104 protein-coding genes, 1 tRNA gene and 1 pseudogene (2 of these 106 running past the window's edge) are annotated in these 115,343 nt (G+C 71.3%); 52 read left to right on the top strand and 54 right to left on the bottom strand.

The window, feature by feature from the left end; translation table 11 throughout:
- The 6 genes in view from BLV05_RS02850 to cobA are tightly spaced (each overlapping or abutting the next) and all read left to right on the top strand, a layout consistent with a single transcriptional unit that may run on beyond the window.
- On the top strand, positions 1-1,243 hold the 3' portion of the coding sequence (locus BLV05_RS02850) for a molybdopterin oxidoreductase family protein (protein ID WP_046766544.1). The gene continues 845 nt to the left of window position 1, outside the view; 1,243 of the gene's 2,088 nt are visible here — the last part of the coding sequence; the start codon falls outside the window, past its left edge; it ends in the stop codon at positions 1,241-1,243.
- Positions 1,240-2,691 (top strand): FAD-dependent oxidoreductase, encoded by a 1,452-nt coding sequence (locus tag BLV05_RS02845; protein ID WP_046766545.1) that lies wholly within the window; start codon positions 1,240-1,242, stop codon positions 2,689-2,691. The genes BLV05_RS02850 and BLV05_RS02845 overlap by 4 nt, the downstream gene beginning before the upstream one ends.
- Complete coding sequence (gene nirB, locus BLV05_RS02840; protein WP_046766546.1) at positions 2,688-5,189, top strand: nitrite reductase large subunit NirB; 2,502 nt, start codon at positions 2,688-2,690, stop codon at positions 5,187-5,189. The genes BLV05_RS02845 and nirB overlap by 4 nt, the downstream gene beginning before the upstream one ends.
- The gene (gene nirD, locus BLV05_RS02835) at positions 5,186-5,527 is read left to right on the top strand and encodes a nitrite reductase small subunit NirD (RefSeq protein ID WP_046766547.1); all 342 of its coding nucleotides are present in this window, start codon (positions 5,186-5,188) and stop codon (positions 5,525-5,527) included. Before nirB ends, nirD begins: the two co-directional genes overlap by 4 nt.
- The gene (locus tag BLV05_RS02830) at positions 5,524-6,696 is read left to right on the top strand and encodes a uroporphyrinogen-III synthase (protein WP_046766548.1); all 1,173 of its coding nucleotides are present in this window, start codon (positions 5,524-5,526) and stop codon (positions 6,694-6,696) included. Before nirD ends, BLV05_RS02830 begins: the two co-directional genes overlap by 4 nt.
- A complete protein-coding gene (cobA, locus tag BLV05_RS02825) occupies positions 6,693-7,415 on the top strand; it encodes a uroporphyrinogen-III C-methyltransferase (protein WP_046766549.1) in 723 nt (240 codons plus the stop codon). Before BLV05_RS02830 ends, cobA begins: the two co-directional genes overlap by 4 nt.
- 26 nt (positions 7,416-7,441) lie before the next feature.
- Here cobA and BLV05_RS02820 read toward each other — a convergent pair whose 3' ends face one another.
- Positions 7,442-8,857 (bottom strand): threonine/serine exporter family protein, encoded by a 1,416-nt coding sequence (locus BLV05_RS02820; RefSeq protein WP_052762035.1) that lies wholly within the window; start codon positions 8,855-8,857, stop codon positions 7,442-7,444.
- Positions 8,858-8,892: 35 nt separating this feature from the next.
- On the opposite strand from BLV05_RS02820, the gene BLV05_RS02815 reads away from it, so the two are divergent.
- A complete protein-coding gene (locus BLV05_RS02815; protein WP_152690524.1) occupies positions 8,893-9,570 on the top strand; it encodes a sirohydrochlorin chelatase in 678 nt (225 codons plus the stop codon).
- 1 nt (position 9,571) lies between these two features.
- Here the strand turns inward: BLV05_RS02815 and BLV05_RS02810 are convergent, their stop codons facing one another.
- The 6 genes from BLV05_RS02810 to ddaH all read right to left on the bottom strand — a co-directional run bounded on the left by BLV05_RS02810 (position 9,572) and on the right by ddaH (position 15,866).
- A complete protein-coding gene (locus tag BLV05_RS02810; protein WP_046766551.1) occupies positions 9,572-10,084 on the bottom strand; it encodes a hypothetical protein in 513 nt (170 codons plus the stop codon).
- Complete coding sequence (locus BLV05_RS02805) at positions 10,081-11,226, bottom strand: hypothetical protein (RefSeq protein WP_046766552.1); 1,146 nt, start codon at positions 11,224-11,226, stop codon at positions 10,081-10,083. Before BLV05_RS02805 ends, BLV05_RS02810 begins: the two co-directional genes overlap by 4 nt.
- A 37-nt stretch (positions 11,227-11,263) precedes the next feature.
- Positions 11,264-13,555, bottom strand: coding sequence for a S8 family peptidase (locus BLV05_RS02800; protein WP_160312697.1), 2,292 nt, complete (start codon positions 13,553-13,555; stop codon positions 11,264-11,266).
- On the bottom strand, positions 13,552-13,728 hold the full coding sequence (locus BLV05_RS36415; protein ID WP_160312698.1) for a hypothetical protein: 177 nt from the start codon (positions 13,726-13,728) through the stop codon (positions 13,552-13,554). The genes BLV05_RS02800 and BLV05_RS36415 overlap by 4 nt, the downstream gene beginning before the upstream one ends.
- A 60-nt stretch (positions 13,729-13,788) precedes the next feature.
- On the bottom strand, positions 13,789-15,006 hold the full coding sequence (gene rocD / locus BLV05_RS02795) for an ornithine--oxo-acid transaminase (protein ID WP_046766772.1): 1,218 nt from the start codon (positions 15,004-15,006) through the stop codon (positions 13,789-13,791).
- Positions 15,007-15,068: 62 nt separating this feature from the next.
- Positions 15,069-15,866: a dimethylargininase gene (ddaH, locus tag BLV05_RS02790; RefSeq protein ID WP_046766773.1), complete on the bottom strand. Its 798-nt coding sequence runs from the start codon at positions 15,864-15,866 to the stop codon at positions 15,069-15,071.
- A 213-nt stretch (positions 15,867-16,079) separates the two neighbouring features.
- Between ddaH and BLV05_RS02785 the strand changes: the two genes are divergently transcribed.
- Complete coding sequence (locus BLV05_RS02785; protein WP_046766553.1) at positions 16,080-16,553, top strand: Lrp/AsnC family transcriptional regulator; 474 nt, start codon at positions 16,080-16,082, stop codon at positions 16,551-16,553.
- Between the two features lie 184 nt (positions 16,554-16,737).
- On the top strand, positions 16,738-18,066 hold the full coding sequence (locus BLV05_RS02780; RefSeq protein ID WP_157524180.1) for a C40 family peptidase: 1,329 nt from the start codon (positions 16,738-16,740) through the stop codon (positions 18,064-18,066).
- A gap of 10 nt (positions 18,067-18,076) precedes the next feature.
- Here the strand turns inward: BLV05_RS02780 and BLV05_RS02775 are convergent, their stop codons facing one another.
- Positions 18,077-18,574 carry an inorganic diphosphatase gene (locus BLV05_RS02775; protein ID WP_046766555.1) on the bottom strand — a complete coding sequence of 166 codons (498 nt, stop codon included), beginning with the start codon at positions 18,572-18,574 and terminating at the stop codon, positions 18,077-18,079.
- A 117-nt stretch (positions 18,575-18,691) separates the two neighbouring features.
- On the opposite strand from BLV05_RS02775, the gene dacB reads away from it, so the two are divergent.
- From dacB to folE, 6 genes are all read left to right on the top strand, one after another.
- Positions 18,692-20,023 carry a D-alanyl-D-alanine carboxypeptidase/D-alanyl-D-alanine endopeptidase gene (gene dacB / locus BLV05_RS02770; RefSeq protein ID WP_052762037.1) on the top strand — a complete coding sequence of 444 codons (1,332 nt, stop codon included), beginning with the start codon at positions 18,692-18,694 and terminating at the stop codon, positions 20,021-20,023.
- Between the two features lie 157 nt (positions 20,024-20,180).
- On the top strand, positions 20,181-21,287 hold the full coding sequence (locus BLV05_RS02765; protein WP_046766556.1) for a zinc-dependent metalloprotease: 1,107 nt from the start codon (positions 20,181-20,183) through the stop codon (positions 21,285-21,287).
- Between the two features lie 10 nt (positions 21,288-21,297).
- Positions 21,298-22,380 (top strand): tRNA lysidine(34) synthetase TilS, encoded by a 1,083-nt coding sequence (gene tilS / locus BLV05_RS02760; RefSeq protein WP_046766557.1) that lies wholly within the window; start codon positions 21,298-21,300, stop codon positions 22,378-22,380.
- Between the two features lie 146 nt (positions 22,381-22,526).
- Entirely contained in the window at positions 22,527-23,078 is a 552-nt protein-coding gene (gene hpt / locus BLV05_RS02755; RefSeq protein WP_046766558.1) for a hypoxanthine phosphoribosyltransferase, read from the top strand.
- Positions 23,079-23,293: 215 nt separating this feature from the next.
- Complete coding sequence (gene ftsH / locus BLV05_RS02750; RefSeq protein WP_046766559.1) at positions 23,294-25,315, top strand: ATP-dependent zinc metalloprotease FtsH; 2,022 nt, start codon at positions 23,294-23,296, stop codon at positions 25,313-25,315.
- Positions 25,312-25,902 (top strand): GTP cyclohydrolase I FolE, encoded by a 591-nt coding sequence (folE, locus tag BLV05_RS02745; RefSeq protein ID WP_046766560.1) that lies wholly within the window; start codon positions 25,312-25,314, stop codon positions 25,900-25,902. Before ftsH ends, folE begins: the two co-directional genes overlap by 4 nt.
- 22 nt (positions 25,903-25,924) lie before the next feature.
- Here the strand turns inward: folE and BLV05_RS02740 are convergent, their stop codons facing one another.
- The 4 genes from BLV05_RS02740 to BLV05_RS02725 all read right to left on the bottom strand — a co-directional run bounded on the left by BLV05_RS02740 (position 25,925) and on the right by BLV05_RS02725 (position 28,378).
- Positions 25,925-26,704: an LLM class F420-dependent oxidoreductase gene (locus BLV05_RS02740; protein WP_046766561.1), complete on the bottom strand. Its 780-nt coding sequence runs from the start codon at positions 26,702-26,704 to the stop codon at positions 25,925-25,927.
- A gap of 79 nt (positions 26,705-26,783) precedes the next feature.
- A complete protein-coding gene (locus BLV05_RS02735) occupies positions 26,784-27,479 on the bottom strand; it encodes a glyoxalase/bleomycin resistance/dioxygenase family protein (protein ID WP_046766562.1) in 696 nt (231 codons plus the stop codon).
- Positions 27,476-27,631, bottom strand: a complete 156-nt coding sequence (locus tag BLV05_RS02730; RefSeq protein WP_046766563.1) for a ribbon-helix-helix domain-containing protein — start codon at positions 27,629-27,631, stop codon at positions 27,476-27,478. Before BLV05_RS02730 ends, BLV05_RS02735 begins: the two co-directional genes overlap by 4 nt.
- A gap of 24 nt (positions 27,632-27,655) precedes the next feature.
- A complete protein-coding gene (locus BLV05_RS02725; RefSeq protein ID WP_052762038.1) occupies positions 27,656-28,378 on the bottom strand; it encodes a GAP family protein in 723 nt (240 codons plus the stop codon).
- Between the two features lie 71 nt (positions 28,379-28,449).
- Between BLV05_RS02725 and BLV05_RS02720 the strand changes: the two genes are divergently transcribed.
- A complete protein-coding gene (locus BLV05_RS02720) occupies positions 28,450-29,064 on the top strand; it encodes a TetR/AcrR family transcriptional regulator (RefSeq protein ID WP_046766564.1) in 615 nt (204 codons plus the stop codon).
- Positions 29,065-29,100: 36 nt separating this feature from the next.
- On the opposite strand, the gene BLV05_RS36410 is transcribed toward BLV05_RS02720, so the two are convergent.
- A complete protein-coding gene (locus BLV05_RS36410) occupies positions 29,101-29,244 on the bottom strand; it encodes a GPGG-motif small membrane protein (RefSeq protein WP_169790486.1) in 144 nt (47 codons plus the stop codon).
- 100 nt (positions 29,245-29,344) lie between these two features.
- Between BLV05_RS36410 and purB the strand changes: the two genes are divergently transcribed.
- On the top strand, positions 29,345-30,778 hold the full coding sequence (purB, locus tag BLV05_RS02715; protein WP_046766565.1) for an adenylosuccinate lyase: 1,434 nt from the start codon (positions 29,345-29,347) through the stop codon (positions 30,776-30,778).
- Between the two features lie 104 nt (positions 30,779-30,882).
- Here the strand turns inward: purB and BLV05_RS02710 are convergent, their stop codons facing one another.
- Positions 30,883-35,274, bottom strand: coding sequence for a carboxypeptidase regulatory-like domain-containing protein (locus BLV05_RS02710; RefSeq protein ID WP_197683513.1), 4,392 nt, complete (start codon positions 35,272-35,274; stop codon positions 30,883-30,885).
- A gap of 275 nt (positions 35,275-35,549) precedes the next feature.
- Here BLV05_RS02710 and BLV05_RS02705 point away from each other — a divergent pair, with 275 nt between their 5' ends.
- From BLV05_RS02705 to purL, 4 genes are all read left to right on the top strand, one after another.
- Entirely contained in the window at positions 35,550-36,059 is a 510-nt protein-coding gene (locus BLV05_RS02705; RefSeq protein ID WP_052762040.1) for a winged helix family transcriptional regulator, read from the top strand.
- Positions 36,060-36,420: 361 nt separating this feature from the next.
- A complete protein-coding gene (gene purS, locus BLV05_RS02700; RefSeq protein WP_046766566.1) occupies positions 36,421-36,672 on the top strand; it encodes a phosphoribosylformylglycinamidine synthase subunit PurS in 252 nt (83 codons plus the stop codon).
- Entirely contained in the window at positions 36,672-37,343 is a 672-nt protein-coding gene (purQ, locus tag BLV05_RS02695; protein ID WP_046766567.1) for a phosphoribosylformylglycinamidine synthase subunit PurQ, read from the top strand. Before purS ends, purQ begins: the two co-directional genes overlap by 1 nt.
- A complete protein-coding gene (gene purL / locus BLV05_RS02690) occupies positions 37,340-39,592 on the top strand; it encodes a phosphoribosylformylglycinamidine synthase subunit PurL (RefSeq protein WP_046766568.1) in 2,253 nt (750 codons plus the stop codon). Before purQ ends, purL begins: the two co-directional genes overlap by 4 nt.
- 31 nt (positions 39,593-39,623) lie before the next feature.
- On the opposite strand, the gene BLV05_RS02685 is transcribed toward purL, so the two are convergent.
- The 3 genes from BLV05_RS02685 to BLV05_RS02675 are packed head-to-tail and all read right to left on the bottom strand — an operon-like array spanning position 39,624 to position 42,027.
- Positions 39,624-40,982: an MFS transporter gene (locus BLV05_RS02685; RefSeq protein ID WP_052762041.1), complete on the bottom strand. Its 1,359-nt coding sequence runs from the start codon at positions 40,980-40,982 to the stop codon at positions 39,624-39,626.
- Positions 40,979-41,584, bottom strand: coding sequence for an ArsR/SmtB family transcription factor (locus BLV05_RS02680; RefSeq protein WP_046766569.1), 606 nt, complete (start codon positions 41,582-41,584; stop codon positions 40,979-40,981). The genes BLV05_RS02685 and BLV05_RS02680 overlap by 4 nt, the downstream gene beginning before the upstream one ends.
- Before the next feature lie 32 nt (positions 41,585-41,616).
- The gene (locus BLV05_RS02675) at positions 41,617-42,027 is read right to left on the bottom strand and encodes a VOC family protein (protein WP_046766570.1); all 411 of its coding nucleotides are present in this window, start codon (positions 42,025-42,027) and stop codon (positions 41,617-41,619) included.
- A gap of 74 nt (positions 42,028-42,101) precedes the next feature.
- Here BLV05_RS02675 and BLV05_RS02670 point away from each other — a divergent pair, with 74 nt between their 5' ends.
- Positions 42,102-42,707 carry a TetR/AcrR family transcriptional regulator gene (locus BLV05_RS02670; RefSeq protein ID WP_046766571.1) on the top strand — a complete coding sequence of 202 codons (606 nt, stop codon included), beginning with the start codon at positions 42,102-42,104 and terminating at the stop codon, positions 42,705-42,707.
- Here the strand turns inward: BLV05_RS02670 and BLV05_RS02665 are convergent.
- The 6 genes from BLV05_RS02665 to BLV05_RS02645 all read right to left on the bottom strand — a co-directional run bounded on the left by BLV05_RS02665 (position 42,699) and on the right by BLV05_RS02645 (position 47,746).
- Positions 42,699-43,283, bottom strand: coding sequence for a GNAT family N-acetyltransferase (locus BLV05_RS02665; RefSeq protein WP_046766572.1), 585 nt, complete (start codon positions 43,281-43,283; stop codon positions 42,699-42,701). The genes BLV05_RS02670 and BLV05_RS02665 overlap by 9 nt on opposite strands.
- Positions 43,280-43,936 carry a lasso peptide biosynthesis B2 protein gene (locus tag BLV05_RS02660; RefSeq protein ID WP_197683512.1) on the bottom strand — a complete coding sequence of 219 codons (657 nt, stop codon included), beginning with the start codon at positions 43,934-43,936 and terminating at the stop codon, positions 43,280-43,282. The genes BLV05_RS02665 and BLV05_RS02660 overlap by 4 nt, the downstream gene beginning before the upstream one ends.
- Complete coding sequence (locus tag BLV05_RS02655; protein ID WP_082154881.1) at positions 43,909-45,579, bottom strand: albusnodin/ikarugamycin family macrolactam cyclase; 1,671 nt, start codon at positions 45,577-45,579, stop codon at positions 43,909-43,911. Before BLV05_RS02655 ends, BLV05_RS02660 begins: the two co-directional genes overlap by 28 nt.
- Before the next feature lie 63 nt (positions 45,580-45,642).
- The gene (locus BLV05_RS35470; protein WP_152690526.1) at positions 45,643-45,783 is read right to left on the bottom strand and encodes an albusnodin family lasso peptide; all 141 of its coding nucleotides are present in this window, start codon (positions 45,781-45,783) and stop codon (positions 45,643-45,645) included.
- Between the two features lie 161 nt (positions 45,784-45,944).
- A complete protein-coding gene (locus tag BLV05_RS02650) occupies positions 45,945-46,973 on the bottom strand; it encodes a type 1 periplasmic-binding domain-containing protein (RefSeq protein WP_160312699.1) in 1,029 nt (342 codons plus the stop codon).
- On the bottom strand, positions 46,970-47,746 hold the full coding sequence (locus tag BLV05_RS02645) for a GntR family transcriptional regulator (protein ID WP_160312700.1): 777 nt from the start codon (positions 47,744-47,746) through the stop codon (positions 46,970-46,972). The genes BLV05_RS02650 and BLV05_RS02645 overlap by 4 nt, the downstream gene beginning before the upstream one ends.
- Positions 47,747-47,863: 117 nt before the next feature.
- On the opposite strand from BLV05_RS02645, the gene BLV05_RS02640 reads away from it, so the two are divergent.
- The 3 genes and pseudogenes from BLV05_RS02640 (at position 47,864) to BLV05_RS35460 (ending at position 50,382) form a co-directional block, all read left to right on the top strand.
- Complete coding sequence (locus tag BLV05_RS02640; protein ID WP_052762044.1) at positions 47,864-48,655, top strand: sterol carrier family protein; 792 nt, start codon at positions 47,864-47,866, stop codon at positions 48,653-48,655.
- A 202-nt stretch (positions 48,656-48,857) separates the two neighbouring features.
- Positions 48,858-49,676: pseudogene (locus tag BLV05_RS38475) on the top strand (DUF222 domain-containing protein); the annotation flags it as partial.
- A gap of 133 nt (positions 49,677-49,809) precedes the next feature.
- Positions 49,810-50,382, top strand: a complete 573-nt coding sequence (locus BLV05_RS35460; protein WP_172860597.1) for an HNH endonuclease — start codon at positions 49,810-49,812, stop codon at positions 50,380-50,382.
- On the opposite strand, the gene BLV05_RS02630 is transcribed toward BLV05_RS35460, so the two are convergent.
- The 10 genes from BLV05_RS02630 to rhaI all read right to left on the bottom strand — a co-directional run bounded on the left by BLV05_RS02630 (position 50,379) and on the right by rhaI (position 60,689).
- Positions 50,379-51,212, bottom strand: coding sequence for an anti-sigma factor family protein (locus BLV05_RS02630; RefSeq protein ID WP_052762045.1), 834 nt, complete (start codon positions 51,210-51,212; stop codon positions 50,379-50,381). The genes BLV05_RS35460 and BLV05_RS02630 overlap by 4 nt on opposite strands.
- Positions 51,205-51,735, bottom strand: a complete 531-nt coding sequence (locus tag BLV05_RS02625; RefSeq protein WP_197683511.1) for an RNA polymerase sigma factor — start codon at positions 51,733-51,735, stop codon at positions 51,205-51,207. Before BLV05_RS02625 ends, BLV05_RS02630 begins: the two co-directional genes overlap by 8 nt.
- 56 nt (positions 51,736-51,791) lie before the next feature.
- On the bottom strand, positions 51,792-52,061 hold the full coding sequence (locus BLV05_RS02620; RefSeq protein WP_046766578.1) for a hypothetical protein: 270 nt from the start codon (positions 52,059-52,061) through the stop codon (positions 51,792-51,794).
- Between the two features lie 14 nt (positions 52,062-52,075).
- Positions 52,076-53,761 carry a sodium:solute symporter family protein gene (locus BLV05_RS02615; RefSeq protein ID WP_046766579.1) on the bottom strand — a complete coding sequence of 562 codons (1,686 nt, stop codon included), beginning with the start codon at positions 53,759-53,761 and terminating at the stop codon, positions 52,076-52,078.
- A gap of 89 nt (positions 53,762-53,850) precedes the next feature.
- A complete protein-coding gene (locus BLV05_RS02610; RefSeq protein ID WP_172860765.1) occupies positions 53,851-55,203 on the bottom strand; it encodes a serine hydrolase domain-containing protein in 1,353 nt (450 codons plus the stop codon).
- 12 nt (positions 55,204-55,215) lie between these two features.
- On the bottom strand, positions 55,216-55,677 hold the full coding sequence (locus BLV05_RS02605; RefSeq protein ID WP_046766783.1) for a nitroreductase/quinone reductase family protein: 462 nt from the start codon (positions 55,675-55,677) through the stop codon (positions 55,216-55,218).
- Positions 55,678-55,700: 23 nt separating this feature from the next.
- The gene (locus BLV05_RS02600; protein ID WP_046766581.1) at positions 55,701-57,128 is read right to left on the bottom strand and encodes a rhamnulokinase; all 1,428 of its coding nucleotides are present in this window, start codon (positions 57,126-57,128) and stop codon (positions 55,701-55,703) included.
- Complete coding sequence (locus BLV05_RS02595) at positions 57,125-59,161, bottom strand: bifunctional rhamnulose-1-phosphate aldolase/short-chain dehydrogenase (protein WP_046766582.1); 2,037 nt, start codon at positions 59,159-59,161, stop codon at positions 57,125-57,127. Before BLV05_RS02595 ends, BLV05_RS02600 begins: the two co-directional genes overlap by 4 nt.
- On the bottom strand, positions 59,158-59,520 hold the full coding sequence (locus BLV05_RS02590; protein WP_046766583.1) for an L-rhamnose mutarotase: 363 nt from the start codon (positions 59,518-59,520) through the stop codon (positions 59,158-59,160). The genes BLV05_RS02595 and BLV05_RS02590 overlap by 4 nt, the downstream gene beginning before the upstream one ends.
- Positions 59,521-59,522: 2 nt before the next feature.
- Positions 59,523-60,689 carry an L-rhamnose isomerase gene (gene rhaI, locus BLV05_RS02585; RefSeq protein WP_046766584.1) on the bottom strand — a complete coding sequence of 389 codons (1,167 nt, stop codon included), beginning with the start codon at positions 60,687-60,689 and terminating at the stop codon, positions 59,523-59,525.
- Positions 60,690-60,815: 126 nt separating this feature from the next.
- Here rhaI and BLV05_RS02580 point away from each other — a divergent pair, with 126 nt between their 5' ends.
- The 6 genes from BLV05_RS02580 (at position 60,816) to BLV05_RS02555 (ending at position 69,589) form a co-directional block, all read left to right on the top strand.
- Positions 60,816-61,820: a LacI family DNA-binding transcriptional regulator gene (locus BLV05_RS02580; RefSeq protein WP_046766585.1), complete on the top strand. Its 1,005-nt coding sequence runs from the start codon at positions 60,816-60,818 to the stop codon at positions 61,818-61,820.
- 163 nt (positions 61,821-61,983) lie between these two features.
- Positions 61,984-64,272 carry a 5'-nucleotidase C-terminal domain-containing protein gene (locus BLV05_RS02575; RefSeq protein ID WP_052762046.1) on the top strand — a complete coding sequence of 763 codons (2,289 nt, stop codon included), beginning with the start codon at positions 61,984-61,986 and terminating at the stop codon, positions 64,270-64,272.
- Positions 64,273-64,391: 119 nt separating this feature from the next.
- Positions 64,392-67,004, top strand: a complete 2,613-nt coding sequence (locus tag BLV05_RS02570) for an ExeM/NucH family extracellular endonuclease (RefSeq protein WP_052762047.1) — start codon at positions 64,392-64,394, stop codon at positions 67,002-67,004.
- An 88-nt stretch (positions 67,005-67,092) separates the two neighbouring features.
- Complete coding sequence (locus BLV05_RS02565; protein WP_046766586.1) at positions 67,093-68,433, top strand: dipeptidase; 1,341 nt, start codon at positions 67,093-67,095, stop codon at positions 68,431-68,433.
- A 13-nt stretch (positions 68,434-68,446) separates the two neighbouring features.
- A complete protein-coding gene (locus BLV05_RS02560) occupies positions 68,447-69,004 on the top strand; it encodes a DUF1697 domain-containing protein (RefSeq protein ID WP_046766587.1) in 558 nt (185 codons plus the stop codon).
- A 159-nt stretch (positions 69,005-69,163) separates the two neighbouring features.
- A complete protein-coding gene (locus BLV05_RS02555; protein WP_046766588.1) occupies positions 69,164-69,589 on the top strand; it encodes a hypothetical protein in 426 nt (141 codons plus the stop codon).
- Between the two features lie 39 nt (positions 69,590-69,628).
- On the opposite strand, the gene BLV05_RS02550 is transcribed toward BLV05_RS02555, so the two are convergent.
- Entirely contained in the window at positions 69,629-70,462 is an 834-nt protein-coding gene (locus BLV05_RS02550) for an SDR family NAD(P)-dependent oxidoreductase (protein WP_046766589.1), read from the bottom strand.
- 77 nt (positions 70,463-70,539) lie between these two features.
- On the opposite strand from BLV05_RS02550, the gene purF reads away from it, so the two are divergent.
- On the top strand, positions 70,540-72,120 hold the full coding sequence (gene purF, locus BLV05_RS02545) for an amidophosphoribosyltransferase (protein WP_046766590.1): 1,581 nt from the start codon (positions 70,540-70,542) through the stop codon (positions 72,118-72,120).
- 229 nt (positions 72,121-72,349) lie between these two features.
- Positions 72,350-73,183, top strand: a complete 834-nt coding sequence (locus BLV05_RS02540) for an SH3 domain-containing protein (RefSeq protein ID WP_082154915.1) — start codon at positions 72,350-72,352, stop codon at positions 73,181-73,183.
- A gap of 166 nt (positions 73,184-73,349) precedes the next feature.
- Here BLV05_RS02540 and BLV05_RS02535 read toward each other — a convergent pair whose 3' ends face one another.
- The gene (locus BLV05_RS02535) at positions 73,350-74,303 is read right to left on the bottom strand and encodes a GNAT family N-acetyltransferase (protein WP_052762049.1); all 954 of its coding nucleotides are present in this window, start codon (positions 74,301-74,303) and stop codon (positions 73,350-73,352) included.
- A gap of 156 nt (positions 74,304-74,459) precedes the next feature.
- Between BLV05_RS02535 and purM the strand changes: the two genes are divergently transcribed.
- Positions 74,460-75,530 carry a phosphoribosylformylglycinamidine cyclo-ligase gene (gene purM / locus BLV05_RS02530; RefSeq protein WP_046766591.1) on the top strand — a complete coding sequence of 357 codons (1,071 nt, stop codon included), beginning with the start codon at positions 74,460-74,462 and terminating at the stop codon, positions 75,528-75,530.
- Between the two features lie 94 nt (positions 75,531-75,624).
- Here the strand turns inward: purM and BLV05_RS02525 are convergent, their stop codons facing one another.
- Together BLV05_RS02525 and BLV05_RS02520 are read right to left on the bottom strand one after the other, a co-directional pair.
- Positions 75,625-75,846: a DUF3073 domain-containing protein gene (locus BLV05_RS02525; RefSeq protein WP_046766592.1), complete on the bottom strand. Its 222-nt coding sequence runs from the start codon at positions 75,844-75,846 to the stop codon at positions 75,625-75,627.
- A 146-nt stretch (positions 75,847-75,992) separates the two neighbouring features.
- Positions 75,993-77,087: a Glu/Leu/Phe/Val dehydrogenase dimerization domain-containing protein gene (locus BLV05_RS02520; RefSeq protein WP_046766593.1), complete on the bottom strand. Its 1,095-nt coding sequence runs from the start codon at positions 77,085-77,087 to the stop codon at positions 75,993-75,995.
- A gap of 87 nt (positions 77,088-77,174) precedes the next feature.
- Here BLV05_RS02520 and BLV05_RS02515 point away from each other — a divergent pair, with 87 nt between their 5' ends.
- The gene (locus BLV05_RS02515; RefSeq protein ID WP_152690527.1) at positions 77,175-78,812 is read left to right on the top strand and encodes an MFS transporter; all 1,638 of its coding nucleotides are present in this window, start codon (positions 77,175-77,177) and stop codon (positions 78,810-78,812) included.
- Between the two features lie 192 nt (positions 78,813-79,004).
- Positions 79,005-79,226, top strand: coding sequence for a BldC family transcriptional regulator (locus BLV05_RS02510; protein ID WP_026874431.1), 222 nt, complete (start codon positions 79,005-79,007; stop codon positions 79,224-79,226).
- Positions 79,227-79,685: 459 nt separating this feature from the next.
- Here BLV05_RS02510 and BLV05_RS02505 read toward each other — a convergent pair whose 3' ends face one another.
- Positions 79,686-80,735 (bottom strand): aldo/keto reductase, encoded by a 1,050-nt coding sequence (locus tag BLV05_RS02505; RefSeq protein ID WP_046766595.1) that lies wholly within the window; start codon positions 80,733-80,735, stop codon positions 79,686-79,688.
- Positions 80,736-80,911: 176 nt separating this feature from the next.
- Between BLV05_RS02505 and BLV05_RS02500 the strand changes: the two genes are divergently transcribed.
- Complete coding sequence (locus BLV05_RS02500; RefSeq protein WP_172860595.1) at positions 80,912-81,682, top strand: LPXTG cell wall anchor domain-containing protein; 771 nt, start codon at positions 80,912-80,914, stop codon at positions 81,680-81,682.
- Between the two features lie 102 nt (positions 81,683-81,784).
- Positions 81,785-82,189 (top strand): nuclear transport factor 2 family protein, encoded by a 405-nt coding sequence (locus BLV05_RS02495; RefSeq protein ID WP_046766596.1) that lies wholly within the window; start codon positions 81,785-81,787, stop codon positions 82,187-82,189.
- Positions 82,190-82,498: 309 nt separating this feature from the next.
- Here the strand turns inward: BLV05_RS02495 and BLV05_RS02490 are convergent, their stop codons facing one another.
- Complete coding sequence (locus BLV05_RS02490) at positions 82,499-82,684, bottom strand: hypothetical protein (protein ID WP_046766597.1); 186 nt, start codon at positions 82,682-82,684, stop codon at positions 82,499-82,501.
- Positions 82,685-83,038: 354 nt separating this feature from the next.
- On the opposite strand from BLV05_RS02490, the gene BLV05_RS35455 reads away from it, so the two are divergent.
- The 3 genes from BLV05_RS35455 (at position 83,039) to BLV05_RS02480 (ending at position 87,523) form a co-directional block, all read left to right on the top strand.
- On the top strand, positions 83,039-84,325 hold the full coding sequence (locus BLV05_RS35455) for a hypothetical protein (protein ID WP_152690529.1): 1,287 nt from the start codon (positions 83,039-83,041) through the stop codon (positions 84,323-84,325).
- 114 nt (positions 84,326-84,439) lie between these two features.
- Positions 84,440-86,182 (top strand): AIPR family protein, encoded by a 1,743-nt coding sequence (locus BLV05_RS02485; protein WP_052762051.1) that lies wholly within the window; start codon positions 84,440-84,442, stop codon positions 86,180-86,182.
- 501 nt (positions 86,183-86,683) lie between these two features.
- On the top strand, positions 86,684-87,523 hold the full coding sequence (locus tag BLV05_RS02480) for a serine hydrolase domain-containing protein (RefSeq protein ID WP_267884841.1): 840 nt from the start codon (positions 86,684-86,686) through the stop codon (positions 87,521-87,523).
- Between the two features lie 247 nt (positions 87,524-87,770).
- On the opposite strand, the gene BLV05_RS02475 is transcribed toward BLV05_RS02480, so the two are convergent.
- The 5 genes from BLV05_RS02475 to BLV05_RS02455 all read right to left on the bottom strand — a co-directional run bounded on the left by BLV05_RS02475 (position 87,771) and on the right by BLV05_RS02455 (position 92,159).
- Positions 87,771-87,843: transfer RNA gene (locus tag BLV05_RS02475), tRNA-Phe, on the bottom strand.
- A 302-nt stretch (positions 87,844-88,145) separates the two neighbouring features.
- Entirely contained in the window at positions 88,146-90,155 is a 2,010-nt protein-coding gene (locus BLV05_RS02470; protein WP_046766600.1) for a cytochrome c oxidase assembly protein, read from the bottom strand.
- The gene (locus BLV05_RS02465) at positions 90,155-90,724 is read right to left on the bottom strand and encodes a copper resistance CopC family protein (RefSeq protein ID WP_052762052.1); all 570 of its coding nucleotides are present in this window, start codon (positions 90,722-90,724) and stop codon (positions 90,155-90,157) included. Before BLV05_RS02465 ends, BLV05_RS02470 begins: the two co-directional genes overlap by 1 nt.
- 61 nt (positions 90,725-90,785) lie before the next feature.
- Complete coding sequence (locus BLV05_RS02460) at positions 90,786-91,526, bottom strand: YcnI family copper-binding membrane protein (RefSeq protein ID WP_046766601.1); 741 nt, start codon at positions 91,524-91,526, stop codon at positions 90,786-90,788.
- Between the two features lie 81 nt (positions 91,527-91,607).
- The gene (locus BLV05_RS02455; RefSeq protein WP_152690530.1) at positions 91,608-92,159 is read right to left on the bottom strand and encodes a hypothetical protein; all 552 of its coding nucleotides are present in this window, start codon (positions 92,157-92,159) and stop codon (positions 91,608-91,610) included.
- Positions 92,160-92,303: 144 nt separating this feature from the next.
- Between BLV05_RS02455 and BLV05_RS02450 the strand changes: the two genes are divergently transcribed.
- Positions 92,304-93,083, top strand: coding sequence for an ABC transporter ATP-binding protein (locus tag BLV05_RS02450; RefSeq protein WP_046766602.1), 780 nt, complete (start codon positions 92,304-92,306; stop codon positions 93,081-93,083).
- A 2-nt stretch (positions 93,084-93,085) separates the two neighbouring features.
- Positions 93,086-94,447, top strand: coding sequence for an FtsX-like permease family protein (locus tag BLV05_RS02445; protein WP_046766792.1), 1,362 nt, complete (start codon positions 93,086-93,088; stop codon positions 94,445-94,447).
- 6 nt (positions 94,448-94,453) lie between these two features.
- Here the strand turns inward: BLV05_RS02445 and BLV05_RS02440 are convergent, their stop codons facing one another.
- The gene (locus BLV05_RS02440; protein WP_046766603.1) at positions 94,454-95,767 is read right to left on the bottom strand and encodes a formimidoylglutamate deiminase; all 1,314 of its coding nucleotides are present in this window, start codon (positions 95,765-95,767) and stop codon (positions 94,454-94,456) included.
- Positions 95,764-96,936, bottom strand: coding sequence for an allantoate amidohydrolase (locus BLV05_RS02435; protein ID WP_201777956.1), 1,173 nt, complete (start codon positions 96,934-96,936; stop codon positions 95,764-95,766). The genes BLV05_RS02440 and BLV05_RS02435 overlap by 4 nt, the downstream gene beginning before the upstream one ends.
- A 39-nt stretch (positions 96,937-96,975) precedes the next feature.
- Here BLV05_RS02435 and BLV05_RS02430 point away from each other — a divergent pair, with 39 nt between their 5' ends.
- Together BLV05_RS02430 and BLV05_RS02425 are read left to right on the top strand one after the other, a co-directional pair.
- Positions 96,976-97,752 carry a DUF72 domain-containing protein gene (locus tag BLV05_RS02430; RefSeq protein WP_046766604.1) on the top strand — a complete coding sequence of 259 codons (777 nt, stop codon included), beginning with the start codon at positions 96,976-96,978 and terminating at the stop codon, positions 97,750-97,752.
- A 16-nt stretch (positions 97,753-97,768) separates the two neighbouring features.
- Positions 97,769-98,545, top strand: a complete 777-nt coding sequence (locus BLV05_RS02425; RefSeq protein ID WP_052762055.1) for an endonuclease/exonuclease/phosphatase family protein — start codon at positions 97,769-97,771, stop codon at positions 98,543-98,545.
- 115 nt (positions 98,546-98,660) lie between these two features.
- Here BLV05_RS02425 and BLV05_RS02420 read toward each other — a convergent pair whose 3' ends face one another.
- Positions 98,661-99,116 carry a Fur family transcriptional regulator gene (locus BLV05_RS02420; protein WP_046766605.1) on the bottom strand — a complete coding sequence of 152 codons (456 nt, stop codon included), beginning with the start codon at positions 99,114-99,116 and terminating at the stop codon, positions 98,661-98,663.
- A 34-nt stretch (positions 99,117-99,150) separates the two neighbouring features.
- The gene (locus tag BLV05_RS02415; protein WP_197683509.1) at positions 99,151-99,858 is read right to left on the bottom strand and encodes a TetR/AcrR family transcriptional regulator; all 708 of its coding nucleotides are present in this window, start codon (positions 99,856-99,858) and stop codon (positions 99,151-99,153) included.
- Between the two features lie 127 nt (positions 99,859-99,985).
- On the opposite strand from BLV05_RS02415, the gene BLV05_RS02410 reads away from it, so the two are divergent.
- On the top strand, positions 99,986-100,378 hold the full coding sequence (locus tag BLV05_RS02410) for a VOC family protein (RefSeq protein WP_046766606.1): 393 nt from the start codon (positions 99,986-99,988) through the stop codon (positions 100,376-100,378).
- 75 nt (positions 100,379-100,453) lie between these two features.
- Entirely contained in the window at positions 100,454-101,872 is a 1,419-nt protein-coding gene (locus BLV05_RS02405) for an MFS transporter (RefSeq protein WP_082154886.1), read from the top strand.
- A gap of 24 nt (positions 101,873-101,896) precedes the next feature.
- On the opposite strand, the gene BLV05_RS02400 is transcribed toward BLV05_RS02405, so the two are convergent.
- On the bottom strand, positions 101,897-102,574 hold the full coding sequence (locus BLV05_RS02400) for a TetR/AcrR family transcriptional regulator (protein WP_046766607.1): 678 nt from the start codon (positions 102,572-102,574) through the stop codon (positions 101,897-101,899).
- A 72-nt stretch (positions 102,575-102,646) separates the two neighbouring features.
- Between BLV05_RS02400 and BLV05_RS02395 the strand changes: the two genes are divergently transcribed.
- Positions 102,647-103,072: an ester cyclase gene (locus BLV05_RS02395; RefSeq protein ID WP_052762056.1), complete on the top strand. Its 426-nt coding sequence runs from the start codon at positions 102,647-102,649 to the stop codon at positions 103,070-103,072.
- A 2-nt stretch (positions 103,073-103,074) separates the two neighbouring features.
- Here the strand turns inward: BLV05_RS02395 and BLV05_RS02390 are convergent, their stop codons facing one another.
- Together BLV05_RS02390 and BLV05_RS02385 are read right to left on the bottom strand one after the other, a co-directional pair.
- Complete coding sequence (locus BLV05_RS02390; RefSeq protein WP_052762057.1) at positions 103,075-103,905, bottom strand: PP2C family protein-serine/threonine phosphatase; 831 nt, start codon at positions 103,903-103,905, stop codon at positions 103,075-103,077.
- 70 nt (positions 103,906-103,975) lie between these two features.
- Entirely contained in the window at positions 103,976-104,845 is an 870-nt protein-coding gene (locus BLV05_RS02385; protein WP_052762058.1) for a carbohydrate deacetylase, read from the bottom strand.
- Between the two features lie 47 nt (positions 104,846-104,892).
- On the opposite strand from BLV05_RS02385, the gene BLV05_RS02380 reads away from it, so the two are divergent.
- On the top strand, positions 104,893-107,277 hold the full coding sequence (locus tag BLV05_RS02380; protein ID WP_082154888.1) for an ATP-binding protein: 2,385 nt from the start codon (positions 104,893-104,895) through the stop codon (positions 107,275-107,277).
- Positions 107,278-107,357: 80 nt separating this feature from the next.
- On the opposite strand, the gene BLV05_RS02375 is transcribed toward BLV05_RS02380, so the two are convergent.
- Entirely contained in the window at positions 107,358-108,041 is a 684-nt protein-coding gene (locus tag BLV05_RS02375) for a hypothetical protein (protein WP_046766609.1), read from the bottom strand.
- Positions 108,042-108,072: 31 nt separating this feature from the next.
- A complete protein-coding gene (locus tag BLV05_RS02370; RefSeq protein WP_152690532.1) occupies positions 108,073-108,798 on the bottom strand; it encodes a hypothetical protein in 726 nt (241 codons plus the stop codon).
- Positions 108,799-109,048: 250 nt separating this feature from the next.
- Here BLV05_RS02370 and BLV05_RS36405 point away from each other — a divergent pair, with 250 nt between their 5' ends.
- Positions 109,049-109,402 (top strand): response regulator transcription factor, encoded by a 354-nt coding sequence (locus BLV05_RS36405; protein WP_046766800.1) that lies wholly within the window; start codon positions 109,049-109,051, stop codon positions 109,400-109,402.
- A gap of 5 nt (positions 109,403-109,407) precedes the next feature.
- Here BLV05_RS36405 and BLV05_RS02360 read toward each other — a convergent pair whose 3' ends face one another.
- Positions 109,408-110,967 carry a sensor histidine kinase gene (locus BLV05_RS02360; protein WP_157524176.1) on the bottom strand — a complete coding sequence of 520 codons (1,560 nt, stop codon included), beginning with the start codon at positions 110,965-110,967 and terminating at the stop codon, positions 109,408-109,410.
- Positions 110,968-111,088: 121 nt separating this feature from the next.
- Here BLV05_RS02360 and BLV05_RS02355 point away from each other — a divergent pair, with 121 nt between their 5' ends.
- On the top strand, positions 111,089-111,745 hold the full coding sequence (locus BLV05_RS02355) for a response regulator transcription factor (protein ID WP_046766802.1): 657 nt from the start codon (positions 111,089-111,091) through the stop codon (positions 111,743-111,745).
- A gap of 225 nt (positions 111,746-111,970) precedes the next feature.
- On the top strand, positions 111,971-115,343 hold the 5' end (the start) of the coding sequence (locus tag BLV05_RS02350; RefSeq protein ID WP_152690535.1) for a right-handed parallel beta-helix repeat-containing protein. Its footprint extends 16,487 nt past the window's final position; only the first 3,373 of its 19,860 coding nucleotides appear in the window; the start codon lies at positions 111,971-111,973; its stop codon lies off the right edge, out of view.

Here is a 115,343-nt window from a genome sequence, read left to right as displayed (position 1 = left end):
CGCCGGCGCGCGCGGCCGGGGCGCCGTCATCCTCACCGCCCGCGGCGCGGAGCAGCAGAGCAAGGGCACCGACACCGTCAGCGCGCTGATCAACCTGGCGCTAGCGCTCGGCCTGCCCGGCCGGCCGCACAGCGGGTTCGGCTGCATCACCGGCCAGGGCAACGGGCAGGGCGGCCGCGAGCACGGCCAGAAGGCCGACCAGCTGCCCGGCTACCGGAAGATCGACGACCCGGCCGCTCGCGCGCACGTCGCCGGGGTCTGGGGCGTGGACCCCGGCGAGCTGCCCGGCGCCGGCCCGTCGGCGTACGAGCTGCTCGAGAGCCTCGGTACGGACGGCGGACCGCGGGCGCTGCTCGTCCACGGCACCAACCTCGCGGTGTCGTCGCCGCGCGGGCACCGGGTGGCGGAACGGCTGGCGGCGCTGGACACGCTGGTCGTCTGCGACGTCGTCATGTCCGAGACCGCCGCGCTGGCCGATGTCGTCCTGCCCGTCACGCAGTTCGCGGAGGAGGACGGCACGATGACCAACCTCGAGGGCCGGGTGATCCGCCGGCGCCGGGCCGTCGCGCCGCCGCCCGGCGTGCGCACCGAGCTGGAGGTGCTGACGGAGCTGGCCGCGCGGCTGGACTGCGTCGCCGCGTTCACTGCCGACCCCGAGACCGTCTTCGACGAGCTGCGCCGGGCCAGCGCCGGCGGCGTCGCCGACTACGCCGGCATCAGCTGGGACCGCGTCGACGCCGAGGGCGGCGTGTTCTGGCCGTGTCCGTCGGCGGACCACCCGGGCAGCCCGCGGCTGTTCGCGGACGGGTTCCCGACGGCGGACGGCCGGGCCCGGTTCGTCGCCGTCGAGCACCGGCCGCCGGCCGAGGACGTCGACGCCGAGCACCCCGTCTACCTCACCACCGGCCGCGTGCTGCAGCAGTACCAGAGCGGTGCGCAGACCCGCCGGGTCCCGGCGCTGGCCGCCGCGGCGCCCGAGCCGCAGGTCGAGATCCACCCCGACCTCGCCGGCCGGAACGGGCTGGCCGACGGCGACCAGGTCCGGGTGGTCAGCCGCCGCGGCGACGCCGTCGGGCGGGTCCGGCTGACCACGACGATCCGGCCGGACACCGTGTTCATGCCATTCCACTGGGGCGGCGATCAGGCGGTGAACCGGGTGACCAACCCCGCGCTCGACCCGATCTCACGGATGCCGGAGTTCAAGGTCTGCGCCGTCCGGCTGGAGCGGGTGGGCACATCATGACGCGCTTTGTCGTCGTGGGGCACGGCATGGCCGGCTCGCGGTTCGTGCAGGAGCTGCGCAGCCGCGACCCGGGACGCCGGTTCGAGGTGACCGTCCTGGGCGCCGAGCCGGAGGCCGCCTACAACCGCGTGCTCCTGTCGTCGGTGCTGGCCGGCTCGCTGACGCCGGCCGAGATCGAGACGGTGCCGTCGGCCTGGTACGCGGCCGAGGACGTCGAGCTGCGCACCGGCGTCGAGGTCGCCGCGATCGACCGCCGGCACCGCCGCGTGCTGACGACGGCCGGCGAGCACGTCCCGTACGACCACCTGGTGCTGGCGACCGGCAGCCGCCCGTGGGTGCCGCCGATCGACGGGCTGGTGGGCGACGACGGCGAGCTGGACCGCGACGTCGTCGTCTTCCGCACGCTGGGCGACTGCCGGGCGATGCTGAACCGGCTGTCTCGCGTCCGGTACGCGATCGTCCTGGGCGGTGGGCTGCTCGGCCTTGAGGCGGCCCGCGGGCTGGCCGGCCGCGGCATCGACGTCGAGGTCGTGCACCCCGCGGACCGGCTGATGGAACGGCAGCTCGACCTCGACGCCGGACGGGTGCTGGCCCGGACGCTGCGCGGGCTCGGCGTGCGGGTGCGGGTGAACGCGCGGGCGGTCCGGTTCACCGACGGCTGGGGCGGCGGCGGGCGTGGCCTGCGGCTGGACGACGGGACGCGGCTGCCGGCCGACCTGGTGGTCGTGGCCTGCGGCGTGCGGCCGAGCACCGGACTGGCCGCGGCGGCCGGGCTGGAGACCGGCCGCGCGATCGTCGTCGACGACACCATGACGTCGGTGACGGACCCGGCGATCCATGCGATCGGCGAGTGCGCGCAATACGAGGATCAGGTGTACGGGCTGGTGGCGCCGGCGTGGGAGCAGGCGGCGGTGCTGGCGGACGTGCTCGCCGGCGGGCCCGCGCGCTACCGCGGCTCGGCGATCGTCACCCGGCTGAAGGCGGCCGACGTCGACCTCGCGGCGATGGGCGAGACGGACGTGGACGAGTTCGCCGACGACCTCGAGGTGCTGCGGTTCGCCGACCCGGCCCGCGGGACGTACCAGAAGGTCGTGATCCGCGACGACCGCGTCACCGGCGCGATCATGCTCGGTGGCCCGGAGACGGTCGGCGCCGTCACGCAGTTGTTCGACCGCGCGTCACCGGCGCCGGCCGACCGGCGGGCGCTGATCTTCCCGGGCGTGGTCGACGCGGGCGCCGCGCTGGACCCCGCCGACGTCCCCGACGAGCACACCGTCTGCCGCTGCAACGGCGTCACCGCCGGCCGCGTCCGGGCCGCCTGCGAGGCCGGGGCGGACACCGTCGCCGAGGTCGCCGCCACCACCCGCGCGACCACCGGCTGCGGCGGCTGTCGCTCCGACGTCGCGGCGCTGCTCGCGTCCCGATCGACCGTGGAGGTCCCCGCATGAGCGTACAACGCCGGCTCGTCGTCGTCGGCAACGGCATGGTCGGGCAGCGCCTCGTCGAGGCGGTCCGGCAGCGCGACCCGCAGCGGCGGTGGCGGATCACCGTCCTGGGCGAGGAGCCGCGGCCCGCGTACGACCGGGTCGCGCTGACGTCGTACCTCACCGGGACGACGGAGGCGGAGCTCGGGCTGGTGCCGGACGGCTGCTACGACGCCGACTGCGAGCTGGTGCTCGGCGAGGCGGTGACGCGCCTGGACCGCGAGGCGCGCGTCGTCGAGACGTCGGCCGGGCGGGTCGTGCCGTACGACGCGCTGGTGCTGGCCACCGGGTCGCGGCCGTTCGTCCCGCCGGTCCCGGGCGCGGACCTGGACGGCTGCTTCGTCTACCGGACCATCGATGACCTGGACGCGATCCGGGCGCGGGCCGCGTCGGTGTCGTCCGGCGTCGTCGTGGGTGGCGGGCTGCTCGGGCTGGAGGCGGCGAACGCGCTGCTCTCGCTCGGGCTGGCGGCCAGCGTGGTCGAGTTCGCGCCGCGGCTGATGCCGGCGCAGATCGACCGGGGCGGCGGCGAGGTGCTGCGGCGCAAGGTCGAGGCGCTCGGGCTGACGGCCCGGCTGGACACCGCGACCGAGCGGATCTGCGCGGTCGACGACGGGCTGCGGATGTCGTTCGCCGACGGGACGTCGCTGGACGCCGGGCTGGTGGTGTTCTCAGCCGGCATCCGGCCGCGGGACGAGCTGGCGCGAGCCGCCGGCCTGGCCGTCGGGGAGCGCGGCGGCATCGTCGTCGACGAGGCATGCCTGACGTCGGACCCGGCGATCTGGGCGATCGGCGAGTGCGCCGTGGCCGGCGGCCGTGTGTACGGGCTGGTCGCGCCCGGCTACGAGATGGCCGAGGTGGCGGCCGACCGGTTGCTCGGCGGCGACGCGGCGTTCGCCGAGGCCGACCTCTCCACGAAGCTCAAGCTGCTCGGCGTCGACGTCGCCAGCTTCGGCGACGCGCACGCGGCGGCGCCGGACGCGCTGGAGGTGGTCTACGCCGACCCGGTCGGCGGCGTCTACAAGAAGCTGGTCGTGACCGACGACGCGACCCGGCTGCTCGGCGGCGTGCTGGTCGGCGACGCGTCGGCGTACGCGGCGCTGCGGACGATGGTCGGCCAGCCGCTCACCGACACCCCGGAGCAGCTGCTGCTGGCCGGGCCGTCGACGTCCGACCTCGGCGACGACGCGCAGGTGTGCTCGTGCCAGAACGTGTCGGCCGGGGCCATCCGCACCGCGATCCACGACGAGGGCTGCGCCGACGTCGGGTCCGTCAAGGCGTGCACCCGGGCCGGCACCGTCTGCGGCAGTTGCGTCCCGCTGCTGAAGACGCTGCTCACGCAGTCCGGCGTCGAGGCGAACCCGGCGCTGTGCGAGCACTTCTCCATGGGGCGGGCGGAGCTGTTCGACATCGTCCGGGTCACCGGGCTGCGCACGTTCAGCGAGATCATCGCCCGGCACGGCAGCGGCCGCGGCTGCGACATCTGCAAGCCGGTCGTCGCGTCGATCCTGGCCGGGCTCGGTGGCGGGCACATCCTCGACGGCGAGCAGGCGGCGCTGCAGGACACCAACGACCACTTCCTGGCGAACATCCAGCGCAACGGCACCTACTCGGTCGTGCCGCGGGTGCCGGGCGGCGAGCTGACGGCGGAGGGGCTGATCGCGATCGGCGAGGTGGCTCGCGACTTCGGCCTCTACTCCAAGATCACCGGCGGGCAGCGGATCGACCTGCTGGGGGCCCGAGTCGAGCAGCTGCCGGCGATCTGGAAGCGGCTGGTCGACGCCGGGTTCGAGTCCGGGCACGCCTACGGCAAGGCACTGCGGACGGTGAAGTCGTGCGTCGGCTCCACCTGGTGCCGCTACGGCGTGCAGGACTCGACGTCGCTGGCGATCATGCTGGAGCTGCGCTACCGCGGGCTGCGGGCGCCGCACAAGATCAAGGCCGGCGTCTCCGGCTGCGCCCGCGAGTGCGCCGAGGCCCGCAGCAAGGACGTCGGCATCATCGCGTCGGAGAACGGCTGGAACCTCTACGTCGGCGGCAACGGCGGGTTCCGGCCGCGGCACGCCGAGCTGTTCGCGTCCGACCTCTCGTCGGCTGAGTTGGTCGCGTTGGTGGACCGGTTCCTGATGTTCTACGTGCGGACGGCGGACCGGCTGCAGCGCACGTCCGCCTGGATCGAGGCGCTCACCGACGAGCACGGCGACGGCCTCGCATACCTGCGCCGCGTCCTGGTCGAGGACTCGCTGGGACTGGCGGCCGAGCTGTCGGCCGCGATGGAGGCGCACGTCGGCGCCTACACCGACGAGTGGGCGGCGGTCCTCGACGACGAGGAGAAGCTCGGCCGGTTCGTGTCGTTCGTCAACGCCCCCGATGCCCCCGACCCGAGCATCCGGTTCGAGCTGGAGCGCGGACAGATCCGGCCAGTGGTGGCCGGCCCGACCCTTGAGGTGGTGCGCCGATGACCGTTCTCGACGTCCGGCTGTGGACCGTCGTCTGCCGCTACGACCGGCTGCTGCCCGAACGCGGGGTGGCGGCGCTGGTCGGCGGCGAACAGGTGGCGATCTTCCGGACCTTCGGCGGCGAGCTGTACGCACTGGCCAACCGGGACCCGTTCAGCGACGCCTACGTCCTGTCGCGCGGCATCGTCGGCTCCCGCGGCGCCGTGCCGACCGTGGCGTCGCCGATGCACAAGCAGGTGTTCTCACTGCTCACCGGGGAGTGCCTGGACGAGCCCGTTGTCCTCGTGCCGGTGTACGACGTGCGGGTACGCGACGGAGACGTCGAGGTGGCGGTGCCGTGACGGTCGCGCCGTCGGCCGCGGCGGGGGTGGGCGCCGGGGTGGCGCCGCTGTCGGGGTTCACCGTGGCGGTGACCGCCGCGCGCCGCCGGGAGGAGCTGGGCGCGCTGCTGGAACGGCGCGGCGCCCGGGTCGTGCAGGCGCCGGCGATCCGGATCGTGCCGCTGGACGACGACGCGGAGCTGCTGGCCGCGACCCGGCTGTGCATCGACGAGCCGATCGACATCGCCGTCGCGACCACCGGCATCGGGTTCCGCGGCTGGATGGAGGCGGCCGACGGCTGGGGTCTCGGCGAGGGGCTGCTGGAGCGGCTGGGGTCGGCGACGCTGCTGGCGCGGGGTCCGAAGGCGCGCGGCGCGATGCGGGCGGCCGGGCTGACCGACGACTGGTCGCCGCCATCGGAGTCGTCGGCCGAGGTGCTGGAGCACCTGCTGGCGCAGGACCTCGCCGGCCGCCGCATCGCCGTCCAGCTGCACGGCGAGCCGCTGCCGGACTTCACCGACGCGCTGGCCGCGGCGGGGGCGTCGGTGGTGATGGTGCCGGTGTACCGATGGGTGCCGCCGGACGACGTCGCGCCGCTGGGCCGGCTGGTCGAGGCCGTCGCCGCACGTCAGGTCGACTGCGTCGTGTTCACCAGCGCGCCGGCGGTGGCCAGCCTGCTGGCGCTGGCGTCGTCTCTAGGTCTGTCGTCGGCGGTGCTGGAGGCGCTGGGGTCGTCGGTGCTGCCCGCGTGCGTCGGGCCGGTGACCGGGGCGCGGCTGGAGCGGCTGGGGGTGGCGACGGTGCAGCCGGCCCGCTCGCGGCTGGGCGCGCTCGTGCGCGAGATCGTGGCGGAGCTGCCGGCGCGGTGCCGCACGCTGCGGGTGGCCGGGCACGCCGTCCAGCTGCGCGGGCACGCCGTCGTCGTCGACGGCGTCGCGCGGGAGCTGCCGCCCGGGCCGATGGCCGTGTTGTCCGAGCTGGCCCGCCGGCCGGGCGTCGTCGTCTCGCGGGCCGACCTGCTCGCCGTCCTGCCCGGCGGGGGTTCGGACGAGCACGCGGTCGAGATGGCGGTGACGCGGCTGCGCGGCGCCGTCGGGGCGCGGGTGGTGCAGACGGTGGTGAAGCGCGGGTACCGGCTGGCGTTCGAGCCCGAGGCGGCCGGGTCGGTGAAGTACGGGGGGTCGGCATGACGGGTCACGTGGCGATCGTCGGCGGCGGGCCGGGCGACCCGGGGCTGCTCACGCTGCGCGGGTTCGACCTGCTCAAGCAGGCCGACGTCGTGCTGGTGGACCGGCTGGCGCCGCGGTCGCTGCTGGACGCGCTGCGCCCGGACGTCGAGATCGTCGACGTCGGCAAGGAGCCGCACCGGCATCGTCGCAGCCAGCGGGAGATCGAGGCGCTGATGCTGGACCGCGCCCGCCGAGGGCTGCGCGTCGTCCGGCTCAAGGGCGGCGATCCGTACGTGTTCGGCCGTGGCGGCGAGGAGGCGATCGCGTGCGCTGCCGCCGGTGTGCCCTACGAGGTCGTGCCCGGCGTGACCAGCGCGATCGCGGTCCCGGCGGCGGCCGGCATCCCGGTGACACAGCGCGGCGTCACGCAGGAGGTGACGATCGTCAGCGGGCATGCCCACCCGGACTCGCCCGAGTCGACCGTGGACTGGGACCGGCTGGCGGCCGGGACCGGCACGATCGTCGTGCTGATGGGCGTGACGCACCTGGCCGCTCTCGCGGCGCGGCTGGTGCGTGGCGGGCGGCGCGGGAGCACGCCGGTCGCCGTCGTCGCCGACAGCGGGGCGCGGGTCGTCGTCGCGACGCTGGACACGGTGGGTTGTGCGGCGGAGGGGATCGAGCCGCCCGCCGTCGTCGTGGTGGGTGACGTGGTCGCGCTGCGTGACCTGATGGCGTCGTGACCCGCAGGTGCCGCGGGCGCCGCCGGTCAGCTGCGGGTGCCGCGGGCGCGGCGGGCGACGCGGCGCTGCCAGCGGTCCATCTCCGAGCGCAGCGGCGAGGCCAGGTACTCGCCCAGCGTGACGCCCGCGGCCAGCGCCAGCGCGATGCCGAAGGCGGCGATCAGCTGCCCGGTGCCGCCGACGACGTCGTTCGCCTCGACCATGCGGAACATCGCGTTGTAGATCGCGAGGCCGGGCAGCAGCGGCGTGATGCCGCACACCGAGATGACCAGGTTCGGCGTTTTCAGCGGCTCGCTCAGCCCGCCGGCGATCAGGCCGACCACCAGGGCGGCGAGGAAGGACGAGCCGACCGGGCCGAGCTCGAGCACCTGCCGGCCCAGCAGCAGCACGCCGGCCGCCACCATCCCGACGCCGACGACCACCGGGATGGTGCGCGCCCGGGTGTACGACGCGAGGCTCCAGGCGCCGGCGATGATGCCGCCGCTGAGGATCTGGATCGTGGTGGGGATGCTCAACGTGCCGGGATCGAGGATCGTCAGCGGGATGCCGGCTCGCTGGCCGAGGTCGAGCATGACGCCGATGCGCACCACCAGGCCGATCGTATGCAGCACCACCTCGTAGGTGCGCGCGGCCGCCGTCAGCGGATACCCGGCGATGGCGTCCTCGGCCGAGCCGACCAGCGACAGCCCCGCCAGCAGCACGACGATGCCGGACGCGACGATCAGCGACGGCGGCAGCAGCGTCGGCGACCAGCCGAACCGGTCCGTCGCCCACAGTGCCGCCAGCCCGACGACCGTCGCCAGCGCGGCGCCGATGACCTGCTGGAACAGGTACGGCAGGCCCTTGCGGCGAAGGACGCGCAGGATCCGGTCGACGACGATCGTGGTGACGGCCGCGACCAGCGCGACCAGCAGGCCGCCGTTCAGCAGCAGCGCGACGCCGGAGGCCATCAGGCCGAGGGCCAGCGTCACGATCCAGCGCCGGTACGGATGCGGCGCCCACAGGATCTCGTCCAGCTTCTGCTGCGCCTGGTGGAGCGTGAGCGACTCGCGGTGCACCTCGTCGACGAGGTCGAACAGCTCGGCCAGCCGGCTGTAGTCGGAGTTGCGCACCATGATGACGCGGACCTTGGTGATCGGATCGTCGTCGCGGTCGATGGACGCGATGATCGAGATGAACGTGATGTCGACCTGCAGGCGCGTCACGCCGAACCCGGCCGCCAGCCGCAGCAGCGCCGCCGTCACGTCGGCCACCGGTGCGCCCGTGGCCACCATGGCGTCGCCGGTGCGCAGGATCAGGTCCAGCACCTGCCGTTCTTCTTCTGCCGTCAGCCGGCTCTGCTGCCCGCGGATCGCCAGTGGCTGGGTCGGCGGTCCCTCGGGCCGGACCACGCGGCGGGCGCGCTGCCGGAACGGGCCCTGGGCGCTCTCGTCGGAGGTCATGACCCGACCGTACGAACATCGCGCAGACTTGTCCCGTGACTCTCATCGCCGTGGCGCACGGGACGCGTGCCCCCGAAGGCCCCGTCGTCCTCGCCGCCCTGCTGGACCGCGTGCGTCTGCTGCTGCCGGGGGTCGACGTGCGGGTGGCGTACGTGGACGTGATCGGGCCGACGTTGTCGTCGGTGCTGGCGTCGGTGCCTGACGGCGAGCGGGCGGTCGTGGTGCCGATGTTCCTCGCGTCCGGCTACCACGTGCGGGTGGACGTCCCGTCGGCCGTGGCGGAGGACGGCGGGCGGGCGATCGTCACGCCGGCGCTCGGTCCGGACGCGGCCGTGGTGGCGGCGGTGGAGGCGCGGCTTCGGTCGGCCGCCGACGCCTTGCCGTCCGCCGTCGTGCTGGCCGCCGCCGGCTCCTCCGACGCATCGGCGCTGGCCGAGGTGGACGTGGCGGCGTCGCTGCTGTCCTCCGCTGTCGCCCGCCCGGTCCAGCCCGCCTACGTCACCACGGCGTCGCCGTCCGTGCCTGACGCGGTCTCGTCCCTGCGCGCCGCCGGCCACCCGACCGTCGCCGTGGCGTCGTACCTGCTGGCGCCGGGGCTCTTCCAGGAACGACTCTCCACCGCCGGCGCCGACCTCGTCGCCCCGCCGATCGGCCCGCACCCCCTGGTCGCCCAGCTGATCGCCGACCGCTACCGCGCCGCGGCGGAGGGCTAGGTCACGGCTCCCGCAGACCCGCCTCGGTGAGCCGCGCCAGCCGGTCCGCATAGTCCGCCGGCTCCGGCCGCACGTTCTCCATCTCGCCGTCGGGGGTGGCTGTCACGGTCGCGGCGTCGAGGCCACGGGCGGCCAGCCATGCGGCCGCGCCCGGGCTGCTGTCCTCGTCGTCCTCGCCGACCGCGTGCAGCAGGTAGTCGGTGAACCGCACACGACCCCAGCGGTCGAGCGGCACCGGGTACGGGTCACCGGGTGCCGGCTCCGGCCCGAACGCGTCGAACCAGATGTCGCGCAACCACTCGTCCATCCCCCACTGCGACTCGTTGCGCCGAGGGGGCAACGAGGACTCCTTGATGTGCGTCGCCAGTTCGGCGCGGAACTCGATGAAGCCCTGGTTGCCCTCGGCCAGCCACTCGGGAACGCGCTCACACCCCTCGATGTAGGAGTCGGCCTCCTGCGAGGTGTCGCTGAACCAGGCGAACCAGCTCCGGAAGTTCGTGGAGCGCGGGGTCACGTCAATTCCTCCAGCCGGACGTTGTCGTGGGCGGGCTCGCCGGTCGGATAGTAGGTGGTCATCGACCAGGTTCCCCGCTTCTTGAAGATCAGCCGCACGCCGGCGTCGGATCCGTCCTGGAACGGATCGTACGGAACGGTGTGCACGGGCGGCAGGCACTCGCCATCCTTCTTCATCGCCGAGTTGCGCAGCTTGCGCCAGTCCTTCGCGGCCGGCACTGTTCCCGTCCCGGCGCCGCGGACTCCGGTCACGTCGCCCGGCGCGAGCCGCGCCCGCTCGGCGTCGATGAAGATCGGGGCGATCCCGGCGGGGAAGTGCTGGTCCAGGAGGCCGTCGAGGCCACCCGGGTGGCGAGCGGCGGCATCGAGGAAGACGCCGAGTGGGCGGGCGAAGGCTTCCGGACTGCTGAACCGGCTCGCCTCGATGCCGGCCGCGTGCTCGGACACTACCCGGCCGTCGGGGCGGACGCGCCACTTGTCGGCCGAGTCGGTGCCGTGGTCGGGCGGGCGGGTCCAGCCGGCGCGGAGTTCGAGGTCGCGGTCGCTGACCTGAGGACCGTGGATCTCCACCGCATGACAGTTCGGATGCGACAACCACTCCCGCACCAGCTCCCGATGCTCCGGCGCGACCGCCGCCACGATCAGGGAGCGGGCGGCGTCGACGTCCACCTGCAGCGCCCCGGGATGGGCCGCGGCGTCCGCCTTGGACACCGCGCGCCCGCGGGCCAGGTCACCGAGCACCGTCGCCACGTAGGAGCGGGCGAAGCCCTCGGAGAACGCCGCGAGGAAGGCGCGGTCACCGGGACCGGCGAGCGGCCCGGCGTCCAGGGGCGGCAACGGCGGCAGCTGGTGGTGGCCGACGGCGAGGAGGTCGAGGAGGGCGTGCACCTCGGTGGCGATCGCCATGCGGGTGGCCGTCGCCACCGCGGCCAGCTCGTCGGGCAGCCGCGCGCCGACAGCCGCCGCCTCGTCGGCGACCCGGCGGGCGAGCGGGTGCCGTCCGGCTCGGGCGGTCTCGGCCGGTCGCACCGCGGCCGTCGCGACCCGGGCGGCCACCTCGTCGAGCCCGCGTTCGGCGTCGGCGCGGGCGCGCAGCAGTCCCTCGACCGCCTGGCGCAGCACGCTCTGGCCCGACCCGCTCACACCCGCGAAAGTCCCCGGCGTCCCGCTCCTGTGACGGCTACGGCCACGGAACCTCGGTGGTGGTCGGTGTCGCCCATGGACCGTCGGTGATGGGCCCGAGCTCGTTCGCCGACGGGTCGCCGGTCAGCGGCGGGTTGAACCCGCCCTGCCCGTCGATGCCCGCCACCAGCCAGCTCTCAGCCGTGTCGTCGTCGATGCCCTCGAGCGGCCGGGCGCCGATGGGCGACTCGTCGATCTCCTGCCACCGGCCGCGGTCGAGGCGCCACAGCCCGTCCGGCTGGAGGGCCGAGCAGTCGCTCGCGGCCACCTCCATCGTCGCGTAGAGCGCCTCGCCGTTGAAGAACACCTCGTCGAGGATCAGGTCCTCGGGCACCGGCGCCACGGCGAGCTCCGTCAGGCCGGCGGCGTCGAGCACCGTGACCTCGGCGCCGCACGCGCCGTAGCCGGTGACGACGGCGACCTGCGCGCCGTCGGCGGCCACGGCGATCGGCGCCTGCGGTGAGCCCATGACGTCGGCCGACAGCTCGGCGGCGCCCGACGCCGGATCGAGCAGCCACACCCGCTCCGACGCCTGCGCGCCGCCGGACTCGTGCACCAGCAGCTGCCCGCCCACCGCGCCGAGCAGCGTCTTCGTGCCGACGGCGTCGGCCGGGAAGGTCGGCGTCGTCGAGGCCACCTCGTCAAGGGTCGCCGCGTCGTACCAGGTCATCGTGCCCGCGTAGTCCATGCCGACGACGAAGTCGCCGGTCGCGCCCTCGACCTCGACGTCCTCGAGGAACGCCGGCCGGCTCTCGGAGCACCAGCCGCACGGTGCCTCGACCAGCGCAGACCCGTCCCAGGCGAACAGCTCGCCGTCGTCGGCGCCGACGAGCAGCGACCCGTCGGCGGTCCAGTCGAGCCAGCGCACGGCCGTCCCGGGGTCGATCGTCCGGACGGGGCCGACCTCAGCGCCGTCGAAGGCGAACAGCTCGTCGTCGCGGACGAAGGCCGTGCGCGTGCGGTCCGCGGGCGGCGACGTCGCCGGCGGCGCCCCGGCCAGGACCTGCTCCAGCGCGCCGGCGATGTCCAGGAAGCCGCGGCCGACGCCGCGTCCTTCGCGGTCGCCCTCGTCCAGCCGATCGAGGTCGGCGGTGTCGAGCAGCGCCTGCCCGATCTCGTCGCCGGAGGCCTCGGGCGCGGCGGCTCTGATCAGCGCGGCCGCGGCGGCCACGTGCGGCGCGGCCTGGGACGTGCCCTGGAGACTCTCGTACCCACCGCCGGGGTAGGTGGAGAGCACGCCGGTGAACAGGTCGCCGCCACCCGGTGCGACGAGGTCGATGTCCTCGTTCCGGGTCGAGTACCCGGCCAGGTCCAAGTCGTCCTGGACCGCGCCGACGGCGATCACGCCCGGCAGCGAGGAGGGGGTCTGCCGCTGGTTGACGTCGGCGCAGTCGGTGAGCGGCGACGGTCCGCAGTTGCCGCCGGACGAGACCACGACCACGTCGTTGCTGACGGCGAAGTACACCGCCGCCGCCTCGACCTCCAGGTCCTGGAGCTCTTCGACGTCCGGCGCCGCCGGGATCGGCCCGCCGAAGGACATGTTGACCGCGTCGGCGCCGTGGTTGACGGCCCAGGCGAGGCCGGTCGGCCAGCTGGGCCCGGCGTCGTTGACGTCCTTCAGCCGGACCGGCACGTCGAGGACGCTCACTCGCGGCGCGACCCCGATGATGCCGCCGTTGTCGCGCCGGGCGGCCGCGATGCCGGCGACGTGCGTGCCATGGCCGTCCGGGTCGTGCTCGCCCTCGCCGGGGTAATGGCGGCGCTCCAGGACGGCGTCGCCGAGGTCCGGGTGCGTCTCGTCGACGCCGGTGTCGAGCACCGCGAGCACGGCGCCGTGGCCGTCCGGCCAGGGCAGGTCCGGTGAGTCCTCCTCGGCGCCCAGCCGGTCCAGCGACCACTGGTCGTCGCGGCGGTCGTCCTCCTCGTCGAGGCCGACCTCGCCGACCACGCCGGCGGCGACGACGCCAGGCTCCTCCAGCAGTTCGGCCCGCCGATCGTCGACCTCGTCAGGGGCGACGTACTCGGTGGCCGCGACGAGGCAGTCGTTCTCGTCGACCCGCAGGACGTCCAACGCGACCAGGGACTCGTCATCGGGCGCGGCGACCGGCTCGTCCGGGCAGTCGGGGCTCGGCTCGGCGCGCTCGATCAGCGCCCGTTGCTCGTCGCTGAGCGCGTCGCTGAGCGTGGCGCTGGGGTTGTCACCGTCGTCACGGGTGACCAGCACGACCGCGACCGCGGCCACGATCGCGACGACGACGGCGGAGATCCCGAGCAGCAATCGGCGGTTCACGGCTGCCGCTTGACCCGCTCTCCCGGCGGCAGCGGCTCGTTGTGCACGACGACGTCGAACTCGCCGCGGATCTCGATGCGTCGGGCGTCGCCGTCGGCGGCCTTCAGTGCTTGGGCCCACACGGCGGGGTTGACGCGGAGAACGGTGACCTCGTCGTCCGGCTTCTTCGGCACCGGGTCACCGTACGCCCGTCAGGTGTCCTTGAGATGACCGCCGCGTGGATGTGTCGACCGTCACGCTCCGCGCGCCGCCAGCACCCGGCCGAGCGCGTCGACCGCGAGGTCGATCTCGTCGCGGGTCACCACCAGCGGCGGCGCGAACCGGATGGTCGAGCCGTGGGTGTCCTTGACGAGGATGCCCTCGCCCAGCAGCGCCTCGCACGCCTCGCGGCCGCTCATCAGCTCGGGGTTGATGTCGACGCCGGCCCACAGCCCGCGCCCGCGGACCTCGACCACCCCGCGCCCGATCAGGCCGGACAACCGCGCGTGCAGGTGCGCGCCCAGCTCCACGGCGGCGCGCTGCCACTGCCCGGTCGACAGCATCGCGACGACGGCGCGCCCGGCCGCGCAGGCCAGCGGGTTGCCGCCGAACGTGCTGCCGTGCTCGCCGGGGTGGATGACGCCGAGGACGTCGCTGTCGCCGACCACCGCGGACACCGGGACGACGCCGCCGCCCAGCGCCTTGCCGAGCAGGTAGAGGTCGGGCACGACGCCCTCGTGCTCGCAGGCGAACGTCGTGCCGGTGCGGCCGAGGCCGGACTGGATCTCGTCGGCGACGAACAGCACCTGCCGCTCGTCGCACAGCCGGCGCACCTCGGCCAGGTATCCGGCCGGCGGCACGACGACGCCGGCCTCGCCCTGCACCGGCTCGATCAGCACGGCCACCGTCGTGTCGTCGATGGCCGCCGCCATCGCCGCCGCGTCGCCGTACGGCACCACCCGGAAGCCAGGCGTGAACGGCCCGAAGTGGGTCCGCGCGACCGGGTCGGTGGAGAAGCTGACGACGCTGATGGTGCGGCCGTGGAAGTTGCCCTCCGCGACGATGATGGTGGCCTGGTCCACCGGCACGCCCTTGACCTCGTAGCCCCACTTGCGGGCCACCTTGAGCCCGGTCTCGACCGCTTCGGCGCCGGTGTTCATCGGCAGCACGAGCTCTTTGCCGGCGAGGTCGGCCAGCTCGCGGGCGAACGGGCCGAGCACGTCGTGGTGGAACGCGCGGCTGGTCAGCGTGACCCGGTCCAGCTGCTCCTTGACGGCGGCGACGATGTCGGGGTGGCGGTGGCCGAAGTTGACCGCCGAGTACGCCGCGAGGAAGTCGAGGTAGCGGCGGCCCTCGACGTCGGTGACCCACGCCCCCTCGGCCTCCGCGACGACGACGGGGAGCGGGTGGTAGTTGTGCGCGGTGCTGCTCTCGACGAGGGCGATCGCGTCCTGGGTGCGGGTGGCCTGCATGGTCTGATCCCCCTTTCCCTTGCGCGACTCGCGGCTGTTAGCGACCTCGCGGTCAGCGATCGTCATGAGATCTCCTCGGCGGTCAATGGGGCGTGCAGTTCAAGAGTGGCGCACTTGACGCCGCCACCGGACTTCAACAGCTCGGACACGTCGACCGGGACCGGCTCGAACCCGGCCCGGGCGACGGCGTCGGCCAGCTCGCGTGCCTGAGCGGCGAGCACGACGTGCCGTCCGTCGCTGACGGCGTTCAGCCCGAGCACCAGCGCGTCGGCCTCGGTGGCGACGATCGCCTCGGGGAACAGCGTCGCCAGGACCTCCTGGCTGGCCGGCGCGAACGCCGGCGGGTAGTACGCGATGGTGCGCCGGTCGAGCACGGCCAGCGCGGTGTCGAGGTGGTAGAACCGCGGGTCGACCAGCTCGAGCGGCACGACGGGGACATCGAAGACGGCGGCCAGCTCGGCGTGCGCGGCGGGGTCGGACCGGAACCCGGCACCGGCCAGGATCCGCCCGCCGGCCCAGGCGAAGTCGCCTTCTCCTTCGTTGACGGCGACCGGCTCGGTGACGGCGACACCTGCGGCCCCGAGCCAGGCCCGGTGCGCCGGCGCCTCGTCGGCCCGGACCAGCTCGCGGAACCGGGCACCCAGCGCGCGGTCGCCGACCACGAACGCGCCGTTGGCGGCGAACACCATGTCCGGCAGGCCGGGCCGCGGGTCCAGCTGGTGCACGCGGTGCCCCAGCCGCTCGTAGGTCGCCCGCAGCGTCTTCCACTGGGCGAGCGCACGGTCGTGGTCGACCGGCCGGGCGGGGTCCATCCAGACGTTGATCGAGTAGTGCACGGCGAAGTGGTCCGGGCGGCACATCACGTAGTCGCGGGTCGTCGCGACGCGAGGGCCGGCCGACGGGAGCCGGGTGAGCTCCGGGGCGTCGTTCACAGTCACATCTGAAAGGTAGGGCGGGGCCCTGGTGGCGATCGAGACCGTTCTGTTGCGCGTATGGATGCACAACGTTGCGTCCGCTCTCGAACGGACGGCGATTCGTTGCGCGCGGTGGGCGCGAACGGGGACGATCGCCCCATGACGACACTCGACGCGCTGGACGAGCAGATCATCCGGGTCCTCATGGCCGACGGCCGCGCGAGCTACGGCGCCATCGGGGCGAAGGTCAGCCTGTCCGCGCCGGCGGTGAAGCGGCGGGTCGACCGGCTGCGCGCCCGCGGCGTCGTCACCGGGTTCACCGTCAGGGTCGAGCCGGCCGAGATCGGCTGGAGCACCGAGGCCTACGTCGAACTGTTCTGCAACCAGCGCACGACGGGCGCGCAGATCGCCCGGCGCGTGCAGACCTACCCGGAGGTCGTCGAGGCGTTCATGGTCACCGGCGACGCCGACGCCCTGCTGCACGTCTTCGCCGGGAGCATGCAGCACTTCGAGCGGGTGCTGACGGAGATCTCCGCCGAGCCGTTCGTGGCCCGGACCCGCAGCGTGCTGGTGCTGTCGCCGCTGCTGCGCCGGGTCCAGGCGCCGCGGACCGACGTGGCCGCCGACGCCTGACTTCGACCGGGTTGTCCTGCGCGTTCCCGAATTACACGTGTGTGGTTTGTCAAGGCGACACGCCGTGTGACTGGTGAAATTCCTGTGGTTCCTGTTCTCTGGCGTGACTTTATTGGCTACTGTGCTTCGTGGGACGCCAGGTACGGGGGAGGTTGCCAGAGTGCGAAACGGGATGTTGGCGGGGGTGTTCGCCACCGCTTTGGCAGCCGGCGTGGTCGGGCCGGCGTTCGCCGACCCGACCGTTCCCACTGAGTCCGACATCCAGGACTCCCGCGACGCCGAGGCGGCCGCCGCCGGCGACGTCTCGGCGCTCGAGGCCAGGCTCGCCGAGCTGTCGGCGCAGGTCGACGCGCTGTACATCCAGGCGGCCAAGGCGATCGAGGCGTACAACGGCGCCCGGGTGCTGCTCGAGCAGGCCACCGAGACGGAGCAGACGGCGCGAGCGGCGGCCGAGCAGCGCGACGCCGAGGCCGAGCAGGCCCGCATCGAGCTGGGCCGGATGGCGTCGGCGACCTACAGCCATGGCGGCCAGCTGGCCGGCGTCGGCATGGTGCTCGGCGCGGACGACGGGCAGGCGCTCTACGAGGGCATGGGCGCGCTGCGCGCCGTCACCCGCTCGCAGGTCACCATCGCGCAGCGGGCCCGCGACGCCAGGCACGACGCCGACCACGCCGCGGCGCAGGCCGCGACCGCGCTGGCGGAGCGGACGACGGCGGCCGAGCAGGCCGACGCCGCACGGGCCGCCGCCGAGGCCGCCGTCGCCGGGCAGGAGCAGGCGGTCGCCGCCGTCGAGGCGCAGCGCAGCACCGCGATCGCGCAGCTCGCCGCCGCCCGCGGCACCACCGTCGCTCTGGAGCAACAGCGCCAGGAGGCGCTGGAGGCCGAGCAGGAGGAGCTCGAACAGGAGCAGGCGGAGCAGGACCCGACGGAGCCGCCGGCGCCGACCGGCCAGCCGTCCGTCGGGCCGCCCGACGACCCGACCGTCCCGGTCGAGCCGACCACGCCGCCGCAGCCGACGACCGAGCCGAGCCAGCCGCCGCAGCCCACGACCGAGCCGCCTCCTCCGCCGCCCGAGCCGCCGCAGCCCACCGTCGAGCCGTCGCCGGAGCCGACCGAGGAGCCGGAGGAGCCCGATCCGGATCCGCCCGCCGACGGTGCCGAGGCCGCCGTCGACTACGCGTACGCCCAGCTCGGCAAGCCGTACGAGTGGGGCGCCGACGGCCCGGGCAGCTTCGACTGCTCCGGCCTCACCATGCGCGCCTGGGAGGCCGGCGGGGTCGACATGCCGCACTGGAGCGTCGCGCAGGCGCAACAGGTCGACCGCGTCTCGTACTCCGACCTACGCCCCGGCGACCTGATCTTCTGGTCCGACAACGGCCAGGCCTCCGGCGTGTACCACGTCGGCCTGTACATCGGCGGCGGGCAGATGATCCACGCGCCGCGGCCGGGCAAGGACGTCGAGGTGCAGGACGTCTTCTACTGGGTCGACCCGTCCTTCTACGGCCGGGTGTGACCCACCCGCATCAGTGCGGCAGGCCGCCGGCCTCGATGAGGCGACGGCGCGACGCCTCGATCTCCTCCTCGGCGGCGGCGCGGTCGACCCACGTGGCGCCCTCGACCGACTTGCCCGGCTCGAGGTCCTTGTAGATCTCGAAGAAGTGCTGGATCTCCAGCCGGTCGAACTCGGGCACGTCGCCGATGTCCTGGATGGTGATCTTCCGCGGGTCACCGGCCGGCACGCAGAGCACCTTGTCGTCGCCGCCGGCCTCGTCCTTCATCCGGAACATGCCGACGGCGCGGCAGCGGATGAGGCAGCCCGGGAAGGTCGGCTCCTCGAGGATCACCAGGGCGTCGAGCGGGTCGCTGTCGAGGCCGAGCGTGTCGTCGATGAACCCGTAGTCGTGGGGGTAGCGGGTCGACGTGAAGAGCCGGCGGTCGAGCCTGATCCGGCCGGTCTCGTGGTCCATTTCGTACTTGTTCCGGCTGCCCGCCGGGATCTCGATGGTGACGTCGAACTCCACCTGTACGTCCTTTACCTCTCAGCGTCCCGATGTGCTGGTCGGGTCCAGTCTCCCGTACGGTGATGTCGGCCGTGTCACGAGGTGAGGGGGGCGACGATGTGGAGGCGGGCCGGGATTGTGGCCGGCTGTGTCGTCGTGCTCGCGGCCGGTGCCGGGGTGGTGCTCGACCAGACGGCCGGGCTGCCCTGGACCGACGACGCCGCGGCGGCCGAGACGCCGCTGTTCCGCCCCGAGGCGCCGCCCGCGGCGACCTGGTCGCCCGCGCCGGGGGTGCTGGCCGCTCCGGCCACCGCCGGCACGGCGGGTGAGCCGGCCGTCGGTGACGTGCTCGCGCCCACGCTCGGCGTCGCCGGGCTGGGCGGGCGGGTCGGCGTCAGCGTCCTGAACCTCAGCACCGGCGCGCCGTCGTACGAGTCCGCCGGCGCCGACCCGCACACCCCCGCCAGTACCTTGAAGATCCTCACCGGCGCGGCGGCCCTCCACGCGCTCGGCCCGGACCACACGTTCACCACCCGGGTCGTCAGCGGGCCGGACCCGTCCGCCCTCACGCTGGTCGGCGGCGGCGACCCCACGCTCACGGCGGACGACGGCGCCGGCACCCGGCTGGCCGACCTCGCCGCGTCGACGGCGCAGGCGCTGACCGAGGCCGGCGTGGCGGCGGTGACGTTGTCCTACGACGCCTCGCTGTTCACCGGCCCGGCGGTGGACCCTGACTGGACGCCGAGCTACGTGCCCAGCGTCGTCTCGCCGACCACCGCGCTCGCGGCCGACATCATGGACCGGCCGGCCGACCCGCCGCTCGACGCGGCCGAGGAGTTCGCCGGCCTGCTCGCCGACCAGGGCATCGCCGTCGACGGCGAACCGGTCGAGGCCGCCGCGCCCGCCGACGCCGCCGAGCTGGCCGCCGTCGAGTCCGCGCCGCTCGCGACCGTCGTCGAGGACGTCCTCACCAGCAGCGACAACGACGGCGCCGAAGTGCTGGCGCGGCACGTCGCCATCGCGTCGGGTGCGGCCGGGACGTCCGAGGCGGCCGGCCCGGCGGTCGTCGCGGCGCTCACCGAGCTGGGCCTCGACGCGTCCGGCGCGACGCTGCTCGACGGCAGCGGGCTGGCCCGCGGCAGCGCGGTCCCGGCGGCGCTGATCACCCAGACGCTGGCCCTCGCGGCCGGACCGGACCACCCGGGCCTGCGTTCCGTCGTCACCGGGCTGCCGGTCGCCGCGTTCACCGGCACGCTTGCCGACCGGTTCGGCGACTCCTCCGCGGCCGGACTGGTCCGGGCCAAGACCGGCACGCTCACCGGCGTCAGTGCGCTGGCCGGCGTGGTGGTGGCCGCCGACGGCGTCGGCTACGCGTTCGCGGTGCTCGCCGACGACGTCGGCAACACGACCGAGGCGCGGGCCGCGCTCGACGACGTCGCGGCGGCGCTGGCCGGCTGTGGCTGTGCCTAAGGAGGGCCGGGCAAGACCGGCGGTGACAGGGGGCCGGAGGTCTCCTCGAAACCGTCGGTGCGAGGCGCAGGAACGGGGTGGCCGTACAGGAGCTTGCCCGGGCCGACGACTCCATGTGATTGGCGTCTCCTGGCGATCAGTGACGTAGCGTGGAGGTATGACGACCGCTGACGCCGCTCCCGACATGGTCGACTGGGATCTCGCGGTCGCGACTGCGCAACGACTCGCCGGTCCCGGCCCGGCCGTCACCGACACCGAGGCCCGCGAGGCGGTGGCCGAGCTGCGCCGACTCGCCGCCGAGGCCGAGGCGCACGTCAAGGGCTTCACCGGCCTCGACGCCTCGCTCGGCTACGCGCCGCTGGTGGTCGTCGACCGCGGCAACTGGGCCCGGGCCAACGCTCAGAGCATGCGCACGATCATCGCGCCGCTGCAGCGCAAGCTGCAGAAGGGCCGCGAGCGCACCCCGTTCCAGCGGGTCGGCCCCAAGGTCACCGGGCTGCAGACCGGCGCGCTGCTGGCGTTCCTGGCCAGCAAGGTGCTCGGCCAGTTCGACCCGTTCTGGTCCGGCCGGCTCGGCGGCCCCGACGACGGCGCGCAGGGCCGGCTGCTGCTCGTCGCGCCCAACATCGTCCACGTCGAGCGCGAGCTGGGCGTCGACCCGCACGACTTCCGCCTGTGGGTCACGCTGCACGAAGAGACGCACCGGGTGCAGTTCACCGCGGTGCCGTGGCTGCGCGACCACCTGGCCGGCGAGATCGAGTCGTTCGTCGAGGCCACCGACGTCGACCCCGGCGCGTTCCTGACCCGGGCACGCGAAGCCGTCCGCGCACTCGGCGAGAGCGCCCGGTCCGCCGATGGCGCCGGCTCGGTGCTCGACCTCGTCCAGACCCCGGCGCAGAAGGCCGTCCTCGACCGCGTGACGGCGTTCATGTCGCTGCTCGAGGGCCACGCCGACGTCGTCATGGACGGCGTCGGCCCCGACGTCATCCCGTCCGTCGAGACCATCCGGCGCCGGTTCCAGCGCCGCCGCTACTCCTCGGTCGGGCTCGACCGCACGATCCGCCGGCTGCTCGGCCTCGACGCCAAGATGCGCCAGTACCGCGACGGCGCCGCGTTCGTGAACGCCGTCGTCGACCGGGTCGGCATGGCCGGCTTCAACCGCATCTGGGAGTCGCCGGCCACGCTGCCGACCAAGGACGAGATCGCCGACCCGATCGCCTGGGTGCGCCGGGTGCACGGCCAGCCGGCGCTCGGCCACGACTGACGCTCCGCCCATGGGGCACCCGCACCTCGACGTCCGGCGGGCCGTCCGCACGGCGCTCGCGGATCTGCCGGACGGCGCCACGGTGCTGGTCGCCTGCTCCGGCGGCGCCGACTCGCTGTCCCTCGCCGCGGCGACGGCGTGGGTGGCGGCGCGGGCCGGGCTGCGGGCCGGCGCGGTCTGCATCGACCACGGACTGCAGGCGGGTTCGGCGCAGCGTGCGCGGTCGACGGCCGCCGCGCTGTGCGGCGGCCTGGGCCTGGACCCCGTCGTCACCGTCCACCTCGACGCGTCGCGCGGGCCGGACGGTCCGGAGGGCAACGCGCGGTCGGCCCGGTACGCGGCGCTGACGGCGTCGGCGGCCCGGGTCGGCGCGGCGGCCGTGCTGCTGGGGCACACGCTCGACGACCAGGCCGAGACCGTCCTGCTGGGGCTGGCCCGCGGGTCCGGGCCGCGGTCGCTGTCCGGCATGGCGGACCGATCGGGCCTGGTGCGACGGCCCCTGCTCGCCCTGCGCCGCGACGTCGTGCGGGCGGCGCTGCCGGCCGGGCTGACGCCGTGGGAGGACCCGCACAATGAGGACGCCGCCTACGCGCGCGCCCGGGTCAGGCATCGGGTGCTGCCGGTGCTCGAGGCCGAGCTCGGCCCCGGGGTCGCCGAGGCGCTGGCCCGCACCGCCGACCTCGCCCGCGCCGACGCCGACGCCCTCGATGCCCAGGCCGCCGCCGTCCTCGCCGCCCTCGCCGATCCCGCGTCCCCCGCGTCCCCCGACTCCGGAGTTGATCATGGAGAAGGTCGGGTCCCAGCGCGCCGGGAAGCCGACCTTCTCCATGATCAACAGTCGGAGGGTGCGGGGCTGGACGTCGCCGGGTTGGCGGAGCTGCCGCGGGCGGTGCGCTGGCGGGTGCTGCGCCGGGCCGCGATCGCCGCCGGCAGCCCGCCCACCGATCTGACCGCCGCCCACGTCGCGGCCGTCGACGCGCTCGTGACGGCGTGGCGCGGGCAGGCCGGCATCGATGTCCCCGGCGGTCTGCGCGCCACCCGCCGCGACGGCCGCTTGCACATCGCCCCCAGCAAGGGAGACGGCGGCCGGTGAGCAGAGCCGGCGCGGTGTGGGGAGGCGGAGGATGCGGAGCAGGCGTCAAGAGCGCGCGCGGCATGCTTCACCGCCGCGAAGCGGAGCCTGCGTAGCAACCTCCGCCTCCCCACACCCCTAGGCCCCGCGTGTGAAAGGCTGCCGTTGTGGATCCAGAACACGTCGACGGCGACCTCGAGAAGATCCTCCTGACCGAGGAGGAGATCCAAGGAAAACTGGCTGAGCTGGCCGCCGCCATCGAGCGCGACTACGAGGGCCAGGACCTGCTGCTCGTCGGCGTGCTCAAGGGCGCGATCATGGTGATGGCCGATCTCAGCCGGCACCTGTCGCGGCACGTCGAGCAGGACTGGATGGCCATCTCGTCCTACGGCTCCGGCACCCGCTCCAGCGGCGTGGTGCGCATCGTCAAGGACCTCGACACCGACATCACCGACCGGCACGTGCTCGTCGTCGAGGACATCATCGACACCGGGCTGACGCTGTCGTGGCTGGTGTCGAACCTGCGCTCGCGCGGGCCGGCGTCGGTCGAGGTGTGCACGCTGCTGCGCAAGCCGGAGGCCGCCAAGACCGCCGTCGACGTCAAGTACGTCGGCTACGACATCCCCAACGCGTTCGTCGTCGGCTACGGCCTCGACTACGCCGAGCGGTACCGCAACCTGCGGGTCGTCGGTACGCTGGCGCCGCACGTCTACAGCTGACGTGCAAGCGATGTGACGGAGTTGTCGAGCCCACCGGGAACACAGCGGCTCACCTGCGACGTTCTCAGCATGTACCAGACCTGCCGGAATGGTCGCGCAGGCCCGCGCAAGGTATCGTCGGACGATCCGACACCTTCGGTGGACATGCCGGGCGTTCGCGGCGTGTGCTGAAGCCAGCTGATCACAGGAGGTACGAGGCCAGCAGGTCTCGCATCATGAACGCCAAGCGATTCACGCGACCACTCATCTGGTTGCTCGTCTTCGTGCTCGCGGCCGTTGTGCTGAGCAGTGTGCTCGACCGTGCCGGCGGCGCGGAGGAAGTCGACACCGCTCGCATCGTCTCCGAGATCGAGGCCGGCAACGTCCAGTCCGCGAAGATCACCGGTGGTGAGACACAGGAGATCGAGCTCACGCTGGCCGACTCCGACAACACCAAGATCGTCGCGCAATATGTCGAGGGCCAGGGCCTGGCGCTGCAGGAGTCGCTGCAGGAGCTGCACGACGCCAACGGCACCTCGCTCGAGTCCTACAACGTCGAGGTGCCGCAGCCGAGCATCCTGTGGGGCATCCTCGGCACGCTGCTGCCGTTCCTGATCCTCGGTGGCCTGATCTTCTTCTTCATGACCCAGATGCAGGGCGGCGGCGGCCGGGTCATGCAGTTCGGCAAGTCGCGCGCCAAGCTGGCCAGCAAGGACGCGCCCAAGACGACGTTCGCCGACGTCGCCGGCGCGAACGAGGCCATCGAGGAGCTCCAGGAGATCAAGGAGTTCCTCCAGGAGCCCGGCAAGTTCCAGGCGGTCGGCGCCAAGATCCCGAAGGGCGTGCTGCTGTACGGCTCGCCCGGTACCGGCAAGACGCTGCTGGCCCGCGCGGTCGCCGGCGAGGCCGGGGTGCCGTTCTACTCCATCTCCGGTTCCGACTTCGTCGAGATGTTCGTCGGCGTCGGCGCCTCCCGGGTCCGCGACCTGTTCAAGGAGGCCAAGGAGAACGCGCCGGCCATCGTGTTCGTCGACGAGATCGACGCGGTCGGGCGGCACCGTGGCGCGGGCATGGGCGGTGGCCACGACGAGCGCGAGCAGACGCTGAACCAGCTGCTGGTCGAGATGGACGGCTTCGACGTCAAGACCAACGTCATCCTGATCGCCGCCACCAACCGGCCTGACATCCTCGACCCCGCACTGCTGCGTCCGGGCCGCTTCGACCGGCAGATCGCCGTCGAGCCGCCCGACCTCGAGGGCCGCGAGAAGATCCTGGGCGTGCACGCCCGAGGCAAGCCGTTGACCGAGGACGCCGACCTCCGCGCCGTGGCGCGGCGGACGCCGGGCTTCACCGGTGCCGACCTCGCCAACGTGCTCAACGAGGCAGCGCTGCTGACCGCGCGCAAGAACGAGAAGATGATCTCGCCGCAGGCGCTCGACGAGGCCATCGACCGCGTGGTCGCCGGCCCGCAGAAGAGCTCGCGCCTCATGAAGGACGCCGAGAAGCGCATCACCGCCTACCACGAGGGCGGGCACGCGCTGGTGGCCGCGGCGCTGCACCACACCGACCCGGTGCACAAGGTGACGATCCTGCCGCGCGGCGGTGCCCTCGGCTACACCATGGTGCTGCCCGACGAGGACAAGTACTCCACCACGCGCAACGAGATGCTCGACCAGCTCGCCTACATGATGGGCGGCCGGGCGGCCGAGGAGCTCGTCTTCCACGACCCCACCACGGGCGCGGCCAACGACATCGACAAGGCCAGCACGCTGGCCCGACGCATGGTCACGCAGTACGGCATGACGGAGCGGCTGGGCGCCATCAAGTTCGGCTCCGACCGGTCCGAGCCGTTCCTGGGCCGCGACATGGGCCACGAGCGCGACTACTCCGAGAACGTGGCGGGCGTCGTCGACGAAGAGGTGCGCAAGCTCATCGAGACCGCGCACCAGGAGGCGTTCGACATCCTGGTCGAGAACCGCGAGGTGCTCGACAACCTCGTCATCGCATTGCTCGAGCGCGAGACGTTGAACAAGGAAGAGGTCGCCGAGGTCTTCGCGAACATCCGCAAGCGCGGCCGCCGCCCGGCCTGGACCGGCTCGGCCACGCGCAAGCCGTCCGAGCGCGGCCCGGTGGCGTTCCCGATCAAGGTCTCGACCAACGGCCACCACGCCGAGGAGCAGGCGGCCATCACCGTCGCGCCCGACCCGACGCCGGTGCTGCCGCCGATGCCGGCGCCCGAGGGCCCGGTCGAGCGGTGAGCCGAGAGCCGGTTCCACCCGGGCAGTTCGACCACGCCCGGGTGGAGGCGGCCGTCCGCGAACTGCTGGTCGCGATCGGCGAGGACCCCAAGCGCGACGGCCTGCTCGACACCCCGGCGCGGGTCGCCCGGGCGTACGAAGAGATGTTCAACGGCCTGCGCCAGGACCCCGCTGACGTCCTGACCACGACGTTCGAGCTGGGCCACGAGGAGATGGTGCTGGTCAAGGACATCGAGCTGGCCTCGATGTGCGAGCACCACCTGGTCCCGTTCTACGGCTTCGCCCACGTCGGCTACATCCCCGGACCGTCGGGGCGCATCGCCGGGCTGTCCAAGCTGGCCCGGCTGGTCGACGTCTTCGCCAAGCGGCCGCAGGTGCAGGAGCGGCTCACTTCTCAGGTGGCGAACTCCCTGGTCGACCTCCTCAAGCCGGCCGGCGTCATCGTCGTCGTCGAGGCCGAGCACCTGTGCATGACGATGCGCGGCGTGCGCAAGCCGGGAGCGAAGACGGTCACCAGCGCCGTCCGCGGCCAGCTGCGCGACGCCACCACACGCGCCGAGGCGATGAGCCTGATCATCGGCCGCTGACGGCCGCTCAGGCAGGCCCGGCTCAGGCTGCGTTGACGCGGTCGCGCCAGGCCACCCACTCGCTCAGCGAGCCGAGGTCGTACGGCGGGCCGGACGCGCTGATGGTGAACAGGGTGATGCCCAGCTCGACCAGCTGCTCGGCCGCCGCGCCGGGCCGGCCGCTGACCGCCGTCGAGCGCTCGATCTCGTTCGGGTCGCGGCCGACGGTCGCGCACCAGCCGTCCAGCACCTCGCTCTTGTGCCGCAGCACGCCGGCGTCGCCGAAGGCGTGCCAGATGGTCCCGTGCTCGGCGACGTGGCGCAGCGTCTTCTTCTCGCCGCCACCGCCGATGAGGATCGGGATGTCGCGGGTGGGCGACGGGTTCAGCGCCGACCAGCGGCTCTTGATCCGCGGCAGCGCCTCGCCGAGGTCGTCGAGCCGGCTGCCCGCGGTGCCGAACTCGTAGCCGTACTCGTCGTAGTCGCGCCGGAACCAGCCGCCGCCGATGCCGAGGATCAGCCGGCCGTCGCTGATGTGGTCGACGGTGCGGGCCATGTCGGCCAGCAGTTCGGGGTTGCGGTAGCCGACGCTGCTCACCAGCGCGCCGATCTCCACGCGCGACGTCTGCTCCGCCCAGGCGCCGAGCATGGTCCAGCACTCGAAGTGCTTGCCGTCGGGCTCACCGCGCAGCGGGAAGAAGTGGTCCCAGTTGAAGACGATGTCGACGCCGGCGTCCTCGGCCTCCGCGGCGGCGCGGCGGATCTCCCGGTAGTCGGCGTGCTGCGGCTGGATCTGGACACCGATGCGGATCGGTCGGGTCATCGCTGGCCTCGTTCGTGAATCGGGGGACGGCCGGGGCTCCGGCCGTCAGCAACAACCCCGTCACGTCACCGCGTCATTCCTAACTACCCGCCTTGCGGTAGCCGTGCAGGTCGGTCTGGACCTGGTTGACGTAGATGTCGCCCGTGCCGTCGGGGTCGGGCACCCGCAGCGTGAGCCCGTAGTTCTCGTCGACGACGGACGCGGTCAGGTCGTGGCCGGTCAGCCGGGCCGCCAGCGGGCGGACGTCGCCGTCGTACTCGAACGAGACCTGGACGCTCGGCCGGTCGGTGCCGTGCGCGGCCACCAGCCCGCCGCCGGGCGCGACGAAGTCGACCCAGTCGCCCTGGTGCGACGCGACGCGTGGCGCCAGCCCGAGGCGGCTCAGCACGCCGGCCGCGCCCGCGACGTCCGGCGTGTACCAGAGCGGCAGCGTGGACAGCGCCGGGTCGGCGCCGGGCGGCGGCATGACCGGTGGGTGCTCGTCGACGTGTACCCGCAGGCCGTCAGGCCCGGTGACCTCCAGCCGCCCGCCGGCCGACACCGTCGCCAGCCCGTTGCGCTCGCACTCGGCGGCCACGGCGAGCAGGTCGGGCGCCTCGAAGCCGAGCTCGGCGCCGGGTTCGCCGGCCTGGACGACGGCGACCCGGCCGTGCCCCAGCGCGAGGTCGACGCGGTCGCCGTCGCGGCCGGTGACGACGCCGCCGAGCGCCTCGACGACCCGGACCCACGCGTCGGCATGTGGGGTGCGCCGCACCGGGCGGACGGTCAGCGTCATCGGGGATCCTCCTGCTCCGCGGTGGCGAGGTACAGCCGGAGCACCTTCTCGACGAACGCCGACAGGCTCAGCTCCTCGTCGATGCTGCGGTGCTTCGTGGCGCGGACGACGTCGGGCGGCAGATAGACGTTGAACTGCACCTTGTCGGCCATGGCTAGGATGCTAGCACGTGGTCGTCAGCCGAAGAGCTGGAACTCGGTGTTCAGCACGTAGACCGCGTCGCGGACCAGCAGGACGCCGGCGATGCCCATGATCCAGCCCAGCGTCTCGGCGGAGTTGGCCTGCAGCCAGTCGCGGAACCGCTCGAACCGTGCCCGCACGCGCTCGCCGGCCACCCGCCAGACCAGGAACAGCAGCACGCCCGGCAGCACCATGATCAGGTTGTAGCCGGCCAGCAGCGGCGCCCACTGCGCCGGGCTCAGCTCGTTCGACGTCATCAGGCCGATCGCGGCGAGGTACGGCAGCGCCGTCGCGGCCTCCAGCAGGCCGGTGGTGACGCCGAGCCCGACCATCGCCGGCACCGTCTGCGCCCGCCCGGCCCGCCGCTCCCGCCGTCCGCCCCCGCCGCCTTCGCCGGCACCGTCGCCGGCGTCCTTCTTCTTCGTCGGCACGAACCAGGCGCCGACGAACAGGGCGGCGCCGATGCCGGCCTGGATCAGGTACGCGGTCCGGCCGTTCACCGCGTCGCCGAGCGAGTCGACGAGTGCGCCGAGCCCGGTCATCAGCGCGGTGCCGAGGCCGAAGTAGAACAGCGCGACCGTGGCCAGGTAGCTGAACAGCAGCCGCGGCGTCCGCGCACCGGCGGTCAGCAGCAGGTAGATCGAGATGCCGATGGTGGCCGGGCTCATGGTGTCGAGCAAGGCCAGGCCATAGACCGGCAGGATGACGTCGAGCCCCACGGTGGTCTCCTTCGGGACGTTGCAACACGGGTGTGCGAAATAAATTAGCACATCCGTGATAGAAAGAGTCCATGCCGAAGGTGGTCGACCACGAGCAGCGCCGGCTCGAGCTGGCCGAGGCGGCGCTCCGAGTGGTGGTGCGTGACGGCGCCGCGGGGGCGTCCGTGCGGACGGTGGCGGCCGAGGCCGGCTGGTCGACCGGGGCGCTGCGCTACTACTTCTCCACCCAGCGTGAGCTGCGCGAGTTCGTGGCGGCGGTGGTCAACGAGCGGGTGGGGCAGCGCATCCGCGAGCGGCTGGAGGCCGAGCGGTCGCGGCTGCCGCTGCTGGAGCTGATCGCCACGCTGGTCGAGGAGCTGATCCCGCTCGACGAGCCGCGGCGCGAGGAGTTCCTGCTGTGGCTCGCGGTGACGGAGTGGTCACGTCAGGAGCCGCTGGCCGGCGCCGAGGAGGCGTGGGACGGGCAGCGCCGCCTCTACGTCGAGGCGGTGTTCGCGCTGGCCGGCTTCGAGGGTGAGCCGGTGGACGTCGACCCGCGGGTGGAGACCTGGGCGGAGTACCTGCACGTGTTCGTCGACGGGCTGGCCACCCAGGCGATGTTCGTGCCCGGCCGGATGCCGCCGGGGCGGATCCGGGCGGTCCTGCGCAGGTTCCTCGCGGAAGTGCCACGGCTCGCGGCCGGCTGAGTGCGCCGGCCGCGGCCGTGCCACGGCGTACGTGCGTCAGGTGAAGATGCTCACGCCGCCAGGCCCGACCAGCAGGCCGACGACGATCAGGACGATGCCCCACAGCATCTGGCCGCGGACCAACGAGACGATGCCCGCGATCACGAGGATCACGGCCAGGATCCAGAGCACGAATTCCATGGTGCCTCCTTCTTCTCATTCCCGACCGTTTGGTGCCCGAACGACCGATCTCCAAACGGGTGGTGCCGACCTGCGGGCCGTCGTGCGGGACAATGGAGTCGTGCCCGACAAGCCCTCGATCCCCGATGTCCTCGCCGCCCGCTACGCCTCGCCGGAGCTGGCCCGGCTGTGGTCGCAGCAGAACAAGATCGTCCTGGAGCGGCGGCTGTGGCTTGCCGTCCTGCAGGCTCAGCGCGACCTCGGCGTCGACGTCCCCGACGGTGTGGTCGAGGCGTACCAGGCGGTGCTCGAGAACGTCGACCTCGACTCCATCGCCGCGCGCGAGCGGGTGACGCGCCACGACGTCAAGGCGCGCATCGAGGAGTTCAACGCGCTGGCCGGCCACGAGCACGTCCACAAGGGCATGACCAGCCGCGACCTCACCGAGAACGTCGAGCAGCTGCAGATCCGCCTCTCCCTCGAGCACGTCCGCGACCGCATGGTCGCCGTCCTCGTCCGGCTGGCCGCGCGGGCCGCCGAGCACGCCGAGACCGTCATGGCCGGGCGCAGCCACAACGTCCCCGCCCAGGCGACGACGCTGGGCAAGCGGTTCGCGTCGGCGGCCGACGAGACGCTCGCGGCGTTCGACCGGGTGTCGGAGCTGCTGGCGAGGTACCCGCTGCGCGGCATCAAGGGCCCGGTCGGCACCGCGCAGGACATGCTCGACCTCCTCGGCGGCGACGACGCCCGGCTCGCGTCGCTGGAGCAGCGCATCGCCGCGCACCTGGGGTTCGAGCGGGTGCTCACCAGCGTGGGCCAGGTCTACCCGCGCTCGCTCGACCACGACGTCGTGTCCGCGCTGGTCCAGGTGGCCGCGGGGCCGTCCTCGCTGGCCACCACCATCCGGCTGATGGCCGGGCAGGAGCTGGTCACCGAGGGGTTCAAGGCCGGCCAGGTCGGCTCCAGCGCCATGCCGCACAAGATGAACACCCGCTCCTGCGAGCGGGTCAACGGCCTCGCGGTCGTGCTCCGCGGCTACGCGTCCATGGCGGCGGAGCTGGCCGGCGCGCAGTGGAACGAGGGCGACGTGTTCTGCTCGGTCGTGCGCCGGGTCGCGCTGCCCGACGCCTTCTTCGCGGTGGACGGCCTGTTCGAGACGTTCCTCACCGTCCTCGACGAGTTCGGCGCCTACCCCGCGGTCATCGCCCGTGAGCTCGACCGCTACCTGCCCTTCCTCGCGACGACGTTGGTCCTCATGGCCGCCGTCAAGGCCGGCGTCGGGCGCGAGACGGCGCACGAGGTCATCAAGGAGCACGCCGTCGCCGTCGCGCTGTCCATGCGTGAGCAGGGTGCGTCGCGGAACGAGCTGTTCTCGCGGCTGGCCGCCGACCCGCGGCTCGGGCTGGACCGGGCGCACCTGGACTCGCTGGTCCGGGCGCCGCTTGAGTTCACCGGCGCCGCTCGCGCCCAGGTCGGCGCCGTCGTGGCGAGGGTGGACGAGATCGCCGCCGCCCATCCGGTGGCGGCCGCCTACACCCCGTCCCCGATCCTGTAGCGGGGGCTGGAGCAGCAGAAACCCGGCGCGGAGTCGTCGCGAAACCAGGCATGCCGCCGGGGGCGGCGCCGCGAACGGCACCGCCCCCGGACAGCAACCTCTTCCTACAGGTCGGGCCGGTCGGTCACGCGCAGCGCGTTGACGATCGGCAGCTGGTAGCCGAAGCGGTCGTGGAACTGGACGTTCAGCGCCCCGCCGTCGTGCTCGACGACGATGGTGTGCTGGTCGGCCCAGAGGCCACGGACCTCGGCGGCGACGTCGTGGTTGACGAGGACGTAGTCGCCGTTGACGCTGACGTCGAAGACGCGGCGTCCGGGCAACATGTTGGCCTGGAACTCGGCGAACCCGAGCTCCACCTCATAGGTGCCGGCCGGCACGTTGTCGAACCGGTAGCTGAAGATGCCCGACCGCCGGTTCTGGAACAGCGCGTCGTCGTCGGTGCCACCGATCGCCCGGTTCGTCGACGAGACCTCGACCCGCTGGCCGACCCAGCCCCAGGTGCCGGCGGTGTACTGCTTGTCCGCCCGCCATACGTCCTGGTCACCGTCGGTGTACGCCGCGCCGCCGGCGTTGACACCCACCTGGTAGGCGGGCACCAGCAGCGAGACCGGGATCTGGTGGTTCGGCACCCGGCCGGCGTCGGTCGCGATCGTCAGCGTGGCCTCGTACAGGTTGGGCTCGAGGCCGGTGCTGTCGGCCGTGACGGTCACCGTCACCGACTCACCCGGAGCGAGCGTCCCCGAGGACGGGTCCTCGGTGAGCCACGGCACGTCACTGGCGTTCGGGACGCCGGTGTCGATGAGGTACGCCGTGTTCGTGAGCTGGCTGGTCGCCCAGAGCTCACCCGTGGCGTTCATCTCCAGGCCGGCGCCCGGGCCCGAGCCCTGCTCCGGGAACTCGATGGTCGAGATCGTGGCGCAGTCCGACGGGTCGATCTGGTAGATGAACGTGGTCAGCGAGCTGTTGACCATCCACAGTACGTCGGCCGTCGGGTTGTAGGCCAGGCCGGCGATGGACACGTCCTCGGTCTCGCACTGGGCGAGGGTGGCACCCGGGTCGGCGTGGGACTGGCCCGCGACGGTGTAGATGATGCCCTCGTTCCAGCCGCCGATGTAGAAGACGTCGTCGACGGGGTTGTAGGCGAGGCCGCGCTGCGAGATCCCGTTCCACGGGGAACCCGAGATGACGTACTGCTCGGTGCCGTCGCCGGTGTCGAAGCAGTGGATCGCGTTGTCGCCGCCGACGTTGACCTGGCACATCGCGCCACTGCTGGCGTCCAGTGCCATGTCGCCGTTCCAGACGCCGCCCCAGTTGCCCGGGAACACCTCGCCCGGCTCGCCCTCGACGGAGTACTGGTGGTTGGTGATCGCGTCGGGGTCGGACACCCAGACGTCGCCGTCGAAGCCGACACCCCAGGCGACCGAGACGCCCGCGGCCTCCCACTCGGCCAGCACGTCACCGGGCGCGGTCGGCGCCATGTCCCGCGCCGCCAGGTCGGCCAGCTGCTCCTTCGAGTACGTGCCGAGCGCGTTGGTGGCGTTCGGGTCCACCTTCGAGCTGCCCATCAGCGCCGGGGTCGGCGCCGTCTGACGGCCGGAGCCGCGGTCGACCTCGCTGGCCTCCCAGGCCAGGTCCGCGGAGCCGGCGTTGGTGATGGTCACCTCGCCGGAGCGGGTCTGCCCCTCGGTGATCGTCCAGGACAGCTCGTCGGACTCGACGACGGCGATGCCGGTGCGCAGCGCGTAGTCGACGGTGTTGACCTCGCCGTCCTGGTTGATCAGCACGTCCTCGGAGCCGGTCTCGTAGCCGCCGCTGCTCGCCTGCACCGTGTAGGCGCCGAAGAACAGCTGCATGCTGTAGTCGCCGTTCGCGTCCGTGCTGGTCTGACGGACGACGGTGCCGTCGGGCGCGACGGCGGCCACGGTGGCGCCGTCGATCGGCAGGTCGTCGTTGGCGTCGGTGACGGTGCCGGTGACGAAGCCGTTCGGCGGCAGCGCGAAGGTGATCGCGGTGTCGTCGGACAGCGCCGCCGCATTGAACGAGTACTGCAGCGCGTCGTTGCCGGCGGCGTTCTCGATGCCGACGGTGGCGCTGTTGCCGAGCTCCCGCGCCTGGGCCGGGTCGAGGTTCCGGTAGGCGTAGGTGACGGTCCCGTCCTCGTGCAGCGTCACGCTGAAGTCGATCCGCAGGTTCGCGACGTTGAAGAACGAGATGTTGCGGTACTCGATGACGAACCCGCCGTCGACGGCGCCGGTGTAGACCCCGCCGCCGGCCTGGATGTGCAGGTCGTCCCAGAACGGCGCCAGCGTCGCGTTCGGCGCGGCCGCGTTCGGCAGGGCGGTGTTGGTGTAGTTGGTGACCGGCGCCACGAAGTTCACGTGCCCGTTGGAGGACAGGTACGCGGTGTCGTAGCTGTCGCCGTAGAACGGGAAGTCGAACGGCAGCGCGACCGTCGCCGTCGACTCGTCCCCGGTCAGGGCCACCAGGTCGGTGCCCTCGACGTAGTCCGACGGTCCGGTGGTGCAGAAGTAGCCGTACCCGTCCGTGCGCTTCGGCAGGGCGAAGTTCAGCGTCGACGGCCCGCTGACCGTCAGCGCCTGCGTGAGCGCGGTGGTGCACTGCCCGCCGTCGGCGGTCAGCTCGTACGAGCCGGCCGGGACCGCGGCGAACGCGTACGTGCCGTTGGCGCCGGTCGTGACCGGCTCGACGGGCGCGCCGTCGATGCTGACGGTGGCGCCGGCGACCGGTGCCCCGGAGAGGGCGTCGGTGACGGTACCGGTGACGGGGTGGCTGGTGGCCGGCTCGAGGGGGACGTCGTGCGTCGTCGTGCCGTCCGCGGTGACGGTGGCGGTGGACGTCGCCGTCTCGTAGCCGAACGCGGACACCGTCACGTCGTACTCGCCGGCGGTGAGCACCAGCGAGTACGTGCCGTCGGCCGCGGTGGTGGTCTCCCGCTCGATCGGGCCGGCGACGGTGACGGTGGCGCCGTCGACCGGGGCGCCGGCCGCGGTGACGGTGCCGGACAGCGTGCCGGTCTCGCCGGTCGGGGCGGCCTCGAGGAGCGCGAGCGCGTCGAGCCGGCCCTCACCCCAGACGTTGTTGTCGTCCGCCGTGCCGCCGCACTGGAGGTTCTCGACGTCGATGGCGGTGTCGTTCAGCAGTGCCCGCGTGCCTTCGATGTCGCCGACCAGCGCCGGCGCGGCCGACCAGAGCAGCGCGATGGCGCCCGCCGTGTGCGGCGCCGCCATCGAGGTGCCGGAGAGCGAGCCGTAGCCGCCGCCATTGACCGACGACCGGACGTTCACGCCGGGCGCGGAGATGCTCGGCTTGATCTCGCCGTCCTGGCCGGGACCGCGGCCGGAGAAGCCGGCGATGTTGTTGTTGACGTCGTAGGCGCCGACGGAGTAGTTGATGGTCCGGCTGCCCGGCGACCCGCTGGTCTCGCACGCGCTGCCGCTGTTGCCGTTGGACCAGACGCCGAAGATGCCGGAGTCGGCCCACTCGATGAGGATGTCCTCCATGAACGGGTCGTTCGACGGGATGATCGACCCCCAGGAGTTGTTGACGATGTGCGGCCGCATCGACACGTCCGGGTTGTCGCCGTTGAGGTCGGTCGGCTCGAGCATCCACTCGCCGGACTCGATGAGGTCGGCGTCGGAGCAGGTGTTGCAGCCGTTCGCCGCGATCCACGTGGCGCCGGGCGCGACGCCGATCTGGTTGGCGGCACCGTCGTCGCCGACCATCGTGCCCATCGTGTGGGTGCCATGCGAGTTGCCGGCGCCGTCGAACGGGGTGTCGCTGGAGCCGGTGGCGTCGAACCAGTTGTAGTTGTGGTCGAAGCTGCCGCCCTCGTTGCCGCGGTACTGACCGACCAGCGCCGGGTGGTCGTAGTCGACGCCGCTGTCGATGTTGGCGACGACGACGCCCTCACCCTGGACGCCGAACTGTGACCAGACGTCGTCGGCGTTGATGTTCGCGACGCCCCACTCGACCGCGTTCGTGCCCATGCCGCTGGACGGCTTTGCGTCGACCGGTTCAGGCAGCTCGTAGGTGCGCGGCGCCCGGATCTGCTCGACGCCGTCGAGCGCGGCGAGCTCCTCGGCCAGGGCGCGACTGCCGTCCTGGACCAGGATCGCGTTGGTGATCCAGTGGGCCTGGTAGCCGATGCCGCGCTCGTCGAGGAGCTTGCGGACGGCGGCCTGCGACTGGTCGGCGGTCGCCTTGAGCTGGTCGACCACGAACTGACCACGTTCGGTCCAGTCCTCGATGGCCGTCGCGGACGTCGTCCGGGCGGACGAGCTGAACCGGACCCAGAAGTCCGCGCTGTCCTTGACGGCGTCGGGGTCGAAGACCCCTGGCTCGATCTTCGACGCGGGCTCGGCCGGTCGGCCGAAATCGGCCTGTGCCGGAGTGGCGGCCAGGACCGCCGACACCAAGGCGAAGACCGAGAGTACGGCGGCGAGATATCGCCGCCTTCGCTGGGATGGAAGCTGCACGGGGACCTCCTGTGTGGGCGCGACACGGCGGAGGCAGGTGACCGGGGGCCGTGTCACACTTGTCCGGAATGCGGTGGCGCCATCCTCGCTACGTCCGGCTAGCGCGACAAGGTCGGTTCCGGGGCAAGACGGAGGCCGTTGGCGGGCGGTGTCAGAGGGATTGACTCCCGGATGCCCTGGATTTAACCGGAAATATTCCGCTGGACATACCAAACCGTCGCGAAACCTGTCATGCTGCCAAGCAATCGGTGGGGCGATTTGCAGGGAGTTGGTGCATGGTGTCCGCAGCGCCATACATTGAAGCGATCACGCCATTCGTCATCTGCGTCGGCACGACGCTGGAGGACTCGACCGCGATCGCGCAGGCGATCGACCGGCGGGCGATCGTGATGATCGCACCCGACACGGAGGCGGCGCGGCGGCTGCTCGTCGGCGAGGACGGGGTGCCCGACAGCCCGGCCGGCGTCGAGGACCTCGAGACCCGCGTCATCGAGCGCGGCTGTCTGCGTGTCGACCTGGTGTCACGGCTGGTCACCTGGGGTGACGTCGACATCGCGCTGAGCGCGCGGGAGTTCGACCTGCTGGCCACGCTCGCGGCGGAGGTCGGCCGGGTCTGGACGTTCGAGGAGCTGATGTCCCGGATCTGGAAGACCCGCTACTTGGGCGACGCCGACCCCGTCGTGTCCGCCGTGAAACGGCTGCGGCGGCGGCTGGCGCTGGTGGTCGAGGAGCTGCGCGTGGTGTCCGTGCGTGGCGTCGGCTTCCGGCTGGTCGTCCCGGACTGACCCCCTTTCCCTCGTGGAGCTCACCGCTGTTTGAACCTCCGCGGTCGGCGATGGATCGGGTCCCGCGGCCGGCTGCCGCAGTGGCCGGTGATGGGTTGGGTGCGGTGACGGTGGTTCGGCCCGAGCAGGGCGCGGACCGAACCACCGTCGACCGCGCGATAGCTGGTCCTGCCCGTCGACACGCGCCGAACATTGGAGTCGCCGGCCGGGCGAGCTCCTGCACAGCCACTCGTCCGGGCGTCTCGCACCGACGATGTCGAGGAGGCCTCCGGCCCCCTCTTACCGCCGGTCTCGCCCGGCCGGCAGACGGGCTGGGTATCCTGGGCACGCCCCAGTATCCCGCCGCGCGAGGAGCGTGCCCGTGGCCCGCGTCGTTGTCGACGTCATGCTCAAATCCGAGATTCTCGACCCGCAGGGCAAAGCCGTGCAGGGCGCGTTCGGCCGGCTCGGCTTCGAGGGAGTCGCCTCGGTCCGGCAGGGCAAGCGGTTCGAGATCGAGCTCGACAGCGAGGCGACGCCCGAGGCCGTCGCCGAGATCGAGCGCGCCGCTGCCACGCTGCTGGCCAACCCCGTCATCGAGGACTTCACCGTCCACGTGGAGGCCGGCGTCTGATGCGCATCGGCGTCGTCACGTTCCCCGGCTCCCTCGACGACCGCGACGCCGCCCGGGCCGTCCGGGTCGCCGGCGGCGAGGCGGTCTCGCTCTGGCACGGCGACGCCGACCTGCACGGCGTCGACGCCGTCGTGCTGCCGGGCGGCTTCTCCTACGGCGACTACCTGCGCTGCGGCGCCATCGCGCGGTTCGCGCCGGTCATGGAGCCGCTGGTCGACGCAGCGCGCGGCGGGCTGCCGGTGCTCGGCATCTGCAACGGCTTCCAGGTGCTGTGCGAGTCGCACCTGCTGCCCGGCGCGTTGATCCGCAACGACCACCGCAAGTTCGTCTGCCGCGACCAGCCGCTGCGGGTCGAGTCGACGTCGACGGCGTGGACGTCGGGCTACGCGGCCGGCCAGGAGATCGTCATCCCGCTGAAGAACGGCGAGGGCGGCTACGTCGCCGACCAGCGCACGCTCGACGAGCTCGAGGGCGAGGGCCGGGTCGTCGTCCGGTACGCCGGCGACAACCCCAACGGCTCCTACCGCGGCATCGCCGGCGTCACCAACGCCCGCGGCAACGTCGTCGGGCTGATGCCGCACCCCGAGCACGCGGTCGAGTCGCTCACCGGGCCGACCACCGACGGCCTCGGCTTCTTCACGTCTGTCCTGGAAGGACTGGTCCGTTCGTGATCGACACCGTCGAGCTGGCCGCGAAGACCCCCGACCAGCCGCAGCCCTGGGACGAGCTGGGGCTCAAGGCCGACGAGTACCAGCGCATCCGCGACATTCTCGCCCGCCGGCCCACCAACGCCGAGCTGGCCATGTACAGCGTCATGTGGTCCGAGCACTGCTCCTACAAGTCGTCCAAGGTGCACCTGCGCCAGTTCGGCGAGAAGGCGCCGCAGAGCGACGCGCTGCTGGTCGGCATCGGCCAGAACGCCGGCGTCGTCGACATCGGCCACGGCTACGCCGTCACCTTCAAGATCGAGTCGCACAACCACCCGTCCTACGTCGAGCCGTACCAGGGCGCGGCGACGGGTGTCGGCGGCATCGTCCGCGACATCCTCGCCATGGGCGCCCGGCCGGTCGCCGTCATGGACTCGCTGCGGTTCGGCCCGCTCGACGCGTCCGACACGCATCGCGTGCTGCCCGGCGTCGTGGCCGGGGTCGGCGGCTACGGCAACTGCCTCGGCCTGCCCAACATCGGCGGCGAGGTCGTCTTCGACCCGTCGTACGCGGCGAATCCGCTGGTCAACGCGCTGTGCGTCGGCGTCATGAAGCACGAGGACATCCACCTGGCCAACGCGACCGGCGTCGGCAACAAGGTCGTGCTGTTCGGCGCCCGCACCGGCGGCGACGGCATCGGCGGCGCGTCCATCCTGGCGTCGGAATCGTTCGATGATTCGAAGCCCAGCAAGCGCCCGGCGGTGCAGGTCGGCGACCCGTTCATGGAGAAGGTGCTCATCGAGTGCTGCCTCGAGCTGTTCGAGGCGAAGGTCGTCGAGGCGATCCAGGACCTCGGCGCGGCCGGCATCTCCTGCGCGACGTCCGAACTGGCCAGCAACGGCGACGGCGGCATGTACGTGCAGCTGGAGAAGGTGCTGCTGCGCGACCCGAGCCTGACGCCGGGCGAGATCATGATGTCCGAGTCGCAGGAACGCATGATGGGCGTCGTCACGCCCGAGAATCTCGACGCGTTCCTCGCCATCACCGCCCGGTGGGACGTCGAGACCGCGGTCATCGGCGAGGTGACCGGCACCGGCCGGTTGATCATCGACTGGCACGGCGAGACCATCGTCGACGTCGACCCGCGCACCGTCGCGCACGACGGCCCGGTGTACGAGCGGCCGTTCTCGCGCCCGGAGTGGCAGGACTCGCTGCAGGCGGCCGGCCCTGACTCGCTGGCCCGCCCGGCCGGCGGCGACGAGCTGCGCGGCACCCTACTGCGGCTGCTGGCGTCGCCGAACCTCGCGTCGAAGGCGTGGATCACCGACCAGTACGACCGCTACGTGCTCGGCAACACCGTGCTCGCGCAGCCCGAGGACGCCGGTGTACTGCGCATCGACGAGTCGACCGGGCTGGGCGTGGCCATCGCCACCGACGGCAACGGCCGCTACGCCAAGCTCGACCCGTACACCGGGGCGCAGCTGGCGCTGGCCGAGGCGTACCGCAACGTCGCCACCACCGGTGCCCGGCCGCTCGCCGTCACCGACGGCCTCAACTTCGGCTCGCCCGAGGACCCCGCCGTCATGTGGCAGTTCGCCGAGGCGATCCGCGGGCTGGCCGACGGCTGCCAGGCGCTCGGCACCCCGGTGACCGGCGGCAACGTGTCGCTGTACAACCAGACCGGCGACACCGCGATCCTGCCGACCGCGATCGTCGGCGTGCTGGGCGTGCTCGACGACGTCGCCCGGCGGACGCCGCAGGGGTTCCGGACGTCCGGCCAGGTGATCTACCTGCTCGGCGAGACGCGCGACGAGTTCGGCGGCTCCGAGTGGGCGTGGGCCGAGCACGAGCACCTGGGCGGGCTGCCGCCGTCGGTCGACCTCGCCGCCGAGCGTGAGCTGGCCGAGATCCTCGTCAACGCCTCACGCGACGGGCTGATCGACGCCGCGCACGACCTCTCCGACGGCGGGCTGGCGGTCGCGCTGACCGAGTCGGTGCTGCGCTACGGCGTCGGGGCGCGGGTGTGGGTGCCGGACGGCCTCGACCCGTTCGTGTTCCTGTTCTCCGAGTCGCAGGCGCGGGCCATCGTGTCGGTGCCGCGCTCGGAGGAGGTGCGCTTCACCGACATGTGCACGGCGCGGCGCTTCGGCCACCAGCGCATCGGCGTCGTCGACGACGGCGGGGTGCTCGACCTGCAGGGCCTGTTCACGGTGCCGGTCGACGAGCTGCGCACGGCTCACGAGTCGACGCTGTCCTCGGCGTTCGAGGGCTAGTTCGCCTTTCCCTTGCGGGACTCACTGGACTTCAGACCTCGCGGTCGGCATTTGGCTCGGCCTCCGCGGCGGTCCTTGCCGCCTCGATGCGGCTGGTGGTCAGCCGCGGCAGCGCGTAGATCACCATCACCACGTGCAGGGCCGCGGCGACCAGGAACGGCAGCCGCAGCGCCCACTCGCGGCTGAGCCAGACGTCGCCGGCGACGACCAGGACGCCGCCGAGCAACGTCCCGACCGAGAGGGCGCCCCAGCCGAAGAACCGATACACCGAGTTGACCCGGCCCAGCAGGTGGTCGGGGATGATCGTCTGTCGCATCGACACCGTGATGACGTTCCACAGCACGGTGAAGAAGCCCTCGAACACGAACACCACGTACACGATCACCGGCGACGACAGCAGGCCGATGGCGCCCAAGGTGCCGCCGAGCACGACCAGCGACACGATCAGTGACGGCCCCGGGCCGATCCGGGCGCTGACCCGGTGCGCGACCAGCGACCCGAGCACCGCACCCACCGCCACGCCGGAGAGCATGATGCCGAACTCCGTCGCGTTCAGGTGGAGGATCTCCTGCGCGAGCAGCACGTAGACCGCCATCGCGGCGGCGTTCAGGCCGTTCGCCGCGCCGAGCAGGAACGCCAGAGACCGCAGCAGGTGGTGGTCCCACAGCCACCGCACGCCCTCGCCGATCTCCGCCCGCCAGTTGATGCGGCCGCTGCTGACCTTGCCCTTCGGCGCGAACTGCCCGGCCAGCATGAACACCAGCGCCGCGGCGATGCCGAACGTGCCGGCGTTGATGAAGAACGGCAGCGCGAACGCCAGGCCGAGCAGCAGACCGGCCAGCGGCGGGCCGACGAAGTTGTTGAGGACGACCTCGGCGGCCCAAAGGCGGCCGTTCGCCTTCTCCAGGCGGTCCTTCTTGACGATCGACGGCAGCAGCGTCTGGGCGGTGTTGTCGCGAAGCACTTGGGCGGCGCCCAGCAGGAAGGCCATCAGGTAGAGCAGGCCGAGCAGCAGGCCGGCGTTGCCGGGTGGTTGCGCCGTGCCGTCGGCGATCTGGTCCGGTGTCGACAGGTCGGACTGCCACGCCAGCACGACGAACGCGAACGCGCCCATGACGGCGAACCGCGCCACGTCCATGACGGCGACCAGCTTGCGGCGGTCGAGGCGATCGCTGATGACCCCGGCCGGCAGCGAGAACAGCAGCCAAGGCAGGTAGGTGGACAGCGTGACGAGCGCGATCTGCAGCGGGTCGCGGGTGACGGCGGTGGCCAGCCACGGGATCGCCACCGCCGACAGGCCGTCGCCGAGGTTCGAGACGACCGACGCGCTCCAGAGCTTCCAGTAGTTGCGGCCCAGCCCGGTGGACTTCTCGTCCGTGGTCGTGGTCACTCGGCGACGTCCTTCTCGTCGTCGCCGGGGTCGGGCAGGTGCCCGCGGCCGGTCGGGTAGATGCCGACCAGCAGGCCGTACGTCACCTCGCCGCCACGTGGCTGGCGGACGAACTCGTCGAGCAACTCGATCAGCCGCTGCCGCCATTCCTCCGCCCGCTCGGCCGGGATGCGGGCGTATCGCGAGTTCGTCAGCATGGGGAGGTCCTGGTAGGCCTCGGGGATCTGCGTGATCTCCGCCGTCGCCTCCGCGAGCAGCCCCTTCGGCTCCAGCCCGATGCCGTCGAACGAGCTGCGATCCCAGTCGTGGTACAGGAACACGCGCGCCGTGCGGCCGTAGTAGCGGGCCTCGATGGCGCGGACCTGCTTGGTGCGCACGACGTGCACCAGCCCGGCGTACTCCAGCACCTTCAGGTGGTGCCCGACCGTCCCCTTCGGCTTGTCGAGCGCGACCGCCAGTTCCGACGTCGTGGCGGCGCGCTCGAGGAGCAGGTGCACGATCTTCATTCGGGTCGCGTCGAACAACGCCCGGTACTGCGCCGGCTCGGTGAGCTCGAGCTGCTCGGCCAGCTCATAGTCTGGAGTGGCGGACTGGTCGGCCATTCCCGTATGGTCGGTCAATCCCGACCATATTGTCAAGAGACATATTGACCTGCGTATTCGCTCGTCGGTTCGATCGGCGTGATGACGTCCACCAGCACGCCGTCAGGCGCCTCGACAATGAAGTGTCGCTGGCCGAACGCCTCGTTGCGAAGGTCCAATGCGACCCGAAGGCCGGCGGCCACCAGGCGCTCGTGCCACGCGTCGACGTCGGGGACCTCGACGTTGAGCAGCAGCCCGCGGGCCGGCTGCCGGAACCCGTCGGGGATGGTCGGGTGGCGGTGGTCGACGAGCGCCAGCTCGATGTGCTCGGCACTGGGGTGGCGCAGGCTGACGTACCAGTCGGCCTCGAACGTGAGCGTGAAGCCGAAGTGCTCGACGTAGAAGTCGCGCGCGGCGGCGACGTCGGTGCTGCCGAGGACCGGGTAGTAGCCCGTGATGGTCATGGGGGTGCTCCCTCGCTGATTTGGATACCTACCGTTGGTATGTGAGTCGTCAGGCTAGAATGCATACCGTCGGTATGTCAACGGGAGGTGCGGTGTCCCCGACCCAGCTCGAACGGCGGCAGGCCACGGTCCACGCCCTGCTCACCGAGGGGCGCCGGCAGTTCGCCGGCGACGGCTACGCCGCGGTGAGCCTCGCCGGCATCGTCGACGCGCTCGGGCTCACGAAGGGCGCGTTCTACCACCACTTCGCCAGCAAGGCCGCGCTCTTCCGTGCGGTCGTCGAGCAGGTCCAAGCCCAGGTCGCCGACCGGGTCGTCGCCGCGGCCGAGGCTCGACCCGACGCGTGGGGCCAGCTCACCGCCGGCTGCGAGGCGTTCCTCCGGGCCGGCGCCGACCCCGACGTCCAGCGCATCATGCTGATTGACGGCCCCGCTGTCCTCGGCTGGGACGACTGGCGCGCCCTCGACGACGCCTCGTCCGGCCGGCACCTGCGCGACGCCCTCCAGCCCGTCATCGACGACGGCGTCATCGCGCCGCAGCCGGTCGAGCCGCTCACCCATCTGCTCTCCGGCGCGATGAACGAGGCCGCCCTGTGGCTCGCCCGCTCCGACGACCCCCACGACCTCGACGACACCGTCGCCGCCCTGCTCTCCCTGCTCGACGCGCTGCGCCTACGCTGACGGCGGCACTGGACTCTCGACGGCGGTGGTCACCCAGGACTCGCCCTCGAACTCCTCAGCGACGGCGTCCATGATCAGCTCGTCGCATGGTGCGCCGAGCCAGTAGCCGGCCCGCCGCAGCCGGCCGGCGGCGCGGAAGCCGGCTTGCTCGTAGGCCGCGATGCCCGCTCGGTTCGGCTCGAGGACCTTCAGCCACACCATGCGCAGCGCGCCCAGATGGAACGCCCAGTCGAGCGTCAGCCGGGTCGCTTCGGCGGCGAACCCCTGGCCGCGTGCTTCAGGCGCCAGGACCACGGTGAACTCGGCCGTGCGCACGTACTGGTTGACGTCCAGCGTGGTCATGCCGACCGCGGTCAGGTCGTCGAGCCGGACGACCTCGAACTGGGGGTAGTGGTGGTTGGAACGCTGGCGTTCCCACCCCGCGTCGCGCACCTCCCACGACTGCGGAAACTGGTTGCCGTAGCCGAGGATCGTCCGGGGGTCGTTCTCCCAGCGGTGGTACTCGGGCAGCAGTTCGCGACGGGGCAGTGCGAGCCCGAGCCGCGAGCCGGACAGGAGGACATGCGGGCTGTTCATGCGAGTGGCGGTCCAATCCCGGGATCGTCTGACGCCGCACCGTCGGGCGTCCAGGTCTGGACGTAGGACGAGATGCCGGCGGGTTCCTCGATCGGGCGCCCGGCCCGATCCGTTATCCAAGCATGCATCCGTACGGGATCGACGGCGACCCCATGTCGCCACTCCGTGCGCCTGCCGAGGAGAGCGAGAAGGAGTGCGGCCGCGGCCGACTGCTCCAAGCACGCCCAGCGGACCGGAATGGCCGGAGCCAGCCAGCGCACCGCAAGGACGGCGTTTCTTGCCTGCTGGTCGGTGGCGAGCGGTAGCCGCCGACCGATGCATGCCAGCCGCACCATGCGGGAGAACTGACGGTGCTGGCGGCCGAACGCCTTGACCCCCATCGTCATCAGCACGGCCGGCAGCGCTGCCAGGCGCCACAGCGGTGGCGACCATGCGGGGTCGAGGAGCACGACGGATGCCTCCTGGGTTCCCCACGACGGACCCGCGCCTGGATGTCGTACAACAGCCATCTCGGGGTTCGTGGCGGAGTGCGGCGGCGCGAGCGTGGTGTGCCCCGTGTGGTAGTCGACCGTGACGTGCGCATGTGGGAGGACGACCGTGACCGTTGTTCGCTCATCCATCGAGATCACTTCAACCCGAGTGTGGTGGTCCACGAGATTCCAGGCCGGCGCTGGATCGCCTCCAACCACATCGCTGCGTCGAGAGTCGGCATCAGGGTGGCCCACATGGCGTCGACCCCCAGGGCGGCTCTTCTGATCGCCGAACCGAGGAGCGAGGGTTCGATCAGACCGAGGTCGGCCAGGTGCCCGGAGGTCAGATCGAGGACGCGCCGCAAGTTGAGTCGCAGACCGCGATGGAAGTCGCCGGCGAACGTGCCCTTGGTGGATCGACGACGATGCTGCTGCGGCAACAGATCGCCCGTGGCATCGGCAAGCATCGGCTTGTACCGGCGGGTGGAGTATCGCATCCATGGTGGTGCCGAGGTCACCGCATCCAGAACCGTGCCGTCGAAGTACGGGTTGTGCAGATCCACACCGAGCCGGTCGGCGAGTTGGCGGTCGGCGTGCGCGGCACGCGCCACGCTGCGAACTCCATGAATGAGCAAGGCATCGGGGTCGGCTTCGGCCCGGTGCCTGGTGGCGGTCGCGTTGCGTACCCAGGACGGCCGGGCATTCCACGGCTGGGTTAGCTGCTGGGCATCACCCCTGACTGCGGCGGCGACAACGCCCCAAGGGCTGACGCTTCGTAGGCGTGCCCAACCATGGGCATCGCGCCAGAGGCGAACGATCCTGCCCCGGTGGGCCAGCAGCGTCAGATGCGAAGGGGGAGGAAGGAAGAGATTGTCGCCGCCGTCGCCGGTCAGGTGGCAGGTCGAGCCGGCAGCCTCGGCCATTCGGAGCTGGGCCGAGAAGAACGCCCAGGACGCGGACGACGGTGCCGGCTCGTCTGACGGTGGCAGGCGGTCTGCTGATCGGCCGAACGGCAACTGATCGGTCGGCATCGGCAGCAACGCCTGGGTCACGTTCGTGTCTGTGAACGCTCGCGCATAGTCCAGGTCGCCGCCCTCGTCGCGACCCTCGGGGTGCACGGTCATCGCGAGCACGCGACCGTATCGCGCCGCGATCGCGGCGATGGTCGTCGAGTCCATCCCGGCCAGATCCACGGATACCTTCGGCGCATTCATTCGAGCCTTGACTCCACCGAGCAACGAGCGCCGGACGAGGGTGACCGCATCGTCATACTGGCGTCGGGTGGGTGACCACCAACCTCTGGTCGCCGCAATGCGCCCGGCGGCGAGGGTGATCTGATGCCCCGGCGGAACGGGGGCGACGTCTGCCCATGCGCTGCGATCTCGAGGCATCGAGTCCTTGTCCGCCAAGTAAGAGGACAGCCACTCCCGGTCGATTCGGCACCCAGTCAAGGACGACAAGGCCAGCGAACTGGAACCCCAGACGATTCCGCTGGGTGTCTGCGCCAGGTACAGGGGACACGCGCCGACGGGATCGGTGACCAGGTCGAGCGTGCCGTTCCCCGGCAGTCGCGCCACCACGAAGGAGCCGGCCCAGTCGCTGCACGCTGCCGGGAGATCGCGTGACCTGGCGGCTCGGAGCAGCGAGCTCTGGTCTGCAGAACACGCACCGAACACCGCGAGTCGAGCTTCTGCGTCGGTGACGACGCGAAGCGTCTGGCCAGGCCAGCCACCCATCGTCCATACGGGTGGGCTGTCCCAGATCAGGTCTGCGTCGCATGGGAGCGGCAGGTGATCTCCCGGAGCGCAGCCGCCGAACCAGCGCATTTCCGGCCCTTCCTGGGTGGGTGACAGCGGTCACGGCCCATCGCCGTGACCGCTGTCAGCGAGTCAGTCGTACGGGCGTTGTTTGGCCTCGATGCTCTTCTCCGCTCCGCCCTTCGTCAGGGCGGTTGCATCGCCGAGAGCGATCGCAGCGTCCGGGTTGCTGTCTTGTTCCGCCGAGCCCGGGTAGTGGTCGCGGTCTGCCATCTGGCACCTCCCTTCGCCGCCAGTCTCGTGTGACTTGCCCGGGGTCTGTGTCGCTGACCTGGGCGTCAGTCAACTTGGAAATACAAGCTACGCCAGGGTAGAGTCACTTGGAAATACAAGTCAAGCCCTGGTGATGGAGTCGTGCCGGTTCGGCTCAGGAGCTACTCAGGCGCCAGCCGTAGGCCGGAGTGTGTCCAGCGCACGAGGACTGGTTCATGTTCGAGCTGTCGACCGGTGGCGGGGTCGATCCTGAATCGGCCGAAGAGGGTCGACGTCGCCAAGCTGGTCGCGACGTCCCACGCCGCCTGCCGACTGGACGTGCCGGCCGTGCGCACACAATGCGTGGCAAGGGCGACGGTCGCGGCGGCCTGGACGGCTGGATAGCTGGGCATCGAGCCGAACCGCGAGACGTATCGCGCGATGAATTCGTCCTCTGAGGGGCCGAGTCCGGGCTGCGGCGAGCTTCCCGGGAACCACTGCCCGACGCCGAATATGTCCACGACGTTGCGGACCTCATCGGCGAAGTCGTGCACGCCGGCCGCCACCGAGCAGATCGTGCGGGGAGGTTTGCGTAGCTGTTGAGCACGACGAACGATCTCCACGTCGGCTTCGAACGTGCCGGCCGAGAAAAGATCCCAGGGGACTGACGTGAGCTCCGGCATGAGGTGCTGCGCTTCGAGGTGCTCTGCTTCGAGCTCGTGGAGACCTGCCTCAGCGAGTGCTCCCGCTGCGACTTGGCGCGCGAAGCTGCCTTTGCCGGTGATGATGCGGAGCGGAGCCGGCGTCGTGCGACGGCGCAGCCACCTTAGGAACGGGCCGCTGTAGTGTCGCGTCGGGGTGGGTACGGAAATGATGTGACCCGGGTGCGATTCTTCGATGTCATCGCCTGAGCCGCCATGGTTCCACAAGAGCCAGTCGTGCTCCGCGGCAAGGTTGCTCGCGGTTCGCATCAGTTGTGTCGAGTAGGGGCCGAGAAGAACATCGCATCGGCCGGCAAGACGTCGTATGCCGGCGGTCAACGCCTGCGGATCGCTCTGATCATCCTCGATGAGCACCTCGATGTCGTCGAAGGACGTCATGATCGTCAGAGCCTGTGCCGCCTGGGAACCGAAACGCTCGTATCTGCCGGTGAGTGAAAGGCATGCGCCAACCGTGATCGACGTGACGTTGGGCGTATCGGTTCCAATCACCGCATCGCCACCTCGTATCGGAACTCGTGCCGATCAGCTGCGGCGATCGTCTCCTGAACCTCGACAGGCTCGTCGGTGGCATCGAAGATCGTCCGGACGACGCGAACCACGGGCTCACCTGGCGGAAGAGTCAACGCAGCGATCTCGGCGGCCGTCGGCATTCGGGCGACGAGCTCATCGACAGATCGTGCGATGGAGCGCTTGATCGGGCCCTCGGGATCCTCGATGACCGCATGCGCTCCGCCTTTGATCAGGCGCATCTCACTGATCGCTGTCCCTGCGGCGATGGCCGCGGGGTAGAAGCTGTTGCAGAGGGCTATCGGCTGGTCGTCGACGATGAACAGCCGACGACGCACCACGACGAGTTCGCCGGGGTCGAGATCGAGACGTAAGGCGATCTCGGCGTCGGCTGGAACGCTGGTGACCTCAAGGAGTTGTTGGCTGGCCGTCTGGCCCTGCTCTGCGGCCTGGGCGTTGAATCCGGGCTGGCCGGCGCTGCGATGCCGTCGATAGTTCGTTCCTTCCAGTCGAAAGCGCACATGCGGCTTCCGGCGGACGAACGCGCCGCGTCCTTGCTCGGTGACGACCAGTCCGTCGCTGCGCAGGACGGCAATCGCACGCCTGACTGTCGGTCGACTCGTCTTGTACCTATGTGCCAGATCGTTCTCCGACGGCAATTGCTCGCCGGCTTCCAGGCGCCCGGAGAGTATCTCCGTCCGGAGGTCATCGACGATCCTCCGGTAAGGAAAGCTGCTGCCGGCCGACTGGGACACCACTTGATATTACAAGTTCGGATCGGCAGCACCATGACCGCGTGCACCTAGATATCTGGCGTGCCCGACGGGGTCCGGAGCGCTCGACCTACGTCTGGCCACGGGTAGCCTGCCGGGGTGGCGAAGCGGATGGACCCGGCGACGGCGTGGGCGGCGTACCGGAGCGGCCATGAGGCGCTGCGCGGCTGGCTGGCGGCGCTGCCGGCCGAGCACTGGACCGGCCCGAGTGTGCTGCCCGGCTGGACCGTCGCGGACCTGGCGGCGCACATCGCGCTGGTGGCCGACTCGGTGACGGCGACGGCGGCGGCGCCGCGAGGTGAGCCGGCGCGCAGCCTCAGCGAGTACCTGTCGACGTACGCGGCGGTGGCCGCGGACCTCTCGGATCGCACGCTGGCGATTTCAACCCGAGCAGGGCACGACAAGGACGGCATCCTCGCCGCCATCGACGCGCGCTACCAGGCCGCCGCGGACATCGTCGACGAGCGGGGGCTGGACGACATGGTGCTGACGACGCGGCGGGTGCCGGCGCGGCAGGCCGACTACCTGCTGACCCGGGTGATCGAGATCGCGGTGCACGCCGACGACCTCGCGCGCTCCGTCCCGGACGCCGACCCGCCGGCGCTCCCGCGCGACACCACCCGGCTCGCCGTCCGCACCCTCCTCGACGTGCTGGCCGAGCGTGCGCCCGGCCGCAGCGTCGAGGTGCGGGTCGCCCCGTTCGCGGCGGTCCAGTGCATCGAGGGGCCGCGCCACACCCGCGGCACGCCCCCGAACACCGTCGACCTCACGCCGGCGCTGTGGCTGCGGTTGGCCGGCGGCCGCACCACCTGGGCCGACGGGGTCTCTGCCGGCGCCGTCCTGGCCAGCGGGCAGCGCGCCGACCTCTCGTCGTACCTGCCGTTGCTCTAGGGCCGGCCGCGCCTGTCTTCTGCGCAGCTTACGGATTGCGATCCGGACGAGCGTTCGGTAAGATCATTTGTAGAAGTCACGCCGCCACCGGGAGCGGCTGCAAGGGGTTCCCGGGCGTTGAAGAGGGCATCACGCCAGGTGTCCCGCCTCGTCCACGGTCGCAGCCGTCAGTGTGTCTGCGGTCGTCCCACCCCAGCCTGCCATGGGCCAACGCGGGTGGTGTGCGCTCGAACGTAGGGGCGCGTTTCCTCGTGGACGGGAGGGATCAGGCGTGTGCGAATCGATCGATCGGCTGGCGGTGGTCCGGCCCGGGCCAGAATTGGGCGTCGCGTTGGCGGCCGTGGACCCTGCGACGCTGTCCGCGCACGAGCTGGTCGTGGTGGCGGTGGCGAGGCAGCGACAGCTGGCGCACGAGGAAGCGGCGCAACTGCGGGTGTTCGCCGAGCTGGCGGCCCGCCCGGAATACCAGCGCTGCGACGCCCCGGACGACCTGGCTGCGGGGCACGTGCATCGGGCGGTCCAAGCTGCCGGCGACGAGGTGTCCCTGGCCACGCGCTGGACGCCGGGCCGGGCGACCGGACAGGTCGCGCTGGCGGTCGAGCTGCTCCAGGAACTCCCGGACACCTTCGAAGCGCTCGAGGCGGGCCGTATCGACGCGGACAAGGCGCGGCTGATCGCCGAGCGCACCCGCTGCCTGCCCGACACCGACTTGCGCCACCGGGTGGAGACGGCCGTCCTGCCCGTGGCCGAGGGCCGGACCCGGTGGGTCCTGGACCAGCGGCTGCGCAGCGAGGTCATCACCGCGGACCCTGCCGGCGCCGAAGACCGCCGCAGGCAGGCCGCTGACCGCCGCTGCGTCGGCCGGCCCGAGCCCGGTTCGCCCGGCGGCGACGACGGCACGGCGACCATGACGCTGTACGGACCGGCCGAAGACGTCATCGCGCTGTGGGTGGCCACCGATGCCGCCGCCCGCCACGCCCGCTGCGCCGGCGACGACCGCGGCCTGGACCAGCTGCGCTTCGACCTGCTCACCGGCCTGGCCTGGACCGCGCTGGAGTCCGGCCACCTCGGCTGCTGCAACCCCAGCTGCAACCCCACCTGCACCACCGCTGCGGCCCCGCCACCGGCCGGCGCCAACGCCAACGGCGGGGCCGGTGGTGCTCGGGCGGCGCCGGGGCCGGGCGGCCACCGTGCACGTCGCCGTGCCGGTCGGTGCCTACCTTGGCCAGGACGACCTGCCCGGACATCTCGACGGGTACGGCCCGGTCACGGCCGGCACCGTGCGGCGCATCACCGCCGACGCCACCCTGCGCAGGCTGCTCACCGACCCCTCCGACGGGCGACTGCTCGAGTACGGCCGCACGAGCTACACCCCACCGGCCGACCTCACAGCCCACGTCATCGCCCGCGACCGCACCTGCAGGTTCCCCACCTGCCACCGACCGGCCACGGAGGCCGAGATCGACCACAAGATCCCCTACGCCGAGGGCGGCACCACCGACCCGGCCAACACCTGGGCTCTGCACGACGGCCACCACCGCGCCAAGACCTGGCACACCTTCACCATCGCCACCGACGACCACGGCGACACCTGGTGGATCACCCCAGCCGGCCATCGCTACCCCGCCGAACCGGAGATCGTCGGGCCGGTCATGAGCACATCGGTGCGGGTTCCCGCCGGCGTATGTGCGCCGTATCCGCCCGTTCCTGAGACGCCGCCCTTCTAATCGTCGGACAGGTCGGCCGAGTACACGACGCCGCCGGGGCCGGTCAGGTCGACCCGCTCGATCTGGTAGATGTTCGCGTCGACCGTCCCGCCGGACCCGCCGCCGGAGCCGCTGACCTCGTACTCGGCGACGGTCTCGGTGCCGTCCTCGGTGACGGCGGACACCTCGTACGTCCCGGGCGCCGCGGTGTCGCCGAGCACGGTGAACACCCACGACGGATCGCCCTGGTACAGGAAGACGTGGCCGACCTGCTCGCCGGCGTCGTCCAGCAGCGGGGCGGCGTGGAAGTAGCGGCCGTTCGCGACGTCGAGCGTCTCGCGGTAGCCGGCGGCGAGGTCGCGGTCGTCGGAGGTCGCCTGCCAGACCACGCCGGCGCCGCCCAGCCCGGCGATCACCGCGGCGGCGGCGTACGGCAGCGCCCGCCGCCAGCGCCGCGGCCGCAGGGGAGTGACGACGGTGTCGGCGTCGTCCGCCGCGGACGGCGGCGCGGACGGCGGCGCGGCCGCCACAGCGGGCGGCACGGCAGGCGGCGCCGGCGCGGCCGGAACGGCGCCCGGCGGCTCCTCGGCGGGCGGCTCCTCGGCCGGCCCTGCGGACAGCGCGGCGATCCGGGCCAGGACGGCGCCTTCGAACCCGGCCGGCGGGTCGTGCTCGGGCGCGACCAGCAGCACCTCGTCGGCGACGCGGGTCAGCTCCTCCAGCTCGCGGCGGCAGTCGGGGCAGTCGGCCAGGTGCGCGAGCACGCGCGCGCGGTCCGGGCCGCTGGCGGCGCCGGTGGCCACTTCGGCCAGGGCGTCGGCGACCTCGCCGCACCTCGTCGGATCAACCATGACTCACCTCGAGCATCGCCCGCAGCCGCGACAGTCCGGTGCGGATGCGTGTCTTGGCCGTACCGAGCGGGATCTGCTGCTGCTCACTGATCTCCCGCGCGGTATAGCCGAAATGTACTGACAGCAGGACGGCGGTCGCCTGCTCGCGGGGCAGTGCCCGCAGTGCGGTGGTGATGCGTTCGCTGTCGGCGACCCGGTCGCTGTCGTTGGTGGTGGAGATCAGCATCTCCGCGACGACGGACGGTTCGACGGCGAGCTCCCGGCGGACCCGCAGGACGTCGATGGCGACGTTGCGGGTGATGGTCAGCAGCCACGTCGACGCCTGCGCCCGGCGGGCGTCATAGTTGCCGGCGTGCCGCCACGCCCGGACGAACGCTTCCTGTGCCACCTCCTCCGCGATCGCGGGCACCCCGACGACCGACAACGCCAGACCGTAGACGCGCCCTTGGTGACGGCGGACGAACGCGGCCATCGCGTCCGCGTCGCCGGCGGCCATCCCAGCGAGCAGGGCCTCGTCCGACACCCTCACATCCTCTTATACGTGGAGGGACGGTGAATCGATTGGATCCTCACGTGGCGTCAGTCACTGTCGCCGCTCGCGGCGGCCTCGGTGTCGACGACGATCGGCCGCAGCCAGGTCCACAACAGGAAGACGGCGGCGGTGACGATCAGGCCGATGCCGGTCCACAGGTTGACGTTCATGCCGCCGGACTTCTCGAGGTCGGCGTCGCTGGTGCCGAACAGCCCCATGCCGACCAGGATCGGCCCGAAGACGCAGAACAGCGCGGCGATGACGACGCGGATGTCGAAGGCTCCGGCGCGTCGCGTCCGGGTTCCACTGACGCTCATCTGCTCGGCTCCCCTCAGAAGAAGACGATGTTGAGGATGATGATGAGGACGAGGGCGATGCCGGCCATCAGCCCCGGCCGCTGGTACCAGGCCTCGTTGCGGTCACGCGGATCCTGCAGGTCCTCCTTCGGGGTCAGCCCGTACACCAGGCCGGCCAGCTCGGCGGCCGGCTTCGGCGCCGTCCGGAGGCTCACGACCACGCTGACGAGGATGTCGACGACGAACGCGGCCCCGGCGGCGAGGAACGCCGAACCCTGACCGGGGAGGTCGATCACCCCGGTCTCGGAGAGCACGAACACCGTCACGGCCGACAGCGTTCCCGCCACGAGCCCGATCCAACCGGCCGCGGCGGTCATCCGCTTCCAGAACATACCGAGGATGAACGTCGCGAACAGCGGCGCGTTGAAGAACGAGAACAGCTGCTGCAGGTAGTCCATCAGGTTGGAGTAGCCGGCCGCGATGAACGCCGTCCCGACGGCCGCGAACGTAGCGACGACGGTGATCGTGCGGCCGACTCGCAGGTAGTAGCCGTCCTCGCGGTCCTTGACGACGTAGCGCTGCCAAATGTCGTAGCTGAAGACGGTGTTGAACGAGCTGATGTTGGCGGCCATGCCGGCCATGAACGACGCCAGCAGGCCGGCGATCGCCAGACCGAGCATGCCGTTGGGCAGCAGGTCGCGCATCAGCAGCAGGATCGCGTCGTTGTAGTCGACGCCGGCCTCGGTGGACTGGGTCTGCTTGAACTCGGCCAGCTCCGGCACGATGACCGCGGCGATCATGCCCGGGATCACCACGATGAACGGGATGAACATCTTCGGGTAGGCGCCGATGATCGGCGCGCGGCGGGCCGCCGACATGCTCTTCGACGCCATCGCCCGCTGCACCTCGACGAAGTTCGTCGTCCAGTAGCCGAACGACAGCACGAACCCGAGCCCGAACACGATCCCGATGACGGACAGGATGCTGGAGTCGAACCCGGCCAGCTCGTTGCCCGGCCAGGCGCTCAGCTGCTCCGTCGACCCCGTCGCGTCGCGGATGCCGCTGGTCAGCCCGTCCCAGCCGCCGACGCGGTCGAGCGCGACCACCGTCAGCGGGAACAGCGCGGCGACGATGACGAAGAACTGCAGCACTTCGTTGTAGATGGCCGCGGACAGCCCGCCCAGCGTGATGTAGCTCAGCACGATGATCGCAGCGGCGAGGATGGCCACCGGACGGGGCCAGCCCAGCAGCGCGTCGACCAGCGTCGCCAGCAGGAACAGGTTCACGCCCGCGATCAGCACCTGCGCGAGCGCGAAGCTGATCGCGTTGACGAGGTGCGCCGTCGGGCCGAACCGGCGCAGCATGAACTCCGGCACGCTGCGCACCTTGGACCCGTAGTAGAACGGCATCATCACGACGCCGAGGAACAGCATCGCCGGCACCGCGCCGATCCAGAAGTAGTGCATCGTCGGCATGCCGTACTCGGCGCCGTTCGCGGACATGCCGACGATCTCGATCGCGCCCAGGTTCGCCGAGATGAACGCCAGCCCCGTCACCCACGCCGGCAGCGACCGCCCGGACAGGAAGAAGTCCAGGCTGTCCGACACCGCATACCGTGCCATCAGGCCGATGCCCAGCACGAACACGAAGTAGACCGCGATGAGCGTGTAATCCCAGAAGCCCGCGTCCAACCGCAGGCTGGCGTCCGCGACCAGGGTCATCGGTACCTCCCGTTGCCGGAATCCCCGGTGACCTTACCCGCGAGTACTAGTCACATTCGGTGTGACGAATGCGGCGTTTCCCGACGGTCTCAGTGCCAGCCGGCGGAGTCGACACCGCCGGGGACGCCGGCCCGCGGGTCGTACGGCGTCCGGGTGAAGACGAACGACACGAGGTCGAGGTGGCTGACGCTGCCGTCGGCATGCCGGACGACCCGCAGCGGCTCGCCGGCGTAGTAGCCGTCCAGGCCGACCCAGCCGCCGTCGCCGTCGGGGCGGAAGCGCGACGCCCGGCCGGCGCCGTGTGCCGGGCCGAGCCGCAGCCAGCCGTCGCCGGCGGCCCGCAGCTCGTACGTCGTCGCCCCCCAGTACCAGTGCCCGACCAGCTCGAACAGCTCCGGCGGCACGGAGCCGGCCCGCCAGACCGGCGGCGTGCGCGGCTCGTCGGCGGCGAATGCGTCGAGCAGGCCGGCGGCGAACCCGCGCGACAGCCCGGCGGTCGTGTTGCTGAGCACGACGACGCCGTCGCCGGTCTCGACGTCGACCCGCACCTCGGCGAGGAAGCCGGGCATCGAGCCGCCGTGGCCGGTGAATCGGCGGCCGCCGTCGTTCCACAGTTGGACGCCGAGGCCGTGCGCCCCGGTCCACGGCGCGCCGGGCACGTCGACGACGACCAGCGGCAGGCACATCTCCGCCAGCGTCTCGGCCGACAGCAGCCCGTCGGTGCGGCCGCCGAGGAACGCGGCCCACCGGGCGAGGTCGCGCACCGTCGACCACAGCTGGCCGGCCGGCGCCATCGCGCCGCCGTCGTGCTCGGGTTCGGGCAGGACGAGGTCGGCGAACGGGTGGACGGCGAGCCCGTGCGCGTGCGGCGCGACCGGCCGCGACGTCGTGCGGTCCATGCCGAGCGGCTCGAGCAGCTCCTCGGAGACGACCTTCGACCACGACCGGCCGTGCACCCGGGCGATCAGCTCGCCGAGCACGCCGAAGCCGACGTTGGAGTAGTGGAACCGCTGCCCGGCCGGGTGCCGGCGGCCCAGCTGCGTCGACAGCGACCGCCAGGGCCCGCCCTCGGTGCGCTCCCACCACGGCCCGTCGGTCTCGGCCTGCACCCCGGCGCCGTGCGACAGCAGCTGCGCGATGGTGACGTCACCGACGTCGGTGCCGGGGAGATGCTTGTCCAGCGGGTCGGTGAGGTCGAGCCGGCCCTCGTCGCGCAGCCGCATGACCGCCACCGCGACGAACGTCTTGGTGATCGAGCCCATGCGGTACTGGGTGTGCTCGTCGGCTTCGCGGCTGCCCTCGCGGCCGTCGATGGTGCCGCGCGCGGCGGACCAGACGAGCTCGCCGTCGCGGACGATGCCGGCGACGACGGAGGGCAGCCGGCTGCCGGCCTGCTCCTCGGCGACGAGACGGGTGAGGTCGGTGGCGGTGGTGGGCCGGATCACGCGCCGAGCCTAGTGGGCGCGCGGCTCCAGGATCACCACCGCCGTCTCCGCCGGCCGCCTGGCCGCGAGGCCGTCCAGCCCTTTGTCGATGCCCCGCCACGTCTCCCACAGCCGGGTCCGCTCAGCGCCCTCGGCGGCCCGGGCCCGGACCGGGTGCGACGTGCCGGCCAGCTCGACGGTGGCGTCCGGCCGCGCCTGCAGGTTCAGCCACCACGCGGGCTCCGGCGCCGCCCAGCCGTTCATCGCCAGCGTGACCAGGTTCGGGCCGTCCTCGACATAGCCGAGGACGACCTTGCGCTCGCGGCCGGTCCGCCGCCCGGTGGTCGTCAGGCGCAGCGTGCCCCACTTGCCGGGCTTCGGCCGCCACAGCCCGAGCCGTCCGCCACTGACGCGGCACAGCGCACGGTGCAGCGTCCAGAACGTCCGGATGAACCAGCGCGGCGGCAGACGCGGCGGACGTTCGTCGGCCATCGGCGAGACCTCCCGTGCTGAGTTCACATGCTAGAGGGTTCGTAGCGGGTCGTCGGCTGGGTGGAGCGGAGCAGTTCGCGCAGTGCCCACCGGTCGCCGGCGACGGCGCCGTGGGCGCGCGCTTGCACCAGCACGTTGCCGAGCGCGGTCGCCTCGACCGGGCCGGCCAGCACCGGCAGCTCGCAGGCGTCGGCCGTCAGACGGCAGAGCAGCTCGTTGCGGGCGCCGCCGCCGACGAGGTGGACGACGTCGACGGGGCAGCCGGACAGGCCGGACGCCTCGCGGACGGTGCGAGCGTAGGCCGCGGCCAGGCTGTCGAGGATGCAGCGGACCAGTTCCGCCCGGCTCGACGGCACCCGCTCGCCGGCCCGGCGCAGCGCGTCGGCGATGCGGGCAGGCTGGTCGCCCGGCGGCAGGAACACGGGGTCGTCGGGGTCGAAGACGGGACCGCCGGCGGGGACGTCGGCGGCGGCCGCGAGCAGCGCCGGCAGGTCGGCGGGCGGCCCGGTGCGGTTCCACGTCGCGATCGACTCGCTCAGCAGCCACAGCCCCATGACGTTGCGCAGGTAGCGGACGGTGCCGTCGACGCCGCCCTCGTTGGTGAAGTTGGCCGCCCGGCCGGCCGGCGTCAGCACCGGGGCGTCCAGCTCGACGCCGACCAGCGACCAGGTGCCGCAGGAGATGTAGGCGAACCGCTCGTCCGCGGCCGGCACCCCGACGACGGCGGAGGCGGTGTCGTGCGACCCGACGGCGGTGACGACGGCGGACGGGGCCAGCCCGGTGTCGTCGAGCACCTCGGGCAGCAGCGGGCCGACGACGTCGCCGGGCCGGCGCAGCGGCGGGAACAGCCCCGGCGGCAGCCCGAGAGCGTCGAACAGCGGCGCCGCCCAGTCGCCGGATCGGACGTCCAGCAGCCCGGTCGTCGACGCGTTGGTGGCCTCGGTGCCGAGTGAGCCGGTGAGCCAGTAGGTGAGCAGGTCGGGGACGAGCAGGGCGTGCGCGGCCGTCGCCGCGGCCGGGTCGACCGCGAGCTGGTAGATCGTGTTGAACGGCAGGTACTGCAGCCCGGTGATGTCGTAGAGCCCGCGCTCGCCGATCTTCGCGTGAACGGCCGCCGCGGCGCCGGACGTCCGCCCGTCGCGGTAGTGGTGCGGGTTGCCGAGCAGCGCACCGGTGTCGTCGAGCAGGCCGTAGTCGACCGCCCACGAGTCGATGCCGATGCTGCCCAGCACCTCGCCGTCGACGCAGGCCCGGGCCGCCTGCCCGAGCCCGTCGAGCACGTCGCGGTAGAGCCGCAGCACGTCCCAGTGCAGCCCGCCGGGGAGCCGCACGGGGACGTTACCGAAGCGGTGCACCTCGGTGATGTCGAGCCGGTCGCGACCGACCCGGGCCAGCATGACTCTGCCGCTCGAGGCGCCGAGGTCGACGGCTGCGGCGGTGTGGGTGGTCATCGTAGGAAGGCGGCGGCGACGCCTGCGTCGACGGGGATGTGCAGGCCGGTGGTGTGGGACAGGTCGCCGGTGGTGAGCGCGATGACGGCGTTGGCGACGTGTTCGGGTAGTACTTCGCGTTTGAGCAGGGTGCGTTGGGCGTAGAACGCGCCGAGCTGGTCCTCGGGGACGCCGTAGACGGCGGCGCGTTGGGCGCCCCAGCCGGCGGCGAAGATGCCGGACCCTTGGACGACGCCGTCGGGGTTGATGCCGTTGACGCGGATGCCGTGTTCGCCCAGTTCGGCCGCGAGCAGCCGGACCTGGTGGGCCTGGTCGGCTTTGGTGGCGCCGTAGGCGAGGTTGTTGGGGCCGGCGAACACGCCGTTCTTGCTGGCGATGTAGATGATGTCCCCACCGATGCCCTGGTCGATCATGATCCGGGCGGCCTCGCGGGACACCAGGAACGACCCGCGGGCCATCACGTCGTGTTGCAGGTCCCAATCGGCGGCAGTGGTCTCCAGCAGCGGTTTGGAGATGGACAGGCCCGCGTTGTTGACCACCAGGTCGACGCCGCCGAAGGCCAGCACGGCCCGCTCGAACGCCGCCTTGATCTGTTCCTCACTGGTGACGTCCACGGTCACCGGCACGGCCACATCGGCGCCGCCGATGCCCGCCGCCACCTGCGCGGCCGCGTCGGTGTTGAGGTCGGCCACCACGACACAGGCGCCCTCGGCGGCCAGCCGCTGCGCGATGGCCTTCCCGATGCCCGACCCGCCCCCGGTGACCAACGCGACCCGAGTGGCCAGCGGCTTCGGTTTCGGCATCCGCGCCAGCTTGGCCTCCTCGAGTGTCCAGTACTCGATGCGGAACTTCTCCCCCTCAGGAATCGGCGCGTAGGTCGACACCGCTTCCGCGCCGCGCATCACGTTGATCGCGTTGACGTAGAACTCGCCCGCGACGCGCGCGGTCTGCGCGTCCTTGCCGAACGAGAACATCCCCACCCCCGGGACCAGCACGATCGCCGGGTCCGCACCCCGCATCGCCGGACTCTCCGCCGTGGCATGCCGCTGGTAGTAGGCCGCGTACTCCTCCCGGTAGGCGGCGTGCAACTCCCGCAACCGGGCCACCGCCTCCTCCAACGATGCGGTGGCGGGCAGGTCCAGCACCAGCGGGCGGACCTTGGTGCGCAGGAAATGGTCCGGACACGACGTGCCCAGCCCGGCCAACGCGGCCAGCTTCTCCCGCGACCCGAACTCGAGCACCACGTCGGTGTCGGTGAAGTGCCCGACCTGCGGCCGGTCCGTCGACACCAACCCCCGGATCACCGGCGCCAACGCGGCCGCCCGCGCCCGCCGCTCCGCCTCGGGGAGCGGGCCGAACCCGTCCACAACAGCGCCGAACGGGTCGGGCTTGCCGCGCGCGGCCAGGAACTCCTCCGCCGTGCGGATCATCCACAGCGAGTTCGCCTCGCACTCCGCCGAGGTGGCGCCCCACGCGGTGATGCCGTGCCCGCCCAGCACGCACCCCACCGCCTGAGGGTGCGCGGCCTTGATCGCCGCGATGTCCAGCCCGAGCTGGAAGCCGGGCCGCCGCCACGGCACCCACACGACCTTCTCCCCGAAGCACTCCTTGGTCAGCGCCTCACCGTCGGCCGCCGTGGCCAGCGCGATGCCGGAATCAGGGTGCAGGTGGTCGACGTGCGCGGCGTCGACCAGCCCGTGCATCGCGGTGTCGATCGACGGAGCAGCACCACCGCGACCGTGCAGGCAGAAGTCGAACGCCGCGACCATCTCGTCCTCACGCTCCACCCCCGGATACACGTCGACCAGCGCGCGCATGCGGTCCAGCCGCAACACCGCCAACCCGGACTCCGTCAACGTGCCCAGATCACCACCGGACCCCTTCACCCACAACAACTCCACCTCACCACCGGTCACCGGATCCACCGCGCTGCCCTTGGCCGACGTGTTACCACCGGCATAGTTCGTGTTCCGCGGATCCGACCCCAGCCGGTTACTCCGCTCGATCAACTCGCTCACGGTGCCGTCGGTCATCGGTCCTCATCTCGGGCGGCGTCTCGGGGGACGGTGGCCAGCTGGTCGTCGAGGTTGAACACTTCGTCGAGAAGCCGCCAGTTCTCGTCCGGCCTGCCACCGTCGGCGAACAGCAGCGCCATCTCCTCCTGCCAGCGACGATTGACGTCGGTGGCGCCCATGGCCGCCTGCGACGCGGCGAGGTCGTCGGCCTCGACGCAGCCGACCAGCAGGCCGTCGTCGCCGAGGAAGATCGAGTAGTCGCGCCAGCCGGTGTCGCGCAGCGCCCGCAGCAGCTCCGGCCACACCGCCGCATGCCGGCGACGGTACTCGTCCAGCCGGTCGGTGCGGACCCGCGAGACGAAGCAGTACCGCGGCATCGTCAGGCTCCCCAGCCGGCCTGGGCGCCGCCGGCCCGCTCGGCGCTGATCGTCTCGAAGTAGCCGGAGCGCTGGTAGGCGGCGATCGGGTCGGGGTCGAGGCCGTGGTCCTCGCGCAGCTCGGCCAGCAGCGGGCGGACGTCGGTGTTGTAGGCGTCCATCACCACCGCGTTGGCGCCGAGCACGTCGCCCTCGGCCTGCGCCTTCGCCAGCGCGTCGGCGTCGACCAGCAGCGCCTTGGCCAGCGCCTCCTGGACGTTGAGCACCGAGCGGATGACCGCCGGGATCTTCGGCTCGATGTTGTGGCACTGGTCGAGCATGAAGTTGACCCGCGACTCGGGCCGGTGCGCGTCCTGGCTGACGATCTCGTGCAGGATGCGGAACAGCTGGAACGGGTCGGCGGCGCCGACCATGAGGTCGTCGTCGGCGTAGAACCGGGAGTTGAAGTCGAACGCGCCGAGCCGGCCGGCACGCAGCAGCATCATGACGATGAACTCGATGTTCGTGCCCGGCGCGTGGTGGCCGGTGTCGAGGACGACCTGCGCGCGCTCGCCCAGCGCCAGGCAGTGCGTCAGCGACGTCCCCCAGTCGGGGATGTCGGTGGAGTAGAACGCCGGCTCGAAGAACTTGTACTCGAGCAGCAGGCGGTGGTCGTCGTCGAGCGCGGCGTAGATGGTGCCCAGCGACTCGGCCAGCCGTTCCTGGCGGTCGCGCAGGGAGTCCTGGCCGGGGTAGTTGAGGCCGTCGGCCAGCCAGATCTTCAGGTCATTCGAGCCGGTGGCGCGCAGGACGTCGATGCACTGCAGGTGATGGGCGACGGCCTTCGCGCGAACCGTGGGGTCGGGGTTGGCCAGCGAGCCGAGCTTGTAGTCGTCGTCCTGGAAGACGTTGCTGTTGATGGCGCCGATCTCGACGCCGAGGTCGCGTGCGTGCGCGGCCAGCGCGGCGAAATCGTCGACCAGGTCCCAGGGGATGTGCAGCGAGACCCGCGGCGCCGAGCCGGTGTAGCGGTGCGCCTGCGCGGCGTCGGCGATCTTCTCGAACGGGTCGCGCGGCACACCGGGCTGGCCGAAGACCTTGAACCTGGTGCCCGAGTTGCCGAACGCCCAGGACGCCGTCTCGACGCCGAGTCCGCGGACCGCCGCCTTCACCTCGTCGTGACTTCTCATCGTGCTGCCTCCAGCGGGCGGCGTTTGAACCGATTCATCTTTTCCGTCAAGCTACGCGGTCCGGCTGTGGCACGTCAACCGGCCGGGCGCCCGCTCGACCCGCTGGCCAGCCGGTAAGCTGCGGCGATGGCAGCAGCCCCGAACATCCGCGAGGTGGCGGTGCGGGCCGGCGTGTCGGTGGGCACGGTGTCGAACGTCCTGAACCGGCCCGAGCTGGTCGCCGAGCCGACCCGCGAGCGCGTCTACGCCGCCATCGCCGAGCTGGGCTTCGTCCGCAACGACTCCGCCCGGCAGCTGCGGGTCGGCCGCAGCCGCACCCTCGGCCTCGTCGTGTTGGACGTCGCGAACCCGTTCTTCACCGACGTCGCCCGCGGCGTCGAGGACACCGCCAACCAGCACGGCCTCGCCGTGATCCTGTGCAACACCGACGAGGACCCGATCAAGGAGGCCTCGCACCTCGACCTGCTCGCCGAGATGCGGGTACAGGGCGTGCTGATCAACCCGATCGACACCGACGGCCGCATCGCCGCGCTGCGCGACCGCGGCATCCCGGTCGTGCTGTTCGACCGGCGCGGCGACCCCGCGGTCGAGTGCTCCGTCGCCGTCGACGACGTGCTGGGCGGCCGGCTCGCGGCGACCCACCTGATCGAGTCCGGGCACCGCTCGATCCAGTTCGTCGGCGGGCCGCTGACGTTGCGGCAGGTCCAGGAACGGTACGAGGGTGTGTCGGCCGTCGCGTCGGCGCACGACGACGTCGAGCTGACCGTCCTGACGACGCCGGCGCTCAACGTGGCGGCGGGGCGGGCGGCGGGGGACCGGCTGGCCGCCGCTGGCCGCGACGCGCTGCCGTCGGCGGTGTTCTGCGCCAACGACCTGCTGGCGCTCGGCGTGCTGCAGGCGCTGACGCACGCGGGGCTGCGGGTGCCGGACGACGTCGCGATCGTCGGCTACGACGACATCGACTTCGCGGCCGCCGCGGCGGTGCCGCTGTCGTCCGTGCGCCAGCCGCGCCAGCAGCTCGGCCGGACGGCGGCGGAGCTGCTGCTCGCCGAGACGATGGAGGCCGACCACGAACACCGGCAGGTCGTGTTCGAGCCCGAGCTGATCGTGCGCGAGTCGTCCGCCCGCTGACCATCACCGAGCGCACCGACAGGTTGTCACGAATGCGTTTCGGCTCCCAGAGCTGTTGACGACCGGCCGAGGTCGCGACCAGCCTGTGCCGTGGTGTATGCCCTCCGTTCACTCGGCGGAGATAGCGTCGCCGCCGTCAATCTGCCATGTAGGGGGTAGAAATATGCGCCTGAACAGGCGTTTCAACCGTGCCCTGGGTGCCGCAGCCGCCCTGGGACTGGCCGGGGTCGGGCTCACCGCCGTCCCCGCGCAAGCTGCCGAGGTCCAGATCGACGTTCTCGGCATCAACGACTTCCACGGCCGTCTCGAGGCGGACGGCCAGGCGGCCGGCGCCGCGGTTCTTGCCGGCGCGGTCGACACCCTCCGGGCCGAGAATCCGAATACAGTCTTCGCCGCCGCCGGTGACCTCATCGGCGCATCGACGTTCACCTCGTTCGTCGACCAGGACCACCCGACCCTCGACGCACTGACGGCGGCCGGCCTCGACGTCAGCGCCGTCGGCAACCACGAGTTCGACCAGGGCTACTGCGACCTCGTCGACCGTGTCATTCCGTTCATCGAGCAGAAGGCCGTCGAGCACGGCCGTGAGCCCTGGCAGTACATCGGTGCCAACGTCACCGTTCGCGACGGCGCCGACACCGGCTGCGAGTCCGACACGGAGCTGGCGCCCACGTGGACCGCCGAGGTCGGCGGCGTGACGGTCGGCTTCGTGGGCGCCGTCACCGAGCACCTGCCCGAGCTGGTCAGCCCGAGTGGCATCGCGGCGCTCGAGGTCGGCGACATCGTCGAGGCCACGAACGACTCCGCCGACGAGCTGAAGGCCGACGGCGCCGACATCGTCGTCCTGCTGGTGCACGAGGGCGCGGCCACCACCGAGATCGAGTCCGCGACCGATCCGGACAGCGACTTCGGCCGCATCGTGACCGGCGTCAACGACAATGTCGACGCGATCATCTCGGGTCACACGCACCTCGCGTATGACCACGAGATCGAGGTGCCGGGCTGGACTGACCGCGACTTCGGCCGTCCGGTCGTCAGCGCTGGTCAGTATGGCTACAACCTCAACGACCTCTCGTTCACCGTCGAGACCACGACCGGTGAGATCACCGGCGTCGAGTCCGAGATCATCCCGCTGACCATCCAGAACAGCGAGGGTGAGTGGGAACCGAACCCGGAGTTCGCGCCGGACGATGTCGTCCAGGGCATCGTCGACGACGCGGTGGCGAACGCCGAGGTGCTCGGTGCCGAAGAGCTCGGTGTGGCGAACGCTGCGTTCCGGCGTGCCGTACAGTCCGACGGCTCGGAGAACCGCGGCGGCGAGTCGACACTCGGCAACTTCGTTGCGGACGTCCAGCTCGCGGCCGCACAGGTGACCGACCCCGAGGCGCAGCTCGCGTTCATGAACCCCGGCGGCCTACGGGCTAATCTCGAAGACGTCATCATCACGTACAAGGACGCCGCCGAGGTGCAGCCGTTCGCCAACACACTGGTGACGACGACGCTCACCGGTACGCAGATCGTCCAGGTACTGGAGGAACAGTGGCAGCCGGCGGGCGCCTCGCGGCCGTTCCTCAAGCTCGGCGCGTCCGCGGGCCTCTTCTACACCTACGACCCGCAGGCACCGGCGGGCGAGCGCATCACATCGGTCACGCTGAACGACGAGCCACTCGACCCGGACGGCGAGTACCGCGTCGTGGTGAACTCGTTCCTTGCCGCCGGCGGCGACAACTTCGCCACCCTTGCCCAGGGCTCTGACCCGACCGACACCGGCCAGGTCGACCTGGAGGCCATGGTCGACTACCTGGCCGAGAACTCGCCCGTCATGCCTGACTACGCCCAGCGGGCCGTCGGTGTCCATTGGGTCTCGGACCCCAACGCCGTCTACCGGCCTGGTGACGAGGTAGAGATCCAGTTCTCCTCGCTGATGTTCAGCACGCCCGAGTCGATCTCCGAGCACGGGAGGGTGTCGCTCAACGATGAGTTCTGGACGTTCGTGGTCAGCTCGACCATCGTCGACACCACCGACGAGGTCGGTCGGGGCCGCGCCACGTTGACGATCCCGGCGGACGCCGCTCCCGCCGATCTGGGCCCGACGCAGGTCGAGCTCGTGGTCAGCATGGACTCGACCGTGTTCACGGTCCCGATCACCGTCGATACCTCGAGCACCGGCGACGAGAACGGCACCGAGGACGGCGGCGACGACAACGGCGACGAGAACGGCGACGAGAACGGGACCGACAACGGCGCCGACGAGAACGGGTCGGACGAGAACGGGTCCGACGACGGGACGGACGACGGCGACGAGCTGCCCGACACCGGTTCGTCCGGCGTGCTCTGGTGGGTCATCGGCGGCGTCGTGGTCCTCGCGCTCGGCGGCGGGCTGTTCGCGCTGTCGCGGCGCAAGGGCGCGAGCGGCGGCACGGGCACCGGCACCGGCGGCACGGCGGCCTGATCGCCCGACCGTCTGACGGCCGCACCGGCCGAGGCATACCGACCGTGGCGCCCCGCCCACCCGGCGGGGCGCCACGTCACCCCCGAGGACCCGATCCCTCGACCCGAAAGGTACGACCGATGCACTCGACCAGACGTCCTCTCCGCTGGCTCGCGGCGGTCGCCGCGGCCGGCCTGGCCGGCGCGAGCCTGGCGGCCGTACCCGCCCTCTCCGCCGGGGCGGCCGAAGGCGACCCGTTCATCAGCGAGCTCCACTACGACAACGCGGGCGCCGACACCGGCGAGTCGATCGAGATCCAGGCCGACCCGGGCACCGACCTGACCGGCTGGCAGATCGTCCTCTACAACGGCAACGGCAACGCGGCCTACAACACGCGCACGCTGTCCGGCGCCGTCCCGGCCGCGGGGGTCGTCGTCGCGACGTACCCGACGGACGGCATCCAGAACGGCTCGCCCGACGGCATCGCGCTCGTGCGCCCCGACGGCACCGTCGCGGAGTTCCTCTCCTACGAGGGCGGCATGACCGCGGCCGGCGGCCCGGCGAACGGCATGGCCAGCGTCGACATCGGCGTCTCGCAGGCCAGTTCCACGCCGGTCGGCCAGTCGCTGCAGAAGGTCCAGGACGCCTGGACCGGCCCGATCGCCAGCACCTTCGGCGCCGTCAACGGCGGCGGCGACCCTGACCCCGACCCGGAGCCCGAGCCGGCCACGATCCCGGAGATCCAGGGCACCGGCGCCGACTCCCCGCTCGTCGGCACGACGGTCGTCACCAGCGGCGTCGTCACCGCCGTGTACCCGACCGGCGGCTTCGGCGGCTACTACCTCCAGACGGCGGGCAGCGGCGGCGACGCGGCGCGGACGGCCTCCGACGCGGTGTTCGTCTTCTCGCCGTCGACGGTCGGGCAGGTCGAGATCGGCGACCACGTCCGCGTCACCGGCGAGGTCAGCGAGTACTTCGGCCTCACCGAGATCGAGGTGCCCGCCGACGGCCTGGAGCCGCTCACCGAGCCGGCCGAGGCCGTGAAGCCGGTGCCGTTCACGCTCCCTGCGAGCGCGGCCGGCCGCGAGGTCTACGAGGGCATGCTGGTCCGCCCGGCAAACTGCTTCGTCGTCTCCGACACCTTCCAGCTGGGCGGCTTCGGCAGCACGGCGTTCGGCTCCATCGGCCTGGGCTTCGGCGGCCCGCTGGTGCAGGAGACCGAGGTCGCGCTGCCCGGCACGCCGGAGTTCGACGCGGCCGTCGCCGCGAACGCCGCCCGCGCCGTCACGCTCGACGACGGCCAGTCCAACCGGACGGCGACCAGCAGCCTGGTGCCGTACCTGACGAACGACGACCCGGCCCGCACCGGCGCCGGCGCCACGTTCCAGAGCGACATGATCTTCGACTTCCGGTTCCAGTGGAACTTCCAGCCGACCGAGCCGGTCACCGGCCCGGCGCCTGACGTCGTCACGTTCGGCACCGGCAACACGCGCGAGGCGAACGCGGCACCGCAGGACGTCGGCGGCGACCTGCAGATCTCCGCGTTCAACGTGCTGAACTACTTCACCACGCTGGGCGTCGACGTCCCCGGCTGCGAGGCGTTCACCGACCGCGCCGGCAACCCGCTCACGGTCTCGGGCGGCTGCGACGCCCGCGGCGCGTGGGACGAGGTGAGCTTCGACCGGCAGGAGGCGAAGATCGTCGCGGCGATCAACGGCCTCGGCGCCGACGTCGTCTCGCTGCAGGAGATCGAGAACTCCGCCGCGTTCGGCCAGGACCGCGACGTCGCCCTGGCCACGCTGGTCGACGCGCTCAACGAGGACGCCGGCCCGGGCACCTGGGGCTACGTGCCGTCGCCGGCGCAGCTGCCGTCGTCAGAGGACGTCATTCGCACCGCGTTCATCTACCGGACGGCGAACGTCGAGCCGGTGGGCGAGTCGGTCATCCTCATCGACCACCCGGCCTTCCACAACGCCCGCGAGCCGCTGGCGCAGGAGTTCCGGGCGCTCGACGGCGGCTGGGAGTTCAACGCGATCGTCAACCACTTCAAGTCCAAGGGCGGCGAGTGCGGCGACCTGCCGGAGGGCTGCTTCGACGCGGACCGGACGGCGCAGGCGCAGGCCTTGGCGGAGTTCGCCGACGAGCGTGCGGCGGCCACCGGGACCGACGACGCGTTCCTGCTCGGCGACTTCAACGCCTACAGCGGCGAGAACCCGATGCAGGCGCTGTACGACGCCGGCTACACCGACCTCAACAACGAGTACGCCGGCGAGCACACCTACGTGTTCGACGGCAAGGTCGGCTCGCTGGACCACGTGCTGGCCAGCCCGTCCGTCGTCGAGCAGGACCTCGTCACCGGCGTCGACGTGTGGAACGTCAACTCGGTGGAGTCGGTGCTGTTCGAGTACTCGCGGCACAACTACTTCGCCAGCGAGCTGTTCCAGCCGGGCACGGTCTACCGGGCCAGCGACCACGACCCGATCCTGGTCGGCCTGCAGACGCCCGGACCGGCCACGTTCGACGACGTCCGCGACCTGGTGGCGCACTACGCCGCCGCGGGCACCGTCAACCGGTCGCAGGCGGCCCAGCTGACCACTCACCTGGACACCGCCGAGCGGCTGTCCGGGCGTGGCCTGACCGGGCCGGCCGGCACCTCGCTGGACCGGTTCGTGGCGGTGGCCGAGCGGGTGGCCGACGACGCCGCCCGCGCCGCGCTGCTGGCGGCCGCCGAGGAGCTGCGCGAGCAGCTGTAGCGCGCCACGCGTCACCGAGTGAGAGCCGCCGTCCGAGACCGGACGGCGGCTCTCCTCGTTGTCGGCGCGGGGTCCTAGAGTGTCGGGCATGACCGATCTCCGGGCCGCCGTCGAGGCCATCCTCCCGTCCGCGCGCGCCGACCTCGAGCGGCTGGTGCGCATCCCGAGCGTCAGCGCCGACCCCGCCCGGGCCGGCGACGTCCTCGCCAGCGCCGAGGCCGTGGCCGAGCTGGCCCGCGGCGCCGGAGCCGCTCAGGCCGACGTCGTCAGCGCGGCCGGCGGGCGGCCCGCCGTCATCGCCAGCTGGCCGGCCCCGGAGGGCGCGCCCACCGTCCTGCTCTACGCCCACCACGACGTGCAGCCGACGGGACCACGCGAGGGCTGGACCACCGACCCGTTCGAGCCCACTGAGCGCGACGGCCGGCTCTACGGCCGCGGCAGCTCCGACGACAAGGCCGGGGTCGCCACGCACCTCGCGGCGCTGCGCGCGTTCGACGGCCGGCCGCCGGTCGGCGTCGTGCTGTTCGCCGAGGGCGAGGAAGAGATCGGCTCGCCGTCGTTCACCCCGTTCCTCGAGACTTACCGCGACCGACTGGCCGCCGACGTCATCGTCGTCGCCGACTCCGCCAACTGGACCGCCGAGGTCCCGGCCATCACCACCAGCCTGCGCGGGGGCGTCGACTGCCTGGTCACGCTGCGGGTGCTGCAGAAGTCGGTGCACTCCGGCCTGTTCGGCGGCCCGGTCGTCGACGCGCTCACCGCGCTGACCCGGCTCATGGCCACGCTGCACGACGACAAGGGCGACGTCGCCATCGCCGGGCTGATCAGCACCGACGCGCCCGACATCGACTTCCCCGACGAGCGCTACCGCAGCGAGGCCGGCGTGCTCGACGGCGTCCACCTGGTCGGCAGCGGCTCGCTGACCGAGCGGCTCTGGACCCGGCCGACGGCGTCCGTCCTGGCCATCGACGCCCCGGCGGTCGCCGACGCCGCGAACATCCTGGTGCACGAGGCCCGGGCCAAGGTCAGCGTCCGCATCGCCCCCGAGCAGGACCCGCGCGCCGCGCTCGACGCGCTGGAGGCGCACCTGCGCGAGCACGTCGAGTTCGGTGCCCAGATCGAGATCACCGAGGGCATGGTCGGCGGCGGCTGCGCCCTGCCGACCGAGGGCCCGGTGGTCGAGGCGGCCGAGGCGGCGCTCACCGAGGCGTTCGGCGTCCCGTCCGTGCGCACCGGCATCGGCGGCTCCATCCCGTTCATCGCCGAGTTCGAGAAGACCTTCCCCGATGCGACTGTGCTGGTCACGGGCATGGGCGACCCGCTCAGCGGGCCTCACGGCCTGAACGAGAGCCTCGACCTCGCGATGTTCGCCAAGGGCTGCCTGGCCGAGGTGCTGCTGCTCGACCGGCTGTCCCGCCTGCCCGGGTAGGACGGACCGGCCGGTGTCCCGTCACGTCGCGCTGCTCCGCGGCATCAACGTCGGAGGAAAGAAGAAGGTCGCGATGGCCGACCTCCGCGCGCTCGTGGCGGGGCTCGGCCACACCGACGTCGCCACCTACATCAACAGCGGCAACGTCGTCTTCGCCAACGCTGCGCCCGATGCCGGACGGGACGAGCTGGAGACGGCGATCGAGTCGGCCATCCGGGCCGGGCTGGGCCTGGAGGTCGCCGTCCTCGTCCGCACCCACGACGAGCTCGCGGCCGCCGTCGACGCCAACCCGTTCCCCGACGCCGAACCGTCCAGGCTGCTGCTGAGCTTCCTGCGCACGGCGCCCGAGCCGGACACCTACGCGGCGGCGGAGCGGGTCGAGTCGGGCGCCGACGAGTTCCGCGTCGACGGCACCACGGTGTACCTGCATGTTCCGGACGGCGCCGGCCGCAGCAAGCTGGCCGCCGCGCTGAGCAAACCGTCGCTCGTGGTGGCGACGTCACGAAATCTGGCCACTGTCAGCACGCTCGTGCGACTGTCACAAGATCCGGGAAACCGTCGTTCGGACTGAACGACGGCGCTGCACCCTGGGAGGGGCCGGGCAACACCGGCGGGAGACCGGGGGCCGGAGGTCCTCGTCGATCCGTCGGTCGAGGCCCGCACTCTGGTAGAGAGCGCGCGTTTTCGTTGTCCGGCCCGAACATCGAAGTGTCACTGACAGACTGCGGCCATGGAGAACGAGGCCATCCTGCTGCAGGTGCGCGACGGCGAACTGGTCGGCGTCGGTTCCTGGGTCTACGTGTGGCTGCGGCCGGGCGCGGACCGTCCGGTGGTCTACGTCGGCAGCACGGGGGTGCCGCCGGTCGTGCGCATCTGGCTGCACCTGCACGACACCGACCCCGACATCGGCCGCCTGCTGGCGCGCTATCCCGACGTCGCGCACGACCCTCTCGACGTGCTCGCGTTCCAGGTGCCGTCCCGGCTGGACCGGGCCGCGGTGAAAGCGGGGCTGGTCGACCGGCTGGAGACGCGCGGGCTGCTGTCCGAGCGGTACGTCGGTGACCCGCCCGGCCTGCTCACCGCGAACGGCGCCGTCGGTCCCGCCGTCGAGTGGATGGTCGCCCAGGTGGTCGCCCACAACGGCCCCGGCGGCTGACGGCGCGCGCCGGCCCAGCCCAGCTCGGGCCGGCGCGGGTCAGGTGCGCTGCGCCAGCGTCTGGGCGACCAGCTGCTCGGTCAGCTCGCGCAGCCGGCGCCGGGCGGCCGGGTCGAGCGCCTGCGCGTGCGGCGTCGCCGCCATGGTCTGGTCGAAGTAGACGCCGCTGACGTCGGCCAGCTCCGGGTCGGCGACCAGTCGCAGCGTCGCCTCGCCCCCGTCGTGCAGCGTGCTCAGCGGCGTCAGCTCGGCCTCGCTCACCATCGACGTCGCCATCAGCGTGGCCGGGTGCAGCGTGTTCGCCGTGACACCGGTGCCGCGCAGCTCCTCGGCGAGGTCGAGGGTGAACATGATCTGCGCGAGCTTGCTCTGGCGGTAGGCGCGGTAGCCGTCGTAGTCGTGGTCGAGCATCGGGTCGGCGAAGTCGATGGGCGCCTGGCCGATGGACGAGACGTTGACGATGCGCGCGGGCGCCGCCGCCAGCAGCGCCGGCAGCAGCCGCCGGGTGAGGTGGTAGCCGGCCAGGTAGTTGACCGCGAACCGCAGCTCGATGCCGTCGGGGCTCAGCTCCCGGCGGCCGCCGGGCTCGCCGAAGCCGACCCCGGCGTTGTTGACCAGGATGTCCAGGCCGGGGAAGCGGCTCAGCACCTCGTCGGCCAGCCGGTCGACCTGGCCGAGGTCGGCGAGGTCGGCCCGGACGACGCCGACCGGGTCGCGGCCGCCCTCGGCGCGGATCTCGCGGGCCGTCTCGTCCAGACGCGCCGGATTCCGCCCGTGCAGGACGACGCCGACGCCGGTCGACGCCAGCCGCAGCGCCAGCCATCGGCCCAGGCCATCGGTCGCGCCGGTGATCAATACCGTCGTGGGGCTCATGTTCTAAGGCAACCATCCGACGCCCCGGTGTTCTTCCCCCACTCGCAATCCGGGTTCCGCTCCGTACACTGGGTGCCGTGGCCCGGGGCGATGGACGACTCACGCACGACATCAACCCACAAGAGAAGGGTCCGCAGGACGCCTGCGGCATCTTCGGAGTGTGGGCACCCGACGAAGAGGTCGCCAAGCTCACCTACTTCGGGCTGTACGCGCTGCAGCACCGGGGCCAGGAGTCGGCCGGCATCGCCGTGGGCAACGGCGAGCAGATCCTCGTCTACAAGGACATGGGCCTGGTCAGCCAGGTCTTCGACGAGTCGACGCTGAACACCCTGATCGGCCACGTCGCCGTCGGGCACACCCGCTACTCCACCACCGGCGGCAGCCACTGGCAGAACGCGCAGCCGACGCTCGGCGCCACGCCGGCCGGCACCCTCGCGCTGGCGCACAACGGCAACCTCACCAACACCGCCGAGCTGTTCGACCTCGTCCGCGAGCGGGTCGGGTCGGCCAGCGGCGAGCTGCGCTACGGAAACACCACCGACACCGCCCTCATGACCGCGCTGATGGGCTCCTACGCCGACCGGACGCTCGAAGAGAGCGCCATCGAGGTGCTGGCGCAGGCCCGTGGCGCGTTCTCACTGGTCTTCTCCGACGAGTCCACGCTCTACGCGGCCCGTGACCCGCAGGGCGTCCGTCCGCTCGTCCTGGGCCGGCTGGAGCGCGGCTGGGTGGTCGCCAGCGAGACCGCCGCCCTCGACATCGTCGGCGCCTCGTTCATCCGCGAGGTCGAGCCCGGCGAGCTGGTGGTCATCGACGCCGACGGCCTGCGCTCGCACCGCTTCGCGGCGGCCGCGCCCAAGGGCTGCCTGTTCGAGTTCGTCTACCTCGCCCGGCCCGACACCCACATCTCCGGCCGCTCGGTGCACGAGACCCGCGTCGAGGTGGGCCGCCGGCTGGCCGGCGAGCACCCGGTCGACGCCGACCTCGTCATCCCGGTGCCCGAGTCCGGCACCCCCGCCGCGGTCGGCTACGCCGAGGCGTCCGGCATCCCGTACGGCATCGGGCTGGTCAAGAACGCCTACGTCGGCCGCACGTTCATCCAGCCGTCGCAGACGCTGCGCCAGCTGGGCATCAGGCTCAAGCTGAACCCGCTGCGCGAGATCGTGGCCGGCAAGCGGCTGGTCGTCGTCGACGACTCCATCGTGCGCGGCAACACCCAGCGGGCGCTGGTGCGCATGCTGCGCGAGGCCGGCGCCGCCGAGGTGCACGTGCGCATCTCCAGCCCGCCGGTCAGCTGGCCGTGCTTCTACGGCATCGACTTCGCCTCGCGGGCCGAGCTGATCGCCACCGGCCTGTCGACCGACGAGATCCGCCGGTCGATCGGCGCCGACTCGCTCGGCTACGTCTCGCTCGACTTGCTCATCGAGGCCACGACGGTGCGCAAGAAGGACCTCTGCCGGGCCTGCTTCGACGGCGTCTACCCGATCGAGCCGCCGGCCCGCGCCGGGAAGGACATCCTGGAGCAGGAGCCCATCCCCGGCTGCGAGACCCCCGACCGCGACGGCCTGGCGCGAGCCGCGTCACTCGGCGATCCCTCCGACGGCCTGAACTCCCTGCTCAGCGCCGGTGGAGCCGCCGATGCGCTGCGGCGTCCGTGAGGCCGAGTTGTGACAAACCGCCCGAAATGTGGTTGCCTGCTCCTCGGTCACGAAATGGTCTCGAGCTGAGGGTGGGAGGAACGTAGTGCCGCGGTCCCGTCACGGACGCAATCGTCATCGACGCACCAAGGTGCCGGCGCTCACCCGTCTGCAGGGGCTGACGCGCCGCCGGATCGCCCTTCTGGCCGCTCCGGTGGTGCTGGTAGGTGCCGCGGTTGCCGGCGTGGCGATGTGGCCCGACGGCTCCGGCGATCTCGGCGACAACGCGACCGCGTCGGTCGACCTCCCAGAGCGCGAGGACCCCGCCAGCCGCGGCGAGGACCGTCCGCCGCTCCCGCCGGTGACGCCGAACGCGGCCCCGACGGAGACCGCGACGCCCACGCCGACCCCGACTCCGACGCCCACCGCGACTCCGACCCCCACGCCCACTCCCACCCCGACGCCGACTCCCACACCGGAGCCGACCGTCGCCGGGCAGCTGTTCGTGACGTCCGGCCTGAACGTGCGCACCAGCCCGGACCTCGAGGCCGAGGTCGTGACGGTCCTGGGCACCGGCACCGAGGTCGACATCACCGGCGCCACCGAAGGCACCTGGTCGCAGATCCTGCTCGACGGCGAGCCCTTCTGGGTGGCCACCGAGTACCTGGCCCAGGAGCCGCCCGCCGAGGAGCCCTCCGGCGGCATCTCCGCCGCCGAGTGCGAGTCCGGCTCCGGGGTCGAGGACGGCCTCACCCAGGACGCCATCCGGGTGCACCGCGCGGTCTGCGCGCTCTTCCCGCAGGTGACGTCGTACGGCGGCCTCCGCTCCGGCGACGGCGGCGAGCACGGCTCCGGTCGCGCGCTGGACATCATGATCCGCGGCTCGGTCGGCGACGAGATCGCCGCGTACGTCCGCGAGAACTACAGCGAGCTGGGCGTCAGCGAGGTCATCTGGGAGCAGCGCATCTGGACCGTCGAGCGCTCCTCCGACGGCTGGCGCTGGATGGAGGATCGCGGCGACGACACCGCGAACCACTACGACCACGTCCACGTGACCGTCTACGGCAACGAGGGCAGCACCTGACCGCGTCGCCAGGACCGCCGCGAACCGCGCGCTCTTCACCGCATCGGCCTGACGGCGCGGCCCGCCGGCCGGGAGACGCTGTCGCGCCGTTGGAGGTCTGCCATCTGTTCCGACGGCAGACCTCCAACGCGCCGAGAGGCCCCCTCAGCAGGCCCTGCTCACGCCGTCAGCCGACGAGGTCGACCCGGGCGCTCTCCTGGACGAACCCGACGGCCTCGAACGCCTTCCCCATGGGCACGTTCGCGTCGTCGGTCTCGCCGACGATCTTCTCGGCGCCCTGCTCCGCCTGCCACCGGACCATCCAGGCCAGCAGCTCGCGAGCGTAGCCGTGGCCGCGCTGCTCCGGCACCACGCCGACGTAGCCGGTGAACGCCTTGGCGCCGGGGCCGCCGGTCACCAGCCCGACCAGCGCGCCGCCGGCGTCGTAGGCGACCCGCCAGCCGTCGACCGGGCCGGCGTAGTTCATCATGTCGGCCAGCTCCTCGGCGGCCAGCTCCGCGGCGTCGCGGGTGCGCAGCGACCGTTGCGTGTGGGCGTCGAGGCTGCCCTCGAACGTACGCCGGTAGGCGTCGGCGAGGACCGGGTCGTCCGGCCCGGCGACCGGCTCGAACCGCAGCCCCTCCCGGATGGACGGCACGCCGGCGGCGGGCGTCCAGCGGAACCGGCGCCGCGTCACCAGGATCTCGAAGCCGGCCGCCTTGGCCGCGGCCAGCAGGTCGTCGAGGGCCGGCGGAGGGTCGTCGCGCCAGCCGGCCGGCGGGAACAGGTTCAGCTCGACCTGCTCGAGTCCGGCCGCGCGCAGGTCGGTGGCGGCCTGCCGAATGAGCACCGTCATGATCTCGACGCGGTCCGGCTCGGCGCCGAGGTCGAAGAACTCGACGATCCACGGGTGCTCGTTGGCGGGCGCACCCCAGGCGGCGACCCGGCCGGCCGTGCGGTCGTCGCGCGCCGCCGTCCAGACCCACTCGGGCCGGCGGTTGCGGTTGGCGAACGCCTTGGTCAGGTGGTCGTCGGTGACGACGAGGTCGGAGATGGGAGTGCCCAGCTCGGACCTGGCGCCACGGAGCAGGGCGAGCGCCTGCTCGGGCGTGGTGGGACGGATGATGCTGAACTCTTGCATGCCTCTCCTCGGAGAGTCAGGCGCCGTCTCCGTGATGGAGGGCGGCGCGGGAAACCTGGCGGTACATCGCGACCTCCTCTCCTGTCGGGCCGAGCCACTGAGCGGCCCGGACGCTGAGCAGGATCCTAGCACCGTCCACCGGCTACCCTTCTACACGTGTCGAGCAGCGAGAGCCCGCCCGCGGGTGCCACCTATGCCAGTGCCGGGGTCGACATCGAGGCCGGTGACCGCGCCGTCGAGTTGATGAAGGAGTGGGTCGCCAAGACCCGCCGTCCCGAGGTCGTCGGCGGCCTCGGCGGCTTCGCCGGGCTGTTCGACGCCAGCGCGCTCAAGGCGTACCGCCGGCCGCTGCTGGCCACCAGCACCGACGGCGTCGGCACCAAGGTCGCGGTGGCGCAGCGGATGGACGTCCACGACACCATCGGCTTCGACCTCGTCGGCATGGTGGTCGACGACATCGTCGTGTGCGGCGCCGAGCCGCTGATCATGACCGACTACATCGCCTGCGGCCGCGTGGTCCCCGAGCGCACCGCCGCCATCGTCAAGGGCATCGCCCAGGCCTGCGTGGCCGCCGGGTGCTCGCTCAGCGGCGGCGAGACGGCCGAGCACCCTGGCCTGCTGGGTCCGGACGAGTACGACGTCGCGGGCGCGGTCACCGGCGTCGTGGAGGCCGACGCGCTGCTCGGCGCGGAGCGCGTGCGGGCCGGTGACGCCGTCGTCGCGATGGCGTCGTCGGGGCTGCACTCCAACGGCTACTCGCTGGTGCGGCACGTCCTGCTCGAGCGGGCCGGCTGGGCACTGGACCGCGACGTGCCCGAGCTCGGCCGCACGCTGGGCGAGGAGCTGCTCGAGCCGACCCGCATCTACGCGCGCGACTGCCTGGCGCTGGCCGCCGCCGTCGAGGTGCACGCGATGTCGCACGTGACCGGCGGCGGGCTGGCCGCCAACCTCGCCCGCGTGCTGCCCGGCACCGTCACGGCCCGGCTCGACCGCGCGACCTGGACGCCGCAGCCGGTCTTCGGGCTGGTCGGCGACGTCGGTGGCGTGTCAGAGCCGGAGCTGGAGAAGACCCTCAACATGGGCGTGGGGATGGTCGCCGTCGTGGCCGCCGACGCGGCGGACGCCGCGGTGCGGCTGCTGACGGAGCGGGGGGTTCGGGCATGGATCGCCGGTGAGGTGGCGGACGGCGACGGATCGGCGACGTTGTACGGCGCCTACCGCGGGTGACCGTCCGCGACTGATCGGCTCGGGCGGACTGCTGGCCCCGGGATATCCGAGGCCAGCAGACCGTCCAGACGATCGGTGAAGCTATCGGCCCGGGTCAACCCGCGTGACGACGAGATTCGTCGTCGTCATCGTCGGCGAGGTAGCGGGAGTACTCGTCGTACTCCTCATTACTCTCCTCGTCGAGGTCCGTGTCATTGCTGCCATTGCCGTCGGTGCCCAACTCACGCTGCAAAGCGCCGAAGTCGGTGTCCAGCTGCTGATACTTCAACCGACGGGCGACCTTTGTCTGCTTGGCCTTGGCCCGGCCGCGCCCCATAGGGTCGACCCCCTCGCACAAACCGGGGCGACCAGCTCACTGGACGCCCTCGTTTTCCCTTCAGATGACATCTGCTCGTAGAGACAACGGTACAGGGTCCGAGGCTGTTCCGCCTCATCCGGTACCAACTAGCGACCTTCCGGGCGTCATCGGCCCAGGTAGACGTCGCGCAATCGGCTGACGGCGGCGATTCGCCGCTCGGCGAGGCGGTCCGCGGCTACGGCCGGTGGGACGCCGTCCTCCGCCGCCAGCTGGAAGATCTCGCGGGTGGTGTCGAAGATCTTCGTGGCCTTTGCCTTGGCCCGGTCGAAAGAGAATCCGTGCAGCTCATCGGCAACCTGGATCACTCCGCCGGAGTTCACGACGTAGTCGGGCGCATAGAGCACGCCGGCGTCGTCGAGGCTCTTCTCGATGCCCGCGTGGGCGAGCTGGTTGTTCGCGCCGCCGCAGACCGCGGCCACCCGGCCGTCGGTGAGCAATGTCATGGTGTCGTCGTCGAGAGCGCCGCCCAGAGCGCACGGTGCGTACACGTCGATGCCGGCGCCGAGCAGCTCGGTGGTGTCGCCGACGACGTCGACCTGCGGGTGCGCGGCGCGCAGCTGGTCGATCGCGTGCTCGGACACGTCGGTCGCGACGACCGAGGCGCCCTCGTCCAGCAGCAGGCCGGTCAGCTTGGAGCCGACCTTGCCGACGCCGGCGATGCCGACCCGCTGGCCGGCCAGGCTGGTGCCGTCCCACAGCCGCTCGGCGACGGCACGCATGCCCTGGAAGACGCCGAACGCGGTGAGCACGCTGGAGTCGCCCGCGCCGCCCTCGGCCGGCGAGCGGCCGGTGACCCAGCGGCTCTCGCGGGCGACGACGTCCATGTCGGCGACGTAGGTGCCGACGTCGCACGCGGTGATGTAGCGGCCGCCGAGCGACTCGACGAACCGGCCGTAGGCGCGCAGCAGCGTCTCGGACTTGTCCAGCTCGGGGTCGCCGATGACGACCGCCTTGCCGCCGCCGTGATCGAGCCCGGCGAGGGCGTTCTTGTAGGTCATGCCGCGAGACAGGTGCAGGACGTCCTCGAGTGCGGCGTCCTCTGATTCATACGGGTAGAACCGGGTACCGCCGAGGCCGGGGCCGAGGGCGGTGGAGTGCAGCGCGATGATGGCTCGTAGGCCGCTGCCGGCATCGTGGCAGAAAACGACCTGCTCGTGGCCGGTGTGTCGACCGAACACGAGCGGCGACGCCTTGGTCATGGTGGTGACCCTTTCACGTCAGGGCCCGCGGGGTGTGCGGGCTGGGTGTCAAGCTCACTCTAGGACGGCAGGCGAGGAGGTAGCACCGTGAGGCGATGGCACGGGAACCCGTGGGCGATCCTGCTGACGCTGTGTCTCGGATTTTTCATGACGCTGCTCGATGTCACGATTGTCAACATCGCCATCCCGAGCATGATGGACGAGCTCGGCGCGTCGCTGGACGAGATCCTCTGGGTCATCAACGCGTACGTGATCATGCTGGCGGTGCTGGTCATCACGGCCGGCCGGCTGGGCGACCTGCGCGGCCAGCGCAGCATGTTCATGCTCGGCGTCGCGGTGTTCACGCTGGCGTCGCTGGCCTGCGGGCTGTCGCAGGGCCCGGCCATGCTCATCGCCTGCCGGGTGGTGCAGGGCATCGGCGCGGCGATCCTCATGCCGCAGACGTCAGCGCTGCTGATCACCACGTTCCCGCCGGAGCGACGCGGGACGGCGTTCGGCATCTGGGGCGCGGTGGCCGGCGTCGCCACCGTCGCCGGGCCGACCCTCGGCGGGCTGCTGGTGACGGTGTTCGACTGGCGGTGGATCTTCTTCGTCAACGTGCCGGTGGGCGTCGTCGTGCTGGCGATGGCGTGGTCGATCATCCCGGAGGCGGGCCGGCGTGAGAAGCACGGCCTGGACCTGCCCGGCGTCCTGCTGGCCAGCGCCGCACTCGTCCTGCTGACGTTCGGCCTGGTCGAGGGCGAGCGGTTCGGGTGGGGCCGGGTGTGGGAGTTCGTGTCGATCCCGCTGCTGCTGGCGGCGGGCGCCGTCCTGCTCGTCGTCTTCCTCGTGTTGCAGGCGCTGCGCCAGGACCGCGAGCCGCTGATCCCGTTCGGGCTGTTCCGCGACCGCAACTACTCGGTCATGAACGGGGTGGCGGGGCTGGTCGCGATCGGGATGGTGGGCACGTTCCTGCCGATCACCATCTACCTGCAGACCGTGCTCGGGCACACGGCGCTGCAGGCGGGGCTGACGCTCGCGCCGATGTCCGTCGTGTCGATGTTCGTGGCCCCGGTCGCGGGCCGGTTCACCGACCGCGTCGGCGGCAAGTTCATCCTGATGGCGGGCCTTCTGCTCTACGGGGCCGGGATCGCGTCGTTCGCGCTGGTGTCGACGGTCACCGCGCAGTGGTGGCACTTCCTGCCGTCGTTGCTCGTCGCGGGCCTCGGGCTGGGCTGCGTCTTCGCGCCGATGAACACGGTGGCGATGCGCGACGTGGCCGGCCGGGTCGCCGGTGCCGCGTCCGGGGTGCTGAACACCAACCGGCAGCTGGGTCAGGTGGTGGGCAGCGCGGTGGTCGGCGCGGTCCTGCAAGGGCTGCTCTCGAGCCGGCTGCATTCGGAGGCAGTTGCGGCCGCAACCGCTTTGCCGTCTGACGTTCGACAGCCGTTCATCGACAGCTTCGCCGGGGCGGCCGAGGGAGGACTGCAGGTCAGCGGCGCGCAGGACGGAATTGACATGACACTTCCACCGGGAGTTTCTGAAGAAGTCGCGGGAAAGATCGCCGAAATGGCCCACGATGTGTTCATACAGGGCTATGTTGATGCAATGAAGCCGACGTTGATCGTTCCGGTCGCCGCCGTGGCATGTGGGGCACTGCTGTGTCTCGCAGTCAAGGGTGGACGAACGAGGCGAGAAGCGGCGGTGGGTGGTGCCGGCACGCGGACGATCTCCGATGCCGGCTGAGTGCGGCCCGGCGCGACTTGGGCCGGTTCGCGGCTTACGTGAACCTTACGTAGGCTAGAGACACCCTGGGTGGACATCATCCGAATGGCTGGCTTCGGTCGAGCCGTACGGGCGGTGTCGTTCTCGGGGCTGACAAGGTGGAATATCCGGTGTGGCGGGAAACCTCCCGCTATGGGATCTAAGGAGGTGACGATGGCGACCAGGACACAAGACGCCGAGCCCCTCCTCACTCCTGCCGAGGTGGCGGCCATGTTCCGGGTGGATCCGAAGACGGTGACCCGGTGGGCCAAGGCCGGCAAGCTCACGTCGATCCGGACGCTCGGTGGCCACCGGCGGTACCGCGAGTCCGAGGTGCGTGCGCTGCTCAACGGGCAAGGGTCCGCAGTGGAGCGCGTCGAGGTCGGCGAGCTCTAAGGGGTGAGAATCGTCCCACCATACGCTCGACCATGCCGAGCGGGGGCGGTACACGGGGAAGTCAAGGCTGGGCCCGTAGGCGGCGGGCCAGGCTTGCGGCGGGGGCTGCGCGGGAACGCGTAACTAGCAGTCGTGTGACCTGTGCTTCACGGGTCACACGAGGATCAGGTCGGCGTCGCGAGTGCGATGGAGTCAGCCCTGGGTGGGGCGCGGCTGCACCGTCGCATCGCAGTAGCCGCCAGGCGTCGACACGGGCGGTGGGCAGACTGGCCGCCCGTGTCCGCTACTTTCGACGATCGTTTTCTTTTCTCGCACATCTTCTTTCTGATCGGCCATTCGGCCTGGAAGTTGTGCGGTTTCTTTCAGTTGGGTCCTCAACGGTTCAAGGCTCAATTGTCTGGCGCGCTTGTATGACGCGCGCGACGCGTTGTTGCCGTCGTCGTGACATATTCTTCGGCGTCAGACGGCGCTGCGTTCGGAGTGCGGACGGCGCCGGCGGGCCGGGTCCGACAACGTGACCGGCGTCCAGGCGCCGTCGGGGTGATAGGCGTTCGTTCCCGGCGGCACGATCGCGTCGATGCGGTCCAGCGTCGCGTCGTTCAGGGTGACCTCGGCGCCGTCGAGCAGCGACTCCAGCTGGGCCATCGTCCGCGGCCCGATGATGGTCGACGTGACGGCAGGATGCGCCTGCGTGAACGCGACGGCCAGCTGCGGCAGCGTGCACCCCGCGTCGTCGGCCACCTCGACCAGCCGCTCGACCAGCTCGAGCTTGTTCGCGTTGATCGGCAGCTCCGGGTCGAACCGGCCGGGGGTGAGCTTCGCGCGTCCCGTCGTCAGGTCGACCGGCCGGCCCTTGCGCTGCGTGCCGGACAGGAAGCCGGACGCGACCGGGCTCCACGTCAGCACGCCCATGCCGTAGCGCTGGCAGGTCGGCAGCACCGACGTCTCGATGCCGCGGGCCAGCAGCGAGTACGGCGGCTGCTCGGTGCGGAACCGCAGCAGCCCGCGCCGTTCGGCCACATGGTGCGACTCGACGATCTCCTCGGCCGGGAAGGTGGAGCAGCCGAACGCGCGGATCTTGCCCTGGTGGACGAGGTCGCTCAGCGCGGACAGCGTCTCCTCGACGTCGGTGGTGTGGTCGGGTCGATGCACCTGGTAGAGGTCGATCCAGTCGGTCTGCAGCCGGCGCAGGCTGTCCTCGACCGCCGTCATGATCCAGCGGCGCGAGTTGCCGCCCCGGTTCGGCCCGTCGCCCATAGGAAAGTGAACCTTCGTCGCCAGCACGACCTCGTCGCGTCGCCCCTGCAGCGCCTTCCCGACGATCACCTCCGACTCGCCGGCGGAGTACATGTCCGCCGTGTCGACGAAGTTGATCCCGCGCTCCAGCGCGGTGTGGATGATGCGGGCGCCGTCCTCGTGGTCGGGGTTGCCGACCGCGCCGAACATCATCGCGCCGAGGCAGTAGGGACTGACGTGGATGCCGGTGCCGCCGAGGGGCCGATAGCGCATGGCTGGACGGTACGAGTTCGAGTGCGCTCGAAGTCAAGCGCCGCGTGTCCGCCCCGTCGGCAGCGCCCCACCCAGCGGCGTTCTTCCGCTGAGAGCCGGTTTCGGCGCCCGTTGGGTGCGGTATGGTCCCGCCCGATGTTCGCTTTGTCCCTTTCTGTGACTTTATGGGGTTGATCATGCGGAAGAGCATCATCGGTGGGATCGGGGCGTTGGCTCTCACCGTCGCCGGTGCTGCACCGGCACTGGCGGCCGAGGTGGAGGCTGCGGCCGTCGCCTCCTTCGACGATGACAAAGGCAACAGTGGCGAGGATGGCCACGACGACGGCGGCGAGGACGGCCACGACGACGGCGGCGAGGACGGTCAGGACGACGGCGCTGCCGAGGACGGTGGCGACGAGGACGGTGGCGCCGAGGACGGTGGCGACGAGAACGGTGGCGACGACGGCGCTGACGAGAGTGGTGGCGACGACGGCGCCGATGACGGCGCCGATGAGAACGGTGGCGACGACGGCGCCGACGAGAACGGTGGCGACGACGGCGCCGACGAGAGCGGTGGCGACGAGAACGGCTCGGACGTCGGCTCCGACACGGGCGCCGTCGACGGCGGCGACGACGGTGCGGAGGACGGCGGCGACGTCGGCTCCGATGACGGCGCTGAAGCCGGCACTGACGAGAACGGCGCTGACGAGAACGGCGCCGACGACGGTGGCGACGAGAGCGGTTCGGACGTCGGCACCGGCGAGGTCAGCGGCACCGACGCCGGCACCGAGAGCGGCGGCGACGACGGGACTGGCGAGGCCGGCACCGACGACGCGTCCGCCGACGAGAACGGCGATGACGAGCTGCCGGACACCGGCTCGGACGCGACCCTGATCGCCCTCGGCGGCCTGGCCCTGGCGGCCGGCGGTGCGGCGATCGTGGCTCGTCGGCGGTCCGAGACGGCCTGATCACCGTCCCGAGCTGGCCCCGCGCCCGCCGGTCCCTCCCGGCCGGTGGGTGCGGGGTCATCTGCTGTTCAGCCGGTAGCCTCGTCGCGAGGGGCAGCTGACATGGACGAGAACGCGATCAGAGCAGCACTACAGCGCTACATTGACTACAGCGGCGTCGACCAGGACATCTCGCACGAGATCTACCACGAGGACGCCGTCCTCGAGTTCCCACAGTCCGGCGAGCGCTTCGAGGGCATTGAGAACTTCCGCGAGTGGCGCCGGATCTATCCGGCGAGGACCGACTTCGAGATCCGCCGCCTACGCGGCAGTGGCGACCTGTGGGTGATGGAGCTCATCGTCACCTACGACAGCGGCTCCTCGATGTTCGGCGTCTCCGTCTTCGAGTTCCGCGGCGACAAGGTGATCCGCGAGACGATCTACGGCGGCGAGGCCTGGGAGGCGCCGGAGTGGCGGGCCCGCTGGCGCTCGTCGCGCCCGATCGTGGACGACTCGCCTGCCTCGTGATCGACGGCTGTAGCGGCATCGCCGCACGACGTTCGTGCTGGTGAAGGGGTGGACGGGGGCGTGCAGGCTGGCCGAGACCTAACGGCGTGGCCCGCCAGACCGTGCAGAATTCGTTGGACATCCTGCGCGACGAGAAGCTGATCGTGTCGCAAGTTGGTGTGCGGTCCACTGCCCGCGCGGGCGGCGGGACGACCACACCTAGTCATCGCCATGTGCGCCGGTGGGCGGCCCGTCCAGGCTCGACTGCAGCAGGCAGCGAAAGGTGCCCGGGGGTGCATAACCATCCCCCGGGCACTCCGTCGTGATGCGTCAGGCGCTCTGCCGTCTCTCCATCCTCCTGATGACGTAGGCCTCAGCGACGCCGACCGCGATCATGATGATCACCAGTTCGACACTCCCTATCGGCCCGCCAAGGCTCCCAAGAAGCACGGCGAGCAGAAAAACCGCGAGGCAATAGATGAGGAAGACAACCAACATCCGCAGAACGGTCTTCACCTGAGCGCACTCCTGTCGAAGCTATCCCTTCCCACCAATATAGCTATAGCCTCCCGTGCCGTTGAAGGAGATCTTAGACCTCGGCAGGTAGCTGCCGATGCAGCCGTACTTGATAACACAATTCTCGATCGATCGGGCCAGGTGTGAATACCCAGTAGAGCGGCCGACACCAGTAGACTGGTTGGTCACGAGGCCTCTGTCATCGGCTATGCCAACAAAGTTGGAAAGCGGGCTAGGCTAGAAAATGCCGGTGCAAATATCGTGGTTACTGACATGAGTCACCTCGCCAGCGTAGTTGATAGGGTCCGCAATCCCCAGACCACGTAGCATTGAATTGGCCAAGGAGGCCTTTAAATGGCGAACATTTATGGCGCCAAGCCGAAACCATGGATAATCGCTGACGGTATCGCACCGGGCAGTGAACTGGGAAAGGCGCTGGCTGCGCTTAGTTCGCATGTCGCCTTCCTGGAGTCGGGAGCATCAATCGATGAACAGGTACGACAAGCGGAGTTCGACGCATATGTAGTGCAGGGAATCGAGCGAAGTCCTGCGTCACACCTCTACGTTCTGCAGTTTAGCGACGAGGACAGAGTTTTCTTTCCTACTCAGTACCCCGGGTACGTTGAGTTCGATCGGCGCGGTGTCGGGGAGCGATTAGCTGTGCCCTCGGAGGGTCTATCTGCCGAGGTTTCTGACCTAGCTAACAGGTCGCTGGCGCCCTACCTACTTGGTATGCGTCCACGATTCCTTATCCTGCCGCCGTCAAACTGGCGCGACAGTCCGATGCGGGTGAGTCCAATCGTTCTAGAGGAAGACGGGGACGCCGCCGCCGGATACTGGAACCGTACTGAAAGCTCCACAAGCGCTCAGTGGTGGTGGCTGCCGTCGGACACGCCCCAGAAAGGTGCTTGGCTGTCCGCAGTGCTAAATGCGTGGCGACAGGTCGAGTCTGGGCGCTTTCCTGAGACCAGCGATTGGACCTCGAACTCTGAATGGTTCACTGCTGCCGAGACGAGGGCTTCGGATGCCCTACTTGCTCACGGTACAGAAACAACTCGGATCGTAGCCGAGCGGGCCGCGCAAGGTCAGGCACTTGAAGCGGCGCTGGACCATGCCGGCGAGGCGGCAGCGCAAGGACAAAGACGCCTGCTTACGGCTCAGGGTGACGACCTCGTGGATGAGGTCCGCATTACTCTGGAACTGTTTGGATTCAGAGTCGTGGACTCCGATGGCCTACCGAAGCGCGCTGATGAGAAGCTTGAAGACCTCCAGGTCTGGGACGGCGACTGGGTCGCTCTTGTCGAGGTCAAGGGATATGGCGGCCGGCGCGACGCAAAGGTAAACGACCTTCAACAATTTAGGCGACCTGCCGTGAAGTTCGCTCTGGAGAACCATCGAGAGCCAGACGCGCTGTGGTACGTGGTCAATCAGCGCAGCGGAATGGACCCGGCCTCGCGACCTCTTCCGCTCATCTCGAACCCCGATGCGGTTCACGACTTCGCGAATGATGGTGGCATGGTCGTGGATACGGCGCAGATCTTTAAGTTCCGAACGGCGGTCGAGGCCGGAGCTATGCGGGCCGCGGACGTGCTGCAGGTGCTCAAAGGGGCTACGGGCGTCGTAACCCTTCCGGCCGAGTAGGAGGACCGGGCGGGCAATCTCATGCCCGCAGCGGTCGCACACGCGTCAGGTGACGCTGAGCGGCGCCCATTCGGTGCCTGGAAGACGCACCACGCGTGGGCTACGCTGCCGCGCATGGTGAACAACGAGCTCGTGTTGCTCGATCAAGTTTTGGTCCAACGTGAGGCGGAGCGAACTACCCCCATCGCTGCCGACTATGCCTTTGAGCTCTTCGCCTGTGAGCAGGCGCTGCGGGAACGTGAACTCTCCTCCGAGGAGATCTCAGACGGCGTCATTGGGGGCGGTAATGACGGCGGCTTCGACGGAATTTATGCTCTCCTAAACGAGGCTGTGCTGACCGAGGACTCTGAAGTACTCGCCGCAGATTTCGTCGCCACCAAGTATCCGGCGAGATCGAAGCTCGAATTGTGGCTCGTCCAAGCGAAGAGGGAGGAGTCCTTCTCCGAGACGGCGATCGAGAAGGCGTCCGATTCGGCAAGGCGATTGCTCAACCTTAGCGAGGCTGAGGAAGATCTCCTGAGACTCTATTCGCGCGCGGTCGTCGAGCGGATCTCACTATTCCGAAAGGCACTCAGGGCACTAGCGACCAGGCGACCAACGGTGACGGTTTGGTTCGTTTACGCTAGTCGGGGCACCACGAGTGACATTAACGCTAAGGTCGAGATCAAGGGCAGAGATCTGCAGCGGCAACTTGCCGGGGTAATAACCGGCGCTGAGGCCCACGTCGAGTTTCTTGGTGCGGTCGAGCTCTGGCAACGTGTTAACTCAGTCCCGTCCTACACATCAGAGCTAGAATTCCAGGAGAACGTCACGCGTGGAAATGGCCATGTCGCGCTCGTCAAGCTTCGCGACTATGTGAAGTTCTTGAAGGATGAAGATGGCACCCTCCGGCGCTACATATTCGACTGGAACGTTCGGGACTATCAGGGCGACGTGGAGGTAAATCGCGAAATCGGCGACTCGATCAAGGACGTCGATAGTCCCGAGTTTTGGTGGCTAAACAACGGAATTACGGTTGTTTGCTCGAGCGCTTCCACGGTGAGCAAGACCTATATCCTTGACAACGTGCAGGTCGTAAATGGGTTACAGACCTCGTACACGATTTTCAATGAGTTGAGTGCCGTGGAGGAGACTCACGCCGCGCTTGATCGGGCAGTTCTTGTGAGGATCTTGGTGACCGGTGACGATCTGGCGACTCGTGATCGTGTCATCAGGGCGACTAATCGGCAGACCTCAGTTCCCGCAGCGTCTCTGCGGGCAACAGACGATATCCAGCGAGATATCGAGGCATATTTCCTGGGTCACGGATGGTTTTACGACAGGCGCAAGAACTACTACCGAAACATAGGCAAGAGCTCCGAAAAGATTATTAGCATTCCACTACTCGCCCAGGCTGTGATGGCAATGGGCCTGGGGCGCCCGGACAACTCGCGCGCTCGTCCGTCAAGCTTGTTGAAGCGCGACGAAGACTATAAGCGCGTATTTTCGCGCTCAGTGCCTCTACCCACGTACCTCTGGTTGGCCGAGTCGCAGAAGAAGATAGATGCATTCCTTCTTTCAGATCCGAGCGTGACGGCTCAAGAGCGGACTGATCTCCGCTTCCATGTCGCCATGGTTGCTGCGCGGCGACTGGTCGGGCAGAGTGTCGTCGCGGTCGGACAACTCAACTCCACCGCGCGAGAAAAGACCATCTCCGACGCCGATCTACACGAGTGCTTGGAGCTGGTGCGCGAAGCGCAGGTCGATTTCAGTAAGGCGAGTGGGGACTCCCCCGACAAGATCGCAAAGGGGCCTGACTTCGTCTTGCACCTCAGCAGCCTGAAGTTTGATCCTTTGGCCGCCGACGACGGCCAGTGACGCAGAGAGCGAGCGGTAAGCGGACACACACGTTTCGTCCTGAGTGCCTGGCGACGTAGATTGCCGCTTCCTCGTGGCCTAGGTGGCTTTCCTTCGTTGTGCCTTCGTGGTGTGATCCGCCAACAGATGTGCGACACATCTCCGCCACCTGACGTGCGGCAGGAGCGATGCGAGACGACGAGGCAACGTCCTGCCACCAGCAACTCACCCGACTCGAACGCACCGCCGACGTGCGGCCGTCGGCGGTGCGAGGTAGCTCGGGAACGTCCGGGCCACCCGCGCCGATCTCCGGTGTCCGGGGCGACCGACCAGATGCTGGATACTGCCCCGATGAGAGATCCGACGCTCGAAGCACTGCTGGAGGGCGCGGGTTACGACCAGGACGCCTGCGGGGCTGCCGTCGCAGTCCGGGACACCGACGGCGCCTTGCTTTCAGCGGCTCGCGGCCACGCACGACCTGGAGTCCCGTTCACCGCAAGCACCGTGTCGTAAACCGGGTCTCTGTCCAAGCAGATGGTCGCGGCCTGTGCCGCAACTCTGGTCTTGGACGGCCAGCTGGACATCCAATCGCCTGTGCGGCAATGGCTTCCCGAACTTCCCGCGTGGAGCGACGACGTCCGCATCCGTCATCTGATTCACCACACCAGCGGACTGCCCGGCGATGCTGCACTGCAGCAGCACATCGCCGCCAACGGTCAACACCAGTGGGACAGCCCCGCGGTCATGCGAGCCCTGCAGAACTGTTCGACGTTGCAGTTCCGACCAGGAAGCGCCTACCAGTACTGCAATGCCGGCTACATCTGCCTCGTCGCGGTCCTGGAACGCGTCACAGACACCCCGTTCACAGATCTCGCACTTCACCAGCTGTTCGAACCGCTGCACATGCGACAGTCCCTATTCTGCGATCATCACGCCGCCGTCCCAGCCGGTGCAGCTGCGGGCAACCCGGACGACGAACACGGTGAGCGTTGGCCGCTGCCGCTCAGCCTTGGCGACGGCGGAGCCTGGAGCACCGTCAACGACCTACAGCGCTGGAATGACGCGCTGCTCCCGGGCGGCAGTATCGACGGGCGCGTTCGAGCCTTGATCCACGCTCCCGGCAGGCTCGAGGACGGCCGACCGATCGACTATGCCTGGGGGGTGCGAGTCAGCCGAGAGAACGGTGTGCTGATACACAGCCACGGCGGCAACTGGCCCGGCGGATGGACGGCCAAGGCAATCCGCCTGCCTGACCTCGGAGTCACGATCACCGCGTTGGCCAACAACGGCGACGTCCCCAGCATGATCGAACTCACCGAGCGCATTCTCGACCGTTACACCCGCGCACCAGCACCGTCGTAACCACCGAGACTTCACGTAACGCAGCTCAGGCGGGATCAAGTCCCCAGCCCGTGTTAGGCACCGGCCGGGGCGACTTGCGGATGAGCTGGAGCCGAGCAGCAGGCGGACCGCGCGCCGTGCAGGGCCAATCGCCGGCCAACGGACAGAGTCCGGCCGTGCGATGTACGTGCGATAGCGACCGGCGAAACGCGGACAGGCGCGGTGAGTCACGGTCAATCAGCGACCGATGAATGCGCTGGTCAAGGGGTGGACAGGGGCGGGTTCGATCCGCCGACCTTCCGCTTTTCAGGCGGACGCTCTTCCAACTGAGCTACCTGTCCTTGCGTTGGCGGGACGAGTTTAACCGACGCCGACGCGCGGGGCGAAATCAGGTCACCGTGGCGCTCAACGGTGTGAGTTCGCTGCGAGAACGATGGGGGATCAGTGTTCCCACCACGACAGCAAGGTCACACTGTCGACGCAGCGATCTCACATCGTTGTGGTCGACGCACGCCTGCACGGCGACCTCACTCGCCGGCAGGGCACCTCACCCGCCGGAGAGCCGTAGGCGACGCGGAAACCCAGTCCCAGGCGGTCTCCAGGCGGGTGAGGTCACCCACGCCGAGTGAGGATCGCCAGTACCTCAGGTCTTCTCGTTGCGCGACCGTTCGTCGAGCTCGGCGAGGTAGGCGTTGTAGGCCTGGCGTTCGGCCTCGTCCTCGCCCTCGCGCCGGTCGAAGCGGCGCGCCTCGCGCTCGTCCGAGCGGTACCACTGGACGAACAGGATGCCGATGACCAGCAGCCCGGGCAGCTCGCCGAAGCCCCACGTGATCTGCCCGGCGAGGATCTGGTCGTCCAGGGTATCGGGCAGCCAGGGGATCTCGACGGCGATCTCGCGGTAGTAGTCGCCGGCGACGAGGCGGGACGACTCCATGAGGGCGAGGCCGAACACGGCGTGGAAGGACATCGACAGCAGCAGCAACACCACACGCGCCGGATACGGCGGCCGTTTGGGCAGCGGGTCGATGCCGATGAGCATCTCGAAGAAGAGGTAGCCGACCACGAGGAAGTGGGCGCTCATCAGCATGTGCCCGGTGTGCGAGCGCATCGCCGACTCGAACAGGCCGGTGAAGTAGACCGTGAACGAGCCCGACACGAACAACGCCAGCGCCACCAGCGGGTGGGTGAGCACCTGCGCGACCGGGCTGTTGACGGCGGCGGTGATGGCCTCGCGGGGGCCGAGCTGACCCCGTCGAGCCGGTTTCAGGGCGCGCAGGGCCAGCGTGATGGGACCGCCGAGGACCAGCAGGATCGGGCTCACCATCATGAGGATCATGTGCTGGACCATGTGCACCGACAGCATCACCATGCCGTAGGTCTGCAGCCCGCTCAGCCCGACGAACGCGACCGTCGCGAGGCCGGCCAGCCAGGCGATGGTCCGCCCGACGGGCCACTTGTCGCCGCGGCGGTACAGGCGCCAGACGCCGCCGAGGTAGAGGAGGAGGGCGGCGAGGATGCCCAGCGCGAACATCGCGTCCGGGTAGAACTCGGTGAACAGCCGGCCGGGCCCGATCTCCGGCGGGATCGGGAAGCCAATGAGAGTGCGGACGGCGGTCCTGACCTCGGGGATCGCTGGGCCGGGCGGCTCGGTGCGGCTGAGCGCGACGGCGAGGCCGAGGGCCACGGCCATGATGATGATCTCGCCGACGGCGAGCCGCCGGAACGCGCCCGGCCGGCCGGCGTCCAGCTGCGGCAGCGTGCGGCTGCGATGCCGCCAGCCGAGCCAGCCGAGCGTGACCAGCGCGAGCACCTTCCCGAACAGGATCAGCCCGTACGAGGACGTGAACACCTCGGTCAGCGACGACAGCCGCACCCACGCGTTCAGCACCCCGCTGGCCGCCACCATGACGAAGCAGCCCAGCGCGACGGCGGAGAAGGCGCGCGCCGCTCGTGGCAGCTCCCGCCCGCGCCGTCCGGCGTACCAGGACAACGCGACCAGCCCGCCGACCCACAGCACCATGCCGATCAGGTGCACCAGCAGCGACACCCGCGCCGAGTGGTGGTAGTCGCCGGAGGACGAGTGCCCGATCAGGCTGAGCGGGACCAGCGTCGCGACGCCCAGGCAGAACAGCGCGATGGCACCGCCATGGCCCAGCGTCAGCCGGGCGGCCGGGATGATCGCCAGCGCCAGCACGACCATCGCCGCATACGCCCGGCCCTGCTCGACCGTCGAGGTGTAGGAGAGGAACGAGTCGCCGGCCAGCGCGTCCGGGAGCGGCCGCCCGACCAGGTCGGACAAGGTCAGCAGGTGGACGACGGCGGCGGCGACGGCCAGCACGAGCGCGGACAGCGACGCCGCCCGCAGCGCGTGCAGCGCGTCCCCGCCGAGCTGGCCCTTGCGCACCGGCAGCACGACCGCGAGACCCAGCAGCCCGACGGTGACCGCGCCGGCGCCGTCGAGCACGGCCCGGGCGATCGGCAGTCCCCACTTGGTGACGTCGCCGGGGTCGCCCAGGCCGGGGATGCCGGCGGTCGCGTCGCCGCCGCCGAGCAGCAGGGCGACGACCAGCGTGACCAGGGCGATCCCGGCCGCCGCCACGCCCCATTGGCGGGTCGGCGGGATGACGTCGGCGGCCGGTGTCGAGGTGTTCATCAGCTGTCAGTGTCCCCCGTGGCGCCGCGCCGCCGGCCACCGGCCGCGACGAACGCGAGCACGGCGACGACCAGGACGCCGCCGACGATCAGCAGGACGGTCGCGGTCGAGCCCAGACCGCCGTCGTCGGACGAGTCTGTGCCGGCGGCCGGGGTGGTCTCGTCCGACGGCTGCTCGGCCGGCGTCGACGCGTCCTCCGACGGCGTCTCCGCGGGTGTCTCGGTGGGTGTCTCGGCCGGCGGCGGGTCGGCCGGGCCGACGCCGGCGACGGTGAACGCGACGGCGCCCTCGATCGGGTGGCCGTCGGACGACACGACCCGGTAGGCGATCGTGTATGCGCCGTCCGGCAGCTGCTGGACGGCCTGGGTGACGGTGTCGCCGACGGTCTGCGGCGCGCCGTCCTGGAACGTGGCTCCGGCGGCGTCGGTGACCGCGACCTGCACGAACTCGGCGGGGATCGCGTTGCTGAACACCAGCTCGACCGACGTGAGCGGCGTGCTGACGGCGCCGCCGTCCTCCGGTGTGCTGGAGACCAGCTGGTCGTGGGCGGCGGCCGCGGGCGCCGCCATGAGGGATAGCCCGGCGACCGGAGCCGTTGCGAGCGCCGCGACCCCGATCAGGCGACGGAGGCTACGCATTCCGCCGCCGCAGTGCCGCGGCCCCCACGCCCAGACCGGCAGCGCCGACGACCAGGCCGCCGATGCCGATCCCGCGCGCCAGCGCGTCGCTGTCGTCCCCGTCCGAGGACGACGCGGCCGACGAGTCCTCGTCCGCGCCCTCGTCGGCGACGTTCTCGGCGGACGCCCCGCCGCCGTGGCCGTCCTCCGACGTCGCCTCGACGACCTCGAGCACGGGCGCCGGGCGCTCCGGCTCCTCCTCGCCCTCGACCGTCTCCTCGGCCCACGCGACGACCTCGCCGTCGTCGTAGGTCTGGGTGGCGGGGAAGAGGTACATGCCGGCCTCGGGGAGCGGGCCGGCGGAGATGGCGAACTCGTCGAACTCGCCCGGGTCGATGCGGACGCCAGGGTCGGCGGTCCAGGTGACGGCCGTGACCGCCTCCTCGAGCGTGCGGTCGCCCACCTGTACCGGCTCGGGGAACTGGGTGGTGGTGAGCTCGGCGGTCCAGCCCGGGTGCGGCTGGACCCGGACCGACGGGATCGGGGTGTCGGCGGGCAGGTCGAGCCGCACCTGCACCGTGCCGGCGGTGTCGGACTCGTTCGGCACCCGGACGGTGATCTTGGCGTAGGAGCCGGCGGTGTCGACGTCCGGCCGGATGGTGACGTGTGCCGCGGCGCCGGCCGCGAGCACCACCCCGAGCGTGATGGCGCCGCCTGCGGCGAGCCCCACGCGGGCGAGGGTACGTGTGATCATGGAATGCGTCCTTTGTCTCAGTCGTGGAGATATACGGAAGCCACGCGGCGCCGGATCGTGGCGCCACGTCCCCCGTTTCGTTCAGGCCGGGACCGGCAGCGCCGGCGGGCCTCTCCACGGTGTCGACCGGACCAGCAGGACGCCGCGCGGTGCGGCCTCGGCGACGTCGTCACCGTTGGCCGGCACCCGCGGTGCGGACAAGACGGGCGAGGCGAGCAGCTCGCGCACCCGGGTGAGCAGCAGCGTCGCGGACAGCGAGGCCAGCGACCACACGACGTTCTCGGCCCCGGCCAGCAGCACCGTCAGCACGACGGCGGACAGCACGTGCGCCACGGCCATGCCGGCGGACGGGACGACGGAGGACGCCGCGCCGTGGTGGCCGTCGAGCGTCAGCAGGACATGCAGCAGCGGCTGGGTGAACACCAGCATCGCCGCGATCTCGGCCACCGAGCGCCGCCGGTCGGCCAGCGCCACGCAGGCGGCGCACAGCAGCAGCGCCACGGCGACGAAGCCTGGAGTCGTCGAGACGTCACCACCGGCGGCCGCGTGGGCCAGCGTCGGCAGCAGCAGGCAGGCCGCGGACATGACCAGGCCGCGCGCGAAGCGCGCTCGACCGCGTCCGAGACCTGGCACGACGTCACTGTACCGAGACGGTCAAGACCGACTCGGGGGCTAGCCCCACCCCAACTGGGGAGTCAACTCCATCGTGCCGGGCCAGGGGGAATTCCTAGGTTTCTCGTAGGCGCAGACGAGCGCCTCCCGAGAACGGAGAGAGACATGGCTGGGCATGACATCACGAGGGCCGCCGAAGCCCTGCGGCTGGTTCAGGTCAGCAAGACCTACGGCACCGGCGAGAACCCGGTCCGGGCGCTCGACGACGTGTCCGTCAGCCTCGCCCCGGGCACCTTCACCGCGATCATGGGCCCGTCCGGGTCCGGCAAGAGCACGTTCCTGCAGTGCGCCGCCGGCCTGGACCAGCCGACCGCGGGCCGGGTGTTCATCGACGGCGCGGAACTGACCGGCGGCAGCGAGACCGCGCTGACGAAGTTCCGCCGCCAGCGCATCGGCTTCATCTTCCAGCAGTTCAACCTGCTGCCGACGCTCACCGTCCTGCAGAACGTGACGCTGCCGCTGCGGCTGGCCGGCAAGCGGGCCGACCGCAAGCGCGCGGTCGCGATCCTCGAGCGGGTCGGGCTGGGCGAGCGGATCAACCACCGTCCGGCCGAGCTGTCCGGCGGGCAGCAGCAGCGGGTCGCCATCGCGCGGGCGCTGGTCACGAACCCGAGCGCGATCTTCGCCGACGAGCCCACCGGCGCCCTGGACAGCCGCAGCGCTCGCACGGTGCTGTCGCTGCTGGCCGAGGCCGTGCGCGAGTTCGGCCAGACGGTCGTCATGGTGACGCACGACCCGGTGGCGGCCTCCTACGCCGACTCGGTGATCTTCCTGGCCGACGGCCGCATCGCCGGCTCGCTGGACCGTCCGACGGCGGAAGGCGTCGCCGAGCGAATGACCCACCTCGGCGACGCGGTCGCCCTGCACGCGGCTGTGGGTGAGTGACGGTGTTCGGGCTGGCTGTCCGCTCGCTGCGGCACCGCACCGGCGGGTTCGTCGCGAGCTTCCTGTCGATGTTCCTCGGCGCGATCGTCGTCATGGCCTTCGCCGCACTGCTCGACACCGCGGCCGGGGCCGGCGTCGACGACGTCAGTGAGGAAACGCTGACGACGATGGCGCTGGTCGTGGGCGGCTGGGGACTGGTCATCGTGCTGTTCGCGGTGATCTCGACGATGACGCTGTCGGTGCGGCAGCGGGCGTCGGAGATGGCGCTGCTGAAGAGCATCGGCGCGACCCCGTTCCAGGTCGGACGGATGATCGTCGGCGAGGCCGCGGTCGTGGCCGTCGCGGCGGCGGCGCTGGCGATCCTGCCGGCGCTCGGTGCCGGCCGGCTGCTGCTGGAGATGCTGCAGAACACCGACCAGGTCGCCGACGGCATCTCCTACGGGTTCGGCTCGGCGGCGCTGTCCATCGGCGTCGGCGTGACGTTCCTCGCCGCGGTCGGCGGCGCGATCGTCACCGCCCGCCGGTCCACGCGGATGGGGGCCAAGGAGGCCATGACGGCGGTCACCATCGAGCAGTCGCGGATGACCCGCAAGCGCACCATCGCCGCCATCGCGTTCCTCGCGATCGGCCTGAACTGCGCGATCCTCACGGTCGCGCTGTTCGAGGACAAGGGCATCGACGCGATGCAGACCGCCGGTCAGGCGTCCATCTGGTTCTCCATCGGGCTGGCGCTGTTCGCGCCGGTGCTGGTGCGGGCCGTGACGGCGGTGCTGGCCGGTCCGCTGCGGCTGCTCGGCGGGACCAGCGGCTACCTCGCCGTCGAGAACGTCCGCCGCCGGACGCAGCACATGGCCGGCGCGCTGATGCCGATCATCCTGTTCACCGGCATCGCGACCGGCACGCTGTACATGCAGAGCATCGAGAACTCGGCGCCGCCGGCGGTCGGGTCGTCCATCCCGCCGGACGAGGCGCAGGCGATCGAGACGCTGAACTTCGTGGTGGTCGGCATGCTGTCGGTGTTCGCGGCGATCCTGGTGATCAACACGCTGGTCGCGGCCACCACCTACCGGCGCCGCGAGTTCGGCCAGCAGCGGCTGGTCGGCTCCACGCCGCCCCAGGTGCTGAGCATGGTCGGCATGGAGGGCGTCGTGCTCGCGGCGGCCGGCGTGCTGTTCGGCTCGATCGGCTCCATCGTGACGGTGTTCCCGTACAGCCTGGCCCGCACGGGCGAGCTGCTGCCGGACGCCACGATCGGCATCTACGTCGGCATCGTCTCGACCGCCGCCGTGCTCACGCTGGCGTCGTGCCTCGGTGCGGCCCGGAAGGCGATCCGGGTGCCTGCGGTGCAGGCGGTCGCCGTGTGACGGCGTTCAGTCCCACAACGGGGCGATGGCGCGGGTCAGCAGGCCCGCGACGTCGCCCCGTTCGTGTGTCCCGCCGCTGACCACGGTGCGGCCGGCGATGACGACGGTGTCGACGTCGGCGCCGCTCGCGGCGATGACCAGCTGGGCGGGGTCGGCGCCCGCGGTGCGGACGGTGTCGGTGCGGACGGCGACCAGGTCGGCCGCCGCCCCCGGCGCGAGCCGGCCGTTGCCCGGCCAGCCGAGCGCGGCGTGGCCGTTCTCGGTGAGCGCGCCGACCAGGGCCGCGGCGTCGAACGTGCCGCGCTCGCCGGTGCGCAGCCGCTCGTGGTGCTCCAGCAGCCGGGCCTCCAGCAGCAGGTCGGCGACGGCGTGCTGGTCGCTGCCGACGCACAGCGGCGACCCGGCGGTGCGTAGCGCTCCGGTGGGAGCGAGGCCGTCGGCGAGGTCCTGCTCGGTGGTCGGGCAGGCGCAGATCGCGGTGCCCGCCGCGCCCAGCAGCGCGATGTCGTCGCCGGTGACGTGGTTGGCGTGCACCGCCGTGGTCCGTGCGGTGAGCGCGCCGTGGTCGGCCAGCAGCCGGGCCGGGGTCCGGCCGTACGCCGCGAGCGCGGCCTCGTTCTCGGCCGGCTGCTCGGACAGGTGGACGTGCAGCGGCCGGCCATGCTTCGTGGCCCAGGCGGCGACGGTCTCGACGGCGGCCGGCGGGACGGCGCGGACGGAGTGGATCGCGGCGCCGACGCGGCTGCCGTCGTCGTCCGCCAGCCGTGCCACCCGCTCGGCCCAGGCGTCCGCCGTCCCGTCGCCGAACCGCAGCTGGACGCCGTCGAGCGGCCGGCCGATGCCGCCCTCCAGGTAGCAGGTGTCGAGCAGCGTGAGCCGGATCCCGGCGTCGCGGGCGGCCTGGCGCAGCGCGGCGGCCATCGCGTTCGGGTCGGCGTACGGGGTGCCGCCGGGGCCGTGGTGCAGGTAGTGGAACTCGCCGACGACGGTGACGCCGGCCAGCGCCAGCTCCGCGTACGTCGCCAGGGCCAGCTCGTAGTACGTCTCCGGGGTGAGCCGGCCGGCCAGGGCGTACATCGCCTCGCGCCAGGTCCAGAACGAGCCGCGCCCGTCGTGCGTGCGCCCGCGCAGCGCCCGGTGGAAGGCGTGCGAGTGGGCGTTGGCGAACCCGGGGAACACGACGCCGGGCAGCCGGGTGTCGCCGTCCTCCGGAGCGCTGCCGGCCGCGGCCGCGACGATGACACCGTCGGCGACCTCGATCCGCACGTCGTCGCCCAACCCGGTGGGCAGCCAGGCGTGCGCGGCCCAGAACGCCGTCACCGGGTCAGCTCCGCGAGGACGTCCGCCAGCGCGGCCACGCCGGCGTGGCAGTCGGAGCGCTCGGCGAACTCGGCCGGGGAGTGCGAGACGCCGGTCGGGTTGCGGACGAACAGCATCGCCGTGGGGATGCCGGCGGCGCTGAGGATGCCCGCGTCGTGCCCGGCGCCGGTGGGCAGCAGCGGCGCGTTCCCGAGGACGCCGCTCAGCCGCGCGGCCAGCGCGGGGTCGAAGACGGTCGCGGCCGTCCACGACTCGCTCTGCGGGCCGAAGCCGCCGAGGTCGGCGATCACGGCGGCGACGGCGTCAGGGTCGGCGCCGCGGCAGTCCAGCCAGGCCCGGACCTGCGACGGGATCGCGTTGACGCCGTTCGGGTCGACCTCGACCTTGCCGACCGTGGCCAGCACGCCGTGTCTCGTCGCGGCGGCACGCGCCTCGGTGACCAGGGCGGCGAGGTCGAGCATCGGGTCGCTGCGGTCGGCCAGCGGTGTGGTGCCGGCGTGGTTGGCCTCGCCGGCGAGCGTGACCCGCCAGCGTCCGTGCGGCCAGATCTCGGTGGCGACGCCGATCGGCGCGTTCTGGTAGACCAGCCCGCGGCCCTGCTCGACGTGCAGCTCGACGAACGCGCCGACGCGCTCCAGCGCCTCCGGGTCGGGGCCGACGGCGTCCGGGTCGCGCCCGTGGCGGCCCAGCGCCTGGGCGAGGCTGACGCCGTCGGCGTCAGTGAGGCCGAGCGCGCGGCCGGCCGGCAGCGCACCGGTGACCAGCCGCGACCCCGCGCAGGCGACGCCGAACCGGGCGCCCTCCTCGTCGCCGAAGTTCACGATGCCGATCGGCCGCGCCGGCGCGTGCCCGCGCTCGCGCAGCAGGTCGACCGCGGCGAACGCCGACACCACGCCCAGCGGGCCGTCGAACGCGCCGCCGCTGGGCACCGAGTCCAGGTGGCTGCCGGCGACGACCCCCTTCGTTCCGGCGGACGGCTCACCCCACCACGCCCACTGGTTGCCGCTGCGGTCGACGGTGACGGCCAGGCCGCGGCGGGCCGCCTCGGCTGCGAACCACTCCCGCAGCAGCGCGTCGGCGTCCGTCCACGCGAACCGCCGGTAGCCGCCGCGCGGGTCGCGCCCGACCGGCTCGAGGTCGGCCCACATCGCGTCGAAACTCGGGATCATGGACGACCACGGTAGGCGGGATCGGGTACTGAACCGGCCATGGTGGTGCACGTGGGGACGTCGGGCTGGCAGTACGACTCCTGGCGCGGCGTGCTCTACCCGCGCGGACTGGCGCAACGGCGCTGGCTGGAGCGGTACGCCGAGGGGTTCGCGACGGTCGAGAACAACAGCGCGTTCTACCGGCTGCCGCGGCGCGAGACGTTCGCGTCGTGGCGTGAGCGGCTGCCCGCCGACGTCGTCATGGCGGTGAAGGCGAGCCGGTACCTGACGCACCTGCGGCGGCTGCGCGACCCGGACGAGCCGGTGCGCCGGTTCCTGGACGTCGCCGCCGGGCTGGGCGACCGGCTCGGCCCGGTGCTGCTCCAGCTGCCGCCGAACCTGCGGGCCGATCATGACCGGCTGGACCGGTGCCTGTCGCTGTTCCCGCGCGACGTGCGGGTGGCGGTCGAGCCGCGGCACGAGTCGTGGTGGACCGACGAGATCCGGTCGCTGCTGGAGCGGCACGGCGCGGCCCTGTGCTGGGCCGACCGCCAGGGCCGGCCGGTCACGCCGCTGTGGCGCACGGCCGGGTGGGGCTACCTGCGGCTGCACGAGGGCGCCGCGCACCCGTGGCCGAAGTACGGCGGCCAGGCGCTGCGCGCATGGGCCGACCGGCTGGCCGCGACCTGGGCCGACGACCGCGACGTCTTCGTCTACTTCAACAACGACCCCGACGGCGCGGCGGTCCGCGACGCCGTCCGGTTCGCCGGCGTGCTGCGCCGGGCCGGCCGGTCCGTCACCCGCACCCCGTCACTGGCCGACACCGTCCCCACCTGAGCGCTACGCTGCCGCCGTGGACCCCGGTCTGGTGCTGCGAGTCGCGACGTTCAACATCCGCAACGGCCGTGCCCTCGACTGGCTGAACTCGTGGTGGTTCCGGCGCGGCGCGACGGCGGCGGCCATCGGCGCGCTGGGCGCGGAGGTGCTGGGGCTGCAGGAGGTCTACGAGTTCCAGCGCCGCTACCTGGCCCGGCGGCTGCCCGGCGCGCAGTGGTTCACGCAGGGACGTGACGGCGGCACGTCCGGCGAGCAGTGCCCGGTCGCCGTCAGCGGCGGGTTCGTCCGGGTCCTCGAGCATCGCACCCGCTGGTACGGCGACACGCCGGACGTCCCCGGGACCCGGCTGCCGGACGCGTCGTTCCCGCGCGTCGCGACCCTCCTCCGTTGCCGCGACCAGCGCACGGCCCGCGAGTTCACCGTCGTCAACACCCATCTCGACGAGCGGCACCCGGCCAACCGCGCGGCCTCGGTCCGGCAGCTGGTCGGGTGGCTGGACCCGGCCGTCCCCGCCGTCGTCATGGGCGACTTCAACGCCGTCCACGGCGACCGGAAGGTCATGGGGCCGCTGCTGGACGCCGGGTTCCGGCTCGCGCCGGTGACCGGCGGGACGGTGCACGGCTTCACGGGCAAGGAGGACGGACGGCGCATCGACCACATCCTGGCGAGCCCGCAGTGGACGTTCGAGGACGCGGCGGTCGAGCGGGAGCGGCCGGGCGGCCGGCTGCCGTCGGACCACTGGCCGGTCCGGGCGACGCTGCGGCTCCAGGAGGGCCGGACATACCGGCGATGAGAGGGGGCCGGAGGTCTCCTCGACCTCGTCGGTGCGAGCGACGAGCCACGGTGACCGTTGCTGGGGCCATGTCCGGCCCGACGACACTCGATGTCTGAGCCGGGTTCCGGGCCGGTTACTGGCAGCTGCGGCAGGTGCCGGACAGCGCGATGTGCGGCGGGTCGAGCTGGAAGTCGCTCTCGTCGGCCAGCCGGCGCTTGATCGGGTCGAGCAGGTCGCTGGGGAGGTCGATGATGCGGCCGCAGACCCGGCAGCTGGCGTGCAGGTGGTCGTCGTGTCCGGTGGCGTCGCCGGCCAGGTGGTACGTGGTGGCGCTGCCGCCGACGTGCACCTGCGTGACGACGCCGAGCGTGGCCAGCGTCTCGAGGGTGCGGTAGACCGTCGCGCGGTGGACCGTCGGGTGCAGCTCGCGGACCTGCTCGGACAGCTGCTCCGCGCTGGGGTGGCCGTCGACGGTCGCCAGCGCCTCGATGACCGCGTGGCGGGCGCCGGTGACGCGGTGCCCGCGGGCGCGCAGACGATCCAGCGCGCGCTCGACCGAGGCGACGTTGGCGCTGACATCGACGTCCACCCCTTCAGTGTCCCATGGTCATGGGGTTGCGGTGTCAGGTCGAGCGCTCGGCGACCAGCCGCTCGACGCCGTCGAGGATGAGCCGCAGGCCGAAGTCGCGGCCGTTGTCCGGCGGCGGGTCGGCGCCGTCGAGCATGGACCGCAGCGTGGGGAACAGCTCGGCGTGCTCGCGCAGCAGGTCCGCCTGCCGGCGGTTGACCCACGGCTGGGTGCCCGCGGTGGACACCGACATGGTGGCGCGGACGTGCCCGCCCAGCATCCGGGCCAGGCTCATCCGCTCCGGGACGGTCAGCCCGCTCTCGGCGAGCACGGCCGCGGACAGCTCCGTCCAGCCGGTCTCGTTGGGTCCCATGACGCGGTCGCCCATGGTGACCCAGGGCAGCCAGGGGTGCGCCTCCCACGTGCGCCCGAGCAGCCGGACCCACTCCTCGATGCGCGGCCGCCACGTCCCGGGCAGCTCGTCGAACACCGGCGGCTCACCGACGGCGAGGTCGATCATGGCCGCGACCAGCTCGTCCTTGCCGGTGACGTACCGGTAGAGCGACATCTTGGTGAAGTCGAGGTCGGCGGCGACCCGCTGCATCGAGACCGCCGCCAGGCCCTCCGAGTCGGCGAGGTCGACCGCCGCCTGGGCGATGCGTTCCAGGCTGAGCACCGGCTTCGGGCCCCGGGTGGGCCCTTCGCGCAGCCCCCAGAGCAGCTGGATCGTGCCATCCGCTGTCGTGTCCGAGTCCGTCACCACGTGCCCTCACCTTCCGTTTCCCGAACTCTATCAAAATTGAGTCTTGCGGAAACAGTATCTGTAGGACACAGTTGTCCTCAGCCGGAAACAGTTGACCGGCGGACACAGATCAGGAAGCGAGTGCCTCATGTCCCGGAAGATCTTCGTCAACGTCTGCACCCAGGACCTTCGCCGCAGCATCGACTTCTACACGGCGCTCGGCTTCACCCTCGTCGAGGACTTCTCCAACGAGCAGGCCGCCTGCCTCCGGCTCACCGACTCCATCTACGTCATGGCCGTCACCGAGGGGTTCTTCACCGAGACGGTCACCAACGGCGTCTCGACCTCCGGCACGCAGGTCGTCCTCGCACTCGAGCTGGGCAGCCGCGAGGAGGTCGACGAGGTGGCCGACAAGGCGCTGGCCGCCGGCGGTGAGAAGGCCAAGGACCCGATGGACGAGGGCTTCATGTACGGCCGCAGCTTCCTCGACCCCGACGGTCACCACTGGGAGCTGATGTGGATGGACGCCGCCGCCGCCTGAGCGGAGCCCGGCGGCGATGAATTCGCACGACTTTGTCAGTCGGTATCGGCACAATCAAATCGCGGAGGACCCACGATGACTGACGCACAACCCGTCGCCGCCGGCCGGCCGCTGCCGCGCGCGCTGACGCCGTTCCGCACCCCGGCCTACCGCCGCCTGGCGGTGGCCCTGGTGTTCTCGACGTTCGCCTCGGGCGTCTGGATCGTGGCGCAGGTGTGGGAGGTCATCCGCCTCGGCGGCGGGCCGGCCCAGCTCTCCGTCGTCTCCACCGCGTCGGCCTTCGGCGTGCTGCTGCCGGCCCTGCTCGCCGGCGTGGTCGCCGACCGCGTCCCGCAGAAGACCATCCTGCTCTGCGTGGCCGGCATCGAGCTGGGCGGCATGACGCTGGTGGCCACGCTCTCGCTCACCGACGCCACGCGGCTGTGGCACCTGGCCGTGGTCGGGTTCGTCACCGGCGTGGGCATGGCGTTCTACTACCCGGCCTACTCCGCCTGGCTGCCGGCGCTGGTGCCCGAGTCCGACCTCATGGCGGTCAACGGCTTCGAGGGCATGGTCCGGCCGACCATCGGCCAGGCGCTGGGTCCGGCGGTCGCCGGCGCCGTCGTCGGCATGGCCAACCCCGGCTCCGCCGTACTGGTGGCGGCCGGGGCGGCGGCGCTCGGACTGCTGGCGCTGACGACCGTCCCGAAGACGCCGGTCCGCCGCGAGCTGCCCGCCGAGGCCGTCGCCCACCCCGTCCGCACCGCGCTGGCCGACATGCGCGAGGGGCTGGCGTACATGTGGCGCACCCCGTGGCTGCTGGCCACGCTGCTGTTCGCCAGCCTGATGATCCTGGTGCTCATGGGTCCGCTCGAGGTCCTGACGCCGTTCATCATCAAGGACCGCCTCGGCGGCGGCCCCGGCGACCACGCGTGGGTGCTCGGCGCGTTCGGCATCGGCGGCGCGGTGGGCTCGCTGATCATGGCGTCCATGCGCATGCCGCGCCGCTACCTCACCTGGATGAACCTGCTCTGGGGCGTCGGCTGCCTGCCCATGGTGGTCATCGGCTTCGCGAACTCCGTGTGGGTGGTCATCGGGGCGGCGTTCCTGCTCGGGGCGATGTTCTCCGCGCCGATGGTCATCTGGGGGACGCTGCTGCAGCGGCGGGTGCCGCCTGCGCTGCTGGGCCGGGTCGCCAGCCTCGACTTCTTCGTGTCCATCTCGCTGATGCCGGTGTCCATGGCGCTGGCCGGCCCGATCTCCCAGCTCATCGGCCTGCGGGCCACGTTCGTCATCGCGGGTGTGGTCCCGGCCGTGGTCGCCGTCGTGGCGATCATCTGGGCGAAGCTCCCGGCCGACGAGCTCGCCCACCCGCTGCGCGACGACCCCGAGCCGCCCGAGCGCGGTCCCGCGAGCGGGCCGGACGACGGCCTGGCTGCAACGGCGGCGGTCGGCCCCGAGGGGCCACTGGGTCCCGAGGCCGAGCGCCTCGACCCCGTCCCCGACTCCGTCTGACCACCCCATGATCATCGCCGATGATCATGGGTTTCCACCGGGACGCGCGGATCGCAGCAGGGCGTGGATCAGCGTGTCGCCGATCCACCGCTCGTACTCCTCGTGCGACCAGCCGCACGCCAGCACGAACGCGTCGAAGTTGGCTTGCGCGCAAACCGTCCAGATGACGTCGGCCGCCCGGTCCGGCGTCACCCCCGCCCGCAGTGCTCCGCGGGATTCGAGCAGGTCGGCGAACCGGCGCAGCCCGGCGTGCCGGAGCTCGGCCTGCTGGATCCGCAACGCCTGCAGGGCGTCGTCGGTGGCGGCGGCCGCGTCCAGCACGTGCAGCAGTGGCCCGACCCGGCTCCAGATGCCCGGCTGCGTCGCGGCGTAGGCGCGCAGCTGCCGCACGGGGTCGGGCTCGTCGATGATCCGCCGGATCGCCGGTCGCTGCTCCACCGGGACGTCGGAGCGCTCGGCGCCGCCGGCCACGGCGGCGAGGACGGCGGCCTCGAGCAGGCCGGCCTTGCCCGTCGCCGATCGGTACACCGTCTCGACCGCGACACCGGCTTCGGCCGCGATGCGCGGGATCGTCGCCCGCGCGTACCCGAGCTCGACGAAGACGCGGCTGGCCGCCTCGACGATGCGGGTCCGGGTCTCGGCGGCACGGGCGCGGCGGTTCGTCGAGTCGTACCTGCGCTTGGGGCTTGCGATCTCCGACATTGAGGAGAATGATACTGTCATGAATTAGCCGGAGCCGGCCCGACACGCCGGCGTTCAGAATGGGGGGACGTCATGACCACCGACATCAAGGAGAGCGCCCGGCGCGTGCTGGAGGAGATCTTCCCGGCGAACGATGACGCCGCGCTGGCAGAGTTGATCAGCGACGAGTTCGTCAACCACGAGGCACCGCCCGGCACGCCGCCCGGGCTGGGCGGCATCGCGTTCTACATGCACCTGCTCGCGGGCGCCTTCGCCGACCAGAAGTGGACGGTGCACCACGTGCTCGCCGACGGCGACACCGTCGCGGTTCACTGCACCCACAGCGGCCGCCACGTCGGCGACTTCTTCGGCCTCGCGCCCACCGGCCGGTCGTTCAGCTACCGGCAGATGCACCTGATCCGGTTCGCCGGCGGCAAGGGCGTCGAGCACTGGGCGGTGCGCGACGACGCCGGCCTGATGCGCCAGCTGTCGGCGGCGCCTGCGGCACAGCCGGCCTGACCTCACTCGACGGTCGCGCCCCGCTCCAGGCTGTACGCGAGCGCGGCCGCCGGATCGATGAGGTTGACCGGGTTCTGGTGCGCCCCGACCAGGTGGCCGTTGCGCACGTGCGGGTTGCCGTCGTCGACGTCGCCGACGATGCAGGTGACGTTGTCGCGGCCGCCCGCGGCCAGCGCCGCGTCGACCAGCCGCTGCGCCGCCGTCGTCGGCGAGCCGTCGTCCAGCAGCCGCACGATCAGGTCGTCCGGCACGAGGTCGGTCAGGCCGTCGCTGCACAGCAGCACCCGGTCGCCGGGCTCTAGCTCGACCCGGACGATCGACACGACCGGCGGGCTCTCGGCGGCGACCGACCGGACGACGACCGATCGGTACGGGTGCGACGCGACGTCCTGGCGCGTGATGCGGCCCTCGTCGATCAGCTCCTGGACCAGTGTGTCGTCGCGGGTGAGCTGTCGCAGGACGGGTCCGCGCAGCAGGTAGCCACGCGAGTCGCCGACGTGCGCGAGCGTGAACCCGTCGCCGTCGGCCAGCAGCGCCGTCAGCGTCGTCGCCATGCCGGCCCGCGCCGGATCGCGCCGCACGCCGTCGCTCAGGTGCGCGAACGCGTAACCCACGGCGTCGCTGAGCAGCGCGACCGGGTCCTGCCGCTCCCGCGACCCGAGCACGAACGACGCGACGACGTGCGCGACACTGGCCGACGCGACCTCGCCCGCCGCGTTCCCGCCCACGCCGTCGGCCACCAGCAGCAGCCCGGCGCTCGCGTAACCGGAGTCCTCGTTGTTGGCGCGCACGAGGCCGCGGTCGGACCTCGCGGCCGGCCGGAATCGGAGCATCGGCACCTCGTCTCCTCGCCGTTTCGGTGCCCCCACCCTCCGACGGTGTGCGGTCCGCGCGCAACCTGCTTCAGGTTGTCGCCGCCCAGGCCCGCTGGAGCGGCCGGTAGTCGATCACCGTGATCCCTTCCTCGGCCAGGACGCCGCGGGCGCGGGCGGACGTGAGGAAGGCGTGGTCGGTCGCCCGCACCCGCCAGCCCGTGGGCTCGATCGCCCGCCACTGCGCCGTCGCGAGCGCCGGATGGACGGCCCATTCACTCAGGCCAGCCGGCAGCTCGCGCAGCAGCCGCTCGTACGTCGCCGCTTTGCCGGCCGGGTCGGCCGGGTCGAGCGCGAAGCTGTCGAGGAACGCGTGGTCGACGACGGGCTTGCCCAGCGCCCGCGCCGCCGCCCGTCCCTCGTCCAGCCAGACCCGCGCCGCCAACCCGTGCTCGGCGGCGAGCGCCAGGCCGAGCTCGAAGACGTCCGCCCGGCCGCCGTCGGCGAGGCAGTGCCAGTCCAGGTGGGTCGGCGCCAGCCCGGCCCGCAGCACCGTGTCGAGCTGCGCGCGCAGCTCTCGTTCGACGTCCTCGATCCGGGCCCGCGCGAGCAGGCGGTCGCGGTCGACGGCGCTGTTGGTGAACAGCTCACCGGTCGCGGGATCGAGCAGCGACGGCACCCGCTCGCGCGCCGCGACCGGCCCCCACGCGGAGTCGGCCGAGTCGCGGATGATGGTGAGATGGACGCCGAACGGCAGCCACGGCCTCTCCCGTAGCAGCCGCATCGCGTTGGTGGCGGCCGGGCCGGGCACCATGAGGCTGCACGAGACGGCGATCCCGTCCTCCACCGCCTCGACGATCCCCGCGTTGACGGCAGGGTGCATGCCGAGGTCGTCGCAGTTGACGATCAGCACGCGGGCCGCCGGCGCGAAGCCCAGCGCCTCGGCGCCCTCGCTCGCCATGGAACCTCCTCCGCCGACGAGGATGTCATCGATCGCGACGCCAGGTCATGACACGCAGGCACACGCTTGGTAACCTCGTCGCGCCGGTTGGGAAAGCGGTTCCACGTCCGACCGTCGACATCGCGGGGGTGCCCATCGCTGCTACGGCTGGAGAGCTCGCCGAGCTGGTGCGGGCGTCGCGAGAACGAGCGTTGTTGACCCAGGACGAGCTGGCGGAACGGTCGGGGTTGAGTGTCGGCACGGTACGAGGGCTGGAGTCCGGCCGGATCCGCCGTCCCCGCGCCTCGACGTTGCGGTTGATCGCCGATGCCCTGGCCTTGTCGGCAACGGACCGTGCGGCACTCGTCGGGTCAGTCGCCGGGGTGAACGACGACACCGCCGCGTCGTCGCCGAGCGGGCCGTGGATGGTTCCGGCGCAGCTGCCCGTCGCCGTGAGGGGATTCGTCGGCCGCGACGAAGAACTCACGCTGCTGGACCGCACCGCGAATGCCGTCGAGCCCGCGTCGCCACGGCCGGTCGCGGTCATCGCCGGCATGGCCGGTGTCGGCAAGACGACGCTGGCGCTGCATTGGGCCCACCGGGCTCGGCATCACTTCCCGGACGGACAGCTCTACGTCGATCTGCGTGGCTTTCATCCGGCCGGCACACCCGTGACTCCGGCCGAGGCGCTGTTGCGGGTCCTCGACGCACTGCAGGTCCCTGCGCAGCGGATCCCAGCCAGCGTGGAGGCGCGGGCGGGCCTCTACCGAAGCCTGCTCGCGGATCGGCGCATGCTGATCGTGCTGGACAACGCCCGGGACGCCGAGCAGGTCCGGGCGCTGCTTCCAGGATCGCGCACCTGCTTCACCGTCGTGACGAGCCGTTACCGGCTGTCCGGGCTGGTCGCGGCGGAGGGAGCCCGGCTGCTCGCACTGGATCTGCTGTCCGAACCCGAGGCGAGGGTGCTGCTGGCCGAGCGACTCGGTGAGGAGCGGGTTCGGGCCGAACCGGATGCCGCGGACGCCGTCGTGGCCGGTTGCGGACGGCTCCCGCTCGCCCTGGTGATCGCCGCCGCTCGCGCCGTCACCGAGCCGGGGCTCTCGCTGGCCGTGATGGCCGACCAGCTCCGGCAGGTGCGTGAACGGCTCGATGCCCTCGACCGCGACGACCCCGCGACGGATCTCCGGGCGGCGTTCTCCTGGTCGTACCGCGTCCTCAGCCCGGCCGCTGCCAGGCTTCTGCGGCTGCTGAGCCTGCCGCCAGGCCCGGACATCGGCATCTCCGCCGCGGCCAGCCTCGCCGCAGCCGCTCAGCCACGGGTGGCCCTGCTGCTGGCCGAGCTCGCCGACGCCCATCTCCTGGACTCCCCGGCGCCGGGCCGGTACACCCTCCACGACCTGCTGCGCGGCTATGCCGGTGAACTCAGCGATCGCCTCGATCCGGAGTCCGAACGGCAGATGTGGCGACGACGACTGCTCGATCACTATCTGCACACGGCGCACGCGGCGGCCATGCGGCTCGAGCCGCACCGATCACCGTTGGCCCTGCCGTCGCCGGACCCGGACGCGGTTCCGGAGGCCATGGCCGACCACGTTCGAGCCACGTCGTGGTTCGCGGCCGAGCGGTCCGTGCTCGTGGCCGTGCAGCGCGATGCACGGGACACCGGGTTCGACGGCCACGCGTGGCGGTTGGCCTGGGCCATGCGGGATCTCCTCGATTGGGCCGGCCTCTGGGAGGACAACCTGTCCGTGCAGCGGATCGGCCAGGACGCGGCCTCCCACCTGGGTGACCCGGCCGCGCGGGCGCAGGCCGACAAGGGTGCTGGTCTGGCATGCGTCCGGCTGGAGCGCCTCGACGAGGCGCGCCGCAACCTGACCGATGCGCTCACGTGGTTCCGCCAGAGTGGCGATCTCGCCGCGCAGGCGGACGTCACCTGCACGCTGGCGCAGGTGCTGTGGTCGCAGAACGAGCGACAGGGGAGCATCGACTACGCGATCGACTCCTTGAGTCTGTATGTCGTGACAGGCAACCTGGCCGGACAGGCGCGCGTCCACAACAACCTGGGCTGGCTGATGGCTCAACTCGGCGATCACCTCAGCGCGGTCAACCATTGCTTCAGCGCACTCGCCCTGCAACAGAGGCTGGGTGATCGCCGCGGGGCGGCGGCCACCTGGCACAGCCTCGGCCACGCGCACCATGAACTCGGCGACTTCCGCGCGGCGGTGAACTGCTACCGGCGGGCCGTGGATCTGCTGCGCGCCTTCGACCAACGCTACGAGGAAGCCGAAGCGCTCGCGCGCCTCGGCGAGGCCTACGTCTCGGCCGGCGACCCCGGCAGCGCACGAACCGCATGGGAGAGCTCACTGCGGTTGCTGACCGCCCTCGAGCACCCGGAAGCCGATCACGTGCGCTCGTTGCTGACGTCGGTGGGCTCGCCGGCTACCAGCGCGTGACCACGGGGGGTGGGGCCGTCGGTGGCCGCCGGCGGTCCCGTGCGTCGTGACCGGAACCGCCGCGCGCCTGCCGGACCTGATCAGTCCGACGCGACGGCCTGCTTGATCGCAGCGGAGAAGTCCGTCAGGTCGTGCACGGCCCCCCATCCCGGTGCGAGATCGGAGTGCGCGACGTCGATGCCGAGCATGTCGTCGTCGGCGGCGCCCTGCAGCCACAACCCATCCCGGTACGGGGCGTAGAGCCCGGCCTGCGAGGGGATGGCCGACGGGCGAGTGACGGTCGTGTCCGGCTGGGGCCGCCAGGTGGTGATGTCGTCGAGCACGGCGACGATCTCGGCCTGCGGGTTCAGCACGGCGAGTTCGTCGGGACCGTGCGCGATGTTCGTCTGGACGGAGACATAGACCTTGCCGTCGGTGACCTGCTCAGGCGCGCCGGCTAGGACCTCGTCGACGGCGATCACGAAGGTCGGATAGGCGTCGGCGGAACGGCCGGCGGCAGCGGCTGCGGGATTGTCGAGGCGGATCCCTTCGGTCACGTCGACCACGGTGCCGGAGACGATCAGATCGGCTTGCCCGACGGCGTCCGCCGCCGAGTCCAGCGGTGTGTAGTCGAAGTGGATCCCGGCGCCGGCCAGGTCGGCCAGTTCGCGCGCGGAGCCCGCATCGGTGGCGTCAGTGGTGTCGGCCTCGTGGGTGGCAGAGCATCCGGCGGCGAGCGCCGCAGCGGCCACGCACGACGTGACGATCGCGATGGTGGTCTTCATGGTTCACGTGTCCTATCGACGTGTGGGCGGCTCAGAAGGTCGCGTTGATGTGGGAGACGTCGTGGGAGTGGAAGGACCGCCACGTGAGGCTCGAGCTGGGGATCTCGCCGCTGATCATCACGCAGTTGTGGGCGGACGGAGAGTGATGACCCAGCCCGACGCTGTGGCCGATCTCGTGGAGGGCCGTCTTCTGCTGGTCGTAGACGTCGTTGGCGGGGCCCTGGTTGATCTCCGGGAAGTCCATGTTGATGTTGGCCGAGTCGCACCGGTTGGTCGGCGTCCGCTCCCAGCACGAGTAGGTGCCGCGCAGGTTTCCGGGCAGGTCGGACCGCCACCACCACAGGTCGGTTCCGGCAACACAGGTCTCCCGGATATCGAACAGGTCCGTTTGCGTGTCGAGGCGACTCATCGCCCAGGTGACACGCGTGCGGTGTTCGGGATAGTTGTCGAAGCTGGGGGTGAAGCAGAAGGCGTGGCCGGCACTGTCGGCCAGCTCGCCGTCGGGATACGGCGTCGCGTTCGCCGCGGTCGGCGCGACGAGACCGGTGCCGACGACGACGGCGCCGATCGAGCACGCTCTGATGACGGCGCCGAGGCGGGCGCGAACCGACGAGGTGGAGCGGCGAGGGCTTCCGTCTGGGACGGTGGGCAAGGTCTGAGGCATTGATGCCTTCCTCGTGTCTGTACGATCTCCGGCGTCGCCGGAGGTGCCGCGGCAACTATCGCCACTAGGACACGCGGTGCTGAAGGTCGGCAACCGTCAATTCACCGTCAAAACCGGATCAATCGCCCAGGCCGATGGCGGCAGCCGCGGGTCGCGCGCACCAGCAGCGAGGAGCTCGCCGGGCGTTCCGAGCCAGGCCCGCCGAGCACGGGCAGCGACCGCCGAATTGCCGTCAGGCAGCGTCGGCCCGGTGAACGAGAAGTCTGTAGGCTTGGGCGATCGAGCGGCATGGGGCTATCGGGGTTGTCTGTCAGGCCTTTTCTGCAGGTGTCAGAGGAGAATGGTGGCAACGGTACTCATCGTGGAGGATGATCCGCTGATTGCGTCCTTCATCCAAAAGGCCCTCGTTCGGCGTGGTCACGACGTCGAATGGGTGCAGACCGGGAAGGCGGCGCTGGACCGCATCGACAAGACGGGTGTCGATCTCCAGTTACTCGACCTCGGACTGCCCGACATCGACGGTCTCGACGTGCTGCGACAGCTCAAGGAGCGCGGTGATCAGACGCCGGTCATCGTCATCACTTCCCGAAGCGACCCGGTGGACCGATCCAAAGCCGAGAGCTTCGGCGTCAAGGCCTACCTGACCAAGCCTTTTCCGCTCGCCGACCTCTTTGCCTTGGTCGATGCCGCCCTCTGACTCCATCAATCTGCGCTCAGCACGGAAGCCGTCGAACTCAGCTTGCTCTGCTCGCGGATGAGATCTGTCGAGATGAATATCTCGAACATGGCGCCGCGCTCGGTGTCCGGATTCAGCCGGGCATATCCGCTGTGGGCCTCGGCTATCGCGGCGACGATCGACAGGCCCAGGCCGCTGCCGGTCCGGCCGCCGGAGGATCTGACGAAGCGTTCGAAGATGCGCTCCGCGTCCTCGGCCGCTACACCGGGACCGTCGTCGTGGACCCACAGGCGAACAAAGCCTCCATGGACCTCGGACCCGATGCGGACCGCCGCCGTGGCATCGGTGTGCTGGCAGGCGTTCTCGGCCAGTTGCATGATGGCCTGGGTGAGCCGCTGGCTGTCGGCCCAGAGCACTCCCGAAGCGCACGCTTCGAGCTCCCACGTCCTGCCGCAGAGCATCGACGCCTTGCGAAGCATGTCGTGGGTCCACATCTCCAGGTCCACCGGTTCCGGCGTCAGGAAGTCGGGCCGCTCGGCCCTGGCCAGCGTGAGCAGATCTTCGACCATCCGGTTCATGCGGTCGATCTCGTTCGTGATGAGCAGCGTGGTCGAGGCCCGCTCCTGAGGGTCATCTTCCAGGTCGAGCAACTCGACATGCCCGCGAATGACGGTCAGCGGTCCCCGTAGCTCGTGGCTGACCTCCTCGAGGAAGTCGCGTTGCGTGGCGAACGCTCGCTCCAGCCGGGCCAGCATGTCGTTGAACGCGGTGGCGATCCGGGACGCCTCGTCGTCGCCGCGTCCCGGGATACGTCGCGTCAGGTCGGTCTCGGAGATGACCCGAGCCGTTTCGGCGAGCGTGTTCAATGGCCGCAATACGCGCCCCGCGAGGAACCATCCGACCACAGACGCCAGCACGATCGTCACGAAGTGGATCAGAGCCTGAGCGGCGACGGCATCGGTGAGTTCTTCCCGCTCGGCGGCCGGGAAGTTGGCGATCACGAATAGTCCGTCAGCGCCGTCGTCGCGCAATGGGATCGCGATGAACCGGGCCATGCCTCCGCTGGTATCGATCTCGTCCTCGGTGTACTCGTCGAGGCTCAGCCAGTAGCGGACGGTATCGCCCAGCTCATTCGCCGGTACGGCGTGGGTCGCACTCTCGGTGATGTAGATGTCACGGCCGATGAACGAGATCAGAGTCTCGCCCTCGTCGGGCACTTCGCGGGCGAAGTACGCGTCGTACACCGCGACCAGATCGGCCTCGGTCCGCGCCCGATCCGGTGGAAGTAGACGGTCCGCCGCAGTCTGGAACTCTTCCGTCTCACGGTGCATGTTCGCCTCGATCTCCTCGTCGAGGCGTTCCAGCAGTGCACCACGCAAAAGAAGGATCGAGACGACCGACGACCCGGCAAGGAGCACAATGACCGCGGCGAGGATGCGGACCCGCATCCCGCCGAGTAAGTCCCTCCACCGGCTCAGACTTGCCATGATGCCCATCATGGCGTCGCGTGGGCCGACCAGGTAGCCCTGCAGTACACGGACTTTGGTGCACACGGCCACCCCTGGCTTCCGGAATCCCTCATCCACGGGCGGAATCGACGTGGGGCATAGTGCGAGTCCGGGTCTCGCACTATGCTGCCGACGGGTGCAGTCGAGGGGTTCGCCCCTCGGGGGGTGTTGCGTGGCAGTTGCCACGCTGGGGGGACTCGTGGCGACGATCCTGATCACTGAGGACGACCCGCTTGTCGGCTCGTTCCTGGAAAAGGGCCTCAGAGCTGGGGGCTACTCCACCACGCTTGTCGGCAATGCCGAGCAGGCTGAGGCGCTCGGCCTCAGTGGCGCTTTCGACCTGTTGATCCTCGACCTCCATCTGCCCGACCGGGACGGGTCAGAGGTGCTGCGAGAGCTGCGGGCCAGAGGAAGCAGGTTGCCGGTGCTCGTCCTCACCGGGCGAAGCGAACTCGACGTGGTGGCGCTCCTCGATGCGGGTGCGGACGACTACATGAAGAAGCCGTTCCGATTGGATGAGCTGCTCGCCCGCGTCCGGGCACGACTACGGCACTCCGGAAGTGAGCAGCCGCATGTCCTGGACGCCGGCGAGCTGCATCTGGACCTGCAGACACATCGCGTGACGTCGCACGAGAAGACCGTCGAGCTGACATCCCGCGAGTTCCGTCTGCTCGAGACCCTCCTCCGCCACGCCGACCAGGTTCTCAGCCGCGAGCAACTGCTCTCCCAGGCCTGGGGCTATGGGTTCGATCCGGGGACCAACGTCGTCAACGTCTACATCAACACGCTTCGTCACAAGCTCGGCGCTGACGTCATCGAGACCGTGAGGGGTGTCGGTTACCGGCTGCGCCGCTGACTGCCGGTCGATAAAGAACTCCTCATGAAACCCTTATAGATCCTTTACGCACCAGGTCTTGACTGAGCCCCATTGGGACAGCTAGTTCCAGGCAGCCGGGGCGGCTGCCTTCGCCTGGGGGGGCATCTCGTGGCGAGATCCGAATGGCGCGCGCAGACACTGTTCACGACCCGGTTGGGCATGAGGGGAAAGCGCCGACCACGATGGCACCTCGCCATCGCGGTCTTGTCCGCGGCTTCGATGCTCGCCGGGCTGCTACTGCCCGTCGCGCCGGCTCTGGCCGCGACCGACCCCCCTGCCGCGTTCCTGGTCGACGACACGAGGGATCAGGTCGACGTCACCGCCGGTGACGGCGTGTGCAGGGCGGCCGGAGGCGGCTGTACGCTGCGCGCCGCCATCCAGGAGGCGAACGCGAACCCCGGTGCTGACAGCATCCACATCCTTCCCGGCACGTACGCGATCGGGATCGCGCCGATCAACGAGAACGGCGCCAACGTCGGGGACTTCGAGATCCTCGATTCGGTGACGATCGAGAAGGCGCCCGACTACCTCGGCGCCGTCGTCATCGACGCCGGCACGCCCCTGCCGGGCGCGCCCGTCGTCGCCCGTGGTCTCGACCGGCTGTTCGAGATCCACCCGGGCGCCGGCGACGTCACGATCAAGAACGTCACCCTCCAGAACGGGTTCACCCCGGAGGAGGGCGGCGCCATCCAGAACTGGTCGATGGGCAAGCTGACGCTCGACGGGGTCACCGTCAAGGACAACTACGCGGAGAAGGGCGGCGGCGGCGTCAACCACGCCGACCTGCACGACTACCCGTGGACGACCGAGCCGCCGAACCTCGAGTTGCTCCCGTACAGCCGCGTCGAGATCAAGCGCTCGACCTTCACCGGCAACGGTTCGGCCGGCGGGAGCGGCGCGGCCATCAACAACGTCTCCGGCGGCACGATCACGATCTCCGACGAGAGCGTCGTCACGCTCAACCCCGGGGCGATCAAGCCCGACCCGCTCGACCCGGAGGCGTTCGTCCTCGTCGACCCGTCGGACTACCCGATCGCAGCGAGCGCCATCGCGAACCAGGCGCGTTGGGAGAAGGCCGGCACCCTCAAGATCACCGACTCGACCGTGTCGCTGAACGCCGCGGAGGGCAACGGCGCCGGCATCCTCAACGCGGGCGACAGCATCGTCGAGATCACCGACTCGACGATCACCCAGAACCGCGCGGCGGCCGGTGGCGGCCTCTACACCGAGGGCGGCAAGGTCACCGTCTCGGGCAGCACGATCTCCAAGAACCAGGCCGCCAACGGTGGCGGCCTCTACAGCGGCGGCCAGGTCTCGCAACACGGCCTGCGCGGCACGTTCACGGTCAAGGACTCGCAGGTCTCGGAGAACATCGCCGAGAACGGTGGCGGCCTCTACAACGGCGGCGACGCCCAGCTCGCCGTGACTGACACGACGTTCAGCAAGAACCGCTCGTCCGACCACGGCGCCGCGATCACCAGCGAGGGACGGTCGAACCTGACGCTCACTCGCGTGACCGTGACCGAGAACGAGTCGAACGGCGAGGGCGGCGGCGCCTGGACCCACAGTGAGCGCCAGCAGACGATCATCGACTCGACCTTCACGAAGAACAAGGCGGGCGTGCCGGTCGTGGAGGACGACGGCACGCTGAGCGACGACGTCGCCGGCGGCGGAGCCCTGCACACGGACGGCGGCCCGCTCACCATCGAGGGCTCGACCTTCGACGGCAACGAGGCGACGGAGGAGGGCGGCGGCCTCAGCCTCAACAACATGGGCGACGTCGAGGTCACCGACAGCACGATCAGCGGCAACCGCGCGCTCGACGGCGGCGGCGTCGAGAACAGCGCCCAAAAGGTCACGTTCCAGCGAGTGACGGTCTCGGGCAACCGCGCCGGCGGCGCGGGCGGCGGCATCTACAACACGTCGAGCGACCACTTCCACCTCCTCGACTCGACGATCCGGGGCAACAGCGGCGTCATCGGAGGCGGGCTCGCGAACGCGCCCGACAACGCGATCATCGCGCGCGGGACGCTCTTCCTGAACAACACGGCACGCCTTGCCCTCAACGAGGAAGGCGTGCTCGACGAGAACGCCGGCCACGGCGGCGGCATCATGAGCTTCGCCGACGGCGACTCGCTGTACGAGAACGTCACGATCTCGGGGAACCGGGCCGCGACCGCCGGCGGCGGCCTCTTCCACGACGCCGACGGCGAGCTGCGGCTCGTGCACGGGACGGTCTGGCGCAACTCCGCTCCGGTCGGCGGCGGAATCGGCGTCGTCGAGTCCGACTTCGTCCCGGAAGTCCCGCCCAAGACGAACGCCGCCGTCGTGCTCAAGAACACGATCGTCGGTGGCAGCCTCGAGGGCGGGAACTGCGACTGGTACATCCGGTCGGAGGGCGGGAACCTCGAGACCGGCGACCGGAACACCTGCTTCCTCGCCGTGACCGCGGAGACCGCGCAGAACCCGATCGAGCTCGGCGTCCGCGACCGGCGGGGTGACCCGCGGCTCTTGGCCATCGCCGACAACGGCGGGCCGACGCTGACGCACGCGCTCGAAGCCGGCAGCCTGGCGATCGACTCGAGCGCGGCGCCGTGCACGGTCGTCGACCAGCGCGGGATCGACCGGCCCCAGAACGGACGCTGTGACGCGGGCGCCTTCGAGTTCGTCGGCGACCCGGCGGCGGTCGACGACGAGCCCCCGGAGACCATCTTCGACTACCCCGAGGACGGCCCGTTCCAGGACGGGCTCGAGACGATGGCGTTCCGGTTCCGCGGAACCGACAACCAGACCGCGCCCGAAGAGCTCAATTTCGGGTGCCGCTTCATCGAGATCGAGCTGACCGAAGAGCCCGAGCCGGTCCCGCCGTGGGAGCCGACTCCGCCCGAGGAGATGTGGAACGGCTGCTCGAGCCCGTGGTCGGTTCCGCTCCCGGAAGAGGGGCTGTTCCGGTTCGAGGTCCGCGCCATCGACCGCGCGGACAACACCGACGAGACTCCGGTGAGCCAGCTCATCAGCGGCGTGGGAATGACTCCGCCCGACACGGTCATCCTCGAGGCTCCCGGCCTGACGCCCGGCACGACGGTTCCGCCCGCTCCGGACCCCATGCCGGCCACCAACAGCCGAGCGGCGCTGTTCAGCTTCGCCGCGGTCAGTACCTTCACGCCGGCGCAGTTCGCGGAGTACGAGTGCCGTCTGGACAGCCGGGATCCGGATCAGTGGGTCGAGTGCTTCAACCCGGCCATGTACGCCGACCTGACCACCGGCCTGCACACCTTCGAGGTGCGGGCGATCGCGGGCGAGGCAGGACCGGATCCGACCCCCGCGCGCTACACGTGGCGCGTCGGACCGGACCCGGGCGACCCCGCAGCACCGGCTGTCACCTGTGACGAGGCGAACATCACCCTGACCCCGACCGCGGACGGGTGGGCGGACCAGGTCAACCCGCTCGAGAACTACCTCTTCGAGACCGAGCTGGACGTCCGCTCGGCGGCCAGAGATCCCGGCAACGGCCAGCCGCTCACGCCCGAGAACGCGCGCGCGTTCTTCCGCTTCCCGCTCCAGTTCGACGCGCCCG

Source organism: Jiangella alkaliphila, assembly GCF_900105925.1.
Classification (GTDB): Bacteria; Actinomycetota; Actinomycetes; order Jiangellales; family Jiangellaceae; genus Jiangella; species Jiangella alkaliphila.
This window is presented reverse-complemented; position numbering and strand designations above follow the sequence as displayed.

Coding starts and splice junctions, on each gene's coding strand:
- BLV05_RS02450 (WP_046766602.1), top strand. CDS start 92,304: ATGGCTGGGCATGACATCACGAGGGCCGCCGAAGCCCTGCGGCTGGTT.
- cobA (WP_046766549.1), top strand. CDS start 6,693: ATGACGGGTCACGTGGCGATCGTCGGCGGCGGGCCGGGCGACCCGGGG.
- purQ (WP_046766567.1), top strand. CDS start 36,672: ATGCGCATCGGCGTCGTCACGTTCCCCGGCTCCCTCGACGACCGCGAC.
- tilS (WP_046766557.1), top strand. CDS start 21,298: ATGGGGCACCCGCACCTCGACGTCCGGCGGGCCGTCCGCACGGCGCTC.
- BLV05_RS02395 (WP_052762056.1), top strand. CDS start 102,647: ATGACCACCGACATCAAGGAGAGCGCCCGGCGCGTGCTGGAGGAGATC.
- BLV05_RS02605 (WP_046766783.1), bottom strand. CDS start 55,677: ATGGCCGACGAACGTCCGCCGCGTCTGCCGCCGCGCTGGTTCATCCGG.
- BLV05_RS02785 (WP_046766553.1), top strand. CDS start 16,080: ATGACGACACTCGACGCGCTGGACGAGCAGATCATCCGGGTCCTCATG.
- BLV05_RS02380 (WP_082154888.1), top strand. CDS start 104,893: ATGACACGCAGGCACACGCTTGGTAACCTCGTCGCGCCGGTTGGGAAA.
- BLV05_RS02505 (WP_046766595.1), bottom strand. CDS start 80,735: ATGCGCTATCGGCCCCTCGGCGGCACCGGCATCCACGTCAGTCCCTAC.
- BLV05_RS02615 (WP_046766579.1), bottom strand. CDS start 53,761: ATGACCCTGGTCGCGGACGCCAGCCTGCGGTTGGACGCGGGCTTCTGG.
- BLV05_RS02500 (WP_172860595.1), top strand. CDS start 80,912: ATGCGGAAGAGCATCATCGGTGGGATCGGGGCGTTGGCTCTCACCGTC.
- BLV05_RS02680 (WP_046766569.1), bottom strand. CDS start 41,584: ATGGCCGACCAGTCCGCCACTCCAGACTATGAGCTGGCCGAGCAGCTC.
- BLV05_RS02520 (WP_046766593.1), bottom strand. CDS start 77,087: ATGACCAAGGCGTCGCCGCTCGTGTTCGGTCGACACACCGGCCACGAG.
- BLV05_RS02535 (WP_052762049.1), bottom strand. CDS start 74,303: ATGCAAGAGTTCAGCATCATCCGTCCCACCACGCCCGAGCAGGCGCTC.
- BLV05_RS02390 (WP_052762057.1), bottom strand. CDS start 103,905: ATGCTCCGATTCCGGCCGGCCGCGAGGTCCGACCGCGGCCTCGTGCGC.
- BLV05_RS02495 (WP_046766596.1), top strand. CDS start 81,785: ATGGACGAGAACGCGATCAGAGCAGCACTACAGCGCTACATTGACTAC.
- BLV05_RS02540 (WP_082154915.1), top strand. CDS start 72,350: ATGTGGCCCGACGGCTCCGGCGATCTCGGCGACAACGCGACCGCGTCG.
- BLV05_RS02465 (WP_052762052.1), bottom strand. CDS start 90,724: ATGGCGGCGCCCGCGGCCGCCGCCCACGACCAGCTGGTCTCCAGCACA.
- BLV05_RS02595 (WP_046766582.1), bottom strand. CDS start 59,161: ATGACCGACGGCACCGTGAGCGAGTTGATCGAGCGGAGTAACCGGCTG.
- BLV05_RS02655 (WP_082154881.1), bottom strand. CDS start 45,579: ATGCGCTGGTTCGGCGGCTGCGCTCCGGGAGATCACCTGCCGCTCCCA.
- BLV05_RS02405 (WP_082154886.1), top strand. CDS start 100,454: ATGACTGACGCACAACCCGTCGCCGCCGGCCGGCCGCTGCCGCGCGCG.
- BLV05_RS02620 (WP_046766578.1), bottom strand. CDS start 52,061: ATGAGCGTCAGTGGAACCCGGACGCGACGCGCCGGAGCCTTCGACATC.
- BLV05_RS02485 (WP_052762051.1), top strand. CDS start 84,440: ATGGTGAACAACGAGCTCGTGTTGCTCGATCAAGTTTTGGTCCAACGT.
- BLV05_RS35470 (WP_152690526.1), bottom strand. CDS start 45,783: ATGGCAGACCGCGACCACTACCCGGGCTCGGCGGAACAAGACAGCAAC.
- BLV05_RS02730 (WP_046766563.1), bottom strand. CDS start 27,631: ATGGCCGACAAGGTGCAGTTCAACGTCTATCTGCCGCCCGACGTCGTC.
- BLV05_RS02460 (WP_046766601.1), bottom strand. CDS start 91,526: ATGATCACACGTACCCTCGCCCGCGTGGGGCTCGCCGCAGGCGGCGCC.
- BLV05_RS02555 (WP_046766588.1), top strand. CDS start 69,164: ATGGAGAACGAGGCCATCCTGCTGCAGGTGCGCGACGGCGAACTGGTC.
- BLV05_RS02705 (WP_052762040.1), top strand. CDS start 35,550: ATGGTGTCCGCAGCGCCATACATTGAAGCGATCACGCCATTCGTCATC.
- BLV05_RS02525 (WP_046766592.1), bottom strand. CDS start 75,846: ATGGGGCGCGGCCGGGCCAAGGCCAAGCAGACAAAGGTCGCCCGTCGG.
- BLV05_RS02510 (WP_026874431.1), top strand. CDS start 79,005: ATGGCGACCAGGACACAAGACGCCGAGCCCCTCCTCACTCCTGCCGAG.
- ftsH (WP_046766559.1), top strand. CDS start 23,294: ATGAACGCCAAGCGATTCACGCGACCACTCATCTGGTTGCTCGTCTTC.
- BLV05_RS02435 (WP_201777956.1), bottom strand. CDS start 96,936: ATGATCCCGAGTTTCGACGCGATGTGGGCCGACCTCGAGCCGGTCGGG.
- BLV05_RS02820 (WP_052762035.1), bottom strand. CDS start 8,857: ATGACCTCCGACGAGAGCGCCCAGGGCCCGTTCCGGCAGCGCGCCCGC.
- rocD (WP_046766772.1), bottom strand. CDS start 15,006: ATGCAGGCCACCCGCACCCAGGACGCGATCGCCCTCGTCGAGAGCAGC.
- BLV05_RS02400 (WP_046766607.1), bottom strand. CDS start 102,574: ATGTCGGAGATCGCAAGCCCCAAGCGCAGGTACGACTCGACGAACCGC.
- BLV05_RS02580 (WP_046766585.1), top strand. CDS start 60,816: ATGGCAGCAGCCCCGAACATCCGCGAGGTGGCGGTGCGGGCCGGCGTG.
- BLV05_RS02375 (WP_046766609.1), bottom strand. CDS start 108,041: ATGAAGACCACCATCGCGATCGTCACGTCGTGCGTGGCCGCTGCGGCG.
- BLV05_RS02385 (WP_052762058.1), bottom strand. CDS start 104,845: ATGGCGAGCGAGGGCGCCGAGGCGCTGGGCTTCGCGCCGGCGGCCCGC.
- BLV05_RS02630 (WP_052762045.1), bottom strand. CDS start 51,212: ATGGTTGATCCGACGAGGTGCGGCGAGGTCGCCGACGCCCTGGCCGAA.
- nirD (WP_046766547.1), top strand. CDS start 5,186: ATGACCGTTCTCGACGTCCGGCTGTGGACCGTCGTCTGCCGCTACGAC.
- ddaH (WP_046766773.1), bottom strand. CDS start 15,866: ATGTGCCGCCCGGACCACTTCGCCGTGCACTACTCGATCAACGTCTGG.
- BLV05_RS02670 (WP_046766571.1), top strand. CDS start 42,102: ATGTCAACGGGAGGTGCGGTGTCCCCGACCCAGCTCGAACGGCGGCAG.
- BLV05_RS02600 (WP_046766581.1), bottom strand. CDS start 57,128: ATGACCACCCACACCGCCGCAGCCGTCGACCTCGGCGCCTCGAGCGGC.
- BLV05_RS02410 (WP_046766606.1), top strand. CDS start 99,986: ATGTCCCGGAAGATCTTCGTCAACGTCTGCACCCAGGACCTTCGCCGC.
- BLV05_RS02735 (WP_046766562.1), bottom strand. CDS start 27,479: ATGACGCTGACCGTCCGCCCGGTGCGGCGCACCCCACATGCCGACGCG.
- BLV05_RS36410 (WP_169790486.1), bottom strand. CDS start 29,244: ATGGAATTCGTGCTCTGGATCCTGGCCGTGATCCTCGTGATCGCGGGC.
- BLV05_RS02550 (WP_046766589.1), bottom strand. CDS start 70,462: ATGAGCCCCACGACGGTATTGATCACCGGCGCGACCGATGGCCTGGGC.
- BLV05_RS02575 (WP_052762046.1), top strand. CDS start 61,984: ATGCGCCTGAACAGGCGTTTCAACCGTGCCCTGGGTGCCGCAGCCGCC.
- BLV05_RS35455 (WP_152690529.1), top strand. CDS start 83,039: ATGGCGAACATTTATGGCGCCAAGCCGAAACCATGGATAATCGCTGAC.
- BLV05_RS02665 (WP_046766572.1), bottom strand. CDS start 43,283: ATGAACAGCCCGCATGTCCTCCTGTCCGGCTCGCGGCTCGGGCTCGCA.
- nirB (WP_046766546.1), top strand. CDS start 2,688: ATGAGCGTACAACGCCGGCTCGTCGTCGTCGGCAACGGCATGGTCGGG.
- BLV05_RS02675 (WP_046766570.1), bottom strand. CDS start 42,027: ATGACCATCACGGGCTACTACCCGGTCCTCGGCAGCACCGACGTCGCC.
- BLV05_RS02720 (WP_046766564.1), top strand. CDS start 28,450: ATGCCGAAGGTGGTCGACCACGAGCAGCGCCGGCTCGAGCTGGCCGAG.
- BLV05_RS02565 (WP_046766586.1), top strand. CDS start 67,093: ATGACCGATCTCCGGGCCGCCGTCGAGGCCATCCTCCCGTCCGCGCGC.
- BLV05_RS02470 (WP_046766600.1), bottom strand. CDS start 90,155: ATGAACACCTCGACACCGGCCGCCGACGTCATCCCGCCGACCCGCCAA.
- rhaI (WP_046766584.1), bottom strand. CDS start 60,689: ATGAGAAGTCACGACGAGGTGAAGGCGGCGGTCCGCGGACTCGGCGTC.
- BLV05_RS02765 (WP_046766556.1), top strand. CDS start 20,181: ATGACGACCGCTGACGCCGCTCCCGACATGGTCGACTGGGATCTCGCG.
- BLV05_RS02590 (WP_046766583.1), bottom strand. CDS start 59,520: ATGCCGCGGTACTGCTTCGTCTCGCGGGTCCGCACCGACCGGCTGGAC.
- BLV05_RS02430 (WP_046766604.1), top strand. CDS start 96,976: ATGGTGGTGCACGTGGGGACGTCGGGCTGGCAGTACGACTCCTGGCGC.
- BLV05_RS02570 (WP_052762047.1), top strand. CDS start 64,392: ATGCACTCGACCAGACGTCCTCTCCGCTGGCTCGCGGCGGTCGCCGCG.
- BLV05_RS02740 (WP_046766561.1), bottom strand. CDS start 26,704: ATGACCCGACCGATCCGCATCGGTGTCCAGATCCAGCCGCAGCACGCC.
- BLV05_RS02845 (WP_046766545.1), top strand. CDS start 1,240: ATGACGCGCTTTGTCGTCGTGGGGCACGGCATGGCCGGCTCGCGGTTC.